This is a genomic window from Paracoccus luteus (assembly GCF_004522155.1).
Taxonomy (GTDB): domain Bacteria; phylum Pseudomonadota; class Alphaproteobacteria; order Rhodobacterales; family Rhodobacteraceae; genus Paracoccus; species Paracoccus luteus.
This window is the reverse complement of sequence record NZ_SDEA01000004.1, coordinates 54,580-167,907: the sequence shown is the minus strand read 5'-3', so window position 1 is coordinate 167,907 and position 113,328 is coordinate 54,580. Positions and strand designations below refer to the sequence as shown.

102 protein-coding genes, 3 tRNA genes and 2 other RNA genes (2 of these 107 cut by a window edge) are annotated in these 113,328 nt (G+C 69.3%); 70 read left to right on the top strand and 37 right to left on the bottom strand.

Features of this window, described 5'->3' with window-relative positions:
- A protein-coding gene (locus EPA64_RS07450) for a MurR/RpiR family transcriptional regulator (RefSeq protein ID WP_246026661.1) crosses the window boundary here: on the bottom strand, positions 1-508 show its 5' end (the start). 599 nt of this gene lie to the left of the window's left edge; 508 of the gene's 1,107 nt are visible here — the first part of the coding sequence; it begins with the start codon at positions 506-508; its stop codon lies beyond the left edge, outside the window.
- Between EPA64_RS07450 and dusA the strand changes: the two genes are divergently transcribed.
- Positions 507-1,436: a tRNA dihydrouridine(20/20a) synthase DusA gene (gene dusA, locus EPA64_RS07445; protein WP_246026660.1), complete on the top strand. Its 930-nt coding sequence runs from the start codon at positions 507-509 to the stop codon at positions 1,434-1,436. The two genes, EPA64_RS07450 and dusA, sit on opposite strands and share 2 nt — an antisense overlap.
- 267 nt (positions 1,437-1,703) lie before the next feature.
- The gene (locus EPA64_RS07440) at positions 1,704-2,510 is read left to right on the top strand and encodes a sulfite exporter TauE/SafE family protein (protein ID WP_134725644.1); all 807 of its coding nucleotides are present in this window, start codon (positions 1,704-1,706) and stop codon (positions 2,508-2,510) included.
- On the opposite strand, the gene mazG is transcribed toward EPA64_RS07440, so the two are convergent.
- On the bottom strand, positions 2,507-3,304 hold the full coding sequence (gene mazG / locus EPA64_RS07435) for a nucleoside triphosphate pyrophosphohydrolase (protein ID WP_134725643.1): 798 nt from the start codon (positions 3,302-3,304) through the stop codon (positions 2,507-2,509). The two genes, EPA64_RS07440 and mazG, sit on opposite strands and share 4 nt — an antisense overlap.
- A gap of 64 nt (positions 3,305-3,368) precedes the next feature.
- Here mazG and EPA64_RS07430 point away from each other — a divergent pair, with 64 nt between their 5' ends.
- The 10 genes from EPA64_RS07430 (at position 3,369) to EPA64_RS07385 (ending at position 11,058) form a co-directional block, all read left to right on the top strand.
- Positions 3,369-4,532 carry a M20 aminoacylase family protein gene (locus tag EPA64_RS07430; protein ID WP_134725642.1) on the top strand — a complete coding sequence of 388 codons (1,164 nt, stop codon included), beginning with the start codon at positions 3,369-3,371 and terminating at the stop codon, positions 4,530-4,532.
- Between the two features lie 214 nt (positions 4,533-4,746).
- The gene (yajC, locus tag EPA64_RS07425) at positions 4,747-5,082 is read left to right on the top strand and encodes a preprotein translocase subunit YajC (RefSeq protein ID WP_134725641.1); all 336 of its coding nucleotides are present in this window, start codon (positions 4,747-4,749) and stop codon (positions 5,080-5,082) included.
- A 7-nt stretch (positions 5,083-5,089) separates the two neighbouring features.
- Positions 5,090-6,754, top strand: a complete 1,665-nt coding sequence (gene secD, locus EPA64_RS07420) for a protein translocase subunit SecD (protein WP_134725640.1) — start codon at positions 5,090-5,092, stop codon at positions 6,752-6,754.
- Positions 6,755-6,764: 10 nt separating this feature from the next.
- Positions 6,765-7,757, top strand: a complete 993-nt coding sequence (gene secF / locus EPA64_RS07415) for a protein translocase subunit SecF (RefSeq protein ID WP_134725639.1) — start codon at positions 6,765-6,767, stop codon at positions 7,755-7,757.
- Between the two features lies 1 nt (position 7,758).
- Positions 7,759-8,112, top strand: a complete 354-nt coding sequence (locus EPA64_RS07410; RefSeq protein WP_134725638.1) for an Mth938-like domain-containing protein — start codon at positions 7,759-7,761, stop codon at positions 8,110-8,112.
- Positions 8,109-8,756: a heme ABC exporter ATP-binding protein CcmA gene (gene ccmA / locus EPA64_RS07405; protein WP_134725637.1), complete on the top strand. Its 648-nt coding sequence runs from the start codon at positions 8,109-8,111 to the stop codon at positions 8,754-8,756. The genes EPA64_RS07410 and ccmA overlap by 4 nt, the downstream gene beginning before the upstream one ends.
- Before the next feature lie 175 nt (positions 8,757-8,931).
- The gene (gene ccmB / locus EPA64_RS07400; protein ID WP_134725636.1) at positions 8,932-9,588 is read left to right on the top strand and encodes a heme exporter protein CcmB; all 657 of its coding nucleotides are present in this window, start codon (positions 8,932-8,934) and stop codon (positions 9,586-9,588) included.
- A gap of 42 nt (positions 9,589-9,630) precedes the next feature.
- Positions 9,631-10,356: a heme ABC transporter permease gene (locus tag EPA64_RS07395; protein ID WP_134725635.1), complete on the top strand. Its 726-nt coding sequence runs from the start codon at positions 9,631-9,633 to the stop codon at positions 10,354-10,356.
- Positions 10,353-10,499, top strand: coding sequence for a heme exporter protein CcmD (ccmD, locus tag EPA64_RS07390; protein ID WP_134725634.1), 147 nt, complete (start codon positions 10,353-10,355; stop codon positions 10,497-10,499). Before EPA64_RS07395 ends, ccmD begins: the two co-directional genes overlap by 4 nt.
- The gene (locus tag EPA64_RS07385) at positions 10,492-11,058 is read left to right on the top strand and encodes a DsbE family thiol:disulfide interchange protein (protein WP_134725633.1); all 567 of its coding nucleotides are present in this window, start codon (positions 10,492-10,494) and stop codon (positions 11,056-11,058) included. Before ccmD ends, EPA64_RS07385 begins: the two co-directional genes overlap by 8 nt.
- Before the next feature lie 68 nt (positions 11,059-11,126).
- Here EPA64_RS07385 and EPA64_RS07380 read toward each other — a convergent pair whose 3' ends face one another.
- On the bottom strand, positions 11,127-11,915 hold the full coding sequence (locus tag EPA64_RS07380; protein ID WP_134725632.1) for a calcium-binding protein: 789 nt from the start codon (positions 11,913-11,915) through the stop codon (positions 11,127-11,129).
- A 204-nt stretch (positions 11,916-12,119) separates the two neighbouring features.
- Positions 12,120-14,903, bottom strand: coding sequence for an aconitate hydratase AcnA (gene acnA / locus EPA64_RS07375; RefSeq protein WP_134725631.1), 2,784 nt, complete (start codon positions 14,901-14,903; stop codon positions 12,120-12,122).
- A 271-nt stretch (positions 14,904-15,174) separates the two neighbouring features.
- Between acnA and EPA64_RS07370 the strand changes: the two genes are divergently transcribed.
- From EPA64_RS07370 to EPA64_RS07345, 6 genes are all read left to right on the top strand, one after another.
- Positions 15,175-16,143 (top strand): DUF1223 domain-containing protein, encoded by a 969-nt coding sequence (locus EPA64_RS07370; RefSeq protein WP_134725630.1) that lies wholly within the window; start codon positions 15,175-15,177, stop codon positions 16,141-16,143.
- Between the two features lie 76 nt (positions 16,144-16,219).
- Positions 16,220-18,613 carry an ATP-dependent helicase gene (locus tag EPA64_RS07365; protein WP_134725629.1) on the top strand — a complete coding sequence of 798 codons (2,394 nt, stop codon included), beginning with the start codon at positions 16,220-16,222 and terminating at the stop codon, positions 18,611-18,613.
- A gap of 96 nt (positions 18,614-18,709) precedes the next feature.
- Positions 18,710-19,087: RNase P RNA component class A (gene rnpB / locus EPA64_RS07360), an RNA gene on the top strand.
- 96 nt (positions 19,088-19,183) lie between these two features.
- Complete coding sequence (locus EPA64_RS07355) at positions 19,184-19,570, top strand: PAS domain-containing protein (RefSeq protein ID WP_134725628.1); 387 nt, start codon at positions 19,184-19,186, stop codon at positions 19,568-19,570.
- 136 nt (positions 19,571-19,706) lie between these two features.
- The gene (gene rpmG / locus EPA64_RS07350; protein WP_017999830.1) at positions 19,707-19,874 is read left to right on the top strand and encodes a 50S ribosomal protein L33; all 168 of its coding nucleotides are present in this window, start codon (positions 19,707-19,709) and stop codon (positions 19,872-19,874) included.
- Positions 19,875-20,254: 380 nt separating this feature from the next.
- Positions 20,255-21,166: an alpha/beta hydrolase gene (locus EPA64_RS07345; protein ID WP_167626616.1), complete on the top strand. Its 912-nt coding sequence runs from the start codon at positions 20,255-20,257 to the stop codon at positions 21,164-21,166.
- On the opposite strand, the gene EPA64_RS07340 is transcribed toward EPA64_RS07345, so the two are convergent.
- Positions 21,124-21,735, bottom strand: a complete 612-nt coding sequence (locus tag EPA64_RS07340) for an inner membrane-spanning protein YciB (RefSeq protein ID WP_246026659.1) — start codon at positions 21,733-21,735, stop codon at positions 21,124-21,126. The genes EPA64_RS07345 and EPA64_RS07340 overlap by 43 nt on opposite strands.
- A gap of 120 nt (positions 21,736-21,855) precedes the next feature.
- On the bottom strand, positions 21,856-22,839 hold the full coding sequence (locus EPA64_RS07335; protein ID WP_134725625.1) for a TerC family protein: 984 nt from the start codon (positions 22,837-22,839) through the stop codon (positions 21,856-21,858).
- A gap of 172 nt (positions 22,840-23,011) precedes the next feature.
- On the opposite strand from EPA64_RS07335, the gene EPA64_RS07330 reads away from it, so the two are divergent.
- Positions 23,012-24,193, top strand: coding sequence for an aminotransferase class I/II-fold pyridoxal phosphate-dependent enzyme (locus EPA64_RS07330; RefSeq protein WP_134725624.1), 1,182 nt, complete (start codon positions 23,012-23,014; stop codon positions 24,191-24,193).
- 84 nt (positions 24,194-24,277) lie between these two features.
- Positions 24,278-25,240 carry a GTP cyclohydrolase FolE2 gene (folE2, locus tag EPA64_RS07325; protein WP_134725623.1) on the top strand — a complete coding sequence of 321 codons (963 nt, stop codon included), beginning with the start codon at positions 24,278-24,280 and terminating at the stop codon, positions 25,238-25,240.
- 4 nt (positions 25,241-25,244) lie between these two features.
- Here the strand turns inward: folE2 and EPA64_RS07320 are convergent, their stop codons facing one another.
- The 4 genes from EPA64_RS07320 to EPA64_RS07305 form a co-directional block, all read right to left on the bottom strand.
- Positions 25,245-25,604 carry a hypothetical protein gene (locus tag EPA64_RS07320; RefSeq protein ID WP_134725622.1) on the bottom strand — a complete coding sequence of 120 codons (360 nt, stop codon included), beginning with the start codon at positions 25,602-25,604 and terminating at the stop codon, positions 25,245-25,247.
- Positions 25,605-25,650: 46 nt separating this feature from the next.
- Positions 25,651-28,608: an isoleucine--tRNA ligase gene (ileS, locus tag EPA64_RS07315; RefSeq protein WP_134725621.1), complete on the bottom strand. Its 2,958-nt coding sequence runs from the start codon at positions 28,606-28,608 to the stop codon at positions 25,651-25,653.
- Between the two features lie 175 nt (positions 28,609-28,783).
- Positions 28,784-28,880, bottom strand: an RNA gene (gene ffs, locus EPA64_RS07310) — signal recognition particle sRNA small type.
- A gap of 48 nt (positions 28,881-28,928) precedes the next feature.
- Positions 28,929-30,989, bottom strand: a complete 2,061-nt coding sequence (locus EPA64_RS07305; RefSeq protein WP_134725620.1) for a 5'-nucleotidase C-terminal domain-containing protein — start codon at positions 30,987-30,989, stop codon at positions 28,929-28,931.
- A 166-nt stretch (positions 30,990-31,155) separates the two neighbouring features.
- On the opposite strand from EPA64_RS07305, the gene EPA64_RS07300 reads away from it, so the two are divergent.
- On the top strand, positions 31,156-31,617 hold the full coding sequence (locus EPA64_RS07300) for a hypothetical protein (RefSeq protein WP_134725619.1): 462 nt from the start codon (positions 31,156-31,158) through the stop codon (positions 31,615-31,617).
- Positions 31,618-31,656: 39 nt separating this feature from the next.
- On the opposite strand, the gene EPA64_RS07295 is transcribed toward EPA64_RS07300, so the two are convergent.
- Positions 31,657-32,559, bottom strand: a complete 903-nt coding sequence (locus EPA64_RS07295) for a prephenate dehydratase (protein ID WP_134725618.1) — start codon at positions 32,557-32,559, stop codon at positions 31,657-31,659.
- Positions 32,560-32,739: 180 nt separating this feature from the next.
- Here EPA64_RS07295 and EPA64_RS07290 point away from each other — a divergent pair, with 180 nt between their 5' ends.
- The 6 genes from EPA64_RS07290 to EPA64_RS07265 all read left to right on the top strand — a co-directional run bounded on the left by EPA64_RS07290 (position 32,740) and on the right by EPA64_RS07265 (position 40,496).
- Positions 32,740-33,273 (top strand): c-type cytochrome, encoded by a 534-nt coding sequence (locus EPA64_RS07290; RefSeq protein ID WP_134725617.1) that lies wholly within the window; start codon positions 32,740-32,742, stop codon positions 33,271-33,273.
- A gap of 173 nt (positions 33,274-33,446) precedes the next feature.
- Positions 33,447-35,387, top strand: a complete 1,941-nt coding sequence (locus EPA64_RS07285; RefSeq protein ID WP_134725762.1) for an extracellular solute-binding protein — start codon at positions 33,447-33,449, stop codon at positions 35,385-35,387.
- A 31-nt stretch (positions 35,388-35,418) separates the two neighbouring features.
- A complete protein-coding gene (locus EPA64_RS07280) occupies positions 35,419-36,498 on the top strand; it encodes a microcin C ABC transporter permease YejB (RefSeq protein WP_134725616.1) in 1,080 nt (359 codons plus the stop codon).
- Positions 36,495-37,598, top strand: coding sequence for an ABC transporter permease (locus EPA64_RS07275; RefSeq protein ID WP_134725615.1), 1,104 nt, complete (start codon positions 36,495-36,497; stop codon positions 37,596-37,598). The genes EPA64_RS07280 and EPA64_RS07275 overlap by 4 nt, the downstream gene beginning before the upstream one ends.
- Before the next feature lie 80 nt (positions 37,599-37,678).
- The gene (locus tag EPA64_RS07270; protein WP_246026658.1) at positions 37,679-39,265 is read left to right on the top strand and encodes an ABC transporter ATP-binding protein; all 1,587 of its coding nucleotides are present in this window, start codon (positions 37,679-37,681) and stop codon (positions 39,263-39,265) included.
- Between the two features lie 4 nt (positions 39,266-39,269).
- Positions 39,270-40,496 carry a glycosyltransferase gene (locus EPA64_RS07265; RefSeq protein ID WP_134725613.1) on the top strand — a complete coding sequence of 409 codons (1,227 nt, stop codon included), beginning with the start codon at positions 39,270-39,272 and terminating at the stop codon, positions 40,494-40,496.
- A 78-nt stretch (positions 40,497-40,574) separates the two neighbouring features.
- Here EPA64_RS07265 and EPA64_RS07260 read toward each other — a convergent pair whose 3' ends face one another.
- Together EPA64_RS07260 and EPA64_RS07255 are read right to left on the bottom strand one after the other, a co-directional pair.
- Entirely contained in the window at positions 40,575-41,435 is an 861-nt protein-coding gene (locus EPA64_RS07260) for a hypothetical protein (protein ID WP_134725612.1), read from the bottom strand.
- Between the two features lie 36 nt (positions 41,436-41,471).
- Entirely contained in the window at positions 41,472-43,331 is a 1,860-nt protein-coding gene (locus EPA64_RS07255) for an ABC transporter ATP-binding protein (RefSeq protein WP_134725611.1), read from the bottom strand.
- A 310-nt stretch (positions 43,332-43,641) separates the two neighbouring features.
- On the opposite strand from EPA64_RS07255, the gene EPA64_RS07250 reads away from it, so the two are divergent.
- A complete protein-coding gene (locus EPA64_RS07250) occupies positions 43,642-44,310 on the top strand; it encodes a TRAP transporter small permease subunit (protein WP_134725610.1) in 669 nt (222 codons plus the stop codon).
- Positions 44,307-46,268 (top strand): TRAP transporter large permease, encoded by a 1,962-nt coding sequence (locus EPA64_RS07245; protein WP_134725609.1) that lies wholly within the window; start codon positions 44,307-44,309, stop codon positions 46,266-46,268. Before EPA64_RS07250 ends, EPA64_RS07245 begins: the two co-directional genes overlap by 4 nt.
- Positions 46,269-46,598: 330 nt before the next feature.
- Here the strand turns inward: EPA64_RS07245 and EPA64_RS07240 are convergent, their stop codons facing one another.
- Entirely contained in the window at positions 46,599-47,705 is a 1,107-nt protein-coding gene (locus EPA64_RS07240; protein ID WP_134725761.1) for a TRAP transporter substrate-binding protein, read from the bottom strand.
- A 287-nt stretch (positions 47,706-47,992) separates the two neighbouring features.
- Between EPA64_RS07240 and EPA64_RS07235 the strand changes: the two genes are divergently transcribed.
- Genes EPA64_RS07235 through EPA64_RS07225 form a run of 3 tightly spaced genes read left to right on the top strand, consistent with a single transcriptional unit; the run spans position 47,993 to position 50,810 of the window.
- Positions 47,993-48,862, top strand: coding sequence for an ABC transporter permease (locus EPA64_RS07235; protein ID WP_134725608.1), 870 nt, complete (start codon positions 47,993-47,995; stop codon positions 48,860-48,862).
- Positions 48,859-49,665 carry an ABC transporter permease gene (locus EPA64_RS07230; RefSeq protein ID WP_134725607.1) on the top strand — a complete coding sequence of 269 codons (807 nt, stop codon included), beginning with the start codon at positions 48,859-48,861 and terminating at the stop codon, positions 49,663-49,665. The genes EPA64_RS07235 and EPA64_RS07230 overlap by 4 nt, the downstream gene beginning before the upstream one ends.
- A gap of 35 nt (positions 49,666-49,700) precedes the next feature.
- The gene (locus EPA64_RS07225; protein WP_134725760.1) at positions 49,701-50,810 is read left to right on the top strand and encodes an ABC transporter ATP-binding protein; all 1,110 of its coding nucleotides are present in this window, start codon (positions 49,701-49,703) and stop codon (positions 50,808-50,810) included.
- A gap of 21 nt (positions 50,811-50,831) precedes the next feature.
- Here the strand turns inward: EPA64_RS07225 and EPA64_RS07220 are convergent, their stop codons facing one another.
- The gene (locus EPA64_RS07220) at positions 50,832-52,043 is read right to left on the bottom strand and encodes an NAD(P)/FAD-dependent oxidoreductase (RefSeq protein WP_134725606.1); all 1,212 of its coding nucleotides are present in this window, start codon (positions 52,041-52,043) and stop codon (positions 50,832-50,834) included.
- Positions 52,044-52,211: 168 nt separating this feature from the next.
- On the opposite strand from EPA64_RS07220, the gene EPA64_RS07215 reads away from it, so the two are divergent.
- Positions 52,212-53,843, top strand: coding sequence for a CHASE domain-containing protein (locus tag EPA64_RS07215; RefSeq protein ID WP_134725605.1), 1,632 nt, complete (start codon positions 52,212-52,214; stop codon positions 53,841-53,843).
- A gap of 20 nt (positions 53,844-53,863) precedes the next feature.
- Here EPA64_RS07215 and EPA64_RS07210 read toward each other — a convergent pair whose 3' ends face one another.
- Together EPA64_RS07210 and deoC are read right to left on the bottom strand one after the other, a co-directional pair.
- Entirely contained in the window at positions 53,864-56,248 is a 2,385-nt protein-coding gene (locus tag EPA64_RS07210) for an aldehyde dehydrogenase family protein (protein ID WP_134725604.1), read from the bottom strand.
- A gap of 4 nt (positions 56,249-56,252) precedes the next feature.
- On the bottom strand, positions 56,253-57,245 hold the full coding sequence (deoC, locus tag EPA64_RS07205; RefSeq protein ID WP_134725603.1) for a deoxyribose-phosphate aldolase: 993 nt from the start codon (positions 57,243-57,245) through the stop codon (positions 56,253-56,255).
- 186 nt (positions 57,246-57,431) lie between these two features.
- On the opposite strand from deoC, the gene EPA64_RS07200 reads away from it, so the two are divergent.
- Positions 57,432-59,921: a GcvT family protein gene (locus EPA64_RS07200; protein ID WP_134725602.1), complete on the top strand. Its 2,490-nt coding sequence runs from the start codon at positions 57,432-57,434 to the stop codon at positions 59,919-59,921.
- Positions 59,922-60,082: 161 nt separating this feature from the next.
- Here EPA64_RS07200 and EPA64_RS07195 read toward each other — a convergent pair whose 3' ends face one another.
- Positions 60,083-61,006, bottom strand: a complete 924-nt coding sequence (locus EPA64_RS07195; RefSeq protein ID WP_134725601.1) for a LysR family transcriptional regulator — start codon at positions 61,004-61,006, stop codon at positions 60,083-60,085.
- Between the two features lie 401 nt (positions 61,007-61,407).
- On the opposite strand from EPA64_RS07195, the gene EPA64_RS07190 reads away from it, so the two are divergent.
- The gene (locus EPA64_RS07190) at positions 61,408-61,950 is read left to right on the top strand and encodes an NADPH-dependent FMN reductase (protein WP_134725600.1); all 543 of its coding nucleotides are present in this window, start codon (positions 61,408-61,410) and stop codon (positions 61,948-61,950) included.
- A gap of 141 nt (positions 61,951-62,091) precedes the next feature.
- On the opposite strand, the gene EPA64_RS07185 is transcribed toward EPA64_RS07190, so the two are convergent.
- From EPA64_RS07185 to EPA64_RS07155, 7 genes are all read right to left on the bottom strand, one after another.
- The gene (locus EPA64_RS07185) at positions 62,092-62,955 is read right to left on the bottom strand and encodes a VOC family protein (protein WP_134725599.1); all 864 of its coding nucleotides are present in this window, start codon (positions 62,953-62,955) and stop codon (positions 62,092-62,094) included.
- Between the two features lie 108 nt (positions 62,956-63,063).
- Entirely contained in the window at positions 63,064-63,975 is a 912-nt protein-coding gene (locus EPA64_RS07180; protein ID WP_134725598.1) for a LysR family transcriptional regulator, read from the bottom strand.
- A gap of 188 nt (positions 63,976-64,163) precedes the next feature.
- The gene (locus tag EPA64_RS07175) at positions 64,164-66,365 is read right to left on the bottom strand and encodes a calcium-binding protein (protein WP_134725597.1); all 2,202 of its coding nucleotides are present in this window, start codon (positions 66,363-66,365) and stop codon (positions 64,164-64,166) included.
- Positions 66,366-66,862: 497 nt separating this feature from the next.
- Complete coding sequence (locus tag EPA64_RS07170; RefSeq protein WP_134725596.1) at positions 66,863-67,888, bottom strand: quaternary amine ABC transporter ATP-binding protein; 1,026 nt, start codon at positions 67,886-67,888, stop codon at positions 66,863-66,865.
- On the bottom strand, positions 67,881-68,771 hold the full coding sequence (locus tag EPA64_RS07165) for an ABC transporter permease (RefSeq protein ID WP_134725595.1): 891 nt from the start codon (positions 68,769-68,771) through the stop codon (positions 67,881-67,883). The genes EPA64_RS07170 and EPA64_RS07165 overlap by 8 nt, the downstream gene beginning before the upstream one ends.
- A gap of 77 nt (positions 68,772-68,848) precedes the next feature.
- Positions 68,849-69,859 (bottom strand): glycine betaine ABC transporter substrate-binding protein, encoded by a 1,011-nt coding sequence (locus tag EPA64_RS07160; RefSeq protein WP_134725759.1) that lies wholly within the window; start codon positions 69,857-69,859, stop codon positions 68,849-68,851.
- Between the two features lie 78 nt (positions 69,860-69,937).
- Positions 69,938-70,615: a TetR/AcrR family transcriptional regulator gene (locus EPA64_RS07155; protein ID WP_134725594.1), complete on the bottom strand. Its 678-nt coding sequence runs from the start codon at positions 70,613-70,615 to the stop codon at positions 69,938-69,940.
- Between the two features lie 221 nt (positions 70,616-70,836).
- Between EPA64_RS07155 and EPA64_RS07150 the strand changes: the two genes are divergently transcribed.
- From EPA64_RS07150 to mnhG, 18 genes are all read left to right on the top strand, one after another.
- Positions 70,837-71,448, top strand: a complete 612-nt coding sequence (locus EPA64_RS07150) for a dimethylsulfonioproprionate lyase family protein (protein WP_134725593.1) — start codon at positions 70,837-70,839, stop codon at positions 71,446-71,448.
- Positions 71,445-72,239, top strand: a complete 795-nt coding sequence (locus tag EPA64_RS07145; protein WP_134725592.1) for a pyrroline-5-carboxylate reductase family protein — start codon at positions 71,445-71,447, stop codon at positions 72,237-72,239. The genes EPA64_RS07150 and EPA64_RS07145 overlap by 4 nt, the downstream gene beginning before the upstream one ends.
- A 180-nt stretch (positions 72,240-72,419) precedes the next feature.
- The gene (locus tag EPA64_RS07140; protein ID WP_134725591.1) at positions 72,420-73,160 is read left to right on the top strand and encodes a GntR family transcriptional regulator; all 741 of its coding nucleotides are present in this window, start codon (positions 72,420-72,422) and stop codon (positions 73,158-73,160) included.
- A gap of 101 nt (positions 73,161-73,261) precedes the next feature.
- On the top strand, positions 73,262-74,224 hold the full coding sequence (locus EPA64_RS07135; RefSeq protein ID WP_134725590.1) for a dihydrodipicolinate synthase family protein: 963 nt from the start codon (positions 73,262-73,264) through the stop codon (positions 74,222-74,224).
- Positions 74,225-74,364: 140 nt separating this feature from the next.
- Positions 74,365-75,174 carry an ABC transporter substrate-binding protein gene (locus EPA64_RS07130; RefSeq protein WP_134725589.1) on the top strand — a complete coding sequence of 270 codons (810 nt, stop codon included), beginning with the start codon at positions 74,365-74,367 and terminating at the stop codon, positions 75,172-75,174.
- A gap of 67 nt (positions 75,175-75,241) precedes the next feature.
- A complete protein-coding gene (locus EPA64_RS07125; RefSeq protein ID WP_134725588.1) occupies positions 75,242-75,907 on the top strand; it encodes an amino acid ABC transporter permease in 666 nt (221 codons plus the stop codon).
- 10 nt (positions 75,908-75,917) lie between these two features.
- Positions 75,918-76,571 carry an amino acid ABC transporter permease gene (locus EPA64_RS07120; protein ID WP_134725587.1) on the top strand — a complete coding sequence of 218 codons (654 nt, stop codon included), beginning with the start codon at positions 75,918-75,920 and terminating at the stop codon, positions 76,569-76,571.
- A complete protein-coding gene (locus EPA64_RS07115) occupies positions 76,564-77,286 on the top strand; it encodes an amino acid ABC transporter ATP-binding protein (RefSeq protein ID WP_134725586.1) in 723 nt (240 codons plus the stop codon). The genes EPA64_RS07120 and EPA64_RS07115 overlap by 8 nt, the downstream gene beginning before the upstream one ends.
- Before the next feature lies 1 nt (position 77,287).
- A complete protein-coding gene (locus EPA64_RS07110; protein WP_134725585.1) occupies positions 77,288-78,538 on the top strand; it encodes an NAD(P)/FAD-dependent oxidoreductase in 1,251 nt (416 codons plus the stop codon).
- A complete protein-coding gene (locus tag EPA64_RS07105) occupies positions 78,535-79,536 on the top strand; it encodes a 4-hydroxyproline epimerase (RefSeq protein WP_134725584.1) in 1,002 nt (333 codons plus the stop codon). Before EPA64_RS07110 ends, EPA64_RS07105 begins: the two co-directional genes overlap by 4 nt.
- A complete protein-coding gene (gene lhpI, locus EPA64_RS07100) occupies positions 79,533-81,200 on the top strand; it encodes a cis-3-hydroxy-L-proline dehydratase (RefSeq protein ID WP_134725583.1) in 1,668 nt (555 codons plus the stop codon). Before EPA64_RS07105 ends, lhpI begins: the two co-directional genes overlap by 4 nt.
- A 9-nt stretch (positions 81,201-81,209) precedes the next feature.
- On the top strand, positions 81,210-82,238 hold the full coding sequence (locus EPA64_RS07095; RefSeq protein WP_134725582.1) for a trans-3-hydroxy-L-proline dehydratase: 1,029 nt from the start codon (positions 81,210-81,212) through the stop codon (positions 82,236-82,238).
- A 204-nt stretch (positions 82,239-82,442) separates the two neighbouring features.
- Entirely contained in the window at positions 82,443-85,373 is a 2,931-nt protein-coding gene (locus tag EPA64_RS07090; protein ID WP_134725581.1) for a monovalent cation/H+ antiporter subunit A, read from the top strand.
- Entirely contained in the window at positions 85,373-85,717 is a 345-nt protein-coding gene (locus EPA64_RS07085; RefSeq protein ID WP_134725580.1) for a Na+/H+ antiporter subunit C, read from the top strand. Before EPA64_RS07090 ends, EPA64_RS07085 begins: the two co-directional genes overlap by 1 nt.
- Positions 85,714-87,351 carry a monovalent cation/H+ antiporter subunit D gene (locus tag EPA64_RS07080; RefSeq protein ID WP_134725579.1) on the top strand — a complete coding sequence of 546 codons (1,638 nt, stop codon included), beginning with the start codon at positions 85,714-85,716 and terminating at the stop codon, positions 87,349-87,351. The genes EPA64_RS07085 and EPA64_RS07080 overlap by 4 nt, the downstream gene beginning before the upstream one ends.
- A complete protein-coding gene (locus EPA64_RS07075) occupies positions 87,348-87,833 on the top strand; it encodes a Na+/H+ antiporter subunit E (RefSeq protein WP_134725578.1) in 486 nt (161 codons plus the stop codon). The genes EPA64_RS07080 and EPA64_RS07075 overlap by 4 nt, the downstream gene beginning before the upstream one ends.
- Positions 87,830-88,111, top strand: coding sequence for a K+/H+ antiporter subunit F (locus EPA64_RS07070; protein WP_134725577.1), 282 nt, complete (start codon positions 87,830-87,832; stop codon positions 88,109-88,111). Before EPA64_RS07075 ends, EPA64_RS07070 begins: the two co-directional genes overlap by 4 nt.
- Complete coding sequence (mnhG, locus tag EPA64_RS07065; RefSeq protein ID WP_134725576.1) at positions 88,108-88,512, top strand: monovalent cation/H(+) antiporter subunit G; 405 nt, start codon at positions 88,108-88,110, stop codon at positions 88,510-88,512. Before EPA64_RS07070 ends, mnhG begins: the two co-directional genes overlap by 4 nt.
- An 89-nt stretch (positions 88,513-88,601) precedes the next feature.
- Here mnhG and EPA64_RS07060 read toward each other — a convergent pair.
- Positions 88,602-88,675: transfer RNA gene (locus tag EPA64_RS07060), tRNA-Gly, on the bottom strand.
- A gap of 42 nt (positions 88,676-88,717) precedes the next feature.
- Positions 88,718-89,140, bottom strand: coding sequence for a DUF1489 family protein (locus tag EPA64_RS07055; protein ID WP_134725575.1), 423 nt, complete (start codon positions 89,138-89,140; stop codon positions 88,718-88,720).
- Between the two features lie 116 nt (positions 89,141-89,256).
- Between EPA64_RS07055 and EPA64_RS07050 the strand changes: the two genes are divergently transcribed.
- The 5 genes from EPA64_RS07050 (at position 89,257) to EPA64_RS07030 (ending at position 93,079) form a co-directional block, all read left to right on the top strand.
- Positions 89,257-90,501, top strand: a complete 1,245-nt coding sequence (locus EPA64_RS07050) for a multidrug effflux MFS transporter (protein ID WP_134725574.1) — start codon at positions 89,257-89,259, stop codon at positions 90,499-90,501.
- A gap of 135 nt (positions 90,502-90,636) precedes the next feature.
- Entirely contained in the window at positions 90,637-91,257 is a 621-nt protein-coding gene (gene rpsD, locus EPA64_RS07045; RefSeq protein ID WP_134725573.1) for a 30S ribosomal protein S4, read from the top strand.
- A gap of 174 nt (positions 91,258-91,431) precedes the next feature.
- Entirely contained in the window at positions 91,432-92,202 is a 771-nt protein-coding gene (locus EPA64_RS07040) for a segregation and condensation protein A (protein ID WP_134725572.1), read from the top strand.
- A 53-nt stretch (positions 92,203-92,255) separates the two neighbouring features.
- Complete coding sequence (gene scpB / locus EPA64_RS07035) at positions 92,256-92,852, top strand: SMC-Scp complex subunit ScpB (RefSeq protein ID WP_134725758.1); 597 nt, start codon at positions 92,256-92,258, stop codon at positions 92,850-92,852.
- Between the two features lie 14 nt (positions 92,853-92,866).
- Entirely contained in the window at positions 92,867-93,079 is a 213-nt protein-coding gene (locus EPA64_RS07030; RefSeq protein WP_134725571.1) for a hypothetical protein, read from the top strand.
- A 5-nt stretch (positions 93,080-93,084) separates the two neighbouring features.
- Here EPA64_RS07030 and EPA64_RS07025 read toward each other — a convergent pair whose 3' ends face one another.
- From EPA64_RS07025 to ihfA, 4 genes are all read right to left on the bottom strand, one after another.
- Positions 93,085-94,149 (bottom strand): 2'-deoxycytidine 5'-triphosphate deaminase, encoded by a 1,065-nt coding sequence (locus EPA64_RS07025; RefSeq protein WP_167626615.1) that lies wholly within the window; start codon positions 94,147-94,149, stop codon positions 93,085-93,087.
- Between the two features lie 52 nt (positions 94,150-94,201).
- Positions 94,202-94,279 (bottom strand) — tRNA-Pro (locus EPA64_RS07020).
- A gap of 194 nt (positions 94,280-94,473) precedes the next feature.
- Positions 94,474-95,079: a MerR family transcriptional regulator gene (locus EPA64_RS07015; protein ID WP_134725569.1), complete on the bottom strand. Its 606-nt coding sequence runs from the start codon at positions 95,077-95,079 to the stop codon at positions 94,474-94,476.
- Positions 95,080-95,081: 2 nt separating this feature from the next.
- Positions 95,082-95,381 carry an integration host factor subunit alpha gene (ihfA, locus tag EPA64_RS07010; protein ID WP_134725568.1) on the bottom strand — a complete coding sequence of 100 codons (300 nt, stop codon included), beginning with the start codon at positions 95,379-95,381 and terminating at the stop codon, positions 95,082-95,084.
- A 163-nt stretch (positions 95,382-95,544) separates the two neighbouring features.
- Between ihfA and EPA64_RS07005 the strand changes: the two genes are divergently transcribed.
- Together EPA64_RS07005 and EPA64_RS07000 are read left to right on the top strand one after the other, a co-directional pair.
- The gene (locus tag EPA64_RS07005) at positions 95,545-95,814 is read left to right on the top strand and encodes a DksA/TraR family C4-type zinc finger protein (RefSeq protein ID WP_134725567.1); all 270 of its coding nucleotides are present in this window, start codon (positions 95,545-95,547) and stop codon (positions 95,812-95,814) included.
- Between the two features lie 73 nt (positions 95,815-95,887).
- Positions 95,888-95,962: transfer RNA gene (locus tag EPA64_RS07000), tRNA-Asn, on the top strand.
- A gap of 282 nt (positions 95,963-96,244) precedes the next feature.
- Here the strand turns inward: EPA64_RS07000 and EPA64_RS06995 are convergent.
- Positions 96,245-97,132, bottom strand: a complete 888-nt coding sequence (locus tag EPA64_RS06995) for a LysR substrate-binding domain-containing protein (protein WP_134725566.1) — start codon at positions 97,130-97,132, stop codon at positions 96,245-96,247.
- Positions 97,133-97,207: 75 nt separating this feature from the next.
- Here EPA64_RS06995 and EPA64_RS06990 point away from each other — a divergent pair, with 75 nt between their 5' ends.
- Positions 97,208-98,428 carry an acyl-CoA dehydrogenase gene (locus tag EPA64_RS06990; RefSeq protein ID WP_134725565.1) on the top strand — a complete coding sequence of 407 codons (1,221 nt, stop codon included), beginning with the start codon at positions 97,208-97,210 and terminating at the stop codon, positions 98,426-98,428.
- 381 nt (positions 98,429-98,809) lie between these two features.
- Here the strand turns inward: EPA64_RS06990 and EPA64_RS06985 are convergent, their stop codons facing one another.
- Entirely contained in the window at positions 98,810-99,316 is a 507-nt protein-coding gene (locus tag EPA64_RS06985) for a cell wall hydrolase (protein WP_134725757.1), read from the bottom strand.
- A gap of 360 nt (positions 99,317-99,676) precedes the next feature.
- Between EPA64_RS06985 and EPA64_RS06980 the strand changes: the two genes are divergently transcribed.
- The 3 genes from EPA64_RS06980 to EPA64_RS06970 all read left to right on the top strand — a co-directional run bounded on the left by EPA64_RS06980 (position 99,677) and on the right by EPA64_RS06970 (position 102,395).
- Positions 99,677-100,276 (top strand): GNAT family N-acetyltransferase, encoded by a 600-nt coding sequence (locus tag EPA64_RS06980; protein WP_246026657.1) that lies wholly within the window; start codon positions 99,677-99,679, stop codon positions 100,274-100,276.
- Complete coding sequence (locus EPA64_RS06975) at positions 100,273-101,055, top strand: isocitrate lyase/PEP mutase family protein (RefSeq protein WP_134725563.1); 783 nt, start codon at positions 100,273-100,275, stop codon at positions 101,053-101,055. Before EPA64_RS06980 ends, EPA64_RS06975 begins: the two co-directional genes overlap by 4 nt.
- A 605-nt stretch (positions 101,056-101,660) precedes the next feature.
- Positions 101,661-102,395, top strand: a complete 735-nt coding sequence (locus EPA64_RS06970; protein WP_134725562.1) for a peptidoglycan-binding domain-containing protein — start codon at positions 101,661-101,663, stop codon at positions 102,393-102,395.
- Positions 102,396-102,507: 112 nt separating this feature from the next.
- On the opposite strand, the gene EPA64_RS06965 is transcribed toward EPA64_RS06970, so the two are convergent.
- On the bottom strand, positions 102,508-103,227 hold the full coding sequence (locus EPA64_RS06965; protein WP_134725561.1) for an anti-sigma factor: 720 nt from the start codon (positions 103,225-103,227) through the stop codon (positions 102,508-102,510).
- Positions 103,224-103,793 carry a sigma-70 family RNA polymerase sigma factor gene (locus EPA64_RS06960; protein WP_134725560.1) on the bottom strand — a complete coding sequence of 190 codons (570 nt, stop codon included), beginning with the start codon at positions 103,791-103,793 and terminating at the stop codon, positions 103,224-103,226. Before EPA64_RS06960 ends, EPA64_RS06965 begins: the two co-directional genes overlap by 4 nt.
- A 193-nt stretch (positions 103,794-103,986) precedes the next feature.
- On the opposite strand from EPA64_RS06960, the gene EPA64_RS06955 reads away from it, so the two are divergent.
- Both EPA64_RS06955 and EPA64_RS06950 read left to right on the top strand, forming a co-directional pair.
- The gene (locus EPA64_RS06955; RefSeq protein ID WP_134725559.1) at positions 103,987-104,775 is read left to right on the top strand and encodes a DUF4394 domain-containing protein; all 789 of its coding nucleotides are present in this window, start codon (positions 103,987-103,989) and stop codon (positions 104,773-104,775) included.
- A gap of 267 nt (positions 104,776-105,042) precedes the next feature.
- A complete protein-coding gene (locus tag EPA64_RS06950) occupies positions 105,043-105,741 on the top strand; it encodes a fumarylacetoacetate hydrolase family protein (RefSeq protein WP_134725558.1) in 699 nt (232 codons plus the stop codon).
- A gap of 327 nt (positions 105,742-106,068) precedes the next feature.
- Here the strand turns inward: EPA64_RS06950 and EPA64_RS06945 are convergent, their stop codons facing one another.
- Positions 106,069-106,956 (bottom strand): lysophospholipid acyltransferase family protein, encoded by an 888-nt coding sequence (locus EPA64_RS06945; protein ID WP_134725557.1) that lies wholly within the window; start codon positions 106,954-106,956, stop codon positions 106,069-106,071.
- Between the two features lie 116 nt (positions 106,957-107,072).
- Positions 107,073-109,634, bottom strand: coding sequence for an aminopeptidase N (pepN, locus tag EPA64_RS06940; protein ID WP_134725556.1), 2,562 nt, complete (start codon positions 109,632-109,634; stop codon positions 107,073-107,075).
- Between the two features lie 163 nt (positions 109,635-109,797).
- On the opposite strand from pepN, the gene EPA64_RS06935 reads away from it, so the two are divergent.
- The 4 genes from EPA64_RS06935 to EPA64_RS06920 all read left to right on the top strand — a co-directional run.
- Positions 109,798-110,421, top strand: a complete 624-nt coding sequence (locus EPA64_RS06935) for a hypothetical protein (protein ID WP_134725555.1) — start codon at positions 109,798-109,800, stop codon at positions 110,419-110,421.
- 136 nt (positions 110,422-110,557) lie between these two features.
- Positions 110,558-111,277: a D-lyxose/D-mannose family sugar isomerase gene (locus EPA64_RS06930; protein WP_134725554.1), complete on the top strand. Its 720-nt coding sequence runs from the start codon at positions 110,558-110,560 to the stop codon at positions 111,275-111,277.
- A 64-nt stretch (positions 111,278-111,341) separates the two neighbouring features.
- On the top strand, positions 111,342-112,916 hold the full coding sequence (locus EPA64_RS06925) for a Re/Si-specific NAD(P)(+) transhydrogenase subunit alpha (RefSeq protein ID WP_134725553.1): 1,575 nt from the start codon (positions 111,342-111,344) through the stop codon (positions 112,914-112,916).
- A gap of 82 nt (positions 112,917-112,998) precedes the next feature.
- Positions 112,999-113,328 carry the 5' end (the start) of an NAD(P)(+) transhydrogenase (Re/Si-specific) subunit beta gene (locus EPA64_RS06920; RefSeq protein ID WP_134725756.1) on the top strand. The gene runs 1,128 nt beyond the window's last position, so only the first 330 of its 1,458 coding nucleotides appear in the window; it begins with the start codon at positions 112,999-113,001; the stop codon falls past the right edge of the window.

The following is a 113,328-nucleotide window of genomic DNA, read 5'->3' as shown; positions in this document are numbered from 1 at the left end:
CGTCCTGGCTGTCCATCATCTCGCGCTGCAACTGCGCGCGCATGTCGGGATAGCCCTTGTATCCCAGCTTCTGGGCTAGGCGCGTTGCAGCGGCTTCGTGGACGTTGGCCAGTTCGGCAAGTTGCGGGCCGGACAGAAAAGGCGCCTCGGCCCTGTTGTTCAGCAGGATGTCGACGACTTTCCGGTCGGTCCCGGTCAGCCGGCCGGAGCAGGTGCGCACACGTTCGATCAGCGACATGATTATGCAAGCCTCTTTGCAGATATTATCTGCTCGGCAAGAATGTTGTCTGTCAAGCAGGATCAGTGCGGGTGGTTGGATGATCTGAACTGAGGCGTTGACTCTTGGCGCCGCCCCCGACCGAGCAGCAGCCGTAGCAAATCCGCTCGCAAAACCGGGCAAGACCGGATAGGAAAATCGATCTCGCAAGCGGCAGGCTGTCCAGACCGATATGAACGACCGATTGAAATCCGGGATGTGGGGGGCGTCACGGCTTTCCGTCGCGCCCATGATGGACTGGACCGACCCGGCCTGCCGCCGGTTCCACCGCCTGCTGTCGCGGCGCGCGCTGCTTTACACCGAGATGGTCACGGCGCCCGCCGTCATCCACGGCGACCGGGCGCGGCTGCTGGCGCGGGGCGCGCCGGGGCCGGTGGCGCTGCAACTGGGCGGGTCCGACCCGGCCGAACTGCGCGAGGCCACCCGCATCGCCGGCGATTTCGGCTTTGACGAGATCAACCTGAACGTCGGCTGCCCCAGCGACCGGGTGCAATCCGGTTGCTTCGGCGCGGTGCTGATGAAGACGCCCGCGCTGGTCGCCGATTGCGTCGCCGCCATGATCGCGGCCAGCCCGGTCGAGGTCACGGTGAAATGCCGCATCGGCGTCGATGACCAGAACCCGGCCGAGGTGCTGCCCGCCTTTGTCGCCACCATGCGCGACGCGGGCGTGCGCCGCCTGTCGATCCACGCCCGCAAGGCCTGGCTGCAGGGCCTTTCCCCGCGCGAGAACCGCGAGATCCCGCCGCTGGACTATCCGCTGGTCCATTCCGTCAAGGCCGCGTTCCCGACGCTGCACCTGTCGATCAACGGCGGAATCGGCTCGCTTGCGGTCGCGCGGGATCAGCTGGCGGTGATGGACGGGGTCATGGTCGGGCGCGCCGCCTATCACCAGCCTTGGGACATCCTGGGCGGGGCCGACGCGCTGTGGGGCGACGATCCACCCTTTGCCGACCCGGCCGAGGCGGCCCGCGCGATGCGCGAGGAACTGGCCCGGCACCTGTCGGCCGGCGGGCGCATGCACCAGATCACCCGGCACATGCTGGGACTGTTCCACGGCCGCCCCGGCGCGCGCGGATGGAAACGCATCCTGTCGGAACGCGCCAGCGCCGGGACGCTGGACGATTACGACGCCGCGCTTGCGGCCGTGGGCGCGGCCTGAACGGCGGCCGCGGCCGCGTCGCGCTGTCCCACGATACCGACCCCGCGCTTGTTCCAACGGCGCGCCTGTTGCCCTGGGCGCGGAATGAACGGCGGCGGCCGCTTCGCGCTGTCTCACGACAACCCGTTTGCATCCTGCGAACCCGCCGCCCTTGTACCGGCGCGCGACAGGCGTTCATCCACCGGCCATCCCGCGCCGAAGGCGTCGCCGCGTTTGCTACCGCCCCGGCGCCGCGCTATGGCCGACCGACCGTTGCGGAGCCGCGCCATGACCGAATTGATCCCCCTGATCCTGACGCTCGCCGCCGTGGGCGCGTTCGCGGGCGTCCTGGCCGGGCTGCTGGGGGTCGGCGGCGGGATCGTGCTGGTGCCCGCCTTCGTGTCGCTGTTCGACGCGGCGGGCTATGGCTCGGACGAGTTGATGCGGATGTGCCTTGCGACCTCGCTGGCGACGATCATCGTCACCTCGGCGCGGTCGGTCATGGCGCACAACCGGCGCGGCGCGGTGGACTGGGGCGTCCTGCGCGGCTGGGCGCTGCCCATCGGCGTGGGCGCGGTGGCCGGCGTGGCGATGGTGGCGCAACTGCGCACCCCCACGCTGCAGGCGATCTTTGGCGTGCTGGTCATCCTGATCGCGCTGTGGATGGGGCTCGGGCGGTCGGACTGGCGGCTGGCGAACGCGATGCCCGTCGGCGCGCGGCGCGGCGTCTATGGCGCGGCGATCGGCTTCGTCTCGGTGCTGCTGGGGATCGGGGGCGGGTCGTTCGGCGTGCCGCTGATGACGCTGCACGGACGTCCCATCCATCAGGCCGTGGCGACGGCGGCGGGGATCGGGGCGCTGATCGCGGTGCCCTCGGTCGCGGTGTTCCTGTTCGTGCCGATGGCCAAGGCCCCGCCGTTCACGGTGGGATCGGTCAACCTGCCCGCGTTCCTTGTCGTCATCGCCATGACCACGCTGACCGCGCCGCTGGGGGCCACGCTCGCGCACCGGACCAACCCCCGGCTGCTGAAGCGGATCTTTGCGATCTTCCTTGCCGTGGTCGCGCTGAACATGCTGCGCAAGGCGCTGTTCTAGGCGCGCTCGGCCGCCTTGGCCGCGTCCCAAAGCGCGTCCATCTCGGCCAGGTCCGACTGGTCGGGGCGGCGACCCTGCGCGGCCAGCGCCGATTCGATGGCGCGGAAACGGCGGGTGAACTTGGCGTTGGCGGCGCGCAGCGCCTCCTCGGGGTCGATGTCGAGGTGGCGGGCAAGGTTCGCCACGACGAACAGCAGGTCGCCCATTTCCTCGGCCAGATGCGCCTTGTCGCCGCTGTCGCGGGCGGCGACCAGTTCGGCGGTTTCCTCGGCCAGCTTGTCCAGCACCTGATCGGTGGCGGGCCAGTCGAATCCCACACGCGCCGCCCGGTTCTGCAACTTGACGGCGCGGGTCAGCGCGGGCAGCCCCAGCGCCACGCCGTCCAGCGTGCCGCGTTCCGCCTTGGCCGCGCGTTCCTGCGCCTTGATCGCCTCCCAGTCGCGGACCTGCTGCTGGGCGGACTTGTCGCGCGATTCGTCGCCGAAGACATGGGGATGGCGCGCGACCAGCTTGTCGGAAATCGCGCGCGCGACGTCGGCAAAGCCGAACATCCCCGCCTCGGACGCCATCTGCGCGTGAAACACCACCTGCAGCAGCAGGTCGCCCAATTCGCCCGGCAGCTCGTCCCAGGCCTGCCGCGCGATGGCGTCGGCGACCTCGTGCGCCTCTTCGATGGTATAGGGGGCGATGGACGCGAAATCCTGCTCGACGTCCCAGGGGCAGCCAGTCGCGGGGTCGCGCAGCGCGGCCATGATGGCGATCAGCCGTTCGGTCTCATTGCGCGCGTCGGTCATGGACAATCTGGCCCCGTCGGTTGGATGATGGCACCCTGACCGAACCCGCGCGAGATTGTCCACCATGCCCGTCCTGAACCGCATCGCAGCCTATGCCGACGAGATGACCGCCTGGCGCCGCCACCTGCACCAGCACCCCGAGTTGCAGTTCGACCTGGGCCAGACCGCGGCCTTCGTCGCCGCCCGCCTGCGCGAGATCGGCGTGGACGAGCTGCACGAGGGGATCGCGCAGACCGGCATGGTGGCGATCATCAACGGCCGGGGCGATGGTCCCACCATCGGCCTGCGCGCCGACATGGACGCCCTGCCCATCGCCGAGGCGACGGGCGCGGCCCATGCGTCGCTGACGCCGGGCAAGATGCATGCCTGCGGCCATGACGGCCACACCACGATGCTGCTGGGGGCGGCGAAATATCTGGCCGAGACGCGCAACTTCGCCGGTCGCGTGGCGCTGATCTTCCAGCCCGCCGAGGAGGGGGGCGCGGGCGCCAAGGTCATGGTGGACGAGGGCATCATGGACCGTTTCGGCATCGCTCAGGTGTTCGCGCTGCACAACAGCCCCAACCAGCCGCTGGGCAACTTTCAGACGATCCCCGGCCCGATCATGGCCGCGGTGGACGCGTTCGACATCCACATCACCGGCAGGGGCGGCCACGCCGCCATGCCGCACGAGACGGCCGATCCCGTGGTCGCGGCCGTTGGCATCGTGCAGGCGCTGCAGACCATCGTCAGCCGCAACCACAAGGCCTTGGACGATCTGGTCGTGTCGGTCACGCAGATCCACACCGGATCGGCGCACAACATCGTGCCCGACACCGCCTATATCAACGGCACCGTGCGCACCTTCGACCCCGCGGTGCAGGCGATGGTCATGCGCCGGATGCAGGACATCGTGGCCGGGCAGGCCGCGTCCTTCGGCGTCGAGGCGCGGCTGGACTATCATGTCGGCGACCCGGCGACGGTGAACGACCCCGATGCGACCGCCCTGGCCGCCGCCGTCGCGGTTGAGGTCGCGGGCGCGGCCAACGTCGATGCCGCGGCGGGGCGCGAGATGGGGGCCGAGGATTTCAGCTATATGCTGCAGGTCCGGCCGGGCGCCTATCTGTTCCTGGGGCAGGGGCCGGGGGCCGGGCTGCACCACCCGGCCTATGATTTCAACGACGAGATCGCGCCCATCGGGGCCAGCTTCTTCGCCCGGCTGGTGGAACGCGCGCAGCCGCTGGGCTGACGGGCCGTCCACGAAACGGACCGGCGCATCGCGGCCGTCCCCCGGCGAGGGGGCGGCATGCCGGGCACCGTCGCTGCAACCCGCGCAAGCGTGACCGGAACCGCACAGGCAGGCCGCCGGGGTTTCTGGACATCGCGCCGCCCCGCGACTAGGTTGCGCGCCAATCCGCCGCGGGGCCACCGCGGACGACCGCAGGCCATGTGAAGGATCGCCCATGTTCGTTTCCCCCGCCTATGCTCAGGCCGCAGCCCCGGCCGCGGGCGGCGCAGCCGCATTCGCCCAGTTCATCCCGCTGCTGCTGGTGTTTGCGATCATGTATTTCCTGATCCTGCGCCCCCAGCAGCGCAAGTTCGCCAAGCATCGCGCGATGGTGTCGGGCCTGAAAAAGGGCGACCAGATCGTCACCCAGGGCGGCATCCTGGGCAAGGTCACCTCGGTGCGCGACGACGAGATCGAGGTCGAGATCGCCTCGGGCGTCCGCGTCCGCGTGGTGCGCGGGACCATCGCGTCGGTCGTGACGGCCGGCGCGCCCGTGGCCGCGAACGGCTGACCCCGCGATGCTGCACATCCCGTTCTGGAAGCGGCTGGTGATCCTGGGGCTGATCGCCCTGGGTCTTCTTTATGCGATGCCCAACCTGTTCTATTCGCGGGTCGAGACGCACAACGACGCCGTCATCGCCGCGGAACGGGCGGGATTCGAGACGCCTGAACAGGCGGCGGACCGGGCGCTGTGGCCCGACTGGCTGCCCTCGACGCTGGTCAACCTGGGGCTGGACCTGCGCGGCGGCGCCCATCTGCTGGGCGAGGTGCATGTCGCCGACGTCTATAAATCGCGCATGACCGCGCTGTGGCCGGAACTGCGCCAGGCACTGGCCGCGCAGCGCGACGTGGTGGGTGCCGTGCGCCGCGTCCCCGGCCCGGACGACGAGCTGCATGTCGAGATCGGCAACCCCGACCAGATGGCGCAGGCCGTCCAGATCGCGCGCACGCTGGCGACCCCGGTCGTGTCGCTCAGCGGAGCGGGGCAGTCGGATCTGGACATCACGGCCAGCGGCGGCACGCTGATCGTGCGGATGTCGGAGGCCGAAAAGGCCGCCACCGACGACCGCACCATCCAGCAGTCGCTGGAAATCGTGCGCCGCCGCGTGGACGAGGTCGGCACCCGCGAACCCACCATCCAGCGCCAGGGCAAGGACCGCATCCTGATCCAGGTGCCCGGCATCGGGTCCGCCGAAGAGCTGAAGAAGCTGATCGGCACCACCGCCAAGCTGACCTTCAACCCGGTGATCGGCCGGGGCACCGACCCGAACGCCAGCGCCGGGCTGGGCAATGTCGTGCTGCCCTCGGTGGACGAGACGGGCGTCTATTACACCCTGGCCGAGGCCCCCGTGGTTACCGGCGAGGATCTGACCGACGCGCGGCCCAGTTTCGACCAGAACGGCCAGCCGGCGGTGGATTTCCGGTTCAACCCGTCGGGCGCCAAGCGGTTCGGGGCCTATACCTCGGCCAACATCCACCAGCCCTTTGCCATCGTGCTGGACAACCAGGTCATCTCGGCCCCGGTGATCCGGCAGGCGATCACCACGGGGTCGGGGCAGATTTCGGGATCGATGGACGTCGATTCGTCGACCCAGCTGGCCGTGCTGCTGCGCGCGGGCGCCCTGCCGGCCGAGATGACGTTCCTTGAGGAACGGACCATTGGCCCGGAACTGGGGCAGGACAGCATCGACGCGGGCAAGATCGCGGCCACCGTCGCCACGATCGGCGTCGTCGCCTACATGATCGCCAGCTATGGGCTGTTCGGCGTCTTCGCGTCGGTCGCCGTCACCGCCAACGTCATCCTGATTTTGGCCGTGATGTCGGCAATGGGGGCCACGCTGACGCTGCCCGGCATCGCGGGGATCGTGCTGACCGTCGGCACCGCGGTGGACGCCAACGTCATCATCTATGAACGCATCCGGGACGAGCTGCGCGAGGGCAAGGCCGTCGTGCGCGCCATCGACGACGGCTTCAACGAGGCGCTGAGCGCGATCATCGACGCGAACGTCACGACCTTCATCGCGGCCTTGGTGATGTTCTTCCTGGGGTCCGGCCCGGTCAAGGGCTTTGCCGTGACGCTGACCATCGGCCTGATCACGTCGGTCTTTACCGCGATCTATCTGACGCGGCTGATGATCGTCTTCTGGCTGCAATGGCGCCGACCCAAGACGCTGGAACTGTAGGGGAACCGACATGGCATTCCGTCTGAAACTGGTTCCCGCGAACACCAAGATCAACTTTTTCCGCTGGCAGTGGCTCAGCTTCGGCATCTCGGGCTTGCTGATGGTCGCCTCGGTCATCGTGACGATGACGATGGGGCTGAACTTCGGCATCGACTTCCGGGGCGGGACGACGATCCGCACCGAAAGCCCGACCGCGTTCGAGGTTGCCGACTATCGCCAGTCTCTGTCGGGCCTGGACATCGGCGACGTGTCGATCACCGAGGTCTTCGATCCCAGCTTCGGCGCCGACCGGCACGTCGCCCAGATCCGCATCGGCGCCACCGACGAGACCGGATCGGTCAGCCCCGAAGAGCTGAACCGGATCGAGGCGGCGCTGAAGACGGTCGATCCGCAGATCACCTTTGCCGCCGTCGAATCGGTCGGTCCCAAGGTCTCGGGCGAGCTGATCATGACCGCCGTCTATGCGGTGGCCGCGGCGGCCCTTGGCATCCTGCTGTATATCTGGCTGCGCTTTGAATGGCAGTTCGCGGTCGGCGGCGTGTTCGCGCTGATCCACGACGTCCTGCTGACCGTCGGGATATTCTCGCTGTTCCAGATCAAGTTCGACCTGACCACCATCGCCGCGCTGCTGACGATCCTAGGCACGTCGATCAACGACACCGTCGTCGTGTTCGACCGTCTGCGCGAGAACCTGATGAAATACAAGACGATGCCGTTGATCGACGTCCTGAACCTGTCCACGAACGAGACGCTGTCGCGCACCGTGATGACGGCCGTGACCACGGCCATCGCGCTGACCGCGATGCTGGTTCTGGGCGGCGACGTGATCCGCGGGTTCGTGTTCGCGATGCTGTGGGGCGTGTTCGTCGGCTGTTATTCGACGATCTATGTCGCCAAGAACATCGTGCTGTGGCTGGGCGTCAAGCGCGACTGGTCCAAGCCCGTCAAGGACAAGGCCGAGCTGAGCGACACCCACGGCACGCCGTTCCAGGACGCGCCCTGACATGGCGCTGCGCCCGACCGAGTTCGACGGCGGGGTGCCCGTGGACGGCTATGGTCCGGGGTTCTTTCGCGTCGGCGGCAAGGTCTGGCGTGGCCCGGTCATCGCCACGCCGACGGGCGCGCGGGATTGGGGGGGCTTGGACGATGTCGCCGCCCTGACCGCACTGGCGGGCCGCGTGGACGTGCTGTTCCTGGGCCTGGGCGCGGAAATCGGCCGCCCCCCCGCGGCGCTGGTCGCCACGCTCGAGGCGGCGGGCATCGCCGTCGAGGCGATGGCCAGCCCGACGGCCGCGCGCAGCTATAACGTCACCCTGTCCGAGGGACGGCGCGTCGCCTGCGCGCTGATCCCGGTGTGACCCGCCTGTCGGTCCGCGATGTGGCCGTCGCGCGCGGCGGCCGGCGGGTGGCCGAGGGCATCGGCTTTGATTTGGACGCGGGGCAGGCGCTGATCCTGCGCGGCCCGAACGGCATCGGCAAGACGACGCTGCTGCGCACGGTCGCGGGGCTGCAGCCGCCCTTGCAGGGGACGGTGACCGCCGATCCCGACTCCATCGCCTATGCGGGCCACGCCGACGGGCTGAAATCGGCGCTGACCGTGGCCGAGAATCTGGCGTTCTGGTCGCAGGTCTTCGGCGGGCCGGGGCCGCAGGCGGCGCTGGCGGCGCTGAACCTGGAACGGCTGGCCGAACGCCCCGCCGCGATGCTGTCGGCGGGGCAGAAACGCCGCCTTGGGCTGGCGCGGCTGCTGGTCACGGGACGCCCCGTGTGGGTGCTGGACGAACCCACCGTCTCGCTGGACGCCGCATCCGTGGCGCTGTTCGCCGCCGCGATCCGCGCCCATCTGGCGGGCGGCGGGTCGGCGCTGATGGCGACCCACATCGACTTGGCCCTGCCCGAGGCGCGGGTGCTGGACCTGTCGCCGCACCGCGCCGGCGACCGCCCGCGGGGCAGCCCCGCGCCCCGCCGCGCCCCCGCCGGCTTTGACGAGGCGTTCGCATGACCGCCCCCCGGCCTGTGCCCGCCCCCGCCGCCGGCCGTGCCCGGCCCGCGCCCGTCCCTGCCGCCGAACGTGCCCGGCGCGACGCCGCCCCTGCCGCCGGTCGCGTCCGGCGCGACCCCGTCGGGCCAGTTCGGGGCGACGCCGCCGGCCGCCTGTGCCCGTCCGGGGTGCCGCAATGATCGCGCTGCTGGTCCGCGACCTCAGGCTGGCGACGCGGGCGGGCGGCGGCTTTGGCCTTGGCCTCGCGTTCTTCCTGATCGTCTGCACGCTGGTCCCCTTTGGCGTCGGCCCCGAGGGCGGGACGCTGGCGCGCATCGCCCCCGGCATCCTGTGGGTCGGCGCGCTGCTCGCCTGTCTGCTGTCGCTGGACCGCATCTTTGCCCTCGACTGGGAGGATGGCAGCCTTGATTTGCTGGCCACCGCCCCCCTGCCGCTGGAGGGGGCGGTCGCTATCAAGGCCGCCGCGCACTGGGTCACGACCGGCCTGCCGCTGGTGCTGGCCGCGCCCGTGTTCGGCGTCCTGCTGCACCTGCCCGGCGCGGCGCAGCCGTGGCTGCTGGCGTCGCTGGCGATCGGCACGCCCGCGCTGTCGATGCTGGGCGCGTTCGGCGCGGCGATCACCGTCGGGCTGCGCCGCGGCGGCCTGCTGCTGTCGCTGCTGGTCCTGCCGCTGTATGTGCCGACGCTGATCTTTGGCGCCGAGGCGGTGCGACGCGGGGCCGCAGGCGGCGACGGGACCACGCCGCTGGTCTTTCTGGCCGGGATAACGCTGGCTGTGCTGGCCGCGATGCCCTTTGCGGCTGCCGCCGCGCTGCGGGTCAACCTGCGGTGAGGGGGCTTTCCGCGGCCCGCCGCTGCGGCTAAGGAAAACGCCATGTCGATCTGGGAATACGCCAACCCCGTCAAGTTCATGCGGACCTCGGCCGCGATCCTGCCGTGGGTTGCCGGCGGCGCCGCCGTGTCGCTGGCGGTGGGGCTGGTCTGGGGTTTCCTGACGCCGCTCGACTACAAGCAGGGGTCGACGGTCAAGATCATGTTCCTGCATGTGCCCGCCGCGATGATGGCGATCAACATCTGGGTGATGATGCTGGCCGCCTCGCTGGTCTGGCTGATCCGGCGGCACCATGTCAGCGCGCTGGCCGCCAAGGCTGCGGCCCCGGTGGGCGCGGTGATGACTGTGATCGCGCTGCTGACGGGGGCGATCTGGGGCCAGCCGATGTGGGGGACATGGTGGGAATGGGATCCGCGGCTGACCGCGTTCCTGATCCTGTTCCTGTTCTACCTGGGCTATATCGCGCTGTGGTCGGCGGTGGACAACCCCGACAGCGCCGCCGACCTGACGGGCGTGCTGTGTCTGGTCGGATCGGTCTTTGCGTTCCTGTCGCGCTATGCCGTCGAGTTCTGGAACCAGGGGCTGCATCAGGGCGCGACGGTCAGCGTGCGGCCGGGCGATCGCATCAGCTCGGCCTACAGCTATCCGCTGTATCTGTGCATGCTGGGGTTCTTTCTGCTGTTCGTGACGCTGCTCTTGATCCGCACGCGCACGGAAATCCGACGCCGCCGCACCGCGGCGCTGCTGGCGCGCGAGGTTCAGGGATGATCGAACTGGGAAAATACGCAGGCCCGGTGCTGGCCGCATGGGCCGTGTCGCTGGCGCTGCTGGCGCTGATGGTCGCGCAGACGCTGCTGGCCGACGCCCGCGCCCGCCGCGCGCTGGAGCAGGTGGAGCGTAACCGTGGCTAGGATCTCCCCGCTTGTCGCGCTGCCGCCGCTGGCATTCGCCGCGCTGGCGGGCATGTTCCTGTGGGGGATGAACCGCGACGATCCGACGGCGATCCCGTCCACCCTGATCGGCCGGCAGGCGCCCGCCTTGCCCACGACGACCCTGCCCGGGACCGTGCAGCTGACGGACGCCGACCTGCGGGCCGGCAAGGTGACGCTGGTCAATTTCTGGGCCAGCTGGTGCCCGCCCTGCCGGGCCGAGCATCCGACGCTGACCGCGCTTGCGGCCGAGGGCATCCCCGTGATGGGGGTCGATCTGAAAGACCCGGAACCGCAGGCGCTTCGCTTTCTGGCCGATCACGGCAACCCCTATGCCGCCATCGCCACCGACCCGCAGGGCCGGGGCGCCATCGACTGGGGCGTCACCGCGCCGCCCGAAACCTTCATCGTGGACGGGCAGGGAACGGTGCTGTTCCGCTATGTCGGCCCGCTGGTCGGGGACGATTACCGCCAGCGGTTCCGCCCCGAACTGGACAAGGCGCTGGCCGCCGCAGGGCAGGCGACGGCAGCCGCGGACTGAACCGGGCAAACTGGGACGAGAACGGCGGCCACCAAGGGCCGCCGCTTGTCGTTCAGGACCGCGCCAGCTTACCAGATGAAGTCGCTCGCATCCATCTGCGCGATCTGCGTATCCTCGATGCGGAGCGTGTTGCCGTGATAGACGAACACGACGTCGTCGCCCTGCTGGATCAGCTGCGTCCGCACGGCCCCCCAGCTGGACAGGTTGAACTGCTGCACGTCGATGCGGTCGTCGCCATTGTCGAAGTCGCGGATCACGTCGCGCCCCTGGGTGAAGATGAAGCGGTCAGCGCCCTCGCCCCCGGTCATGATGTCGTGACCCAGCCCGCCTGCCAGCACGTCGTTGCCTTCGTTGCCGATCAGCGTGTCGTTGCCCAGGTTGCCGAATAGCGAATCGTCGCCCTCGCCACCGATGGCCAGGTCCGCGCCGCCGCCCAGGACGACATAGTCGTTGCCCTCGCCGGCGGCCACGCCATCGTCCTCGCTGCCCGCGTCGATGCGGTCGTTGCCTTCGTCGGCATAGATCTGGTCCGCGCCGGTGCCGCCGACGATGGTGTCGTTGCCCTCGTCGGCCCAGATGCGGTCCGCGCCGGTGCCGCCGTCGAAGAAGTCGTCGCCCTCGTCGTCGATCAGCAGGTCGTTGCCGTCGCCCGCATACAGGCGGTCGTTGTCCTCGCCGCCGCTCAGCGTGTCGTTGCCGTCGTGGCCCCAAAGGCGGTCGGCGTCATCGCCGCCGAACAGGGTGTCGTTTCCGCCGCGCCCGAACAGCGTGTCGTCGCCGTCCAGCCCGCGGATGAGGTCAGCAAAGTTCGTGCCGAGCAGCCGGTTGGCCGATCCGTTTCCAATGATGGTCGCCATGTCATTCTCCGCCGGTTTGCGTGATGCAGATATGCGGCAAGCAGCCGCAGAAATCCGCTGCGATGCAGCGGGTTACCAACCTGAACGGGGCCTTGCCGGCCCGCTAGCGATTGTCATTGCCCCTCTGCACGACCGTCTCATGACAACGCCCCCCGCGCAATCTGCGCGAGGGGCGTCGGGGGCGTGATGGTCGGTTTCCGCCGATCAGGACTTCGCGAGGTTCCGCAGGACGTAGTGCAGCACGCCGCCGTTCTTCAGATAGTCGATCTCGACCTCGGTATCGACGCGCGCCTTCAGCTGCACGGTCTTTTCGGTGCCGTCGGCAAAGCGGATGGTGGCGGGCACCATCGTCAGCGGGCGGAAGCCGTCGGCCAGGCCGGTGATCGAGATTTCCTCGTCGCCGGTCAGGCCCAGCGACTTGCGGTTGTCGCCGCCGGTGAACTCGAACGGGATGACGCCCATGCCGACCAGGTTCGACCGGTGGATGCGCTCGAACGATTCGGCGATCACCGCATTGACACCCAGCAGGTTGGTGCCCTTGGCCGCCCAGTCGCGGCTGGAGCCCGCGCCGTATTCCACGCCGCCGACGATGACCAGCGGGACGCCGCGATCCTTCCACGCCATCGCGGCGTCATAGATCGAGGTTTCCTGCCCGTCCGGCCCCTTGGTATAGCCGCCCTCGGTGCCGTGCAGCATCTCGTTCTTGATGCGGATGTTGGCAAAGGTGCCGCGCATCATGACCTCGTGGTTGCCGCGGCGCGAGCCATAGCTGTTGAAGTCGGCGGGCGCGACCTGGCGTTCGGTCAGATAGCGGCCGGCGGGCGTCGCGGGCTTGAACGAACCGGCCGGGCTGATGTGGTCGGTGGTGATCATGTCGCCCAGCATCGCCAGCACGCGCGCGCCGGTGATGTCGCTGATCGTGCCGGGTTCGCGGGCCATGCCCTGGAAATAGGGCGGGTTCTGGATATAGGTCGAGGCGGTCGGCCAGTCATAGGTCTCGCTGTCCGTCGTCTCGACCGCCTGCCAGCGTTCGTCGCCCTTGAACACGTCGGCGTATTTGGACTGGAACATCTCGCGCGTGACGATGCGGTCCACCAGGTCCGCCACCTCAAGCGAGGTGGGCCACAGGTCGCGCAGATAGACGGGCGTGCCGTCCTTGTCGGTGCCCAGCGGCTCGCGGGTGATGTCGATGTTCATGTCGCCCGCGATGGCATAGGCTACGACCAGCGGCGGGCTGGCCAGGTAGTTGGCGCGCACGTCGGGGCTGATCCGCCCTTCAAAATTGCGGTTGCCCGACAGCACCGACACAGCGACCAGATCGTTGTCGTTGATCGACTTGGAAATCTCGGGGGCCAGCGGGCCCGAGTTGCCGATGCAGGTCGTGCAGCCGAACCCGACCAGGTTGAACCCCAGCGCGTCCAGATCTTCCTGCAGGCCGGCGGCCTTGAGGTATTCCTCGACCACCTGCGACCCGGGCGCCAGCGAGGTCTTGACCCACGGCTTGCGGTTCAGGCCGCGTTCGCGCGCCTTGCGGGCGACAAGGCCCGCAGCCATCAGCACATACGGGTTCGAGGTGTTGGTGCAGGACGTGATCGAGGCGATCACGATCGAGCCGTCGCGCAGCTGATAGTCCTGCCCCTCGACCGCGCCACGCGCCAGCATGCCGTCGCGGTCGCCGCCGGGGATGTCCTGCGGCGCGGGCGAAGGTGCGCCGCCCTCGGCCGTCATCTTCGCCTTTTGCGCGGCGGGGGCGGTGGGGGCGGGGGGAAGGCTGCGGATATATGCCTTGAACGTCTCGGCCGCCGCATCCAGCGCGACGTGGTCCTGCGGCCGCTTGGGGCCGGAAATCGCGGGCACCACCTCGCCCAGGTCCAGTTCCAGCGTCGAGGTGTAGACCGGCGCATAGCTGTCGTCGCGCCACAGGCCGTTGGCCTTGGCATAGGCCTCGACCAGCGCGATGCGCGCCTCGTCGCGGCCGGTCTGGCGCAGATAGCGCAGGGTGACGCCATCGACCGGGAAGAACCCGCAGGTCGCGCCGTATTCGGGCGCCATGTTGGCGATGGTCGCGCGGTCGGCCAGCGGCATGTTGTCCAGGCCCGCGCCATAGAACTCGACGAACTTGCCGACGACCTTGTGGTCGCGCAGCATCTTGGTGACCTTCAGCACCAGGTCGGTCGCGGTCACGCCCTCGCGCAGCGCGCCGGTGATCTTGAAGCCCACCACCTCGGGGATCAGCATGGAGATCGGCTGGCCCAGCATCGCGGCCTCGGCCTCGATCCCTCCCACGCCCCAGCCCAGCACGGCCAGGCCGTTGACCATCGTCGTGTGGCTGTCGGTGCCGACCAGCGTGTCGGGATAGGCGACGGTCGCGCCCTGCTGGTCGGTGTCGGTCCAGACGGTCTGCGCCAGATATTCCAGGTTCACCTGATGGCAGATGCCGGTGCCCGGCGGCACCACGCGGAAGTTGTTGAACGCGCCCTGTCCCCATTTCAGGAACTGATAGCGTTCCATGTTGCGGGCGTACTCCAGATCGACGTTGCGCTGGAAGGCGCGGGGGGTGCCGAACTCGTCCACCATGACCGAGTGGTCGATGACCAGATCGACCGGGTTCAGCGGGTTGATCTTTTGCGCGTCGCCACCCAGCGCCACGATGCCGTCGCGCATCGCGGCAAGGTCGACGACCGCCGGAACGCCGGTGAAATCCTGCATCAGCACGCGGGCGGGGCGATAGGCGATCTCGCGGTCGGACTTGCCGCCGTTCTCGGCCCACGCGGCAAAGGCCCGGATGTCGTCGGTCGAGACGGTGAAGCCGCCGTCCTCGAACCGCAGCATGTTTTCCAGCACAACCTTCAGCGCGGCCGGCAGGCGCGAGAAATCGCCCAGACCCGCTTCGCTTGCGGCGGGGATCGAGTAATAGGCGACGGTCTGCCCGTCGACGGTCAGGTCGCGGCGGGTCTTGGCGGTGTCGGTTCCGGTGACGATCGGCATGGCGGTGCTTCCTCAAGTGGGTGGCAACAGGGCTGACGACGCGCCCCGCTTGCCCGGTTTTCCGCCCCCGCACAAGGCGGAAGGGCGGTCCGGGACGGGGCACGGCGTCTTTGTATGCCATAGTATACCGTGCGCCCGGCGTGTGCAAGCGGTCCCGGCAGCCCTGCGCGGCTTGGGCGCACCCCGCTGCGGCGGGGTCATGCCGCATCGCGGCGCGCTAACGCATCGTTGATTTGGTCCCGCTGCCCCCCGTGGCCTAAATGCCGGGGTGATGATGATCCCCGTCCTGCCCCCTTTCCGCCGCGTCCTGCACAAGATCTCTGCCCGTCCGGCCGTGTCCGGCGGTGCGCTGGCGCTGCTGCTGCTAGGGGCCGCAACGGTGTCGGCGCCCGTGGGCGCACAGCCGGTTGCGCAGGCAGAGGCCACGCCGGGCATCGCCGTCATCCAGGCGCCCGAGGGGGAATCGACGCTGGACGCGGGCGGCTATATGGCGCTGACCCCGCAGGGCGCGCCGCCGGACCCGCTGGCGCTCGCGGCGCCGCCCCCGCCCGCCGCACGCGGCCCGGCCGGCATGCCCCCGGTCGTCGTCGAGCTGTTCACCGCGCAGGGCTGTTCGTCCTGCCCGCCCGCCGACGCGCTGGTCGCGGCGCTGGCCGGGCGGGCCGACGTGCTGCCGCTGGCGTGGCATGTCGATTACTGGGATTATCTGGGCTGGGCCGACGATTTCGCCCGGCCAGAGCATACCGCCCGTCAGGAGGCCTATGCCGACGTGGCGGGCGAACGGGGGGTCTATACGCCGCAGATCATCGTGGACGGGCAGGACACGCTGATCACGGTCCAGCGCGGCAGCCTTGTGGCGCTGATCGACGAACACGCCGCCCGGCCCGCCGCCGTCAGCGTGACCGCCCGCGGACAGGACGGCCGTTTCGTCATTGACCTGATGCCCCGCGCAGCCATCCCCGGCGGGGTCGACATCACGCTGATTCGCTATGCCGACCGGCGATCCGTGACGATCCGCGCGGGCGAGAACCGGGGCCGCACCGTGGAATACGCCAACATCGTCCTGGGTGCCGAGACGCTGAACCGCTGGGACGCCCGCACGCCGCTGCGCCTGACCGTGACCCCCGGCAGCCAGCCCGACGGCCGGTTCCCTGACGACACGCGCCACGCCATCCTGGCGCAGCAGACCCTGCCCGGCGGGCTGCCCGGCCCGATCCTGGCCGCCATCCGGCTGGACTGACCGGCACCGCGGCAAAAGTGAACGAACGGGGAACGCAATCGTTGCGGTTCCGCCAATCCGCGCTATGTTGCGGGGCATGAGCCAGTTCGACGACAGCGACGCATTCCAGGCGGCGGCCGCCGCGCCCGTCCGCATTCCGCTGTCCCAGCGGGCAATGGGGACGCGGCCCACGCCCTATCTGGACGGGCTGAACCCCGCCCAGCGGCAGGCGGTCGAGGCGCTGGACGGCCCCGTCCTGCTGCTGGCGGGGGCGGGCACGGGCAAGACCCGCGCGCTGACCGCCCGCATCGCCCATCTGCTGACGCTGGGACGCGCCACGCCCGGCCGCATCCTCGCCGTGACTTTCACCAACAAGGCCGCGCGCGAGATGCGCGAGCGCGTCGCCCGCCTGATGGGCGAGACGGTCGAGGGGATGCCGTGGCTGGGCACGTTCCATTCGATCAGCGTCAAGATCCTGCGCCGCCACGCGGAACTGGTGGGCGACGCGGATACGCACCTCAAGCCCAGCTTCACGATCCTGGACACCGACGACCAGATCCGGCTGCTGAAGCAACTGATCGCCGCCGACAATATCGACGAAAAGCGCTGGCCCGCGCGGATGCTGGCCGGGCTGATCGACGACTGGAAGAACCGCGCCCTGACCCCGCCCCGGGTGCCCGCGGCCGAGGGGCAGGCCTATGACGGCCACGGCGCGCGGCTTTACGCGGCCTATCAGCGCCGCCTGCTGGAACTGAACGCCGTCGATTTCGGCGACCTGCTGCTGCATTGCGTCACCATCTTTCAGGCGCACCCCGATGTGCTGGCGCAGTGGCAGGACCGGTTCCGGCATATCCTTGTGGACGAATACCAGGACACCAACGTCGCGCAGTATCTGTGGCTGCGGCTGCTGGCGCAGGGCCATCGCAACATCTGCTGCGTGGGCGACGACGACCAGTCGATCTATGGCTGGCGGGGCGCCGAGGTCGGCAACATCCTGCGGTTCGAGGCGGACTTCCCCGGCGCGCAGGTGATCCGGCTGGAACAGAACTATCGCTCGACCCCGCAGATCCTCGCCGCCGCGTCCGGGCTGATCGCGGCCAACACGGGCCGGCTGGGAAAGACGCTGTGGACGGACGCCGAGGGCGGCGAAAAGGTCCGCCTGATCGGGCACTGGGACAGCGAGGCCGAGGCCCGCTGGATCGGCGAAGAGATCGAGGCATTCCACGGCGGCCACCGCCACGCCGTCGGCAGGCGCGACCTGAACGACATCGCCATCCTCGTGCGCGCGTCCCACCAGATGCGCGCGTTCGAGGACCGGTTCATGACCATCGGCCTGCCGTATCGCGTGATCGGCGGCCCGCGGTTCTATGAACGTCAGGAAATCCGCGATGCGATGGCCTATTTCCGGCTTGCCGTCAGCCCGGCCGACGATCTGGCCTTCGAACGCATCGTCAACGTCCCCAAGCGCGGCCTTGGCGACAAGGCCGTCCAGACCATCCAGCGCGAGGCGCGGTCCCGCGGTCTGTCGCTGATCGAGGGCGCGGCGGCGGCCGTCGCGAACGGCGCGCTGACCGGCAAGGGTGCGGGCGCGCTGCGCCTGTTCGTCGAGGGCATGGGCCGCTGGCACGCCGATGCGCTGGATTCGGCCGTCAGCCACGTCGAACTGGCGGAACGCATCCTGGACGAATCGGGCTATACGGCGATGTGGCAGGCCGACAAGTCGCCCGACGCGCCGGGGCGGCTGGACAACCTCAAGGAACTGGTCAAGGCGCTGGAGTCCTTCGACAATCTGCAGGGGTTCCTGGAACACGTCGCGCTGGTCATGGACGCATCCGAAGGCGAGCGTGCCGACGAGGTCAGCATCATGACCCTGCACGCCGCCAAGGGGCTGGAGTATCCCGTGGTCTTCCTGCCCGGGTGGGAGGACGGGTTGTTCCCGTCCCAGCGCAGCATGGACGAATCGGGCCTGAAGGGGCTGGAGGAGGAGCGGCGGCTGGCCTATGTCGGCCTGACCCGCGCCGAGGAGCTGGCGACCATCAGCTTTGCCGGCAACCGCCGGATGTATGGCCAGTGGCAATCCTCGCTGCCGTCGAGGTTCATCGACGAACTGCCTGAATCTGAAGTCGAAGTTCTGACGCCGCCCGGCCTTTACGGCGGCGGCTACGGCGCCGCGGCGCAGCCCTTCGTGCCCTCGGCGATGCACGAGAAGGCGGCGCGGGCCGACGTCTACAACTCGCCCGGATGGAAGCGGATGCAAGAGCGGGCGGGCGCCCGCGCCCAGCCGGTCCACCGCACCCCGGTCGTCATCGACGCGACCCCCGGCGCGCGCTTCAGCGTGGGCGACCGGGTGTTCCACCAGAAATTCGGCACCGGCAGCGTCATGGGCATCGCCGAGGATACGCTGACGGTCGAGTTCCCCGCCGGCTTCAAGACGATCAAGGCCGCCTATGTGCAGCCCGCGGGGCAGGCATCGGACGACGTGCCGTTCTGACGCCGCCGCGACCCGCGGCGGCGGTGCGTCGCAGGGGCAGGCGCGGGACGAACCCGGCTTGACCCGCCCCGCGCGCCCGCCTATCTGACCCGTCGCGCGGATGGCTGGATGACCGCGGGCGGCTTGCCGTCCGAGGAAAGTCCGGGCTCCATGCAGGCACGGTGCCGGGTAACGCCCGGCGGGGGCAACCCCAGGGAAAGCGCCACAGAGAACAGACCGCCCCCGCGTGCGGGGGCAAGGGTGAAACGGTGGGGTAAAAGCCCACCGCGGGACGGGCAACCGGACCGGCAAGGCAAGCCCCACCGGGAGCAATGCCGAATAGGGATCGCGCGCGGGGGCAACCCCGCAGGGCCGCCTGCGCCCCAGCAGATCCGGGTTGGCAGCTTGATCCCGCCGGCAACGGCGGGACCAGAGGAATGGTCATCCAGGGGGTCCGCCCCCGGACAGAACCCGGCTTACAGGCCGTCCGCGCATCCTTTGTCAAGCTGTTGAAAAAGATTACCCGGATCGGAATCCGTCTGTTAGGTTGGCCCCAGTTTAAGCATCCACAACATTCCGGGGGACGACGCCATGCTGCACGAATCGACCCACTTGGACACCGTTGCCGAACCGGCCACAGGGGGCGTGGACACCTCGCTGGCACTGGCCCTGATGCGCCAGCTGACTCAGCCCGTGATCCTGATGGACCCCGACGGCCGCGTAACCCAGATCAACGCCGCCGGCATGGCCTGCCTTGCCGCGGCCATCGCAGCGGTCCCGACGGGCCGATACTGGTGGGAACTGTGGCCCCACGCGGACCGCGAGGAATTGCACGCAGCCCTGGCGGACGCGTCCGAGGGCGAGACGATGCGGATCACCCTGAACTGCAAGCGGGCAATGTCGTCGATCGCGACCCTGACCCCGATCGAGGATGATGCCGGCCGCGTCGTCAAGATCCTGTGCGTCCTGCGGGCCTAATGGACGACGGAACCGCAGGTTCGGGCAAGAAAGCCGGTTGACTTCGGCCCGCGCCCGCGTAAAAGGCGGGCTTCACGAATTGACGGGGTGAAGTCGCAGCGGCCGGTGTCCGCGCGCCCCATGAGGAGCAGGACCAATGGCGAAACCGACGACGATCAAGATCCGTCTGAACTCGAGCGCCGGGACCGGGCATTTCTATGTCACCAAGAAGAACGCCCGCACGATGACCGAAAAGATGACGGTCAACAAATACGACCCGGTCGCCCGCAAGCACGTCGAATACAAGGAAGGCAAGATCAAGTAAGATCTGCCTTTTCTGCCGCCGTCGGGCGGCACCCATGCAACCGCACCCGGCGACGGGCGCGGTTGCTTGCGTTGGAAAGGCCTGCTTTCGAGGTTCGGGTTCGGGTTCGGGTTCGGACTCCAGATCACTGCGGCTTCTCCGCAACGCGCGGCAGCTGCCGCGTTGCGCACATTCTCCGAAGCCGCCCGACTCGCGTGGCTGCAGTCCTGGGGCCCGTCAAGCCGCCGATGGCCGTCAGGTGCCCACTGGCCTGTCGCCTCGTAGGATGCAGGTCGCAGGCGACTGCGCCCCCCGCTTTCACACAAAGCTCACGCCGCCGTCACGCCCGTGTCGCCACACTCGGCCACAGACGCCACAAGGGGCGGGATTGCGGGGGCGCGATGGCGCTGATGGCTGTGAATGGGGCGCAGGACGGGGACGCCGTGCTGGCGCGGGCCGCGACGCTGCGACCCGGGGCGCCGGTGGTGGTGATGATCCACGGCTATCGCTTTTCGCCGGATGGCGGGCCGGACCGCGATCCGCACCGCCACATCCTGTCGCTGACGCCCGATCCCGGTGCCCGGCGCGTGGTGTCCTGGCCCGCGGCGCTGGGGTTCACCGCCCACGGCCCCGAGGGGCTGGCCGTCGCCCTTGGGTGGCACGCGGACGGCAGCCTGCGCGCGGCCTATGCCCGCGCCTCGGCGGTGGGGGCTGATCTTGCGCAGTTGATCGACCGGCTGGCGGTGACGGCGCGGCGGCCCGTCGCGGTGATCGGCCATTCGCTGGGCGCGCGCGTGGCGCTGGCGGCGCTGCGCCGCGCGTCCCCCGGCGCGGTGGGGCGGCTGGTGCTGCTGAGCGCGGCAGAGTTGCGCGAACGCGCCGAAGCGGCCATCGCCAGCCCCGCGGGGATGCTGGCCGAGGTGATCAACGTCACCTCGCGCGAGAACGACATCTATGACCTGGGCTTTGAACTGATGCTGACCGGGGGCAGGGGCCGCGCGCTGGGGTTCGGCCTGTCGCGGCCGCAGCGGAACTGGGTCGATGTGCAGATCGACGATCCCGCGACCCGCGCCGGGCTGGCCGCGCTGGGGTTCAGCATCGACCACCGGCCCTGCCGGGCCTGCCACTGGTCGCCCTATCTGGCGCCGGGGGTGTTCGACCTGTATCGCGCGGCGCTGTCCGGGCCGGACCGCCTGCCGCTGCGGGTGCTGCGGGCCATGCTGCCCGACCGGCCGCTGCCACGCTGGTCGCGGCTGCTGCCGCAGCGGCTTCAGTCGCGGCCGGGGCCGGTCCCGCTGTCGCCTGCGGCATAGCGTGAAAACAGGCCCGCGTTCGCCACGAAGAACAGGACCATCAGCACCGGCAGCCCGAAGGTCTTGAAGCTGACCCAGACCCCGTCCGACTGGGTGCGCCAGACCGCCTCGTTCGCGGCGGCAAGAGCGATGAACAGCCCGGTCAGCCGCATCGTCAGCACGCGCCAGCCCTGCGCCTGCAAGGGCACCGCGTCGCCCAGCACCGACCCCAGCCAGTTGCGCCGCAGCATCAGGCTGATGCCCAGCAGGGCGGCAAACAGCAGATAGATCATCGTCGGCTTCATCTTGAAGAACCGCGGGTCGTTCAGCCACACGCTGAGTCCGCCGAAGACGACGACCAGAACCAGCGTCATCACCTGCATCGCCGACAGCCGGCGCGTCAGCGCCCACATCGCCAGCGTGGACGCCACCAACAACGGCACGAACACCAGCGTGGCAAAGACGATCCCCGACATCTGCCGTCCGGCGACGGCAACCGTCTGGTCGCGCAGCAGCATGAAGACGGCGAAGAACGCCAGCAGCGGGCCGTATTCCAGCGTGGATTTCAGCAGGGGGGAAACGGGACGCATCGCAAGCTCCGGGTCAGGCGTGGCGCGGGGGCGCGCGGGACGGCGCAGCATAGCGGCTGCGCCCCTTGGCGCAATGTTCAAGGGCGCGCGCGGACCATCGGCCGCTCGCGCCCCAAGGGATCAGGCGCGCGGCGCCGCGTCGCCCCTGTCGCGCGTCCTGATCAGCGACAGCGCGATGCCGCCCCCAAGGATCAGCGCGGTCACGCCCAGAGAGAATGCGGGCGGGATCTTGCCCAGGCCAAGCAGGTCGGCCGCGAACACCTTGCCGCCGATGAAGATCAGCAGGATCGCCAGCGCAGGTTTCAGATAGGCAAAGCGGTGCAGGACCGCCGCCAGCGCGAAATACAGCGCCCGCAGGCCGAGGATGGCGAAGATGTTGGACGTATAGACCAGGAACGGGTCGGTGGTGATGGCGAAGATGGCGGGAACGCTGTCCACCGCAAAGACCAGATCGGCGATCTCGATCACGATCAGCGACAGGAACAGCGGCGTCATGAACAGCCGCATCCTGCCAAAGCGGTCGGCCTGACGGACGAAGAACCGCTCGCCATGCAGGGTGGACGTCACGCGCGCCCGCCGCGTCAGCCACGCCAGCCAGCGGTTGTCGGCCAGATCGCCGTGACCGTCGCCCGACCGCAGCATCTTGATGCCGGTCAGGATCAGGAACGCCGCGAACACGTACAGCACCCACGCATATTGCTGCACCAGCGCCGCGCCCAGCCCGATCATGATCGCGCGCAGGACGATGACGCCCAGGATGCCCCAGAACAGGACGCGGTGCTGATAGGCGCGGGGAATGGCGAAATAGCCGAAGATCATGGCGATGACGAAAACGTTATCCATCGCCAGCGATTTTTCGACGACGAAGCCGGTCAGATATTCGGCCGCCGCCTGCGACCCCATCTGCCACCACACAAAGCCGCCGAAGGCGACGCCCACCGCGATATAGAACGCCGAGGTCAGCAGGCTTTGCCGCACCCCGATCTCGTGCGCGCCCTTGTTCAGGACGCCCAGGTCCAGCGCCAGCAGCGCCAGCACAAGGGTGACGAACCCGGTCCACATCCAGACCGGTTGTCCAAGAAAAAGCTGTGTCAGGAAATCCATGCCTGTCCCCACTGGTTGGCGTATGTCAACCGACATCACGATCCTGTCGGATCGCCAGAGGGGCCCGGTTTTTTCCTAGATGGAACGTCCGCGCGCATGTTCAAGGGGGTAACGCGCGCGCCGATGCATGCGGGCGTTGCGCTGCACGCCCGGCGGCAGTAACCCGGTCGGCATGACCCGCACGCCGAACACCCGCACGCCGCATCCCCGCACCCGCGCTGTCCACCACGGCATCCGCCGCAGCCAGTATGGCGAGATGGCCGAGGCGCTGTTCCTGACACAGGGCTTTGCCTATGACACCGCCGGCCAGGCCGAGGGGCGGTTCAAGTCGGTCGGGCCGGACGAGTTCATCTATGCCCGCTACGGCAACCCGACCAGCCGGATGTTCGAGGACCGGATGGCCGATCTGGAAGGGACCGAGGACGCATTCGCCACCGCGTCGGGCATGGCCGCCGTCAACGGCGCGCTGATGGCGCTGGTGCGGCCCGGCGACCGGGTGGTGGCCGCTCGGCAGCTGTTCGGGTCGTGCCTCTATGTCCTCGACATCCTGAAACGCTTTGGCGTCGAGGTGGCGATGGTGGACGGCACCGACGCGGCCCAGTGGCAGGCGGCGGTCACGCCGGGCACGCGCGCGGTGTTCTTCGAATCGGTCTCGAATCCGACGCTCGAGGTGATGGACATCGCCGCGATCAGCGCCATCGCTCATACGGCGGGGGCGCTGGTCGTGGTGGACAACGTCTTTGCGACGCCGGTTTTTTCCCGCGCGGTGGAACAGGGCGCGGACGTGGTCATCTATTCGACGACCAAGCACGTGGACGGCGGCGGCCGCTGTCTGGGCGGGATCATCTGCGGCACCCGCCAGTTCGTGCGCGAGGTGGCCGAGCCTTACCTCAAACACACGGGCGGGGCGATCAGCCCCTTCAACGCGTGGATCATGCTGAACGGGCTGGCCAGCATGGACCTGCGCGTCCGCGCGATGTGCGACAGCGCGGCGCTGGTCGCCGATGCGCTGGCCGACACCGGCGTCCGCGTCATCTATCCCGGCCGCGCCGATCATCCGCAGCACGCGCTGGCCGTGACGCAGATGGGCACGGGCGGCACGATGATCGCCTTTGACCTCGGGTCCAAACAGGCGGCCTTCGAGGCGCTGGACCGGCTGGGGCTGATCTCGATCTCGAACAACCTGGGCGACGCGAAATCCATCGCGACGCACCCGGCCACGACCACCCACCAGCGGCTGTCGCCCGAGGATCAGGCGGCGCTGGGGATCACGCCGGGGCTGGTGCGGCTGTCGGTGGGGCTGGAACATCCCGACGACCTGATCGCCGATCTGCGCCAGGCCCTGGGCGGCTGAGGCCGCACCCTTTCCCCCGGCGGCCGCAGGCCCCATATTGCGGCGGGGCCGGATGGCGGCCCGGCCGGACGACAGGACGCGCCCATGACCCAGAACCGCCCGCTGACCCCGGTCTATCCGGCGCTGAGCCGCAGCTATCCGGCGGATTTCACCGTCTCGGAGCAATACAAGGCCAGCCTGCCCGACCTGCAGAACGGCCCGGCCAGCCTGATCGTCGGCGCCCGCACCGCGATCCAGCACGTCGGCATTTCCAACTTTCGCCTGCCGATCCGCTATCACACCAAGGACGGCGGAGAGATCGTGCTGGAAACCAGCGTGACCGGCACGGTCAGCCTGGACGCCGACCGCAAGGGCATCAACATGTCGCGGATCATGCGGTCGTTCTATGCCCATGCCGAAAAGCAGTTCTCGCTGGGGGTGCTGGCGGCGGCGGTCCACGACTACAAGGAGCATCTGGACGCCTTCGACGCCCGCATCCAGATGCGGCTGTCCTATCCGATGCGGGTCGATTCGCTGCGGTCCGGTCTGTCCGGCTGGCAGTATTACGACATCGCGATGGAGTTGGTGGACCAGGCCGGGCAGCGCCAGCGGATCCTGCATTTCGACTATGTCTATTCCTCGACCTGCCCCTGTTCGCTGGAACTGTCCGAACATGCCCGCGAAAGCCGCGCCCAGCTGGCGACGCCGCATTCGCAGCGGTCGATCGCGCGCATTTCCGTCGTGATGCAGGGCGAAGACAAGCTGTGGTTCGAGGATATGGTCGCGCTGTGCCGCCGTGCCGTGGCGACCGAGACGCAGGTGATGGTCAAGCGCGAGGATGAGCAGGCGTTCGCCGAACTGAACGCGGCGAACCCGATCTTTGTCGAGGATGCCGTGCGCGCCTTTGCCCAGCAGTTGCTGGCCGATCCGCGCATCGGCGATTTCCGCATCGTGGCCAGCCACCAGGAATCGCTGCATTCCCACGACGCCGTCAGCCTGCTGACCGAGGGGCCGACCTTTGCGCAGGTCAGCCTGGATCCGATGACCTTTGCGGGGCTGCGGGCCTGACCGGTCAGTCCGCCAGCAGTTCCTGAGCGGACAGGGCGCAGAAAACCGCCGGATCGGCGTCGGGCGCGGCGGTGCAGTCCGACAGCGCGGCCAGCGGCTCGGCCTTGGCGCCCCCCGCGGCGGGCAGGGTCACGCGAAAGGCGTTGACCGGGGCGGGGGCGCCCGCGCCGTGGCGATAGGGCGTGAAGCGTTGGTCCGTCTCGACGCAGCGGGCCGCCGCGACCGGATATCCCGACTGTTCCAGCACCGCCGTCACCGCCCCCGCCTTGGCCGCGCAGGCGGCGGCGTCGTCGGCTGGCGTGACCGCCAGATGCGGGCCGTCGGCGTGGCCCAGGGTCAGGACGATCAGCACGGTCGAAAGCATCTTGCGCTCCTTTGATTGGCGCCGGGACGGCCGCCCCGGCGCGCGGTCACAGCCCCGCCGAGGTCAGCGCAGCGTCGCAGCGCGCGCAGGTCGCGGGATGCGCGTGGTCGCCGACGTCGGGCAGGATCTTCCAGCAGCGTTCGCATTTCTCGCCCGCCGCCTCCTCGAAGACGACGCCGATGCCGGGCACCTCGGGCAGGCGGAACGCCTCGGACGGGGCGGGGTCGGCGGTCAGCGACACCGCGCTGGTGATGATGACATCGGCGAAATCGACCGATTTCAGCGCCGTCAGCGTCGCCGCATCCTCGATATGGACGACCGGCGCGGCCTCGAGGCTTGAGCCGATGGTCTTGTCCGTCCGCCGGACCTCAAGCGCGGCGGTCACGGCGCGGCGCACGCGGCGCACCGCGTCCCATTTCGCCGCCAGCGCCTCGTCGATCCAGTCCTCGGGCGTGTCGGGGAAATCGTGCAGATGCACGCTGTCGTCGTCGGACGGATGGCGCGACAGCCACAGATCCTCGGTCGTGAAGGGCAGCATGGGCGCAAGCCAGGTCGTCAGGCGGCGAAACAGCGCGTCCATGACCGTGCGCGCGGCGCGGCGGCGGGGGCTGTCGGCCGCATCGCAGTAAAGCGCATCCTTGCGGATGTCGAAATAGAACGCCGACAGATCGACCGTGGCAAAGTCGAACAGCGCCCGGAACACGCCCTGGAAATCATAGGCGTCATAGCCCGCGCGGACGCGCCCATCCAGTTCGGCCAGCCGGTGCAGCACCCACCGTTCCAGTTCCGGCATGGCGGCCGGCTCGACCCGCTCGGCGTCGGAAAACCCGGCCAGCGCGCCCAGCATATAGCGCATGGTGTTGCGCAGCCGGCGATAGCTGTCGGCGGTGCCTTTCAGGATCTCGGGGCCGATGCGCTGGTCAGCGGTATAGTCTGCCTGCGCCACCCACAGGCGCAGGATGTCGGCGCCGTATTGGTCGATGACCTCGGCGGGGACGATGGTGTTGCCCAGCGACTTGGACATCTTCATGCCCTTTTCGTCCAGGGTGAAGCCGTGGGTCAGCACGCCGCGATAGGGCGCGCGCCCCCGCGTGGCGCAGGCCTGCAGCAGCGAGGACTGGAACCAGCCGCGATGCTGGTCGGTGCCTTCCAGATACAGGTCGGCGATGCCGTCCGGGCTGCCGTCGGCGCGGTCGCGCAGCACAAAGGCGTGGGTCGATCCGCTGTCGAACCACACGTCCAGCACGTCCGTCACCTGGTCATAATCGTCGGGGTTCACCACCCCGTCCAGCACCTGTTCCTTGAAACCCGAACGATACCAGACGTCTGCACCTTCCTCCTCGAACGCGGCGAGGATGCGGGCATTCGCCGTCTCGTCCCGCAGCAGGAAATCGGCGTCACCCGGCCGCGCCCCCCGCCGGGTGAAGCAGGTCAGCGGCACGCCCCAGGCGCGCTGCCGCGACAGCACCCAGTCGGGGCGGTTTTCCACCATCGAGAAAATGCGGTTGCGCCCCGTCCGGGGCGTCCACGTCACCAGCCGGTCGATGGATTCCAGCGCCCGCGCCCGGATCGTGTCGCCATGCTGGCCCATGCCGTCCGACAGCGGCTTGTCGATGGCCGCGAACCATTGCGGCGTGTTGCGATAGATGACCGGCGCCTTGGACCGCCAGCTGTGCGGATAGCTGTGCTTCAGCTTGCCCTTGGCGAACAGCGCGCCTTGCCCCGCCAGTGCCTTGATGTTGCTGACGTTGGCGGGGCCTTCCTTGCCGTCCGGCTGGATGATCGCCTGACTGCCGAACAGCGGCAGGTCGGCGCGATAGCTGCCGTCGGGCATGACGTTATAGGTCATCGGCAGACCGTGGCGCAGCGCCAGCTGATAGTCGTCGTCGCCGTGGCTGGGGGCGGTGTGGACAAAGCCGGTGCCCGCATCGTCGGTCACATGGTCGCCGGGCAGCAGCGGCACGTCGTAATCCCATTCGCCGGCGCCGCCCTCGATCCCGCGATAGGGGTGGGCCAGCACCAGCGACGACAGTTCGCCCGCCGGCACGTCGCGCAGGCGCTGCCAGTCCCCGGTGTCCAGCTTTGCCGCCTTGAAGACCTCGGCCGCCAGATTGTCGGCCAGCAGATAGCTGCCCGCCTTGTCCCCGGTGACCTGATAAAGCCCATAGGCGATGTCCGGCCCGAAGGCGACGGCGCGGTTCTGCGGGATGGTCCAGGGCGTCGTCGTCCAGATCACCACCCGCGCGCCCAGCAGGTCGGCGCGGATGCAGCCGTCCAGCGGCGCAAAGTCGTGCTGCGCCACAACGGCGAACGGCACCCAGATCATGTGGCTGGTGTGGTCGTGATATTCGACCTCGGCCTCGGCCAGGGCGGTCTGTTCCACCGGCGACCACATCACGGGCTTGGAGCCCTGATACAGGCTGCCGTTCATCACCAGCTTCATGAACTCGGCCGCGATCACCGCCTCGGCGTGGTAATCCATCGTCAGATAAGGGTCGTCCCACTTGCCGGTGATGCCCAGGCGCTTGAACTCGTCGCGCTGGATGTCGACCCAGCCCTGGGCAAAGCGGCGGCATTCCTGCCGGAACTCGACCACGTCGACGGCGTCCTTGTCCTGGCCGCGCTTGCGGTATTCCTCTTCGATCTTCCATTCGATCGGCAGGCCGTGGCAGTCCCAGCCGGGCACATAACGCGCGTCGCGGCCCATCATCTGCTGGCTGCGCACGATGAAGTCCTTCAGCACCTTGTTCAGCGCGTGCCCGATGTGCAGGTGCCCGTTCGCATAAGGGGGGCCGTCGTGCAGGACAAAGGGCGCGCGACCCCCGGCCTGCGCGCGCAGGCGGTCATAGACGCCCAGCCGTTCCCAGCGGGCCAGCCAGCCGGGTTCGCGCTGCGGCAGGCCCGCCCGCATGGGGAAATCGGTTTCGGGCAGGAACACCGTCGGGCGATAATCGGGGACGGTTGCGGTGCGGGTCGCGTCGGCGGTCGTGTCGGGCGCTGTCATCGGGGCGGAATCCTTGGCTGGCGGTCAGGCAGGCGACATCCCGGCGGCGCGAAACCTCACGCCACCGGGCGGCTAATTCGGATGATCCGGCCCGCGAAAAACATCGCCGGGGTTATAGAAAGCCCACCGCGCCGCCGCAAGCGGCTGACGAGGCTGAAAGGAAGGAGAGGGGGGGGGTGAGAGGCTGGACAACGACCCAAGCGGGGCTCGTTACGGCTGCTTCCTTCCGGACCTGACCGGGTTGGCGAGGCGCTCGCCCGCGCCAACCTCTCGCCGTTCAGATAGGCGGTCCGGCGCCCGGATGCAAGCGGGATGCGGCGTCAGAAATGCAGGCGCAGCCGGGCGAACCCCGCGGGACCGTCGCCCGCAGGCTCGACCCGGGCGCGCGACAGGGCGGGCATGTGGGCCAGCGCCTCGGGGGCGGTGTCGAACAGCGCGGTCGCGCCGGGGACAGGCGCAAAGCTCCAGCCCGTGCGGTCGGCGACGGCAATGCGGCGGCGCGCCGCGACATAGCGGTGCAGCACGTCCGGCACCATCGCGCCGTCGTCCAGCGTGACCGGCAGGTGGCGCGCCAGCGGGCGGAACACGGGGCAGCCCGACAGGCGATAGCTGTTGGTGGCCAGCACGAACCGTTCGCCGGGCGCGACCGGCTGCCCCGCGCGGCGCAGGTCGCGCACCCGGCCGCCGCCGCCCGGACGCGGCCGCCCTTCGGCGTCGAAGGCGCCGGGCCGGGTCAGGTCGATCTGCCAGCTGATGCCGTCGATGACGTCAAAGTAATAGCTGGGGAAATCCGGGTCGATCAGCATCTGGTCGTCCGTCCCCGGCCGCAGCCTGCGGAAGATGCTGGCCGATCGTTCCAGCCACTCGACCAGCTGCGCGCCGGTCACAAGGACGGCCACCAGCCTGTTGCGGAAATGATACACGCTTGCCAGGTCGCGGGCGGTCAGCGGGCCGGGCGGCACGTCGGTGTAATGGCGCGGCCCGCCACGCCCCCCGGCGCGATAGGGCGCGGCCGCCGACAGGATCGGCAGCCCGCCGCGTCCCAGCGAGTGGCGCAGATACCAGCGCTGCGCCATCGCGACCAGCGACAGGGCGCGATCCTCGCCCAGCAGCGAGAAATAGCTGTGCAGCGCCGATTCCGTATGCGCGATGCGGCGGCGAAAGCGCCGCAGGGTCTGCTGATGCGCCCGGAGGATGGGGGCGATCACGTCGCCCGAGGGGCACTTGGGTGCGACGGGACCGCCCGGCGCGACGCCGGGGGAACGCCGGCGCATCTGCCCCGCCGCGTCCCCGCGCAGCATGGCGGCCGGCAGCGCGTGGGGGTCAGGCTGGGGCAGGGCGCCCACGGGCTGAGCAGGCGCGGGCGCGGCAAGGGGCGGCGCGGGGGCGGCCGGGACCGCGCGAGACTGGAAATCCGCGACCTGCCAGCGGCCGTCTTTGCGCGCCAGTTCCAGGTCGATGATGCCCAGATGCGACCCCCAGAACCCCGCCATGACCGCAGGCTTGCCATGCAGCGTGCCGCGGGCGGCGTCGATGGCCGGGTCGTCGGGAAAGCCGGGGCCGGGGAACACCATGTGGGTGTGCCCCGCGACGACGCAGTCCACGTCGGGCAGGGCCGCGACCGAGGTGGCGGCGTTCTCCGCCATCGGCAGCGCCGTCCCGCTGTGGATGCCGCTGTGGCACAGCGCGATGACCAGGTCGGCCCCGTCGGCGCGCAGGCGCGCCGCCTCGCGTGCGGCGGCGGCGACCATGCATTCCGTGGCCACCCGCCGCGCGACCGCCTGGTCCACGGCCAGCGAGCCGGGCGGCGTCACCCCCAGGATGCCGATGGCGACGGGGTGGTGCGCGCCGTCGTCGGCGCGGATGCTGCGATGCAGGATCAGCCCCGGCGCGACCAGCCCGCGGGCGCCGCGGATGCGGACGTTGGCGCAGGTGACGCCGAAGCGGGCGCCCGCAAGCGTGCGGACCAGAAAGTCGGCGCCATGATGGAAATCGTGGTTGCCCAGCGTGACCGCATCATATCCCAGCGCATTCATCGCGGCGATCGCCGGGTGCGTCCGCCCGCGCCTCATCTCGGCGGGGGAGGCGAGGAAATCGCCCAGGGGCGTGCCCTGCAGGAAATCGCCGTTGTCCACCAGCAGGCAGTCGCCCGCCTCGGCCCGGCTGCGCCGGATCAGCGGCGCCAGCCCCTGCAGGCCAACACCCGCCGCAGGCTCGTCGCGCAGATAGTCATAGCCCAGCATGTGCATGTGCAGGTCGGTCGTGGCCATGACCCGCAGCCGGACGCGCGGGGCGGCCCCGAAGGCGGCCTTCGGCGTGGCATCCCCGGACGCAAGGCTGATCCCGCGGGTCGGGTCCGGCCTCGCGCTGCTTCCGTCCATGATGCCTCGCCAGGTCAACCGCTCTCCTCAAGGTTGAGCGGATTTCGGCCGACCGCACAAGCCCCGGCTGCGACGGCGGCCGCGCGGGGGAAATCGCCTATGGCTTGCTTGCAACGCCCCGTTGTGCCGGATAGACCGCGCGCAATCGATCTGCCCCGGGACCGCCATGAAGTTTTCGACCCGACAGGATACCGATCTGCCGGCGGCGGAGCTGTTCGCCGCCATCGCCGATTTCGACCGGATCGAGCGTGTGCTGGTCCGGCGCGGCGCCGAGGTGCGGCGTCTTGACCCCGCCCAGGAACCCGGCGCGAGGATCGCCTGGGACGTCGCTTTCGACCTGCGCGGCAAGCGGCGGGAACTGCGGCTGGACGTGACGCAGTTCGACCGGCCGGAGAAGATCGTGATCCTTGGACAGTCGGAGCCGCTGGACCTGACCATCGACATGTCGGTGATCGGGCTGACGCGCAGCAAGTCGCGCCTGATCTTCGAGGTGGTGGCCAAGCCCCGGAACATGCGCGCGCGGCTGATGCTGCAAACCGCCAAGCTGGGCAAGGCGCAACTGGACCGCAAGTTCGCCAAGCGCATCGGAGAGCTGGTGACGGACCTGGCCGCGCGCCGCGCCGCCTGATCCGCCCGCATCTTCGCGCATCCGCGCCGCGGCGGCAGTTCAGTCCGACCGGCGCTGTTCGGCCCGCAGCGGATCGGCCGGATACACCCCCAGGATCGTCAGCGCGCTGGTGAAATAGCGCAGCTCGTCCAGCGCGCGGGCCAGCGCGGGATCGTCGGGATGGCCTTCGACGTCCGCATAGAACTGGGTCGCGGTGAAGACGCCGTTCACCATATAGCTTTCCAGCTTGGTCATGTTGACGCCGTTGGTGGCGAACCCCCCCATCGCCTTGTAAAGCGCGGCGGGGATGTTGCGGACCCGGAACACGAAGGTCGTCATCATGTCGGCCCGCCCGGCCGCGTTCGGGCGGCGTGCGGTGTCGGGGTCGCGCGCCATGATCAGAAAGCGGGTGGTGTTGTTCTGGCGGTCCTCGATCTCGTCGGCCAGCCGGTCCAGCCCATAGATTTCCGCCGCCAGCGGGCTGGCCAGCGCGGCGCGATGCCGCAGCCCCGCCTGCGCCACCATCATCGCGCTGCCGGCGGTGTCGGGACCGGTGACGGTGCGGATGGAATGGGCGCGCAGAAAGTTGCGGCACTGGCCCAGCAAGACAGTGTGGCTCATCGCCTCGGTGATGTCGGCGACCTTGGTGCCGGGCAGGCCCATCAGGCTGATGTGGACCCGCACGAACGTCTCGCCGATGATGTGCAGGCCGGATTCGGGCAGCAGGTGGTGGATGTCGGCGACCCGGCCATAGGTCGAGTTCTCGACCGGCAGCATCGCGAGGTCGGCGGCGCCGGACCGGCACGCCTCGACCGTGTCCTCGAAGGTGAGGCAGGGCATCGCCTCCATGTCGGGGCGCGCTTGGCGGCAGGCCTGATGGCCATACGCGCCGGGTTCCCCCTGAAAGGCGATGCGGCCGCCGCGGGCGATGTCCTGTCGGGGCGACGCGGAGGGTTGGGACATGACGGGCACCTTTGCAGGGAATGGGCAGGGCGGACCTAGCAGGGCGCGCGGCGCGATGAAAGCGGCAAGGGCGGCCCGCGGCGGTGGTGCCACCGGGGGGGCGAACTAAACCTTGAACCGGCAAACCGAGTGCATATAGATAGCGCGCAACGCAAGACCGGGACCGCAGGGGAAGACGCGATGTTCAACACGATGACGGTGACCAAGGCAGCCGGGGCGCTGATCGGTTCGCTGCTGTTCCTGCTGCTGGCGTCGTGGTTCGCCTCGTCGCTGTATCATGTCGGGCCGACGGGTCATGTCGCCGAGGGCGAGGCGCATCCGCAAGCCTACTCCATCGCCGTGGCGGACGCCGAAGCCGGGGGCGAGGAAGCCGCCGCCGAGGAAGGCCCCGATTTCGCGACGCTGCTGGCCTCGGCCGACGCAGCTGCGGGGGAAAAGGTGTTCGGCAAGTGCAAGGCCTGCCACAAGGTTGACGGCACCGACGGCGTCGGTCCGCATCTGAACGGCGTGGTCGGCCGCGCCGTGGCCTCGGTCGGGGGGTTCAGCTATTCCGATCCGATGACGGCCCACGGCGGCGCCTGGGATCCCGAGCCTTTGCAGGTCTTCCTGACCGACCCCAAGGGTGTCGTCCCCGGAACCAAGATGGCGTTCGCCGGGCTGAAAAAGGCCGAGGAACGGGCGAACCTGATCGCCTATCTGCAGTCCGTCCAGTAACCGCCCGGCAACCGGCAACCGGCAACCGATTGTCCGGCGCGGGATGATCCCCGCGCCGTTTTCATGCGCGCGGCCTGCCCGGTCACGAAAGCGCAAGCCGTCTTGCCGGCGCGTCCCCCGGTGGCCTAGCGTCGCGGGCGATGGACATTGGCTGCGGCAGAGGGATGGCGATGATGACAGCGCACGCATGGCTGACGGCGGCGGCGGTCGGGATCGCGGCCGTGGCGGTGTCGCCGCAGACGCCCCTTGCGCAGACGGCGGACCCCGCCGCCCCCGCCCCAGCCGCCGTCCCCGCCCCAGCCGCGGCCCCGGTCGCCTCGGCGGATACAGGCGAAACCATCGTCAGCCACGGGATCGCCACCTTCGACACGCTGAAGCTGCCTGCCGATTTCGCGCATCTCGCCTATGTGAACCCCGACGCGCCCAAGGGCGGCGAGATCAGCGAATGGGCGCCCGGCGGGTTCGACAGCTATAACCCGTTCACGCTGAAAGGCCGGGCGGCGGCGCTGTCCACGACCATGCTGGAAAGCCTGATGACCGGCACCGCCGACGAGGTGGGCGCCGCCTATTGCCTGCTGTGCGAGACGATCGAGTATCCTGAAAGCCGCGATTGGGTGATCTTCACCCTGCGCGACGGCGCGCGCTTTTCCGACGGCACGCCGCTGACCGCGCGGGACGTGCTGTTTTCCTATGAACAGCTGCGCGACAAGGGGCTGTCGTCCTATCGCGCGGTGCTGGGTCAGCAGGTCGCGGGCGCCGAGGTGCTGGACGACCGCCGCATCCGGTTCACCTTCACCCCCGACTATCCCCGCCGCGACGTGATCCAGCAGGTCGGCGGCATCCCGGTTTTCTCGCAGGCCGATTTCACGGCGAACCAGCACGATCTGGCCGAAAGCTCGAACCGACCTTTCATCGGGTCGGGCGCCTATCTGTTCGACAAGGCCGACATCGGCCGTTCCGTCACGTGGAAGCGCAATCCCGACTATTGGGGCGCGGACCTGCCCATCAACGTTGGCCGCAACAACTTCGACAGCATCCGCATCGAATATTTCGGCGACTATGAAACCGCCTTCGAGGCGTTCAAGGCCGGCGAATACACCTTTCGCAACGAGGCGAGCAGCATCATCTGGTCCACCCGCTATGACTTTCCGGCGCTGAACCAGGGCTGGGTCGTCAAGGCCGAGCTGCCGGACGGCAACATCGCCAACGGCCAGGCCTGGGCCATCAACATGCGCCGCCCGCAGTTCCAGGACATCCGGGTGCGGCAGGCCATCGGGCTGATGTTCAACTTCGAATGGGCGAACTCGACGCTGTTCTATGGTCTTTACGAACGTGTCGGCAGTTTCTGGGACAACAGCGAACTGGCCGCCACCGGCACCCCCGGGGCCGAGGAGCTGGCGCTGCTGGAACCGCTGGCCGCGGACCTGCCGCCGGGCGTGCTGACCGATCCCGCGGTGGAGCCGCCGGTCAGCGGGGCGCGCCAGCTGGACCGCGGCAACCTGCGCCAGGCTGCGGCGCTGCTGAACGACGCCGGGTGGACGATCCCGCAGGGCGCCCGCGACGGGCTGCGCCGCAACGCCCAAGGCCAGACGCTGCGGGTCGAGATTCTGAACGAATCCCAGACCTTCGACCGCGTCATCAACCCCTATGTGGAAAACCTGCGCGCTGCCGGCATCGACGCGGTCCATTCCCGCGTGGACGACGCGCAGATGGAAAGCCGCCAGCGCAGCCATGACTTTGACATGATCAACGTGCATCTGGGTCAGGATCCGATCCCCGGCGGCGGGCTGCAGCAGTATTTCGGCAGCGCATCGACCAACGATGTGTTCAACGCGATGGGACTTGCCAATCCCGCCGTGGACCGGCTGATCACCCTGGTCGAGGGGGCGACGACGCAGGCCGACCTGACCGTGCGGGTGCGCGCGCTGGACCGTGCGCTGCGGGCGATCCACCTGTGGGTGCCGCAGTGGTTCAAGGCCAAATACACCGTCGCCTATTGGGACCAGTATGCCCACCCCGAGACGCTGCCCCCCTATGCCCTGGGCGAGCTTGATTTCTGGTGGTTCGATGCCGATAAGGCTGAAAAGCTGAAAAAGGCCGGGGCGCTGCGCTAGCGCCACCGCCGGGCAGGGGCAGGATCACCCGATGGGCGCATATCTTCTGCGACGGCTGCTGCTGATCGTGCCCACGCTGATCGGCATCATGCTGGTCAACTTCACCCTGACGCAGTTCGTCCCCGGCGGCCCGATCGAGCAGATCGTGGCCCGCGTCCAGGGCGAGGGCGACGTGTTCCGCAACATCGCGGGCGGCGGCGACGCCGGGCAGGGCGGCGGCGGGGCCGAGAAATACGCGGGCGCCCAGGGCCTGCCGCCCGAGTTCATCGCCGAACTGGAACGCGAGTTCGGGTTCGACAAGCCGCCGGTCCAGCGGTTCGCGTCGATGCTCTGGGACTATCTGCGGTTCGATTTCGGCGAAAGCTGGTTCCGCTCGATCTCGGTCGTCGATCTGGTGCTGGAAAAGATGCCGGTCAGCATCACGCTGGGGCTGTGGTCCACGCTGCTGGCCTATCTGATCTCGATCCCGCTGGGCATCCGCAAGGCGGTGCGGGACGGCACGCCCTTCGACACCTGGACCAGTTCCGCGATCATCGTCGGCTATGCGATCCCCGGATTCCTGTTCGCGGTGCTGCTGATGGTGCTGTTCGCCGGGGGGTCATACTGGAAGATATTTCCCCTGCGCGGGCTGGTCAGCGACAATTTCGACCAGCTGTCCACCTGGGGGCAGATCAAGGATTACCTGTGGCACATCACCCTGCCGGTGATCGCGGCCACGATTTCCAGCTTTGCCACGCTGACGCTGCTGACCAAGAACAGCTTTCTGGACGAGATCAACAAGCAATACGTCGTCACCGCCCGCGCCAAGGGGCTGGCGGAACGGCAGGTGCTGTATGGCCATGTCTTCCGCAACGCGATGCTGATCGTGATCGCGGGGTTCCCGTCGCTGTTCCTTGGCGTCTTCTTCGGGTCGTCCATCCTGATCGAGACGATCTTTTCGCTCGACGGCCTTGGCCGCCTGGGGTTCGAGGCGGCGGTCCAGCGCGACTATCCGGTGATCTTCGGCACGCTTTACGTCTTCGGCCTGATGGGGCTGCTGATCGGGATCCTGTCGGACCTGATGTATGTGCTGGTCGATCCGCGCATCGATTTCGAAAGACGCGCCGGATGAGACTGTCGCCCCTGAACCAGCGCCGCTGGCGCAATTTCCGCCGCAACGGCCGCGCCTTCTGGTCGCTGGTGATCTTTGCCACGATCTTCGTGCTGTCGCTGTTCGCCGAGATCATCGCCAATGACCGGCCGATCGTCGTCAGCTATCGCGGAGAGCTGCATTTCCCCGCCTACCGCTTCTATCCCGAAACCGCCTTCGGCGGCGATTTCGGGACCGAGGCGATCTATTCCGACCCCGCGGTGCAGTGCCTGATCGTGTCCGGCGGGCGCCAGGAATGCTGGGACGACCCCGAGGCGATCATGGCCGAGGCCGCGACAGGCAGCGTCGCGGGCGAGCCTGTCCACCGCGGCTGGATGATCTGGCCCCCGATCCCCTATCACTACCGCACCGTCAACGACGTCGGCACCGCCCCCAGCGCGCCCGACGCCGACCACTGGCTGGGCACCGACGACACCGCGCGCGACGTGGCGGCGCGGGTGATCTATGGTTTCCGGGTGTCGATCCTGTTCACGCTGATCGTGACGGCGGTCTCGTCCGTGATCGGCATCGCCGCGGGGGCGGTGCAGGGCTATTTCGGGGGGCGCACCGACCTGGTGTTCCAGCGGCTGCTGGAAATCTGGGGGTCCACGCCCTCGCTTTACGTCATCATCATCCTGTTCGCGATCCTCGGGCGCAGCTTCTGGCTGCTGGTGTTCGTGTCGATCCTGTTCGGTTGGCCCGCCCTCGTCGGCGTCGTGCGGGCCGAGTTCCTGCGCGCCCGCAACTTTGAATATGTCCGCGCCGCGCGGGCGCTGGGGGTCGGCGACCGAACGATCATGTTCCGCCACATCCTGCCCAACGCGATGGTGGCCACGCTGACGATGCTGCCCTTCGTCGTGACCGGCACGATCTCGTCGCTGGCCGCGCTGGATTACCTGGGCTATGGCCTGCCCGCCTCGGCGCCCTCGCTGGGGGAACTGGCGCTGCAGGCGAAACAGAACCTTCAGGCGCCGTGGCTGGGGTTTGCGGCGTTCTTCACCTTCGCGATCATGCTGTCGCTGCTGGTCTTCATCTTCGAAGGGGTCCGCGACGCCTTCGACCCGCGAAAGACCTTCCGATGAGCGATGCGCGCGGCGGCGTTCTTCCTTGCGAAAATATCCCGGGGTCCGGGGCAGGGCCCCGGTCCGGCGCCGCCCTCCCGGTGCTCGAGGTGCGCGACCTGCGCGTCGCCTTCCAGACCGAGGGACGCGTGACCCCCGCCGTCCGCGGCGTCAGCTTTACCGTGAACCGGGGCGAGACGGTGGCGCTGGTCGGCGAATCCGGGTCCGGCAAGTCGGTCACGGCGCTCTCCACCGTGCGCCTGCTGGGCGACGCCGCGGTGGTGTCGGGCAGCGTCCGCTATGCCGGGGCCGAGATGATCGACGCGTCGGAACCGAAACTGCGCGCGGTGCGCGGCAACGACATCAGCTTCATCTTTCAGGAACCGATGACGTCGCTGAACCCGCTGCACACGATCGAAAAGCAGCTGGCCGAAAGCCTGTCGCTGCATCAGGGGCTGCGCGGCGCGGCGGCGCGGGCGCGCATCATCGACCTTTTGACCCGCGTGGGCATCCGCGACCCGGAAACCCGGCTGGCCGATTATCCGCATCAGCTGTCGGGCGGCCAGCGCCAGCGCGTGATGATCGCGATGGCGCTGGCCAACGGCCCGGACCTGCTGATCGCGGACGAGCCGACGACCGCGCTGGACGTGACCATCCAGGCCCAGATCCTCGACCTGCTGGCCGAACTGAAACGCGACGAGGGGCTGTCGATGCTGTTCATCAGCCACGACCTCGGCATCGTGCGGCGCATCGCCGACCGCGTCTGCGTCATGCAGGGCGGCGAGATCGTGGAACAGGGGGCGGTCGAGGACATCTTCTCGAACCCGCAGCATCCCTATACCCGGACGCTGCTGGCCGCCGAACCCACCGGGGTCGCCGACCCCATCGACCCGGCCGCGCCCGAGATCGTGGCGACCCGCGACCTGCGCGTCTGGTTCCCGATCAAGCGCGGCTTTCTGCGCCGCACGGTGGGCCACATCAAGGCCGTGGACGGCGCGACGATCCGCGTCCGCGCCGGCGAGACGCTGGGCATCGTCGGCGAATCCGGGTCGGGCAAGACCACGCTGGCGCTGGCGATCATGCGGCTGATCGAAAGCCGCGGGCCCATCGTGTTCATGGGGCGCGACATCTCGACCCTCGCCTCGCGCGATCTGCGGCGGCTGCGGCGGGACATGCAGATCGTGTTCCAGGACCCCTACGGCAGCCTGTCGCCGCGCATGACGGTGGGCCAGATCATCGCCGAGGGTCTGGGCGTCCACGGTGTCGAGAAGGGACGCGACCCGCGCCGGATGGTGGCCGACATCATGGCCGAGGTGGGGCTCGATCCCGCCGCGATGGACCGCTATCCGCACGAGTTTTCCGGCGGCCAGCGCCAGCGCATCGCCATCGCCCGCGCCATGATCCTGCGGCCCAAGGTCGTGGTGCTTGACGAACCCACCAGCGCGCTGGACATGACGGTGCAGGTGCAGATCGTGGACCTGCTGCGCGGCTTGCAGCGGAAATACGGTCTGGCCTTCCTGTTCATCAGCCACGATCTGCGCGTCGTGCGCGCCATGTCGCACCAGATCATGGTGATGCGCGCCGGCGAGGTGGTCGAGCAGGGCGACGCCCCCACGATCTTTGCCGCCCCCGCCACCGACTATACCCGCGCGCTGCTGGCGGCGGCGTTCCGCGACCATCACGGCTAGGGTCATGCGCGTCCTGTTCGTCCACCAGAACTTTCCCGGGCAGTTCCCGCATCTTGCCCCGGCGCTGGTCGCGCGGGGGCACGAGGTGCTGGCGCTGACCGATGAAAAGAACCAGCGCCCGTCGCCGGTGCGGGTGGTCAAATATGCGGCGCCTCCCGCCGTTACCCTGTCGCATCCGCTGGGCCGCCCGTATGCCGAGTTCGCCGAACGCGGCTGGATGGCCGCGCGGGCGGCGCGGGCCCTGCGCGACCGGCACGGGTTCACGCCCGACGTGATCGTCGGTCATTCCGGCTGGGGCGAGACGCTGTTTCTCAAGGAGATCTGGCCCGACGCGCGGCTGCTGGTCTATGCCGAGCTGATGTATCGCACGCGCGGGCAGGACGTGGGCTTCGACCCCGAGCTTAGCCCCGGCACGGACGAACAGCGCGTGTCCACGGTCGCGCGGTCGGCGCATCTGATCCAGGGCATCGTGCAGGCCGACGCCGCGCTGGCGCCCACCCGCTATCAGGCCGACAGCTTTCCGCCGGAACTGCGGAGCAAGATCACCGTCATCCATGACGGCATCGACACCGACCTGCTGCGCCCCGACCCGGACGCGGGGTGGACGACGCCCGACGGGCGGCGCCTGTCCGCTGCGGACGAGGTCGTGACCTTCGTCAGCCGCTCGCTTGAACCTTACCGCGGGTTCCACGTCTTCATGCGCGCGCTGCCGGCCGTGCTGGCCACGCGGCCGCAGGCCCATGTGGTGATGGTGGGCGGCGACGGCGTCAGCTATGGCGCCCGTCCCCGCGACGCCGACAGCTGGAAAGCCCGGCTGCTGGCCGAGGTCGGCGGCCAGCTGGACCTGACCCGCGTGCATTTCCCCGGCCGCGTCCCCTATCCCCAGTTCATCGCGCTGATGCAGCTGACGCGGGTGCATTGCTATCTGACCTATCCCTTCGTCCTCAGCTGGTCGCTGACCGAGGCGATGTCGGCCGGGGCGCTGGTCGTGGCGTCCGACACGGAACCCGTGCGCGAACTGATCCGGGATGGCAACAATGGGCGGCTGGTCCCGTTCTTCGACCGTCCCGCGCTGGAGGGGGCGCTGATCCGGGCGCTGGACGGCGACCCCGACGCGGCGCGGATCAAGGCCGCGGCGCGGCAGACGATCCTGGACGGCTATGACCTGAAACGGCACTGCCTGCCGCGGCTGGTCGATTGGGTCGAGTCGAACGCCCCCGCGCCTGCCTGAGGACGGCGGCGGCGTTCGCTGCTGGCGTTCCCGGCCGGAATGCCGCGCCTAAGTGTCCCGCCTTGGCGGGCGTCCCCGCTAAGCCTGCCGCCCCGGCCAGCCGCAGGGCCAGCGCCCCCGGTCCGGGTCGCCCCAGTCGGGCATGTCCAGCCACGGATACCAGCAGATGCCCGCCACCGGCACGCCGGATCGTTCCACCTCGGCCCGGACATGGGCCAGCCAGCCCCAGCGGTCGTGGATATGGGGAAACCGCCGGTGGGCGGCAGGCAGGCCATCGTGCCACCCCGTTTCGGTGATCATCACCGGCAGGCGCCAGCGGTCGGCCACCACGCGCAGGACGTGGTGCAGCGGCTCGACCGCGTGGTGGGGGTAATAGTTCACGCCCACCATCTCGATCAGGCCGCTGGCGACAAGGCGGTCGGTGGCGCGGAACACCTCGGGGTGCAGGTGGTGGAACGGGTCGCAGGTGGCGAACCGCGGCCGCCGCGGCAGCATGGCGGCGGTGGTCATCATCTTCAGGCCCGCATCGACGGCGCGGGATCGCACGACCCCCGCCACCCGCCGCCCGACCGAGGGTTCGTTCACCGCGATGGCCCACGCATTGTCGGGCAGCGCCAGCGAGCAGGCGATCGCGTGCTGGGCCGGACGGGGCGGCAGGTCGAAATGGGCCATGTCCCAGATCACCGGAAAGTCCGGCGGCACCGCCTGCACGCGGGCGACGATGTCGTGGCGCCAGGACACCCCGTCGCGCGCGCCCGCAGCCCCCTCGGCCCGCGCGGTGGCGTGGTGGTGCTGCATCCGCCCGTCGGGCAGGTGCCCCGTCGAATGCAGCAGGTCGTGCCCGTTCCAGTGCAGCCGCCCGCATTCGAAACCGGCGATCAGGGGCGGATCGCCGGTTGCGGCCTGGGACCAGTCAAGGGGGTGAAATGCGCCATCCATCGCGGGAACATAGCGGGAACCGGCGCAACTGCAACCCTAGCGATAGCCTTCGGCCTGCAGCTCGAACAATTCGCGATAGCGGCCGGGCCGTGCCAGCAGTTCCTGGTGCGTGCCCTGCGCCTCGACCCGGCCGTCGGCCAGCACAAGGATGCGGTCCGCCATCCGCACGGATGAAAACCGGTGCGAGATCAGGACAGCGGTGCGCCGGGCCGACAGCTCCTTGAAACGCTGGAACACCTCGTATTCCGACCGCGCGTCCAGCGCCGCGGTGGGTTCGTCCAGGATCAGCACCTGCGCGTCGCGCATATAGGCCCGCGCGATGGCGATCTTTTGCCATTCGCCGCCGGACAGTTCGACCCCGTTGGCGAAACGCTTGCCGATCATCTGGTCGTATCCGGCGGGCAGGCGGTCGATCACCGGGGCGGCCATCGCGCGGTCGGCGGCGGCGCGGATGCGGTCGCCATCGGTCCGCGCGTCGATGCGGCCCACGGCGATGTTGTCGCCCGCCGTCAGGTTGAAGCGGACGAAGTCCTGGAAGATCACGCCCATCGCCGCGCGCAGTCCGTCCAGGTCATAGTCGCGCAGGTCGCGCCCATCCAGCAGGATGCGCCCCTCGTCCGGGTCGTAAAGCCGCGCCAGCAGCTTGACCAGCGTGGTCTTGCCGGCGCCGTTTTCGCCGACCAGCGCAAGCGTCTCGCCCGCATGCAGGTCGAACGTCAGGTGCCGCACGGCCCAGCGGTCGCTGCCGGGATAGCGGAAGCCCACGTCCTGGAACTGGAACCCCCGCGCGATGGGACGCGGCACGGGCAGCGCATCGGGGGGCGAGGTGATCTCGGGCGCGACGCGGAAAAAGCTGAACAGGTCGTCCAGATACATCGCCTGCGCCGCGGTCTGGCCGAACGAGGTCAGCAGGTTTTCCATCAGCGCGCGCAGGCGCTGGAACGATCCGGCCAGAAAGGTCAGGTCGCCCAGCGTCAGCTTGCCGGTCAGCGTCTGGGCCACGATCCACGCATAGGCCGCGTAATAGCCCAGCGTCCCCAGCGCGGCGAACAGCGCCCCCCAGGCAGCGCGGTCCACGGCGACGCGGCGGTTCTGGGCATAGAACGCCCGCGCCAGCGTCATGTAGCGGTCGGTCAGGAACCGATGCAGGCCGAAGATCTTGACCTCTTTCGCGGTGTCGGCGCTGGCGGCGATCTGGCGGACATAGTCCATCTCGCGCCGTTCCGGTGTGCGGCCATAATCCAGCGAATAGGTGCGCGCGTTGAAATGCGCCTCGCCCAGAAAGGCGGGGATCAGCGTCAGGATCAGCAGCACGACCAGCAGCGGGTTATAGGCCAGCAGCCCGCCCGCAAAGCTGACGATGGTGACGACGCTTTCCACCTGGTTCAGCAGCTGTCCCAGCAGCGACATGCGCATCGCGGTCTGGCGGCGGGCGCGGTCCAGCTTGTCCTGAAAGACGGCGTCCTCGAAATCCTTCAGGTCGAGGGCGGCGGCGTGATCCATCAGCCGGACCGACAGGCCGTTCGACAGCCGTTCCGACAGCAGGCTGTCCACCAGCCCGATCAGCCGCGTCAGCCCGTCCTGGGCGATGGCCAGCGCGAACTCGGCCGCCAGCAGCCAGCCCAGCCCGGATGCCAGCCCCGCATCCCACCAGCCGCCGATGGTGGCGGGACCGTCGGGCAGGGCGATCAGGCGCACCACCTCGTCCACGATCAGCTTGCCGACATACAGCGTGGCGACCGGGATCAGGGCGCGCGCCAGCCGCAGCGTCAGCGTGGCGATCGTCAGCAGCCGCCCGGCCTGCCAGACCAGCCGCAGGAACGGCGGCACGTTGCGCATCGCCGCCCAGCGGTCGCGAAAGCTGCGCGGGGCGGGGCGGGGGTTCAGCGGCGGCATGGGCGGTCGGGGACGGGGTGGCGGGTCATGGCGTCTCGGCGGTGTCAGGCGGGCGAGACTGCGCCAGTTCGGGCCGGGGGTAAAGCGCCGGCATGCCGGGGGCTGCGCGGCGCGCGGAACCGGGCGGTGCGCGCCCCTGAGGCCCTGCGGACACAGGCGAAAGCCGCCGCTGCCGCAAGGTCGCGCCCGGCTTCATTATTGTTGACCGGCGGGGGGGCGCTGGTTCATACGGCACCCCTGTAAAAGCGGCGTTTCCGGGGCTGAAAACCCCGGCATGGCAAGGCCGCGACACCAACGGGGAGAGGACATCATGGGCGGCCTTCTGGCCCTATCCCGCGGCATCGACCGCATGAGCACGGTGATCGGCCGCAGCGTCAGCTGGCTGATCCTCGTGGCCGTGCTGGTCAGCGCCGGCAACGCCATCATCCGCAAGGTCTGGTCGATCTCGTCCAACGCCTGGCTGGAGCTGCAATGGTATCTTTACGGCGCGGCGTTCCTTCTGGCGGCGGCCTATACGCTGCTGGAAAACGAACACATCCGCATCGACATCCTTTATGGCGGCCGGTCGCGGCGGACCCAGCACTGGATCGACCTGATCGGGCATCTGCTCTTCCTGATGCCGTTCCTCATTCTGATGATCTGGCTGATGGTGCCGTGGCTCGAACGTTCGATCCTGTCGGGCGAACGCTCGATGAACGCGGGCGGGCTGATCCTGTGGCCGGCCAAGGCGCTGCTGCTGGCGGGCTTCATCCTGCTGCTTTTGCAGGGTATTTCCGAGATCGTGAAGAAGATCGCCGTGATGCGCGGGCTGATCCCCGACACCCAGGCGGCCTTCTCGGCGCACGGCGAGGTCGCGGTGGACGAGGCGTTGCTGGCCGAGGCGGGCTTTGCCAGCCCCGACCATCCGGTCACGGACGAGATGATCGACCACCCGCTTGACCACAACCGCAACTATACCGACCGGGACGCCCGCAAATGATGGAAATCCTCGCGCACAACATGGCGCCCATCATGTTCGCCAGCCTGGTGGTGTTCTTGCTGCTGGGCTATCCGGTGGCCTTCGCGCTGGCCGCGAACGGGCTGCTGTTCTTTGTCATCGGGGTGGAACTTGCGCCGCTGTCGGGCGGCGAGATCAACCTGTCGTGGAACCTGCTGCAGGCCATGCCCGAACGGCTGTGGGGGTTGCTGAGCAACGAGACATTGCTGGCGATCCCGTTCTTTACCTTCATGGGGATCGTGCTGGAGAAATCCGGCATGGCCGAGGATCTGCTGGACACCATCGGCCAGCTGTTCGGCCCGGTCCGCGGCGGCCTTGCCTATGCCGTCATCATCGTGGGCGCGCTGCTGGCGGCCACGACCGGCGTGGTCGCGGCCTCGGTCATCGCGATGGGCCTGATCTCGCTGCCGATCATGCTGCGCTATGGCTATGACCGGCGCCTTGCCTCGGGGGTGATCGCGGCCTCGGGGACGCTGGCGCAGATCATCCCGCCGTCGCTGGTGCTGATCGTGCTGGCCGACCAGCTGGGCCGGTCCGTGGGCGACATGTACAAGGGCGCGATGATCCCCGGCCTGGTGCTGACCGGGCTTTACATGGCGTATGTCTTCGCGATGTCGATCATGCGCCCCGCCTCGATGCCGGCGCTGCCGAAAGAGGCGCGGACCCTCGGCTCGGGCGTGACCTCGCTGCTGGTGGCGCTGGCCCTGACGGGCGGGATGGCCTATGCGCTGTTTCACTGGATGCATCCGCGCTATGGCACCAACGCCGACATCCTTGCGCCGTCGCTGGCGGTGATCGTGATCTATGTCGCGGCGCTGCTGGACCGCACGCTGAAGACCGGGGTGATGAGCAGGCTTGCCCAGCAGGTCATCATCGTGCTGATCCCGCCGCTGGCGCTGATCTTCCTGGTGCTGGGCACGATCTTTCTGGGCATCGCCACGCCGACCGAGGGCGGCGCGATGGGGGCTGTCGGCGCGCTGATCCTGGCCGGCGCCAAGGGCCGCCTGGGCGGCGGCGTGATCCCGCAGGCCCTGGCCTCGACCACGCGGCTGTCGTCGTTCGTCATGTTCATCCTGGTCGGCGCGCGGGTGTTCTCGCTGACCTTCTACGGGGTGAACGGGCATATCTGGGTCGAAGAGCTGCTGACCAGCCTGCCGGGCGGCCAGTATGGCTTCCTGATCGCCGTGTCGGTCCTGGTGTTCCTGCTGGCGTTCTTCCTCGACTTCTTCGAGCTTGCGTTCATCATCGTGCCCCTGCTGGCGCCGGCGGCCGAAAGCCTGGGGATCGACCTGATCTGGTTCGGCGTCCTGCTGGGCGTGAACATGCAGACCAGCTTCATGCACCCACCGTTCGGCTTTTCGCTGTTCTTCCTGCGATCGGTCGCGCCCAAGGTGCCTTACAAGGACAAGGTGACCGGCCTGATGATGGAGCCGGTGCGCACCGGCCAGATCTATTGGGGCGCGGTGCCGTTCGTGGTGATCCAGATCGTGATGATCGGGATCGTGCTGATGTTCCCGGGCATGGTCATGCACTACAAGGGGCCGCCCATCGACACGTCGAACGTCAGGATCGAGATCCCGATGGGCGGCACAGGCGGTCTGGGCGGTCTGGGGGGCCTGGGCGGCAATCCGTTCGGCCAGCCCGCGGCCCCGGCCGCGCCGGGGGCGGCGCCCTCGGGCGGGCTGGGCGGGCTGGGCGCACCGCCAAGCTTTGGCACCCCGGCACCGGCTGCCCCCGCGGCTCCGGCGGGTGGAGGGCTGGGCGCGCCGCCAAGCTTCGGGACGCCAGCCGCGCCGGCGACGCCGCCCGCGCCAGCGGCACCTGCGGCCCCCACTGCGCCGGCACCTGCGGCGGCACCATCTGCCGCGCCGGTGGGCACGTCCTCTGGCGGTCTGGGGCTTGGCGGCCCCCCGCCGGGGCTGGGCGCGCCCGCGAACTGACCGGCAAGCGAAAAGGGCGGCCTCGGGGCCGCCCTTTTCCATTGGCCCAAGGCTGGCCATCGCGTGCGCGACCAGATGTCCGCGTCGCGTCCGGCCGGACTGAGCGCCAAAGCGGCCGCCGCGCGCAAGTCGCAACGATCCGGCAAAACGGCCGATCGCCTGCTGTGACCTGGGCCGGGGTTCCTTGCCCGCACCGCGTCCGCGCCGGTCGCCCGGCCGGGGCGGATCGCGCTGAACCGGCCGCTGGCGGCGCGTCTGGGGCTGCGCTGCCGCGCAAACGAAAACCGCCGCCCCAAGGGGGCGGCGGCGTTGTTCCTTGTGGCGCGCGGCTCAGACCTTGCCGTTGCGCTGCTGGATCATCATCATCGTGTCGAAGGTGTAATCCGTCGTCTGGCTATAGAGATACCAGTCCGACAGGAACGGCTTCTGCGCGTCCCACATCCGCTTGAACTCGGCGTTCTGGCCCGCGATCTCTTCATAGACCTGCCGCGAGGCGTCGAAGCCGGCCATCATCACGTCCTCGGGGAACGGCAGCGGCTGGGCGCCCGACTGGGCCAGCCGCTTCAGCGCGGGCGGGTTCTTGTAGTCGTATTCCGACAGCGTGTTCAGGTCGGTCGCCTGGCACGCGGTGCGCAGGATCGCCTTGTAGACCTCGGGCAGTTCGTTCCACTTGGCGAGGTTGAAGAACATCCCCACGGTCGGCCCGCCTTCCCAGAAGCCGGGATAGTAGTAATACGGCGCGACCTTCTGGAACCCCAGCTTTTCGTCGTCATAGGGGCCGACCCATTCGGCGGCGTCGATGGTGCCCTTTTCCAGCGCCGGATAGATGTCGCCCCCGGCGATCTGCTGCGGCACGACGCCCAGCTTTTCGACGACGCGGCCCGCAAGGCCGGAAATCCGCATCTTCAGGCCCTGCATGTCGGCAAGCCCGTTGATCTGCTTGCGATACCAGCCGCCCATCTGCGCGCCGGTGTTGCCGACCGGCAGGCTCATCAGGTTATGCTTGGCCAGGAACTCGTTGTACGAGTCGATGCCGCCGCCATGATAGTTGTAGGCGGCCTTGCCGCGGGCGTTGAAGGTCCACGGCAGGTCCGCGCCGCAGGAAAACGCCGCGTCCTTGCCCCAGCTGTAGTAACCGACCGAGTTCGCGGCCTCGACCGTGCCGTCCGTGGCCGCGTCGATGGCCTGCAGGCCGGGCACGATCTCGCCGGCTGCAAAGACCTGCAGGGTGAACTTGCCGTCCGTCGCCGCCGCGACGCGCTCGGACACGTCCACGCCGCTGCCATAGATCGTGTCCAGCGACTTGGGGAACGACGAGGCGATGCGCCAGTTGATGGTCGGCATTTCCTGCGCGATGGCGGGGGCCGCCAGCGTGGCGCCGGCCGCAGCCGCCGCGCCGCCGATGCCGGCGCGCGTCAGAAAGGACCGGCGGTCCAGCGAGGTCTTCTTGGTCATCTGTTTCCTCCGCTACGGGACCGCGGATCGTTGGCCGTGGTCCCTTCTTAAATCACGGCGCAGATTGCATGCGGCCCGGCGGTCTGTCTACTGACCGAAAGCGGCAGGGCTGAAAAATCGCGGCGACGCGCATGGCTGGAAAGCCCGTCCCGACGGGCCGCATGCCAGACGGTGCCGGGCGCAAAGAACTGCCCTTTTCCTTGGGCCGAGACTGTGGAACTGTCGCCGAAAAGCGCCGCGCCGGCAGGCGCCGGTCAGAGGGGACGTGGATGGCTGTAGCCAACGGCAAAGAGGCCGCGCAGGGCCTGCGGATCGTGGCGCCGCCGCTGGTCTATGCGGTGCTGATGCTGGGCGTCCCGCTGCTGACGATCCTGGCCTATTCGTTCTTCAAGGACGGCTATCTGACCGTCGTGCGCGAATTCACGCTGGAAAACTATCGCGCCGTCTGGGCGGACCCGATCTTTCGCACGATCATGATCCGGTCGCTGTCGGTGGCCGCGATGGTCACGCTGGCGACGGTGCTGCTGGCGTTCCCGGTCGCCTATTTCCTGTCGTTCGTCGTCCCGCCCGACCGCAAGGCGCTGTGGATATTCCTGATCACCATCCCGTTCTGGACCAGCTATCTGATCCGCGTCTTTCTGTGGAAGGTGATCCTGGGGTTCAACGGCGTCATTAATTCCGGCCTGAAAAGCCTGGGCGTGATCGACCAGCCGCTGTCGTTCCTGCTCTACAACACCGGGTCCATCGTGATGACGCTGGCGCACGCCTATGCGCCCTTCGCGATCCTGCCGATCTATGTCGCGCTGGAAAAGATCGACCGCTCGCTGCTGGAGGCGGGGCGCGACCTGGGTGAAAGCCGCGCGATGACCTTCTGGCGCGTCACCCTGCCGCTGGCGATGCCGGGGGTGCTGGCGGCGGTGCTGATCGTGTTCATCCCGGTGATCGGCGACTATGTGACCCCGGCGCTGATCGGCGGCGGCAAGATCCCGATGGTGGCGAACATGATCCAAAGCCAGATGCTGGACCAGGACAACCGTCCGCTGGGGTCGGCGCTGGCCGTGACCGCGATGCTGATCGTGGCGGTGCTGGCGGCGCTGTTCCTGGCGCTGAACCGGCGTTTCCTGCGGGTGCGGCAATGAGGGGCGGGGGCCTGCGGGCCTATGCCGTCCTTTACCTCGTGTTCCTTTACGCGCCGATCCTGCTGCTGCCGATCTTCGCGTTCAACGCGGGCACGATCATCGCCTTCCCGCTCAAGGGGTTCACGACCGACTGGTTCGTGCAGATGTGGGGCAATGCCGCGCTGCGCAAGGCGCTGGCGAACTCGCTGATCATCGCGTTCAGTTCCGCGGTGCTGGCGACCTGCCTGGGGATATTCGCCGCGCGCGCGTCCACGCGGTTCAGCTTTGCCGGCAAGGGCGCGGCGCTGGGGCTGATCATGCTGCCGCTGGTGATGCCGGAAATCATCGTGTCGATGTCGCTGTTGGTGGTGCTGCTGGCCATCGGGGTCAAGCTGTCGGTGTTCACCGTCATTCTGGGCCACACGCTGATCTGCATGCCCTATGCGGTGGCGATCATGACGACGGCCTTTTCGTCGCTGGACAAGTCGCTGGAAGAGGCCGCGCAGGATCTGGGTGAAACCAAGCTCAGCGCGTTTCGCCTTGTCATCCTGCCGCTGGTGATGCCGGGGATCATCTCGGCCATGCTGATGTGTTTTACCGTCAGCCTGGACGAGTTCATCATCGCCTTTTTCCTGGCGGGGAACGAACCCACGCTGCCCACCTATATCTTCAGCCAGCTGCGCTTTCCCAAGTCGATCCCCGTCATCATGGCGTTGGGAACCATCCTGGTGCTGGCGTCCATCGTGCTGCTGGGCATCGCCGAATATTTCCGCCGCCGGGGCGTCGCCCGGACCGGCGCCAAGGACACCGGAGGCTTTCTGTGACCCCACCCGCCGCCAACCCAGACGGCCGCAAGCCGATGATCGAATGCCGGCAGGTGCAGAAATACTATGGCGACTATCACGCGCTGCGGGGCATCGACCTGACCATCCGCGAGGGCGAGTTCTTTTCCCTGCTGGGTCCGTCGGGCTGCGGCAAGACCACGCTGCTGCGCACCATTGCCGGGTTCGAGGAGATCGGGTCCGGCGTCGTGCTGATCGACGGGCGCGACATGCGCGACGTGCCCGCGAACGCGCGCCCCACCAACATGGTGTTCCAGTCCTATGCCATCTTTCCGCATCTGACCGTCGCGCAGAACGTCGGCTTCGGCCTGCGCCGCGACCCGCGCAGCGCCGTCGAAAAGGCGCGGGCCGTGGACGAGGCGCTGGAGATGGTGGGGCTGAAGGGGTTTGGCCGCCGCGCCGCGCATGCGCTGTCGGGCGGCCAGCGCCAGCGCGTCGCGCTGGCCCGCGCGCTGATCCTGAAACCCAAGGTGCTGCTGCTGGACGAGCCGCTGTCCGCGCTCGACCGCAAGATGCGCGAGCAGATGCAGGTGGAACTGATCAAGCTGCAGCGGCAGGTCGGCATCACCTTCGTGCTGGTGACCCACGACCAGGAGGAGGCGCTGGTCATGTCTGACCGCATCGCCGTCATGTTCGAGGGCGAGATCGCGCAGCTTGACGGCCCCGAGGCGCTGTATGCCCGCCCCGCCAGCCGCCGCGTCGCGGATTTCATCGGGGTGATGAACTTCCTGCCCGCGCGCATTTTGGGCGAAACCGACCGGGGCGTGACGGTGGACGCGCCCGGCTTTGGCGTGGTCGAGGTGCCGATGCGCAACGTCAGCCGGGCGAACCCCGGCGACGCCGGCCCCACCGTCGGCTTCCGCCCCGAGGCGGTGACCCTGACCCCGGTGGCCGGTCGCGGCCCGGAGCGGGCGGTGGACCGCGTATCCGGCGGGGTCATCGATGAGGTCGTCTATTACGGCGACATGACCTATTACGACGTCCGCATGGACGGGTCCGCCCGTTACGACGGCATCGCACGACCGGTGCGGGTGTCGATGCGCAACCTGTTCGGGCGCGAGGTGCCGGACGTGGGCACCCGCACCCGCGTCGTGTGGTCGCCCGGCTCGCTGGTGCTGTTCCGCTGAGGTCGCCGGCGCGCGGGGCCTCTAGCCCGCCAGCAGCGTTCGCAGGTCGTGACCGGCCGCCTCGACCGCGGCCCGGCTGACCGGCTCGGGGCGCGACAACAGCTTGCGCGCGGCCATGTGGCGGCCGGGCTGGTTCACCGTCTCGACCGCGATCAGCCGGTCCCCGCGATAGGCCAGCACTGTATCAACGGCGCCCGTGGCGTCGGTCAGCGCGGCGGTGTCGTCGAACCCCGCCGACAGGCCCGCGATCTGCAGCTTCAGCGGGCCCTGGTCCGACCAGAACCACGGCAGCGCGCCATAGGGCGGCTGGTCCGCGCCCATGATCGCGCGGGCGACATGGCGGGCATGGTCGGTCGCGGCCTGCACCGATTCCAGCCGCGTGGCGATCCCGCCCAGCGGGAAATTGGCGCAATCCCCGATGGCGAAGATGCGGGGGTCGGCGGTCCGCAGGTGTTCGTCCACGACGATGCCGTTGGCGACCGCCAGTCCCGCCGCCTCGGCCAGTTCGGTGTTGGGGCGGACCCCGGTCGCGACCAGCACCAGATCGGCCGGCAGCGTCGTTCCATCGGCAAGCTCGACCCCCTGGGCGCGTCCGCCGCCGGTGATGCCGCGCCCCAGTGCGGACAGCCGGACATCCACCCCCGAAGCACGGTGGAAATCAAGGAACCGCGCCGACAGGGCAGGGGTCACGGCGCGGGCCATCAGCCGGTCGGCGGCCTCGACCACGGTGACGGCAAGCCCCGCCTCGGCGGCGACGGCCGCGAACTCCAGCCCGATGAAGCCGCCCCCGATCACCACCGCGCGCCGCGCATCCGCCATCGCCGCGCGCAGCCGCGTGGCGTCGGCCAGTCCGCGCAGTTCGTGCACGCCGGCAAGGTCCAGCCCCGGCACCGGCGGGCGCTGGTTGCGCGCGCCCGTGGCAAGAACCAGGTGGTCGAACCCCACGCGCTCGCCCGAGGCCAGGACGGCCACGGCCGCCGCCGGGTCGATGGCTGCCACGATGGCGTCCGGCCGATACGCGACGTCGGCCAACGCGAAAAAGCTTTCCGGCTTCAGCGCCAGCCGGGTCGCGTCGCCGTCCTTCATGAAGGCCTTGGACAGCGGCGGGCGCTGATAGGGCAGCCCCGGCTCGTCCCCGATCAGGGTGATGGCGCCGGCGAACCCGTCCGCCCGCAGGCTGGCCGCCACCGACAACCCCGCCTGACCGGCCCCCACGATGACGACGCGATCCATGTCCGCCCCCCGGCTTGTTTCCGCGCGACTATAGCCGTTTGCGGCACCGCGGCCAGTGCCGCGCCGTCACGGCCGCGCCCTGTGCAGATGCCAGTTGCCAGATGGCCGATTCAGGCTATGTTGCGCGCTCGCCAGACCCCCGCGGGCGCGGTTCAGCCGGAGACCTGATTGCTCACCAACCGCCGCCTGCCAGCCGTCGTGCTGATCGTTGCGCTGACCGTCGGCGCGGCGCTGACCTTCACCATCCTGCGGCTGGAATCCCGCGCGGCCGCCGCCCGGTTCGACCGCATGGCCGACCTTGTGGCCGGACGCCTGCACGAGCGCATCAACCAGCACATCGCGCTGTTGCAGGCGACCGCCGCATCGTTCGAATCGACGAACGGCACGGTCGATGCGGGGACGTTCGCGCGCTATGTCGCGGGGCTGGGGCTGCGCGACGATTACAGCGGCATCCAGGGCATCGGCTTCGCCCGGCTGGTCACGGCGCAGGCCGCGCCGCAGGCCATCCCGGCCGAGGTCGCGGCGAACTATGGCGCGCGGGTCACGCTGCACCCGCCGACCGACCAGCCCGTGGCCGGCGCCATCGTGCTGCTGGAACCGCAGGACGACCGCAACGCCGCGGCGCTGGGATACGACATGTTCAGCGGCCCGGTCCGCCGCCTTGCGATGACCGAGGCCGCGCGCACCGGCAGCCCGCAGGCGAGCGGCCCCGTGCAGCTGGTGCAGGAAATCACCGACGCCAAGCAGACCGGGTTCCTGGTCTATATCGCCGTTCGCGCGGGCGCGCCGGGCACCGCGCCCGCGCCCTTCGCGCAGGTGGCGGGCTTTGTCTATGCGCCGTTCCGCGCGGGCGACCTGCACGCCGCCGCCGTCCGCGACGGCGAGGTGCCGTTGCCCGTGACATTGCGCACCGTCGATCTGGCCGCGCCGGACACGCCGCTGTTCGACGACGCGGCGGGCGCAAGCGCGGTCAACCCGCGGCAGGTCGTGCGCACGCTGGACGTCGCCGGGCGCCAGTGGCAGGTGACGGTGACCGAGGCGGCGGGCTTTGCCCGGCAATACGATCACGTCGCGACCGCGTTCGTCGGCGCGCTGTCGCTGCTGCTGGCGCTGGCCACGGCGGCGCTGGTGCGGGTGAACGCGCGCGCCATCGCCGCGGCCCGCCATTCGGCGCGCCTTGCCGCCGACATGGCCGAGGACCGCAACCTGATGCTGCAAGAGATGAAGCATCGCATCAAGAACCACATCGCCCGCATCCAGGCCATCGCGCGCCACACCCGCCGCGGCGCGGCCGATCTGGACGATTTCGACAAGGTGTTCTCGGCCCGGCTGTCGGCGATGGCCAGCACGCAGGATCTGCTGACCCGCGACCGCTATGGCACGGCGAACCTGCAGGATCTGATCCGGCGCGAGATCGAGCAGGTGATGTTGGCCGAGCAGGCCGCCCGCGTGATGGACGGGCCCGTCGTGCAGCTGGACGCCCGCCAGGCGCAAAGCGTCGGGCTGGTCATCCACGAGCTGGCGACCAACGCGATGAAATACGGCCAGACCACCGACGGCATCCCCGAGATGCTGATTGTCTGGCGGATCATCGACCGCGCGGGGCGCGAATGGCTGGAACTCGACTGGATCGAATCCAAGGCGACCGCCCCGGCCGACCCGTCCCGCGGCGGCTTTGGCACCCAGCTGATGGAGGCGATGGTCGAAGGCGACCTGAACGGCCGGATCACCCGCGATTTCGGCCCGCAGGGCATGCACGTCACCATCGCCTTTCCGCTGGTGTCGGACATGACGGCCTGACCGCCGCCTCACCCGCCGCCTTACCCGCCGTAGGGCAGCCAGATCGTCTTGGTCTGCACCGCATCCGCGATCACGGACCGCAGCATCGGCATCGGCAGCGCCGCCCAGTCCAGCGCGGCGGGGTGGGCGCGGACGGGCTTGAGGTTGCCCACGGCCTCGGTTTCCAGCCGCGCAAGCAGGGCGGCGTCGCCCGCGTGCCACAGCGCATCGACATCGTCATGCGCCGCCAGCACGGGCCCCAGAACGGCGGGATCGCCGGTGATCAGGTTCACCACCCCGCCCGGCACGTCCGAACTGTCGCACAGCTGCGCCAGGTCGCCCGCGACCAGCGCCTGCGCGGGGTCGGGCACGGCGATGACGCGGTTGCCCTGCGCGATCAGCCCCGCGATCAGCGTGACCATGCCGATCAGCGGCTGTCCAAGGGGGCAGATCAGCCCGGTGATGCCCCAGGGTTCGTTCACCGTCAGCGTCATGTGGCGGGCGCGCGCCGACTGAACCCCTCCGTCCAGCTTGTCGGCCATGCCGCCGATCAGCATCAGCCGGTCCAGCGTCGCCTCGATCTCGGCCGCCGGATCGTCGCAGCCGCCCGCGGCCAGCGAGGCTGCGAACTGGTCGCGCCGCTGGGCCATGTTCTCGGCCATGAAATGGACGATCTGCGCGCGGGCGTGACCCGACAGCGCGGCCCAGCCGGCGGCCTTGCGCGCGGCCTCGACGGCGTTGCGGATGTCCTTGCGCCCGCCCGTCGCGGCCGCGCCGATCCGCGCGCCATCGGGGCCGCGCAGGGCATAGCTGGCGCCGCCGTCCGGGCGGACCTGCTTGCCGCCGATGTATAGCTTCAGCGTCCGGTCGATGCCGGGCGGCCGGTTGCCGCCTTGCGTCGCGGGGGCGGGGGCCGGGGCGTAATCGACCGCGCGCTGCGGCAGGGGGCGGGTCGGGGCGGCCCCGTCGGACCGCAGATAGGCGGCCATGCCCGCGCGACCGCCCTCGCGCCCGAAGCCACTTTCCCGCATCCCCCCAAAGGGCGCGGCCGCATCCAGCATGTTGGTGCCGTTGATCCAGACCACGCCCGCGCGGATGCGCGCAGCCGCATCCAGCGCCGTGTCCACGTCCTGCGACCAGACCGAGGCGGCCAGACCATAGGCGGTGTTGTTCGCCATCTCGACCCCCTCGTCCAGGGTGCGGAAGGTCATCAGCGCGGCAACGGGGCCGAAGATTTCCACCTGCGCCACCGTCGCGGCGGGGCTTGCGCCGGTGAATATCCCCGGCTCGCACCAGTGGCCGCTGCCCGGCAGGGGGTTGCCCGCGGTTGCCAGCGCCCCGCCCTCGGCCAGGCCGGTGTCGATCAGGCCCCGGATGCGCGCAAGCTGTTCGGCAGAGATGATCGCGCCGATGTCGGTGGACTTGTCCAGCGGGTCGCCCACGCGCAGCGTTTCCATCCGCCGCATCAGCCGGGCCGTGAACGCGTCGGCGACGCTTTCCTGCACCAGCAGGCGCGATCCGGCGCAGCAGACCTGTCCCTGGTTCAGCCAGATGCCGTCCACCACCCCCTCGACCGCGGCATCCAGATCGGCGCCCTCGAACACGATGAACGGCGACTTGCCGCCCAGTTCCAGCGTCAGCGCCTTGCCCGACCCCGCCAGCGCCACCCGGATCGCGCGCCCGACCGTGGTCGAGCCGGTGAACGCGACCTTGTCCACGCCCGGATGCGCGACCAGCGCGGCGCCCGTGTCGCCGTCGCCCTGCACGATGTTGACCACGCCGGGGGGCAACCCGACCTCGGCGCAGATTTCGGCGAATGCGGCGGCGGTCAGCGGCGACTGCTCGGCCGGTTTCAGCACGACCGTGTTGCCGGCCGCCAGCGCGGGGGCGATCTTCCACGCCAGCATCAGCAGCGGAAAGTTCCACGGGGTCACCTGCGCGCAGACGCCGTGGGGGGCGTGACCCGGGAACTCCATCGGCAGGGCGGCGGCCCAGCCGGCGTGATAATGGAAATGCCGGGCGACAAGCGGCAGGTCGATGTCGCGGGATTCGCGGATCGGCTTGCCGGTGTCCGTCGTCTCAAGCACCGCAAGAAAGCGTTCGTGCTTCTGCACCGCCCGGGCCAGCGCGTAAAGATGGCGCGCGCGTTCGGCCGGGGGCCGCGCCGCCCAGCCGGGAAAGGCCGTGCGGGCCGCGGCGACGGCGCGGTCCACGTCCGCGGCCGTGCCCCGCGACACCGCGATCAGGGGCGCGCCGCTCGCCGGGTTTTCGGTGACGAAGGCAGCGTCAGGCGTGAATGCCCAGAACGCGCCGCCGATAAAATGCCCGATCCCGGGCGCGCGTTCGGCCAGCCACGCGGCCACGGGCGCGGCGGATTCGGGCGCCGCGCCGTATCCCATGTCGGCAAGGATGTCGTGGATGGTCATCGGCCTATCCCATCGGATGATGCGACTGGGCGGCATAACGCCCGGTGACGAAGTGTTCCAGCTGACGTTCGATGTCGCCCAGCATCGAACTGGCGCCGATGCGGAACAGGTCGGGCTGCATGGCGCGGGGGCCAAGCTCCTCGCGGATCAGGGACAGCCAGACCATCGCCTCCTTGGCGGTGCGCAGCCCGCCGGCGGGCTTGAAGCCGACGACATGCCCCGTGGCGTCCTGATGGTCGCGCAGCGCCCGGATCATGGTCAGCGCGACGGGCAATGTGGCGTTCTGCGGCTCTTTCCCGGTCGAGGTCTTGATGAAATCCGCGCCCGCCTGCATGGCGACGGTGGCGGCGCGATGGACGGTGGTCAGCGTGCCTAGGTCGCCAGTGGCAAGGATCGCCTTCATGTGCGCGGTCCCGCAAGCCTCGCGCATGGCGGCGATCTCGTCATACAGCGCGGGCCAGTCGCCGCGCAGGGCCAGTTCGCGGGTGATGACGATGTCGATCTCGGCCGCGCCCTGTTCCACCGCCCAGCGGATCTCGGCCAGCCGCAGGGGCAGGGGCGTCAGCCCGGCGGGAAAGCCGGTGGCGACGGATGCGACCGGGATGCCCGAGCCATCCAGCGCCGCGACGGCATGGGGCACCATCGTCGGATAGACGCAGACCGCGCCGGTGGTCAGCCCCTGCACGCCCAGCGCCGCCTGGATGTCGGGCCGCACGGGCTGGCGGGCCTTGGCGCACAGGCGGCGCACCCGGTCGGCGGTGTCGTCGCCCGCAAGCGTGGTCAGGTCGATGCAGCGGATGGCATGGACCAGCCAGGCCGCCTGGTGCAGTCCCTTGACGCTGCGTCGGGTTCCGATCTGGGCCGCGCGGCGTTCGGTGGCGGAACGGTTGACGGCGGCGTGCGCGACCGGACGCAGATCCAGGGGCACCGGCGGGTTGGCGCGGGTCAGCGCGCCGCCCTGTCCGGGGCCGGTCGAAACGCCGCCGTTGTCCGCCATTCCGCCCCCCGCCCGCCGCCGCTGTTTCACCAACGAACAGATGCCGCCTGCGCCGCCCCGTCAAGCCGGGCCGGGCGCGCCATCCGCCGGCCATGTCGCATTCAGCCCGTCCGATGTCGTCCCCGGCTGTCGGCCGGGATGCGTCACCGTGTCACACATGCCCCGACACGCGCGCAAGGAGATGCCATGAAGACCCACGTCAAAGCCCTGGTCGTCGGCGGCGGCGCCGTCGGCACCGGCATCGCCCTGCATCTGGCCCGCGCGGGCTGGGACACGATGCTGGTCGAACGGGACGAGCTGACGGCGGGTTCGACCTGGCACGCGGCGGGGCTGCTGCCCTTGTTCAACATGAACTATGCCACCACCCACATCCACGACTATTCCGTGCGGCTTTATGCGGGGCTTGAGGGTGAGACCGGCCTGAACGCGGGCTTTACCCGCTGCGGCAACCTGCGGATGGCGCAGACCGACGCGCGGATGGACGAATACATGCTGTATTCCGCGACCGCCGAGACGGTGGGGATCGAGCATGAGTTCCTGACCCCCGCCCAAATCGCCGCCCGCTGGCCGCTGGTGCGGACCGGGGACCTCAAGGGCGCGCTGTTCCATCCGACCGACGGCTATATCAACCCCGCCGACGTGACACAGGCGATGGCCAAGGGCGCGCGGATGGCCGGCGCCACGATCGAGCGCCGGGTGCAGGTGGACGGCTATCGCTGGACGGGCAGCGAATGGATCGTCACCTGCGACCGCATGGTCGAGCGCGGCGGCAATCTGGTCCCCGCGGGCGAGCCCTTCGAGATCCGGGCCGAGCATGTCGTGACCGCCACGGGCAACCACGCCCAGCGCACTGCCCGCTTGCTGGGCATCAAGATCCCCGCGATCCCGGTCGAGCATCAGTATATCGTGACCGAACCCGACCCGGCGCTGGCCGCGTGGCGGGCGCAAGGCAAGCCCGAGCATCCCGTGCTGCGCGACGCGGACGCGAAATGGTATGTGCGCGAGGAACGCGGCGGCTGGATTCTGGGGCCGTATGAACGCAACGCGCCCGCCCGGTTCCTTTATGACGTGCCCGAAAGCTTCCGCGCCGACCTGTTCCCCCTGGACCTGGACCGGATCGAGGCGGAATACATGTCCATGATCCACCGCATCCCGTCATCGGAATCGGTGGGGCTGAAGGACGATTTCAACGGCCCGATCTGCTATACCCCCGACGGCAACCCGCTGGTCGGCCCCGCGCCCGGCCTGCGCAACATGTGGCTGGCCGAGGGGTTTTCCTTTGGCATCACGGCGGCGGGCGGCACGGGGCACTATCTCGCCCAGATGATGACGGCGGGCGAGGCCGAGATCGACATGGCGAGCCTTGACCCGCGCCGTTTCGGCCAGTGGATGACGACCGAATACGCCGCCCGCAAGAACGAGGAGGCGTATGAGCACGTCTTCATCCTGCACCACCCCGACGAGGAACGCCCGGCCTGCCGCCCGCTGCGGACCGCGCCCGCCTATGACCGCCAGATCGCGGCGGGCGCGCAGATGGGGCAGGTGAACGGCTGGGAACGGCCGAACTATTACGCGCCCGCAGGCTTTGACGACCACGCCGCCCGCAGCTTTCGCCGCGGTGGCTGGTGGCAGTATGCCGAGGCCGAGGCCCGCGCGATCCGCGAGACCGCCGGCCTGATCGACGCCAGCGCATTCGCCAAGACCCGCGTTTCGGGGCCGGGGGCAACGGCCTTCCTGGACTGGCTGACGACGAACAGGCTGCCCAAGGTAGGGCGGATCAACCTGACCTATGCGCTGACCGAGACAGGGACCACGCGCACCGAATACACCATCGTCCGGCTGGCCGAGGATGACTATTACCTCGTGTCCGCAGGGGCCTGGGCGGATTACGACCTGGACAATCTGCGCAAGCTGGCCGCCGACCGCGAAGCCGGCTTCGGCCGGATCGAGGTGCAGGACATCACGACCCAATGGGGCGTCTTCGCGCTGGCCGGGCCGAACAGCCGCGCGATCCTGAACGAACTGGTCCGCGACGCCGATCCCGCCACGGTGCTGGGCAACAAGCGCTTTCCGTGGCTTTCGACGCGCGAGATCCAGCTGGGCATGGTCCCGGTGCGCGCGATCCGCGTCGCCTATACGGGCGAGCTTGGGTGGGAACTGCACCACCCGGTCGAGATGGGGCGCCACCTGTGGGACCAGCTGGTTCGCGCGGGGGAAAGCCACGGGCTGCGGCTGGTCGGCGCGCGGGCGCAGAACTGGCTGCGGCAGGAAAAATCCTATCGCGCCTTCGGCACCGAACTGGGCCGCGACGCGACTCCGCTGGAGGCGGGGCTGGACCGCTTCGTCGATCTCGGCAAGGACTTCCGCGGCAAGGACGCGATGCAGGCGACCGGCATCCGGTCCATGTGCGTGACGGTGCTGATCGACGGGCCTGCCGATGCCGACCCCTGGGGCCGCGAAGGGCTGTTCCTGGACGGGCAGAAAATCGGGCGGCTGACCTCGGGCGGGTATTCGGTGGCGTTCGGCAAGCAGATCGGTATGGGCTATGTCCGCCCCGATCTGGCGGTGGCGGGAACGCGGCTGCAGGTCAGGATGCAGCGCGAGCTGTGGGACGCGGTGGTCACCGAGGACAGTCCTTATGATCCCGCGAACGCCCGCATCCGGGTGGACGGCTGAACGCATGCCGCGTCCGGCGCGGGGCAGTGGCGCCGTGCCGGGTGCGCAGGAACTGCGCGACCTGCGCACCAGCGCGACGATGAGGAACGCCGCGTCCACGACCCGAGACCGGCCGGCCAGGTGACCATGCAGTCCGGCACGGGCCGGCGGGCGGGCCGCCCCTAACCCGGCGGCTGCTGCCACGGCGCGCAATCCGACAGCGCGGCCGCAAGGTGGTCGATCAGCGCCCGCAGCTTGGCGGGCATCGGCGCCACCGGCGGCCACACCGCCAGGATTGGCAGGGTGCGTGCGCGCATGTCAGGCAAGACCGCGACCAGCGTGCCGTCGCGCAGCGCGTCCGACACCAGGAACCCCGGCAGCATGGCCAGCCCCAGCCCGGCGGCGGCCATGTCGCGGATCGCCTCGCCGTTGTTCAGGGTCAGCCGGGTCGACACGTGCGGCGATAGGCTGCGGCCGTCCTGGCGGAACTGCCACACCGCCGCGTCCGACACGTGGGAATAGCCGATCACCTGATGACCGTTCAGGTCCGCCGGCGCGCCGGGCGTTCCCTCGCGCGCCAGATAGGCGGGGCTTGCCACGACCGCCATCCGGTCCTCGCACAGCTTGCGGGCCTTCAGCGCCCCGTCGCGGCCCTCGCCGATGCGGATGCCGATGTCGAAGCCGTCGCGCGCCAGGTCGCGCACCCTGTCGTCATAGTCGATGCGCAAATCCAGTCCCGGATGGGCGGCGGCAAAGCCCGCCAGGATCGGGGACAGATACATCGTGCCAAAGCTCATCGGGGCGGCGATGGCCAGCGCGCCGCGCAAGGGCGCGGCCCCGTCCATCCCCCAGGCCGCGCTTTCGGTGGCCGCGACCAGTTCGGCCAGCGCCGGGCGCAGCCGTTCGGCCAGCCGGTGCGCCGCCTCGGTGGGCGTGATGCGGCCCGCATTGCGGCGAAACAGCGCCGCCCCGACCGTCGCCTCGAAATCCGACACGCGCTTGCTGATGACCGACTTGGACAGGTTCATCCGCGCCGCCGCGGCCGAGACGGTGCCAAGCTCCATCACGGTCAGGAACGTCTCGATCTCGTGCAGCGAATAGCGCATCGTGCCAGCATAGGCGGCGCGCGCGCGTTCGCAATCGCCGAACGCGGGCTGCGCAGGCCGCGGTCTGGCGGGCCGGGCCGCATGCGCCGGTATCGGGATGAACGAGAGAGGGCCGAGATGAACCTTGCCGGTATCCACCACCGCAGGCGCGGCCGCCAACAACCGTTTCCACACGCAGACCCCGGGAATGCGGCGGGTCAAGCAGACCGTCAACCAGAACGACACCTGTGCCTGTTCCTGTCGCTGCCGCCCTTTCTGGAAGGACGGCGCGCCCAGATCGAGCCGGGGATGAAGCCGTTGGACTGACCCGCGCCCTCGACCGGCCCGCCGGCATCCGGCGGCCCGGTTCCCTGTTCGACGCCACCGTCTTGCCGCAGACCGGCCCCGTGAAAAGGTGACACATGACCCGGACCATCCTTGGCCTCAGCGGCAGCCTGCGCCGCGCGTCCTTCAACAGCGGCCTGCTGCGGGCCGCGGCCGAGGTCGCGCCCGATGGCGCGCGCATCCAGATCGGCTCGATCGCCGAGGTGCCGCTGTATCATGGCGATCTTGAGGCGGCAGAGGGCCTGCCGCCTGCGGTCGTGACGCTGCAGGCGCAGCTGGCGGCGGCCGACGGGCTGCTGCTGGTCACGCCGGAATACAACAACGGCGTGCCGGGCGTGTTCAAGAACGCCATCGACTGGATGTCGCGCGGCGAGGGGCTGGCGATGTTCGTGGGCAAGCCGGTGGCGGTGATCGGCGCGTCACCGGGCGGGTTCGGGACCGTCCTGGCGCAGGACCACTGGCTGCCGGTGCTGCGCACGCTGAAGACGCGGCCGTGGTTTTCGGGGCGGCTGATGGTGTCGCGCGCGGGCGGGCTGTTCGACGCCGACGGCGACCTGACCGACGACAAGACGCGCGCGGCGCTGCGCGGTTTCCTGGCGGGCTTTGCGGCCAGCCTGTGACCGGCGGCGGAGAGCGCCGCCGGCCGATCCGGTCAGCCGCGGCCCTTTGCCGCGCCCGAGGCAACGCCCACGGCAGATCCGGCCCCGGCGGCACGAGGCCGGCCGCCGCCCCTTGTCCGTGGATCGGCGTGATGGTGTCCGTCACGCGGCCAGGGCGATGCGCGTGCCCCACGGGTCGCGCAGCACAGGGGCATCGCCCGCGGTTGAAACTTCAACCCCTGCGGTGGCCGCGCGCGTCAGGATCGGGCCGCGCAGGCTTGCGTCGTTCAGCACGATCTCGACCGCGTCCAGCCCCGCGGCCCCGTCCGGGCGCGCGCCCGCGCCGCGGCTGTTCCAGACGTTGCCCGCCAGCTGGTGGTGATAGCCGCCGCTGCCGAAGAAGCTGGCGCCCGGATAGCGGCTGGCGACGTCGAACCCCAGCACGTCGCGGTAAAAGCGGTCGGCCGCGGCGGTGTCGCCCACCTGCAGGTGGACATGGCCGACGCTGCCCTGTTCGGGAAACCCGGTCCACGCCGTCCCGCCGGCCGAGGCGAGCACCCCCGGTCCGTCCATCGGCTCGGTCGTCATGTGGATTTCGCCATCCGCGCCGCGCCAGCCCGAGGGGGCGCGGTCGGCATAGACCTCGATCCCGTTGCCCTCGGGGTCGGCCAGATAGACCGCCTCGCTGACGATATGGTCCGACGCGCCCTGCAGGGGGATGCGGTTGTCCCTGACATGGGCCAGCCAGCGCCCCAGATCCGGGCGGCCGGGCAGCAGGAAGGCCGTGTGGAACAGCCCCGCATCGCGCGGGTCGCGCGGCGACAACGTGGCGTCGCCCGTCAGCTCCAGCAGCGGGGTTGTGGCGGTGCCCAGCGTGACCCGGTCGGCGGCGGTGGACAGCGGGCGCAACCCCATCACGCGGGCATAGAACTCGGCGACCTTGTCAAGGTCGCGGACCCGCAGCCGCACGCGCCCGATCCGCATGGGCGCGGCGCCAAGGTCGAAGGTGTCAGGGTTGGTGGACATGGGCGTCTCCTGTCGAACGGGCGGCCGGTCGGCCATCTGAGGCAGAAGATGGCTTTCGTCAGGACGGATGATAATCCGTCGAAGGGGAAGAAGATTGCTTCCGCGATGCTAGGGATCGCCTGCATCCGGCGCGGGGCTGTCGCGATAGCGGTCGATCAGGAAATCGACCAGCAGGCGCAGCTTGCCGGCCAGATGCCGGCTGTGGGGATAGAGCGCGTGGACGGGATAGGGCGGCGGCTCGTGTTCGGCCAGCACCTGCCGGACCCGGCCCGCGCGGATCGCGTCGTCCGCGACAAAGCCGGGCACGCAGGTGAGCCCCAGCCCGCTTTCCGCCGCCGCAAGGCAGGCCTGCGCGTTGGCATAGCGGATGCGTCCGGCGACCGGGACGGCGACCGGCTTGCCGCCCTGTTGAAAGGGCCAGCGTCCCGGTTCGCGGAAATTGCTGTCGATGATGCAGTCGTGCCCGGCCAGATCCTGCGGCACCAGCGGCTGGCCCCGCCGGTCCAGATAGTCCGGCGCGCCGACCACAAGGATGCGCACGTCGCACAGCTTGCGGGCGATCAGGCTGGAATCCGACGACGGACCCACCCGCACCGCCATGTCGAAGCCTTCGTCCACAAGGCTGGCCACGCGGTCGGAAAAACTGACATCCAGCTCGATCCCGTCGTGGCGGGCGGCAAAGTCGTTCAGCGCCGGCGCAAGCGCGATGACGCCGAAGGTCAGCGGCGCGGTCAACCGCAACCGCCCGCGCGGCGCGTGCGAGGCGTCGCGCACCGACGCGTCCAGATTGTCGAATTCGTCCAGCAAGGGCCGCAGCCGGTCGAAATAGGCCTGCCCGGCCTCGGTCGCCGACACGGCGCGGGTGGTGCGGTTCAGCAGGCGGACGCCCAGTTCCCCTTCCAGCCGGGACAGCAGCTTGGACGCCTGACCCGAGCTGGTCCCCAGCCGGCGGGCCGCGGCGGTAAAGCTGCCCGTCTCCATCACCGCGACGAACATCCGGTCGGATTCAAGCCTGTCCATGATGATCCTTTCGGCAGCAACGGGCGGGTGCCGGGATCAGCCTAGCAGCATTGCGTAAGCAATGTTGCGGATGGTGCAGCCCGAAGCGCGCGCCTCGACGAAAGTCGCGCCACCACGCAGGAACCCGGCACAAGTCCGATGACGCGCCGCCCCCCGAGCTGGGGGGCGCACCTGCGTTCAGCCGTGCGTCACAGCAGAAAATCGGCGGCCGACAGTGCGCCGACGCCGCGCAGCTGCATCTCGAAGTCGCGAACGCCGTCGCCGTTGACATCGCCGCGCACGACCATGTCCGCGCCGATGTCGGCATACCACACCCCGTTGCGCACCGCCGTCGCGCCGCCAAAGGCAAAGGCCTGATTGCCCGCCAGCGCGCCGTTGGCGTCGATGCCGCGCAGGTCGATCAGATCGCTGCCGCGGGCAAAGTCGGCCACCACGTCGCGGTGGAAATCCAGCCCGCTTTCGGACGCGGCATTGAACACAAAGCGGTCGGCGCCCAGGCCGCCGATCAGCATGTCGCGCCCCGCGCCGCCGATCAGCGAGTCGGCCCCGGCGCCGCCGCTCAGGCTGTCGTTGCCCGCGTCGCCTGACAGGATGTTGGCCGCCGCATTTCCGGTGATCGCATTGGCCAGCGCGTTGCCGGTGCCGTTGATGGCGGCGGTCCCGGTCAGCGCCAGATGTTCAAGGTTCGCGCCCAGCCGCAGCGAGGCTGTTGAGCGCACCTCATCGACGCCGCCGCCGGCATGTTCGACCAGCATGTCGTGGCCGTCGGTGACCAGCACGTCATTGCCCGCGCCGCCCGCCAGAACGTCGCGGCCCGCCCCGCCGGTCAGCGTGTCCGCGCCCGCGCCGCCGGTCAGCGTGTCGTCGCCCGCGTCCCCTGACAGGGCGTTGGCCGCCGCATTGCCGGTGATCGCGTTCGCCAGCAGGTTGCCCGTGCCGCTGATCGCGCCGCCGCCGGTCAGCACCAGCGTTTCCACGTTGGCCGCCAGCCGGATCGACGCCGAGCTGAGCACCCGGTCCATGCCGCCGTTCGCCCCCTCGACGATGGTGTCGCCGCCGTCGGTGACATAGGTGTCATCGCCCAGGCCGCCTGCCAGCGTGTCGGCGCCGGTCGTGCCGTCCAGCCGGTTCATGCCGGCATTGCCGCGGATCACGTTGGCCAGCGCGTTGCCCACGCCCGCGACGTTTGCCGCGCCCGTCAGGGTCAGGTTCTCGACATTGGCGGCCAGCGTCAGGCCGCCCGCGCTTTGCACAAGATCGGTGCCGCCGTTCAGCGTCTCGACGACCGTGTCGGCGCCGTCCACGACATAGATGTCGTTGCCCAGACCGCCCGCCAGCGTGTCGGCCCCCGCGCCGCCGTTCAGCAGGTTCGCCGCGGCATTGCCACGGATCATGTTGGCCAGCGCGTTGCCCGTGCCGTTGATCGCGGCGGTCCCGGTCAGCGTCAGGTTCTCGACATTCGGGTCCAGCCAGCGGGTCAGGGCGCTGTGCACGGTGTCGATGCCGGCGTTCGCCGCCTCGACCACCCGGTCGCCGGCGGTGACGTGATAGGTGTCATTGCCCATGCCACCCGCCAGGGTTTCGGCCGCCGCCGTGCCGCGCAACCGGTCGTTGCCCGCGCCGCCGGTCGTCATGTTGTCGTCGATCACGTCGATGCGGATGACCCGCATCGTGCCGCCGTCGTCGAACGTCAGGCCGCCCACCAGCCGGATGGTGAGATAGCCGGTTTCCGTCGCCTCCCGGATGCCATCCTGCAGCGCGGAAATGGAAATCGAGGTGCCGCGGGTCACGGGCGAGGTGGACCATATCGACATGCTGCCGCTGCCCGAAGTCGCGCCCAGATCGCTGGCCGATGCCGTGCCGCCGGCCGTGGTGGTGGAATACTCCCACTGAAAGGAATGGTTGGTGAGGTTCAGGAAGCCCAGGTCAATCGTGCGGCTGGTGCCCTCGGTGATCTGGATCGAGTCGTTCACGGACACCCGCGCATAAGCGCCCTGGATCGGGGCGGGGGCCGAGCCGACGATGTCGAACCCGGTCATGAAACCCAGGGTCCGCAGGTCGTCGGTGGTGTAGGTTGTCTCGTTGCCCAGACGGTCTTCGACGGTGATGCGCAGGATATCGACCCGGCCCGAGGAATTGGTCGAGAGAAACGAATGCTGCTCGGAGGCTGAACCGTCGGCCCAGGAATCGTAGATTCCATAGAACCCGAAAAGCGACCACGTGCCGCCCGTGGATGAGCTGCCGAAATTATAGGTCACATCCCGGTCGAACCACACGATGACCCGACCAATTCCATCGGGATCAACCGCGCTGGCGCTGATGGTGAAAGGAACATGTCCCGCCGAAAGATCGATGACCGAAGGCATGGAAAAGCCGGTAAGTGTAGCCATGAATCAACCGCCGCCGTTGAAATGGAATAAAGCCTCGATCTCGGATAAGGCACCCCCGGAACCCGGGCAACCTGCCTTTATGGACAGGCAGCCTCATCGCCCCCGGACGGCGCAATACGGTTCAGCGGCAGATGCCGTGGCGGCCGGGGCGCGGGCGCCCCCTGCGACGATGCCGCACGTCGCGCCGCCCGCGCCGCCCCTGCGCCCTGCCGTCCCACTACCACGGCGCGGGTCATCGGAACCGTCCCGGCCAAGCGTCCGCCCTCGTCCAGGACCGTCACGCGGGCGGCCCCCTCGGCCGACGTGCTGCGGATTGCCTTGCCCCGGCCGGTCGCGGCCGCGACGCCTCAGCTTCCGCCGGCGGCCACGGCCACGGCGCGGGTCATCGGAACCGTCCCGACCGGGCGTCCGCCCTCGTCAAGGACCGTCACGCGGTCGGTCCCCTCGGCCGACATGGTGCGGATCGCCTTGCCCCGGCCGGCCGCGGCGGCGACGCCTCAGCTGCCGCCGGCGGCCACGGCCACGGCGCGGGTCATCGGCACCGTCCCGACCGGGCGTCCACCCTCGTCAAGGACCGTCACGCGGTCGCTACCCTCGGCCGACATGGTGCGGATCGCCTCGCCCAGGCTGGTCGTGGCACCGACGCGCGGGCCGCCGGCATCGTCCGTCAGCGGCAGCATCACGGAATCCACCCGAACGATCCGGGCGCGGTCCACATGCTGGACAAAGCTGGACACATAGTCGTCGGCCGGGCGCAGCACCATTTCCTGCCCGGTGCCCTGCTGGATGATCGAGCCGTCGCGCAGCAGCGCGATGCGGTCCCCGATGCGCAGGGCCTCGTCAAAGTCGTGGGTGATGAAGACGATCGTTTTGCGGACCTCTTTCTGCAGGTCCAGCAGGACGGTCTGCATGTCATGGCGGATCAGCGGGTCCAGCGCCGAATAGGCCTCGTCCATCAGCAGGATCGGCGCGTCGTTGGCCAGTGCCCGCGCCAGGCCCACGCGTTGCTGCATGCCGCCCGACAACTGGCTGGGATAGCGCGTCTCATACCCGCCCAGCCCGACCCGCTGAACCCAGCGCATCGCGGTGCGGTGACGGTCGGCGCGGGCCACGCCCTGCACCTCGAGCCCATAGGACACGTTGTCCAGAACCGTGCGGTGCGGCAGCAGCGCGAATTTCTGGAACACCATCGCGGTCTGAAGCCGGCGGAACCGGCGCAGTTCGGCGGGCGTCATGGTGACGACATCGCGCCCGTCGATCACGATCTCGCCGACCGTCGGCTCGATCAGGCGGTTGATGTGGCGGATCAGCGTCGATTTGCCAGACCCCGACAGGCCCATGACGACCTGGATGCTGCCGGGGGCGACCGACAGGTTGATGTCGCGCAGCCCCAGGACGTGGCGGTGCCGTTCGTTCAGCTGGGCCTTGGTCATGCCTTGCCGGACGGCGTCCACATGCGCGCGCGGACGGGCGCCGAAGATCTTGTAAAGATTGCGGATCTCGATCGCCAGCGGCTCAGACATCATGGCCCCCGCGGTGTTTCTGCAGACGGCGGCCAAAGGCCTGGCTGATGCGGTCGAAGATGATGGCGATGCCGACGATGGCAAAGCCGTTGAACATGCCCAGCGTGAAATACTGGTTTGAAATCGCGCGCAGCACCGGCTGTCCCAGCCCCTGCACCCCGATCATCGAGGCGATGACCACCATCGCCAGCGCCATCATGATGGTCTGGTTGATCCCCGCCATGATCGTCGGCAAAGCCAGCGGCATCTGGACGTTCCACAGCTTTTGCCACGCGGACGAGCCGAAGGCGTCGGCGGCCTCGATCACCTCGGGGTCGACCTCGCGCACGCCCAGGTTCGTCAGCCGCACGATGGGCGGCAGGGCATAGACGACGACGGCGATCATGCCCGCCACGCGGCCGATGCCCAGCAGCATGACGACCGGGATCAGATAGACAAAGCTGGGCATGGTCTGCATGACGTCCAGCATCGGGTTCAGCCACGACTGCACCCGGTCCGACCGCGCCATCAGGATGCCCAGCGGGATGCCGACCGCGATGGCCACCAGCGTGCAGACGAGGATCATGGCGACCGTGCGCATGGTATCATCCCACATCCCGAAATAGCCGATGGCGGCCAGCGTCAGGACGCTGGCCGCGGTCAGCCGGACGCTGCGGCTGCCCAGCCAGGCCAGCACGCCCAGGATCAGCAGGGTCAGCGGCCAGGGCATGCCCAGCATCAGCCGTTCGGCGTGGATCAGCATCTGCCGCAGCGGGTCGAAGATGCCCTCGATCATCGTGCCATAGCTGCGGGTGAACTCCCGGAACCCGTCGTCGATGACCCGCTTGAGGTTGCGCAGGGTCTCCTCGTTCATCTGAGGAAAGCTGTTGATCCAGTCCGGCATCCCGACTCCGCCTTGGCGCATCCTGATCGCGCGGGTGGGCCGCGGGCAGGGCAGCCCGCGGCGCGTGGTTCATGAGGTCAAAGGGCGGCTTCGATCTTTTCGGCCGCCTCCGGGGACACCCACTGCTTCCACAGGTCGGGCTGGGTGCGCAGGAACTCACGCGCCCCGTCCTCGCCGGTGGCCTGGTTGTCGGTCATCCACGCCATCAGGCTGTTGACCGTCTCGTTCGTCCAGGACCGCTTGTTGAGGTAATCCATGACCCCCGCCGGGGCGCGCTTGGCGAAATCCGCGGCGATCAGCGTATAGACGACATCCGCCTTCCAGTCGTTCGGCTTGGGATCGGCGCATTCCGCGTTGGACGAGCAGCGTTCCCATTCCGCGTCATCCAGCGGAACCCCGTGCTGCAGGCGCACCATGTCGTATTTGCCCAGCAGCGCCGTCGGTTCCCAGTAAAAGGCGACGATCGGCTGCTGGTTTTCATAGGCGCGCGCGATGGCGCCGTCCAGGCCCGCGGCCGATCCGGTGTCGATCAGGTTCCATCCCGCGGCATCCGCGCCATAGGCCTTGAACATCTGCGAGGTGACGATGGTGCCGCCCCAACCCTCCTGCCCGTTGTAGATCGCCCCGCGCGAGGGGTTCTCGGGGTCGGGGAACATCTCGGGATGCTTCAGCAGGTCGGGGATGGTCAGCACGTCGGGATGGGCGTCGGCCATGTATTTCGGGATATACCAGCCCTGCTGGCCGCCATCGCTCAGCGCGCTGGCGCCATAGACGATCTTTCCGTCGGCCTTGGCCTGTTCCACCAGGTCGGGCAGCAGGTTGATCCACGCCTCGGGCACCACCTCGGGGCGGCCGCGTTCGATCAGCGAGGTGATCGAGGGCACGGTGTCGCCGGCCACGATCTCGGCGTTGCAGCCATAGCCGTTGTTCAGGATGAACTGGTCCATCGCGGCCAGCACCTCGGCGCTTTGCCAGTTCATGTTGGACAGCGACAGGTCGCCGCATTCCTCCTGGGCCAGCGCCGGGGTGGCGGCAAGCGCCAGGCCAAGGGCCGTGCCAAGGGCCGTCAAAGTCAGGATGTCGCGCATTTCCTCTCCCATCATCCAGAGCCGTTGGGGCGGCGACCGGCGGGCTCTGGGGCGCCGGTGGCCGCGCGGGCGGCCGACCTAGCCTGCGCCGCTTTTTATCTGCATGGGCGGGCCGCCGCTGCGGGCAACGCCGAACGGCGCCGCGAACCGCGCCATCTCGCTGGGCGTCGGCTCGGTCCCGGTATAGATGCGGACATAGGTCGGCACCCGCGACAGCCGGGTTTCCACCGTCTCGCGCGTCTGCATCGAGATATAGCCGATCTGGACCAGATAGATGGTCCGGGCGCGCACGTCGGCGTCCACCTCGTCATAGCCAAAGCGGGTCAGCATCGCGCGCAGCGCCGCCATCCGCGACTCGTCGGCGCGGCGCACGCGGTCCATCGTGTCGTCGGACTGCAGCGCCCAGCTGCGGACCGCGAACTCGAACCGGGCGTCGAACTGTTCGCCCATGATAAAGCACGACAGAAGGTTCAGCACCCCCTCGGCCGGGCTTTCGGCATAGGATTCGGTGGCCGACACCAGCCCGTGCGTGTTGGTCCGCTCCCACCGCTGCAAAAGGGCCTCGAGCAGTTCCTCGCGCGTCTCGAAGAACCAGTAAAAGCTGGTCCGCGACAGTTTCAGGCGGTCGGACAGCAGCAGCACCCGGACGCTGTCCACACCGCTTTCGATCAGCGCCTGATAGGCCGCGTCCAGCCACAACTCGCGTGAGCCGCGTTCCTTGGCGCGTCTGGGCGCAGGGGGCAGGGTCGTCGTCATGGAGGCACGATAGCGCGGATCGGGCCTTTGGCAACGAAAATTGTTCACCCGGATACATTGATTGTTCTTTCCGATCCACGTTCTTGACGGATGTGAACAGTTCCCTCACGCTGACCCGCGAGGGGCGGCAGCCTTCCGGGGATCAGCCGCGTGGCATCGTCGCCGTCCAGCCCGGCGCGCCCGCTATCCGCCCGCCGCGGGCATGAGCCAGGGAGACAACGATGACCGATCCGCGCAACCCGCAACTGCAAGGCTTTCTCGACGCGGCGCTGGGCGCCCTTGAACGGCACGCCATCTGCGACCGGGCGCGGGCGTCGCTGCGCCGGATCGCGGCGGCCAGCCACCGGGTCGAACCTCACGGCCGCGCCCCCGCTGCCCGCCTGCCGGTTTGCGCGCATCTCGATCCGCTGCTTGCGTCTTTGGCGGACCATCCTGCGGTCGGCCCGCTGGCCCACGCCTTTCGGGACGTGGCGCCGCTGCTGGTCTGGCGCACACGGGCGGACCCGGACGGCACGGCCAGCCGCAACTTTCCCACATCCCACGCCAACGCGATGTTCATCGGGCCGGGCGGGATCGAGCCGCGTTCGGACATCTGGATCGGCGTGTCGCTGCTGGCGCCGCATGTCCGCTATCCCGACCACACCCATGCCCCCGAGGAAACCTATCTGGTGCTGTCGGACGGAGAGTTCCGGCAGGGCGACGGCGACTGGTTCTCGCCGGGCGTCGGCGGCTCGTTCTATAACCCGCCCGGCATCTGGCACACGATGCGCAGCGGCGACACGCCGCTGCTGGCGCTGTGGGCGCTGTGGAACGACGGCGCGGGGGCGGCATGAGGGTCGGCATCATCGGGGCGACCGGCTGGCTGGGGTCGGCGCTGGGCGCGCAGCTGCTGGGGCGCGGGATGGTGCGGCCGTCCGATCTTGTGCTGGCGAACCGCAGCGGGCCGCGCGCCGATTATCACGGCCATGCGGACGTGGTCTGGGCCAGCGACACGGATGATCTGGTCGTCGCCAGCGACGTGGTCGTCGTCTCGGTGCGGCCGCAGGACTGGCCGGCGCTGCGGCTGCATGCGCCCGGCCGGCTGGTCGTGTCGTTCATGGCGGGCGTCAGCCTTGACCAGCTGGCCGCCTGCGGGGGACGCATCGTCCGCGCCATGCCCAATGCCGCGGCCGAGATCGGCCGGTCCTATTCGCCGTGGATGGCTGGCCCGGCAGTCACGGACCAGGACCGCGCAACGGTGGCGTGGCTGCTGTCCGCGATCGGCACCGAGGATGAGCTGGCGGACGAACGCCAGATCGCCCTGATGACCGCCGTCCCGGGATCGGGCGCGGCCTATCCGGCGCTGATGGCGGTGGCGCTGGCCGATTTCCTGCGGGGCGAGGGGGTGGCCGACGCAATCGCGTGGCGCGCGGCCGAGGCTGTCGTCTGCGACGGCGGGCAACTGCTGCAGGGTCGCATCGCGGACGCGCCCGCGCTGGTGGCGGCCTATCTCGATTACGCCGGAACGACCGCCGCCGGGATCGACGCGGCGCGCGCGGCAGGGTTCGACGCCAGCATCCGCCGGGCGATGCAGGCCGCGACCGACGCGGCGATCCGCATGGCCGCCGGATCGGACGAGGGCTGAGCCGGGGGCATCCCCGCGCGCCCCCGCGCAACCGGCCCTGTCACGATCCGACACATGGATGGGCCACGGCTTGACGCGTCTTCGGGCCGCCTTATCGTCGGGCGTCGGCTTTTTTCAGGGCGCTGGCAGGGCCGGTCCGCGCCGGGCACATCCTTGCGCCCGAATACGAAGGAACTTTGCATGTCCCATCCGCCCTCGGCCCCCGTTTCGGACGCAGGCGAGGCGTCCGCCACCGATGGCGCCCTCGGGCGCAAGCGCGGCTCGGGCGTGCGGGTGGTCTATGACACGCTGCGCGACGAGATCCTGGACCTGGTCCTGCCCCCCGGCAGCCCCATCGACGAGGTGCAGCTTGCCGAGCGCTTCGGCATGTCGCGCACCCCCATCCGCGAGGCGCTGGTGCGGCTGGCAGGCGAAGGGCTGGTCGAGACGCTGCCCAACCGGGCCAGCATGGTCGCCAACATCGACTTTCTGAACCTGCACCATTTCTTCGACGCGATCACGCTGATGTATCGCCTGACGAACCGGCTTGCCGCGCAGAATCGCACCGCGGGCGACCTGGCCGCCATCCGCGCCTGCCAGTCCGACTTTGCCGCGGCGGTCGCCGCGCAGGACGCGCTGGCCATGATCGCCACCAACCGCGCCTTTCACGCCGCCATCGCGAATGCGGCGGGCAATCCCTACTACACCGGCCTGTTCCTGCGCGTGCTGGACGAGGGGCGACGGCTTTTGCGGCTTTACTACCAGTCCTATGACGACCGCCTGCCGCAGCGGTATGTCGATGAACACCAGGCGATCATCGCGGCCATCGACGCCCGCGACGTCGAGGCGGCCGACCGGCTGGGGCGGGGCCACGCCGACCAGATCGTCCGGCAGATCCAGCACTTCTTTGCCACGGACCGCCGGATCGATATTCCGCTTTGAGCGCGAGATTTTTGTCGACAAGGAATATGCAATCCGCGAATATCGGGCGACCACACGCGCCCCCGCCGGTGCGCGCCGCTGCCAGTGCCAAGGAGCCATCGATGAACTCTGCGATCTTCACGGGCGTCATTCCCGCGCTGATGACCCCGTGCAAACCCGACCGCACCCCCGATTTCGACGCGCTGGTCCGCAAGGCCGCCGAGCTGGTCGAGATCGGCATGTCGGCGGTGGTCTATTGCGGCTCGATGGGCGACTGGCCGCTGCTGACCGACGAACAGCGGATGGAGGGGGTCGGCCGGCTGGTCGCGGCGGGCATTCCCGTGATCGTGGGCACCGGCGCGGTCAACACCGCGTCCGCCGTGGCCCACGCCACCCATGCGCGCGACGTCGGCGCCGCCGGGCTGATGGTGATCCCCCGCGTGCTGTCGCGCGGCAATTCGCCCATCGCGCAGCGCTACCATTTCAAGGCGATCCTGTCGGCCGCGCCCGACCTTCCGGCGGTCATCTACAACAGCCCGCATTACGGCTTTGAGACCCGCGCCGACCTGTTCTTCGCGCTGCGGGCCGAGCATCCGAACCTTGTCGGCTTCAAGGAGTTCGGGGGCGCCGGGCCGATGAGCTATGCCGCCGAACACATCACCAGCGGCGATCCCGATGTCGTGCTGATGGCGGGCGTCGATACCGCCGTCTATCACGGCTATGTCAAGGCGGGCGCGGCGGGCACGATCACCGGCATCGGCAACGCCCTGCCGCGCGAGATCCTGCATTTCGTGGCGCTGGCGCAGGCCGCCGCCAAGGGCGACGTCGATGCCCGCGTGCGCGCGCGGGAACTGGGCGAGGCGCTGGAGGTGCTGTCCACCTGGGACGAGGGCACCGACCTGGTGCTGTATTACAAGCACATGATGGTGCTGCAGGGCGATGCCGAATACGCCGTCCACTTCAACGAAACCGACCAGCTGACACCCACGCAGCGCGCCTGGGCCGAGGCGCAGTTCGCGCAGTTCCAGACCTGGTATGCCGAATGGAGCAAGCTGCCGGGCGCGGTGCAGGCCTGCCGCGTCTGAGAGCCTTGCCCGGTCCGTCGATGACGGGCCGGGATGCCCGCAATGCGCAACAGTTTGCGGGTTGATCCGATTGCGGGCGCAAGGGAAGCTGCCGCCCGCGGGAATCGAAACCGGCCAACGAGCCGACAGGGAGACACGACATGAAAACCTCAATCCTCGCCTTGGGCCTGGTCGCGGGCACGGCGATCGGGGGCGCGGCCCACGCCGACAAGCTGGACGACATCATCTCGTCGGGGACGCTGCGCTGCGCGGTGACGCTGGATTTCCCGCCGATGGGGATGCGCGACGAGCAGAACAACCCGGTGGGCTTTGACGTCGATTACTGCAACGATCTGGCCAAGGCGCTGGGCGTCACCGCCGAGATCGTCGAGACGCCGTTCCCCGAGCGCATCCCCGCGCTGATGGCGGGGCGGGTGGACGTGGGCGTCGCCTCGACCTCGGACACGCTGGAACGCGCCAAGACCATCGGCGTCACCATCCCCTATTACGCCTTTGAAAACGCCGTCGTGACGAACGACAAGGTCGAGATGGCGAACTGGGAAGGGATGAAGGGCAAGACCGTCGGCGCCACCGCCGGCACCTACGAGGCGATCTGGCTGGAAGGCAAGGTCAAGGAATGGGGCGAGGGCGAGTTCCGCCCCTATCAGACCCAGGCCGACGTGTTCCTCGCGCTCAGCCAGGGGCAGCTGGACGCCACCGTGTCCACCGTCGAGGTGGCGAACGCCAACGTCGCCTCGGGCAAGTTTCCCGGCATCAAGGTCGTGGACAAGGCGCCGATGGTGCCGGACTATGTGGCGCTGTTCACGATGCGGCAGGAATACGGGCTGATCAATTATATGAACCTGTTCATCAACCAGCAGGTCCGCACCGGCCGCTATACCGAGCTGTACAAGAAATGGATCGGCGAGGGCGAGCCGGCAGGCCTGACCGTCGAGGGCGTCTATCGCTGACATTCCCCTTTGGGCGGCGCGGGCCTGACCGCGCCGCCCGTCTTGCCTGACGCGCGACCGGGGGCCCATGTTCGGTTACACATTTCAATGGAAGCAGGCCTTGGCGCGGCTTCCCCAGATGCTGGACGGCGCGGTCGTCACGCTGGAAATCGCGCTGGCGTCGATGGTGCTGGGCATCCTGCTGGCCGTCCTGCTGACGGTCTTCCGCCTGTCGGGCAACCGGGTGCTGGCGGCGATCACCACCACATGGGTGGAAATCGCCCGGAACACCCCGGCGCTGTTCCAGATCTACATGGCGCATTTCGGGGTGGCGAGCTTCGGGCTTCACCTCAGCCCGTTCACGTCGCTGCTGATCGGGATCACGTTCAACAACGCCGGATACCTTGCCGAGAACTTTCGCGGCGCGCTGAAGGCGATCCCCGACACGCAGGCGCGTTCGGGGCGGTCGCTGGGGATGACGCCGCTGCAGTCGTTCCGCTATGTCGTGCTGCCGCAGATGCTGCGGATCGCGTTCCTGCCGATGACCAACCAGATGGTCTGGGCGATCCTGATGACGTCGCTTGGGGTCACGGTGGGGATGAACACCGATCTTTACGGCGTGACGCAGGATCTGAACGCACTGACCTTCCGCACGTTCGAGCTGTTCGCCATCGCCGCCGTGATCTTTTACCTGATGACCAAGACGGTGCAGTTCGGCGCGCGGCTGATCGCCGCCCGGCTGTTCCGGTACTGAAGGGGGCGCGATGTTCGACACCTCGCTGACCGTCGCCGATCTGATGTTCCTGGCCCGCGGGGCGGGGGTGACGCTGCTGGTCACGGCCATCGCGGTCGTGCTGGGGACGTTGCTGGGGATCGCCTTCGGCATCTTCCGCTATCAGGTGGGGGCGGTCTGGGCGGCGCCGCTGACCTTTGTGCTGGACATCTTCCGGTCGATCCCGCTGCTGATCCAGCTGGTGCTGGCCAACGCCTTCATGGGCATGGTCCTGCGCTGGCAGCTGTCGGGGTTCACCGTGGCCTGCGCGGTGCTGACGATGTACACGGCCGCCTTTTGCGCCGAGATCGTCCGCGGCGGGATCGAGGCCGTGCCGCTGACCATCCGCCGCGCCTCGCGGTCGCTGGGCATGACGTGGCGGCAGGACATGGCCAGCATCGTCGTGCCGCTGGCGACCCGCGTGGCGCTGCCGTCCTGGATCGGGCTGGCGCTGGGGGTGATGAAGGATTCGGCGCTGGTCTATGTCGTGCAGGTGACGGAGCTGCTGAAATCCACGCAGATCCTCATCACCCGCCTGCAGGAGCCGCTGTTCCTTCTGATGATCTGCGGCGCCTTCTATTTCCTCATCAGCTTCCCGCTGGCGCGGCTTGGCGGCTATCTTGAAAGGCGCTGGACCAATGATTGAGATCGAGAACGTCCGCAAATCCTTCGGCTCGCTCGAGGTCCTCAAGGGCATCGACCTGACCGTGAACAAGGGCGAGGTGCTGACGGTGATCGGCGGCTCGGGGTCGGGCAAGTCCACCCTGCTGACCTGCATCAACGGGCTCGAGCCGATCAACGGCGGCCGCATCGTCGTGGACGGGATCGAGGTCCACGCGAAATCGACCGACCTCAACAAGCTGCGCCAGAAGATCGGCATCGTCTTCCAGCAGTTCAACGCCTTCCCCCACCTGACGGTGCTGGAAAACGTGACGCTGGCCCCCCGCAAGGTGCTGGGCATGTCCAAGGCCCAGGCCGAGGAGATCGCGGTCAGGCAGCTGACCCACGTGGGCCTGGGCGACAAGCTGGGCGTCTATCCGACGCGGATGTCGGGCGGCCAGCAGCAGCGCATGGCGATCGCCCGCGCGCTGGCCATGTCGCCCAGCTACATGCTGTTCGACGAGGTGACCTCGGCCCTTGACCCCATGCTGGTGGGCGAGGTGCTGGACACGCTGCGGATGCTGGCGTCCGAGGGCATGACCATGATCTGCGTCACGCATGAGATGAAGTTCGCGCGCGAGGTGTCCGACCGCGTGGCCTTCTTCCACAAGGGCGTGATGGCCGAGATCGCCCCGCCCGCCGAGCTGTTCGGGGCGCCCAAGGACCCCGAGCTGCAGAAGTTCCTGGCCGCGACCCACTGACATGACCGCGGAACTGATCGTCATTGGGGCCGGCGTCGTCGGCCTGTCCATCGCTGCCGCCGCGCAGGATCGCGGCCTGTCCGTCACCGTGATCGACCGCGAGGGTCCGGCTGCCGGCGCCTCGGCGGGGAACGCGGGGGCCTTCGCCTTCACCGACATCCTGCCACTCGCCTCGCCCGGTATCCTGCGCAAGGCGCCGCGGTGGCTGCTGGACCCCTTGGGGCCGCTGACCGTGCCGCCGCGCTATGCCCTGCGGATCGCGCCTTGGATGCTGCGCTTCGGCCGCGCCTGCGCGCCCGACCGCGTGGCGCGGTCCATCGTCGCCCAGACGGCGCTGATGGACCTGTCCAAGGCGGAACTGGACGGCTTCCTGGCCCTGACCGGCACCACCCCCATGCTGCGGCGCGAGGGCAACCTGCAGGTCTATGAATCGCAGGCCGAGTTCAACGCGAGCCTGCCCGGCTGGGACGCCCGCGCCCGCCACGGGATCGAGTTCCGCCACATGGACGCGGGCGAGATGGCGCAGCTCCAGCCCGGCCTGTCGCCGCGCTTCACCCATGGCACCTTCACGCCCGGCTGGTATTCCATCGCCGACCCCAAGCTTTACACGCTGGCGCTGGCTGATCATGTCCGCGCCCGTGGTGGGATCATCGAGACCGCCGAGATCGCCGCCCTGCGCCCGACCGAAACGGGCGTGGACCTGCGCGCCACCGACGGCCGCAGCTTCAACGCCGCGCAGGTGGTCGTCGCGGCGGGCGCATTCTCGCACCGCATCGCCCGCACGCTGGGCGAGCGCATCCCGCTGGAAACCGAGCGCGGCTACAACACCACGCTACCCCCTGACGCCTTCGACCTGAAAACGCAGGTGACCTTCGGCGGCCACGGCTTCGTGGTCACGCGGCTCTCCACCGGCATCCGCGTCGGCGGGGCGGTGGAACTGGGCGGGCTGAACCTGCCCCCGAACTATCGCCGGTCGGAAGCGATGCTGAAGAAGGCCAAGGCCTTCCTTCCCGCCCTGAAAACCGAAAACGGCGTCCAATGGATGGGCTTCCGTCCCTCTCTGCCCGACAGCCTGCCCGCCATCGGACGCGCGCGGGCGACGCCCCGCGTGACCTATGCCTTCGGCCACGGCCACCTCGGGCTCACGCAATCCGCCGGCACCGCGCGGCTGGTCGCGGACCTGCTGACCGGCCAGACCCCGCCCATCGACCTCGCGGCCTTCTCGCCGCAACGCTTCCGGAGCTTCGCATGACGACCCACACCTTCTCCTGCATCGACGGGCACACCTGCGGCAACCCGGTGCGGCTCGTCTCGGGCGGCGGCCCGCGGCTGGAAGGCGCGACGATGCTGGAACGCCGCGCCCATTTCCTGCGCGACTTCGACTGGATCCGCACCGGCCTGATGTTCGAGCCGCGCGGCCACGACATGATGTCGGGGTCCATCCTTTACCCGCCGACGCGCCCCGACTGCGACGTGGCGGTGCTGTTCATCGAGACCTCGGGCTGCCTGCCCATGTGCGGCCACGGGCTGATCGGCACGATCACAATGGGGATCGAGAACGGCCTGATCCAGCCGCGCGAGCCCGGCAGGCTGTCGATCGACGCCCCGGCCGGCCGCGTGGACGTGACCTACCGGCAGGACGGCCGCTTCGTCGAGGAGGTCCGCCTGACCAACGTCCCCGGCTTCCTCTACGCCGAGGAGCTGACCGCCGAGGTCGAGGGCCTGGGCGAGATCGTGGTGGACGTGGCCTATGGCGGCAACTTCTACGCCATCGTCGAGCCGCAGAAGAACTTCCGCGACATGGCCGACCACACGGCGGGCGAGCTGATCGGCTGGTCGCCGAAGCTGCGGGCGGCGCTGAACGCGAAATACGAGTTCGTCCACCCCGAGCATCCCGCGATCAACGGGTTGAGCCACATCCTCTGGACCGGCCAGCCGACGGTGGAAGGCGCCCATGCCCGCAATGCCGTCTTCTACGGCGACAAGGCCATCGACCGCTCTCCTTGCGGCACCGGCACCTCGGCCCGCATGGCGCAGCTGGCCGCCAAGGAAAAGCTGAAGGTCGGCGACGCGTTCCACCACGAATCCATCATCGGCTCGATCTTCAAGGGCCGGGTCGAGGCGGCGGCCCGCGTGGGCGAGCGCGACGCGATCATCCCGTCCGTCGCGGGCTGGGCGCGGATGACCGGCTATAACACCATCTTCATCGACGACCGCGACCCCTTCGCCCACGGCTTCGTCGTGAAATGACCGCCCGGCGCATTCTGCCGGGCCTGGCCGAGGGGCCGGTCCTGTCGATGGCCGAGGGCCTCAGCTTCTGGGGCGGCGTCGATCCCGGAACGGCGCGGGTGATCGACGCCCATCACCCGGCGCATGGCGCGGGGCTGGCGGGTGCGGTGGTGATGATGCCGACCAGCCGGGGATCGTGCTCCGGCTCGGGCGTCATGCTGGACCTGATGCTGAACGGCCGCGCGCCCGCCGCGCTGGTGTTTTCCGAACCCGAGGACATCCTGACCCTCGGCGCGCTGATCGGGGCCGAGATGTTCGGCCGCACGGTCCCGGTGCTGCGGGTGCCGGCAGAGGATTTCTCACGGCTGTCTGCAGTGGCGCATCTGCGGATCGACGCGGATGCGATCACGGGCGAGGGCGTCTCGGTCCCCATCGAGGACGCCTTGGATGCGGCCCTGACCCTGACGCCCGAGGACCAAGCGATCCTGAACGGTCGGGACGGAGAAGCCGCCGCGCTTGCCATGCGGATCGTCTGCGCCATGGCCCGCCAGCAGGGGGCCGAGCGCCTGACCGGCATCACGCGCGGGCACATGGACGGCACGCTGCTGGCCCATCCCGCGAACCTGATCTTCGCCGAAAGGATGGCCGACCGTGGCGCCAAGGTCCGGGTGCCCACGACGATCAACGCCATCTCGGTGGACCGCGAGAACTGGCCGGGGCAGGGGGTCGATCCCGACTTCGGCAGCCGCGCGTCTCGCCTTGCCGATGCCTATGTCCGCATGGGCTGCCGCCCCAGCTTCACCTGCGCGCCCTACCTGCTGACCGACCGCCCCACAGCGGGCGAGGACATCGCCTGGGCCGAATCCAATGCCGTCGTCTTCGCCAACACCGTCCTTGGCGCGCGGACGCCGAAGCATCCCGATTACCTCGACCTCTGCATGGCCGTGACGGGCCGCGCGCCCTTGGCCGGCGTCTATCTGCAGGACGCCCGCCGCCCCGCGCTGGTGCTGGAAGTGGAGGCCCCCGAGGGCGCGGACGATTCCCTCTGGCCGCTCATCGGCTATGTCGCGGGCCACAGGACGGGCGGGGCGATCCCGCTGCTGCGGGGCCTCGCGGCGCTGAACCCCACCACCGACGACCTCAAGGCCATGTGCGCGGCTTTCGGCACCACCTCGGGCGCGCCCATGCTGCATGTCGAGGGCGTCACCCCCGAGGCGCATCTGTCGCCGCTGCCCCATGCCGCCCACGCCCGCATCACCCGCGCCGGCTTGGCCGCCGCATGGGTGGAACTGAACCAAGGCCCCGAGCAGGTGGACCTGATCGCCATCGGCAGCCCCCATGCCTCGGCCCCCGAATGCCGCGCGCTTGCGGACCTGCTGGCCGGCCCCGTCGCCATTCCCCTGATCGTCACCGCCGGCCGCGCCATCATCGCGGACCTCGGCCGCGACGGCACCCTGTCACGGCTGAAAGCCAACGGCGTCCAGGTCATCCCCGACCTCTGCTGGTGTTCCATCACGGAACCCGTTTTCCCGCCGCACGCCCAAACCGTCATGACGAACTCGGGCAAATACGCCCATTACGGCCCCGGCCTCTCGGGCCGCGCCCTGCGCTTCGGCAGCCTTGCCGACTGCGCCCGCGCCGCCCGGACCGGCTGCGCCGCCCCCGTTCCCAACTGGCTGATCTGAGAGGCCCCGATGCGCAGCTCGAAGACCATCCATGTCATCTCCGCCCATGCCGAGGGCGAGGTCGGCGATGTCATCGTGGGCGGCGTCGCGCCCCCGCCCGGCGGGACGCTGTGGGAGCAGTCCCGCTGGATCGCGCGGGACAACACCCTGCGGAACTTCGTCCTGAACGAGCCGCGCGGCGGCGTCTTCCGCCACGTGAACCTGCTGGTTCCGCCGAAGAACCCCGAAGCCGACGCCGCCTTCATCATCATGGAGCCCGAGGACACGCCGCCCATGTCCGGCTCGAACTCGATCTGCGTCTCGACCGTGCTGCTGGACGCCGGCATCCTGCCGATGACGGAGCCCGAGACGCGCATCACGCTGGAGGCCCCCGGCGGACTGGTCCGCGTCCGCGCCGAGTGCAGGGACGGCAAGGCCGAGCGCATCTTCGTCGAAAACCTGCCCAGCTTCGCGGGCAGGCTGGACGCCGCGCTTGAGGTCGAGGGCATCGGCAGCCTGACCGTGGACACCGCCTATGGGGGCGACAGCTTCGTGATCCTGGACGCCGCCGCGATGGGCTTTTCGCTGACCCCCGAGGAGGCGCATGACATCGCCCGCCTCGGAGTCCGCATCACCGCCGCCGCCGATGAACAGCTTGGCTTTCACCACCCGACCAACCCCGACTGGCGGCATTTCTCCTTCTGCCTGTTCGCCGGTCCCGTGAGCCGCGAGGGCAACGAGCTTCGCGCAGGCGCCGCCGTGGCGATCCGTCCCGGCAAGGTGGACCGCTCGCCCACCGGCACGGCGCTGTCGGCGCGCATGGCCGTCCTGCACGCGCGGGGGCAGATGGGGTTGGACGACCGGCTGACGGCGGTGTCCCTGATCGGGTCCACCTTCGCGGGCCGCATCCTCGGCACGACCACCGTCGGCGACCTTCCGGCGATCCGCCCCGAGATTTCGGGCCGCGGCTGGATCACCGGCATCCACCAGCACATGCTGGACCCCTCGGACCCCTGGCCCGAGGGCTACCGGCTGACCGACACCTGGGGCGCGCGTTAAGGCGCGGGTCCGGCTGCGCCCCCCGGCAGGCCACGTCGCCGCCGACGAACCCCGCGCCGCCAACGCTGCCCTGCCGCTGCGCCCCCGTGGCACCGTTGTCCGGGCGGTCACAGGCGCGTGTGGGGCCGCAGATCGCCTTGCGGCAAGGGTGGCGGTCCCCGCGGGCTTGCCCTAGACCTTGCAACGTCCAGAAAAGCGTCAGGAATGATCGAGCAGAACGCCCTTCTCCTGTTGACGGGGCTGCCCTTCGGGGCGGCGGTCGTCGCCGCCACGCTGCCGCGCGAGGCACGCAACGCCGAGGCGTGGCTGTCTGGCGTGGTGATGGCTGCGGGCGTGCTGATCCTTGCGCTGCTGTTCCCGCGCATCGAGGCGGGCGAGGTGCTGCGGGCGCAGATCGACTGGCTGCCGGGCATGGGCCTGAAGCTGGCCCTGCGGCTGGACGGGCTGGCCTGGATGATGCTGCTGCTGGTGTTCGGGATCGGCCTGCTGGTCGTGATCTATGCCCGCTATTACATGTCGCCGACCGACCCGGTGCCGCGGTTCTATGCCCTGCTGCTGGCCTTCAGCGGGGCGATGGCGGGCATCCTGATCTCGGGCAACATCATCGGGCTGGTGGTGTTCTGGGAACTGACCAGCCTGACCTCGTTCCTGCTGATCGGCTATTGGCACCGCAGCCATGCGGCCCGCGACGGCGCGCGGATGGCGCTGACGGTGACGGCCAGCGGCGGGTTCTGCCTGCTGGCGGCGATGCTGCTGCTGGGGCAGATCGTGGGCAGCTATGACCTCGACACGGTGCTGGCCTCGGGCGACGTGATCCGGGCGCATCCGCTGTATCTGCCGGTGCTGGTGCTGTTCCTGATCGGGGCCTTCACCAAGTCGGCGCAGTTCCCGTTCCATTTCTGGCTGCCGAACGCGATGGCTGCACCGACGCCGGTCAGCGCCTATCTGCACAGCGCGACGATGGTCAAGGCGGGGGTGTTCCTGCTGGTGCGGTTTTCGCCCGCGCTGGGGCAGACGCCCGCGTGGTTCTGGATCGTGGCCGGCGCCGGCATGACGACGCTGGTGATCGGCGCGGTCATCGCGCTGTGGCGCAACGACCTGAAAGGGTTGCTGGCCTATTCCACCATCAGCCATCTGGGGCTGATCACCGCGCTGGTCGGCATCGGCAGCGAGCTGGCGATCATCGCCGCGATCTTTCACATCCTGAACCACGCGCTGTTCAAGGCGTCGCTGTTCATGGCGGCGGGCATCATCGACCACGAGACGGGCACCCGCGACATGCGCCGGCTCAGCGGGCTGTTCGGGCCGATGCCGCGGACCGGCATCCTTGCCATCGTCGCCGCCGCGTCGATGGCCGGGGTGCCGCTGGCCAACGGCTTTCTGTCGAAAGAGATGTTCTTCGCCGAGGCCGCCGACTGGCACAACGGCAGCGCGCTGGACAACGCGCTGCCCTATATCGCCGTCTTCGCCAGCATCTTCTCGGTCGCCTATTCGCTGCGCTTCATCATGAGCGTGTTCTTCGGCCCGCCCGCCACCGACCTGCCCAAGGACGCGCACGAGCCGCCCAGCTGGATGCGCCGCCCGGTCGAGCTGCTGGTGCTGCTGTGCCTGCTGGTCGGTATTTTCCCCGGCCTTGCCGCCCGCTGGGTGCTGGACGTGGCGGCGGTGTCGGTGCTGGGCGACGCCACGCCGTATTACAGCCTGACGCTGTGGCACGGGTTCAACACGCCCCTGAAGATGAGCCTTGCGGCGCTGGTCCTTGGGATCGTGGTCTATCTGCTGGGCGCGCGCCGCTATGCCGGCGAATCCGAGGGGCCGCCGCTGCTGGAGCGCATCCGCGGGCAGCGCATCTTTGACGGCATCATGCTGCGGATGGGCTGGAAATGGCCGCGTATCCTGCATGGCCTGATGGGGCCCGAGGCGCTGCAGCCGCAGCTGCGCCTGATCGTGATCCTGACGCTGGCCGGCGCGGCCTATGTATTGTGGGGCGCTGCGCGGCTGGTGCCGGAGCGGCCGTTCCAGAACATCGACCCGGCCTTTGCGCTGCTGTGGCTGGTCGGCGCGACCTGCGCGCTGGGGGCCGCCTGGCAGGCCAAGTATCACCGCTTTGCCGCGCTGGTCATGCTGGGGGGGGCGGGACTGGCCACCTGCATCACCTTCGCCTGGTTCTCGGCCCCCGATTTGGCCGTGACGCAGCTGCTGGTCGAGATCCTGACCACGGTCCTCTTGCTGCTGGGCCTGCGCTGGCTGCCCAAGCGGCGGGTCGAGATCGCCGAGGACGTGCTGCTGCCTGCGCGGCTGCGGCGCGGGCGCGATATCGTCATCGCCACCGCCTGCGGCGGCGGGGTGGCGGTGCTGGCGTTCGCCATCATGTCGATGCCCGCGGGGCTGTCGATCGGCGACTGGTTCCGGCGCAACGCCTATTCCGAAGGCGGCGGCACCAACGCGGTCAACGTGATCCTGGTCGATTTCCGCGCCTTCGACACCTTCGGCGAGATCACGGTCCTGACCATCGTCGCGCTGACCTGCTTTGCGCTGCTGCGCCGTTTCCGGCCCGCGCCCGAAAGCATCGCGCTGCCCGAACAGCAGCGCCCGGTGCCCGCCGCGGGGGCCGAGGACGGGACCGCGCCCACGCCCCATGACGTGCTGATGGCGATCCCGTCGGTCATCATGCAGTGGATGTTCCCCGTCTCGGTCATGCTGGCCGCCTATCTGTTCCTGCGCGGCCACGACCTGCCGGGCGGGGGCTTTGCCGCGGGCGTCGCGCTGGCGATCGGGCTGCTGCTGCAGTATCTTGCGGCCAATGTCCGCTGGATCGAAAGCCGGATCGTCATCCGCCCGACGACCTGGATGGGGGTCGGGCTGCTGATCGCGGCCGGCACCGGCGTCGGCGCGTTCCTGTTCGGCTATCCGTTCCTGACCGCCAGCGCCCGCTATGTCGATGTGCCGCTGGTCGGCGCGGTGCCGGCGGCGACGGCGCTGCTGTTCGACCTTGGGGTCTTTGCAACCGTCGTCGGTGCGACGGTGCTGATCCAGATCGCCATCGCGCACCAGTCGCTGCGCTCGGCGCGCCTGCGCGCCCGCGAGGCCGAGGACGAGGCAGCGGCTGCGGCCGCCAAGGCGGAGGCGCGCTGATGGAACTGATCCTGTCGCTGGCGATCGGGGTGCTGGTCGGGTCGGGGGTCTGGCTGATCCTGCGCCCGCGCAGCTTTCAGGTCATCGTCGGGCTGTGCCTGCTGTCCTATGGCGTCAACCTGTTCATCTTCGGCATGGGCCGGCTGGTGTCGGGCGCGGCCCCGATCATGCCCAAGGGCGGCTTCGTCGATCCCGCCGCCTATGCCGACCCGGTGCCGCAGGCGCTGGTCCTGACCGCCATCGTCATCAGCTTTGCCACCACGGCGCTGTTTCTGGTGGTCATCATGGCGTCGCGCGGGCTGACCGGTACCGACCACGTCAACGGAAGGGAACGCGGCCAATGAACGGCGGTCCCGCGCATCTGATCGTCCTGCCGATCCTGATCCCGATGATCACCGGCGCCATGATGCTGCTGTATGACGAGCGGCAGCGGCGCACCAAGCTGGGGTTCGGCCTAGCCTCGTGCCTGGTGCAGCTTGTCGTGGCCTGCCTGCTGCTGACCGGGGCCGAGGGCACCAAGGCCGGCGGCGGCAACGCCATCGGGCTTTACCTGCTGGGCGACTGGCCGTCGCCCTATGGGATCGTGCTGGTCCTGGACCGGCTGTCGGCGATGATGCTGGTCATCACCGGCATCCTGGCGCTGCCGGCGCTGCTGTATTCCGGGGCGGGCTGGCACCAGCGCGGGCAGCGGTTCCACGCGCTGTTCCAGTTCCTGCTGATGGGCCTGAACGGCGCCTTCCTGACCGGCGACCTGTTCAACCTGTTCGTCTTCTTCGAGGTGATGCTGGCGGCGTCCTATGCGCTGCTGCTGCACGGATCGGGGCGCGAGCGGGTGGGCGCGGGCGTCCACTATATCGCCGTCAACCTGACCGCCTCGCTGCTGTTCCTGCTGGGCGCGGCCATCATCTATGGCGTCACCGGCACGCTGAACATGGCCGATCTGGCGACCCGCATCCCGCATCTTTCGGCCGAGGACCGGCCGCTGGTCCATGCCGCGGGCGCCGTCCTGGGGATGGTGTTCCTGGTCAAGGCCGGCATGTGGCCGCTGTCGCTGTGGCTGCCGCGCACCTACATGGCGGCGTCCGCCCCGGCCGCGGCGGTGTTCGCGCTGCTGACCAAGGTCGGCGTCTATGTGATCCTGCGCCTTGGGCTGCTGGTGTTCGGCGCTGGCGCTGGCGCGTCTGCCGGGTTCGGGGCGGACGTGCTGATATGGGGCGGCATGGCGACGGTGGTGTTCGGCATGACCGGCGCGCTTGCCGCGCAGGCGCTGGGGCGCATGGCCGCCAACCTGACCCTTGTGTCGTCGGGCACGATGCTGACCATCGCCGGGTTCGCGCTGGGGCAGGGCGACGCCGTGATGCTGGGGGCGGGGCTGTTCTATATGCTTGGCTCGACCGCGGCGCTGGCGGCGCTGTTCCTGCTGGCCGAGCCGATGTCGCGCGAACAGGGCGCCGCCGCCGTCCTTGCGCTGAGCGCCGAGCTTTACGGCGTGGACCTGTCCGAGGACGAGCCAGAGCCGCCCGACACGGGCGTCGTGCTGCCCGGCTCGCTGACGATTGTCGGCTTCTGCTTTGCGGCCTGCGCGCTGATGCTGGCGGGGCTGCCGCCGCTGGCCGGTTTCCTGGGCAAGTTCGCGATGCTTGCGGGCGCCATCTCGGGCGTCGGCGACGCGGCCCTGTCGCCCGCCCGCTGGACCTTTGTCGCGCTGCTGATCGTCTCGGGGCTGGCGGCGATGATCGCGCTGGTGCGGATCGGGATGCAGTCGTTCTGGGCGTCCGAGGAGGATCTGCCCGCCGTTCCGGTGCTGGAACTGCTGCCGATCGTCGCACTGGTCGTGGCCGGCGGCATCGTCCTGACCATCGAGGCCGAAGGCGTGATGCGTTACATGCAACGAACCGCCGACGCGCTGCTGCAGCCGCAGATCTATATCCACGGCGTCGTGACCGCCCCGCCGGTGGCCGAGGGGAACGGCGGATGAGGGTTCTGCCGCACCCCCTGCTGACGCTGCTGCTGGTGCTGGTCTGGCTGGTGCTGACCAGCTTTTCGCTGGGGCAGCTGATCCTGGGCGCGCTGGTCGGCGTCATCGCGGGCCGCGCCTATGCGGCGCTCACCCCGGACCGCATCCGCCTGCGCCGGCCGGACCTGATCCTGCGGCTGGCGCTGATCGTCGCCGCCGACATCGCGCGGTCCAACATCGCCGTGGCGCGGCTGATCCTGACCGGCGGGCGTCACGGCCAGCGCCATTCCGGCTTTGTCCCGATCCCGCTGGACCTGCGCGAGCCGAACGCGCTGGCGATCCTGGCGATCATCGTCACTGCGACGCCGGGGACGGCGTGGCTGGACTATGAACCCGACAGCGGCGAGCTGCTGCTGCATGTCTTCGACCTGGTGGACGAGGCTGCCTGGGTCGATCTGGTCAAGAACCGCTATGAGGCGCTGCTGCTGGAGATATTCCAATGAGCGAGACGATCCTGACCGTCGTGCTGGGCCTGTCGCAGCTTTGCCTGATCGCGGCGATGCTGCTGGCGGCGATGCGGCTGCTGCGCGGGCCGCGCGCGCAGGACCGGGTTCTCAGCCTTGATGCGCTTTACGTCTGCGGCATGCTGCTGCTGGTGGTGACGGGCATGCGGGTCGGCAGCGCCTATCTGTTCGAGGGGGCGCTGGTCATCGGCGCCTTCGGCTTTGTGTCCACCGTGGCGCTGTCCAAGTTCCTGCTGCGCGGCGAGGTGATCGAATGAGCAGCCATCTGGCCGCGGTCCCCCTGTGGGCGGCGATCGTGATCTCGGTCCTGGTGGCCGTCGGCAGCGGGCTGACCTTGCTGGGTGCGGTCGGGCTGGTGCGGCTGTCCAGCTTTTACGACCGCATCCACGCGCCGACGCTGGGCACCAGCTGGGGAACGGCCGGGATCATGCTGGGGTCGGCCCTGATGTTCACGCTGACCGGCGACCGGCTGGTCATCCACGAACTTGTCGTCGGCGGCCTGATGATGATCACGACGCCGGTGACGCTGATGATCTTGGGCCGGGCGGCGCTGTCGCGCGACGGGGGCGCGCGCCCGTCGCGGGCGGGAAAGCCCGCGCCGCTGCAACCCGAACCGGCGGCAGACACCGTCGACGAGCCGCCGGTCCAGGCGGGCTGAGCGGGAATCGCGGCGCGTGCGAACGCGGCGCCCTGCCGCCATCATCAGGCTGGCGGATGCGTCAGCGCGGCAATCGTGAAGTGGGAGTTTGGAGCGGGTGAAGGGAATCGAACCCTCGTCGTAAGCTTGGGAAGCTTCTGCTCTACCATTGAGCTACACCCGCGACGGGCACTGGCTATCGCGGCCCGGCGGTCGGGTCAAGCGGTCACAGCAGCCCCATCGCCGCCAGTTCGCGGGCAAGCTGCGGGGGCAGGGGGCTTTCCTCGGCCCGCCCTTCGGGCAGGTCGCAGGGCGCGTCGGCGGGGTCCAGATAGCGCCAGCCCTGGAACGCCCGCCGCGGCATGGCCGCGACGCGGACCAGATGGCGATCCAAAACAAGGGCGCAGCGCGCGATGCCGTCGTGGCCGCGCTCTTCCTCCAGCGCGATCAGGCGCTGGCGGGCCAGCACCGTGCCCCGGAACACCCAGAAGATCGAGCCGCCGGCCAGCAGCTCGTCCTGACGGCGCGGCCACATGCGGGTGACATGCCGCGCCGGGCCGTCGCCGAACCGGTCGCGCTGCCAGCGTTCCAGATCGGCCGGGCCGTCGGCGCCGACGCAAAGCTTGATGATGTGCAGGGCTGGGGACATGGGGGCGATATAGGGCCGCGCGCGCCGCGACAACAGCCCTGCGGCCGCTTCGCGCCGCCGCTTGTGTCCCCGCCGCTGCGGCATTACGCCACCCCCTTGTTCGACAAGGACGCCCGATGACCGACACACACCGGCCCCCGCAGCGGCTGCCCCTGCCCGAGTTCGTGGCGATGCTGGCGTTCCTGTTCGCCACCATCGCCTTTTCGATCGACGCGATGCTGCCGGCGCTGCCGCAGATCGCCGCCGAACTGACGCCCGATGACGTGAACCGGGCGCAGCTGATCCTGACCTCGTTCGTGGCCGGCATGGGGGTGGGGACGCTGTTCGCAGGCCCGCTGTCGGACGCGATCGGGCGCAAGCCCGCGATGGCGGTGGGGTTCGCGGTCTATCTTGCCGCCACCGTCGCCGCCCTGTTCGCGCAGTCGCTGGAACTGCTGCTGCTGGCGCGGTTCGTGCAGGGGATCGGCGCCGCCGGGCCGCGCATCGTCGGCGTGGCGCTGGTGCGCGACCTGTATCAAGGGCGCGAGATGGCGCGGATCACCAGCTTTGTCATGATGGTGTTCATCCTGATCCCGGCGCTGGCGCCGTCGATCGGGCAGGGGTTCATCTGGCTGGGCGGCTGGCGTGCGGTGTTCGGCGGGTTCCTGGCGTTCGGCGTGGCCGGGTTCGCCTGGATGTGGCTGCGCCAGGCCGAGACGCTGGCGCCGCCCGCGCGCCGCCCCCTGCGGCTGCGCACGCTGGCCGCCGGCGTGCGCGAGGTGCTGTCGGACCGCGAGGTGGTGCTGTGCACCGTCGTCCTGTCGCTGGGCTTCGGGCAGATGTTCGCTCTGCTCAGTTCCGCCCAGCAGCTGTTCGGCGAGGCGTATGGGCGCGGCGACAGCTTTCCGCTGTGGTTCGCGGCGATGGCGTTGCTGTCGGGTGGCGGGACGATCCTGAACGCCCGGCTGGTCATGCGGCTGGGGATGCACCGGCTGTCGCGCGGCGCCTATGCGATGCAGATCGTCGCCTCGGCGCTGTTCATGCTGACGCTTTCGACCGGCATTCTGCCCGAGACGCTGCGCTTTCCGGCGTTCTTCCTGTGGGCGGTCAGCGTCTTCACGATGGCGGGGCTGACCTTCGGCAACCTGAACGCCATCGCCATGCAGCGGATGGGGCATCTGGCGGGGACGACCGCGTCGGTCACCTCGGCCCTGTCCACGCTGGCGGCGGTGCTGATCGCGGCGCCGGTGGGTCTGGCCTATGACGGCAGCGCGGTGCCGGCGGCGCTGGCGACGCTGGTCTGTTCGGTGCTGGCCTGGGTCATCATGGGCCGGATGGGCGGCGGAACGAAACGCGGCGGGTCAAGGGGCAGGGCCGCTTGACTTCGGATCGGGCGGGGCTATAAGCGCCGCTTCCATTGGTGTTGGTGGACCCCGCAAGGGGAAACCTGTCGGCCCGCGACCGCAAGGTCAACGGCAAAGGACAACGCCCTTCACAACCGACGAAGGAGATCAGCGATGACCAAACGCACCGCTGCCAAGTACAAGCTTGACCGCCGCATGGGCGAAAACATCTGGGGCCGCGCCAAATCCCCGGTGAACAAGCGCGAATACGGTCCCGGCCAGCACGGCCAGCGCCGCAAGAACAAGCTCTCGGACTTCGGCACCCAGCTGCGCGCCAAGCAGAAGCTGAAGGGCTATTACGGCGACCTGACCGAAAAGCAGTTCCGCCGCATCTATACCGAGGCCGAGCGCCTGCGCGGCGACACCGGCGAGATGCTGATCGGCCTGCTGGAACGCCGCTTGGACGCCGTCGTCTATCGCGCCAAGTTCGTGCCGACCATCTGGGCCGCCCGCCAGTTCGTGAACCACGGCCATGTGCAGGTGAACGGCAAGCGCGTGAACATCGCGTCCTATCGCGTCAAGGAAGGCGACGTGGTCAGCGTCCGCGAAAAGTCGCGCCAGATGACCCTCGTGCTTGAGGCGATCGGCTTGGCCGAGCGTGACGTGCCCGACTATCTGGACGTCGACAACAACAAGCTGACGGCGACGTTCGTTCGCACGCCGGTTCTGGGCGACGTCCCCTATGCCGTCCAGATGGAACCGAACCTGGTGGTCGAATACTACGCCAAGAACTGATCCGGTTTCCGGTGCAGGTTTTGCGGGGCCGTCCTTCGGGGCGGCCCTATTGCATTCGACGGGCCGACCAAGGCGCTGCTATCGTCGCATGCGATGATCCCTCGATATTTGGGCAAGGAAGAAGGGCAGGGCGCGGCTGTTGACAGCGCGCGCCGGGCTTTCCAAGGGTGGCGCATGACATTGCGGCCCGACAGTTCCGACAGCCATCGGCGCCCCGACGAGGCGCTGATCGTGGATGTGACGGGCTATGACGGGCCGCTGGACCTGCTGCTGACGCTGGCGCGCACGCAAAAGGTCGATCTGATGCAGATCAGCGTGCTGGCGCTGGCCGAACAATACCTGGCCTTCGTCGAGGAGGCGCGCAGCCTGAGGATCGAGCTGGCGGCCGATTACCTGGTGATGGCGGCGTGGCTCGCGTTCCTGAAATCGCGGCTGCTGCTGCCCCCCGATCCGCAGGCCGACGGGCCGTCCCCCGACGACATGGCCGCGCATCTGGCGTTCCAGCTGGAACGGCTGGCGGCCATGCGCGACGCCGCCGCCCGGCTGATGGGACGCGCGCGGCTGGGGCAGGACCGCTTTGCCCGCGGCGCGCCGGAACCTGTCGCGCGGACCCGCGCGATCCGCTGGCAGGCGGGGCTGTTCGATCTGATGCAGGCCTATGCGCGGCTGCGCACGCGCGACGAGTTCCGCCCCTTTGCCTTCGACCGCCGCGACGTCTGGACGATGGAGGAGGCGCTGGACCGGATGCGCCGCCTGATCGGCTTTGCCGGCGAATGGACCGACCTTGCGGGGTTCCTGCCCGAAGGCTGGGGCGACGATCCGGCGCGCCGGCGGTCCGCCACGGCGGCGACCTTTGCCGCCTCGCTTGAACTGGCGCGGCAGGGGCGGCTGGAGATCCGCCAGGACGCGACCTTCGCGCCGATCACGATCCGGCTGCGCCCGTGACCGACAACGCGCCCATCCCCTTTCGCCCCCCGCCGCCGGCCGTGCAGGAACGCATGGTCGAGGCGCTGCTGTTCGCCGCGGCGCAGCCCATGACCCTGCGCGACATGGCCGCGCGCATGCCCGCCGGCTGCGACGCGGCCGAGGCGCTGGCCCGGCTGCGCGCCCGATACGAGGGGCGGGGCGTCGAATTGATGCGGGTGGGCGACGCCTGGGCATTCCGCACCGCCGCGGACCTTGGCTTTCTGATGCAGGATCAGGTCGTGGAAACCCGCAGGCTGTCGCGGGCCGCGACCGAGGTGCTGGCCATCGTCGCCTATCACCAGCCCGTGACGCGGACCGAGATCGAGGAGATCCGCGGCGTCGCCCTGTCGCGCGGCACGCTGGACCAGCTGATCGAGATGGGCTGGGTCCGGCTGGGCCGCCGCCGCCAGACGCCGGGCCGCCCGGTGACATTCGTCGTCACCGAGGGTTTCCTGGACCATTTCGGCCTGTCCAACACCGGCGATCTGCCGGGCCTGGCCGAATTGCGCGCCGCGGGGCTGCTGGACCCGCGCCCCGGGGGCGGCATGGCGACGGACCTTGCGGCGGCCGGCGGGGATGCTGATATACCCGCCGACGAGGGGCCGGGCGACGATCTGTTCGGCGACTGACAAGGGGACGGGCGATGAACGCGATACTGGGCCGGTTGGGGCGGATGCTGACGAACCGGATGCTGAACTGGGGGACGCGCAAGGGCATCGACAAGGCGGCGCGGATGTCCGGCGGCACCACGGCCGACGGCAAGATGACGCCCGCCGCGCAAAAACAGGCCAAGGCCGCGCGCGAGGCGGTCAAGCGCGCCCGGCAGGCCGCGCGCATCACCCGCCGGATGCGCTGAGCGCGTCAGCGGAACTGCTTGGCGAGCTTCAGCCCCTGGCCCTGATAGTTCGACGCGATCCCCGCGCCATACAGGCGGTCGGGGCGCGCCGCCATGCGTTCATAGACCAGCCGGCCCACGACCTGCCCGTGTTCCAGCGCGAACGGCGCCTCGTGGCAGCGCACCTCAAGGACGCCGCGGGCGCCGCGGCCCGTCCCATGCCCGAAACCGGGGTCGAAGAACCCGGCGTAATGCACCCGGAACTCGCCCACCATCGCCAGATAGGGCGACATCTCGGCGGCATAGTCGGGGGGGATCGTCACCGCCTCGCGGCTGACGAGGATATAGAACGCGCCGGGATCGAGGATCAGCCGCCCCTCGGTCGTGCGCAGCGCGTCCCAGAAGTCGCGCGCGTCATAGGCGCCGATCCGGTCCAGGTCGATGACGCCGGTATGCGGCCGGGCGCGCCAGCCGACCAGATCGTCCCCGGACGGCCGCAGGTCCACGGAAAACCCCAGGCCCTCGTCGATCAGCGGCGTGCCGTCCACCAGCGGCTCGGCCGCGTGCAGCGCGGTCAGCGCGGCGTCGTCCAGCACCGCCTGGCCGTGCCGCAGCCGCAGCTGGTTCAGCCGCATCCCCGGCCGGACCAGCACCGAAAAGCTGCGCGGGCAGATTTCGGCATACAGCGGGCCGTCATAGCCGTCGGGCAGGCGGTCGAACTCGGTCCCGTCGTCCGTCACCAGCCGCGTCAGCAGGTCCAGCCGCCCGGTCGATGACTTGGCGTTCGCCACCGCGTCCAGCCCCGCGGGCAGGGACAGGCTTTCGGCCAGCGGCAGCAGATAGACGCAGCCCTTTTCCAGCACCGCCCCGCCGGTCAGGTCCATGCGGTGCATCTCGAAATCCGGCAGCCGGTCGGCGATGGTGCGCCCGCGCCCGGCCAGGAACGAGGCGCGCAGCCGCCACGCGGTCGTGCCAAGGCGCAGGTCGAGGCTGGCGGGTTGGATCTGGTCGGGGGTGACGGGCAACTCGGCGCGGATCGCGCCGCCCTCGATCAGCCGCGCCAGTGCGCTGTCGGGCAGAACACCGTTCACCACCGAACCCCCTGCAAGCGAACGCCCACCCCGAAGGGTGGGCGTTTCGTGATGGTCGGGCCGGCGAGATTCGAACTCGCGGCCTTCCGCCCCCCAGACGGACGCGCTAACCAGACTGCGCCACGGCCCGACGAGGCGCATATAGATCGAAGGGTTCGGCAGGCACAAGGGGCCGCGCGGGAAAATATCCGTGCCGTCTCCGTGTCGGTGGCGACGTCGCGCGGGCCGCGCGTGTCGCACGTCACGCTTGACGGGCACAAGGGGCCGCGCGGGAAAATATCCGTGCCGTATCCGTGGCGGTGGCGAACCCGCGCGGGCCGCACGTCAGGCGGCGGGCTGGCCCGTGCGCATCCGGTCGTGGCAGTCGCGCAGCCGCCGCGCCAGATCGCGCGCCTGGTCGGGCAGGGGCGCCTGCCGCCCCCGCAGAGCCGCGGCGGTCAGCGCCAGCCGATCCAGCAGCACCCCCGCAGTCGCATCGCCGTCCGCGCCGTCGAGGTCGGGGAACAGGGGCAGCGCCCAGGTTCCGGGCTGGCCACCCTTGCCGCCGGCCGACGGCCGCGCCACGGTTTCAGAGGGGTCGGCATCCGCCGACTGCGGTTCAGCCTGTCCGGGCACCGCATCCGCGTCAGCCACGGTGTCGGCCGCGGTTTCGTCCAGGCGCAGCGCTCCGCGCGCCCGCAGCGCCGCGCCCCGGTCGGGCGCGATCAGGCGGCGCGCGCCGCGGATCGTCAGCCCTTCCTCGCGCAGCACCTCGCACAGGCCCGCGGCAAGCTGCACATCCTCGGGGCGGTAATAGCGGCGGCCATCGGCGCGCTTGACGGGCGCCAGCTGCGGGAACTGCGTTTCCCAATAGCGCAGGACATGCGTCGCCACGCCCACGGCCCGGGCCACCTCGCCGATCGTGCGAAACGCCTGCGGCGACTTGGCCATGACTATCTGTTGCCGGCCGCGACGCGTTCCTTCATCAGGTGCGACGGGCGGAACGAAAGGACGCGACGGGGGGTGATCGGCACTTCCTGTCCGGTCTTGGGGTTGCGGCCGATCCGCTCGTTCTTGGCGCGGACCGAGAATGTGCCAAAGGACGAGATCTTGACCTGTTCGCCCCGGACCAGCGCGTCCGAGATGTGGCCCAGGACGCTTTCGACCATCTGCGCGCTTTCGTTGCGCGACAGGCCCACCTCGCGAAACACGGCCTCGGCCAGATCCATGCGGGTCAGGGTCTTGTCGCTCATGGGAAATGCCTTTCCATTGCGGGCACGATGGTGCGGCCGTGGCCCCGAGTCAACCGTCGCAACCCCGGATCGTTCCCCCGGCGGGCCGGGGCAGGGGGGGCGCATTGCAGGGGGCTGCCCGCGTTCCTAGATAATTGGTGCGGCTGGCAGAAAGGGCGGGGCGATGGCAGGCGGATGGGCACAGGACGGCGCCGTGAACGAACAGATCGAGGTCAGCACCCGCGAGGCGATCGAGCGCATGCGACAGCGCGCCCGCCCGTCGGGCGAAAGCCGCACCCACTGCGCCGATTGCGACGAGCCGATCCCCGAGGCCCGCCGCCAGGCCCAGCCCGGCGTCACCCTGTGCATCGCCTGCCAGTCCGACAGCGACCGCGCCTTTCGTCCCACGTCCGGCATCAACCGCCGCGGGTCTAAGGACAGCCAGCTGAAGTGAGGGCGGCGGGCGCAAAATTTCGCCCGCACCCTCTGGACGCCCCCCAACCCGGGTGCTAGATGCCCCCTCGTGTTCCGGCGTAGCTCAGCGGTAGAGCAGTTGACTGTTAATCAATTGGTCGTAGGTTCGATCCCTACCGCCGGAGCCAACAAGATCAGCTGGTTAGTCAGATCTTGACAAGCTATGTCGCGGAGTGTGCAAGCGGCCTGTAGGCAGGCGCAGGCACCCGCTTTTCGCCCTTGAATCGCAGTCCAATCCGCCCGTGCACAAGTTTGCACGGCGCATGGTTGGGCCAGCGTCGCCAGTTCCTCGGCATCTATCGCCTTGGCGGCAAACGTGTGGGTGACCCGCAACGCCAAGTTCGCGCGGCCCCGGGCGTGCTGCCCGATCCACGACCACACGATCCATCGGGCACGTCCGGCAGCACGGCTCACGCCTCCACCAGCCCCGCCCGCCCGACCTGCGACCTCAGCCATTCGGCGAATGCCGCCAGGGTTCCGCCGGGTTCGCGCGCCGGATGGATCAGCGCATAGGGCGACGCGCCCGGCAGGGCGGTCGGGCTGGCCTGCACCAGCGTTCCGCGCCGCAGGTCGGATTGCGCGAAGATGTCGGGCAGCACCGCGGCGCCCAGACCGGCGCGCGCCGCGGCGATGACCATCTCGAAATGCTCAAAGCGCGGGCCGCGGATCGCCTCGACGCTCAGCCCCGCCGCTGCCAGCCAGTCCGCCCACAGATGCGGACGGGTGGCCTGCTGGATCAGCGGCACGCCGGTCAGGTCGCCGGTGACGTGCAGGTGCGGCGCCGCGACGACGATCAGCTTTTCGGACATGATGGGCATGGCGACTGCCCCCGTGCGCGCCATCTCGGCACGCTGGATGGCGGCGTCAAAGGGGCTGTCGTCGAAATCGACCGGCAACAGCGCCGAGGTCAGGTCCAGCGATACCCCGGGGTGACGCGCGGCAAAGTCGCCCAGCCGCGGGATCAGCCACATCGCGGCGAACGTCGGCAGCACCGCCAGCCGCAGGACCTGGCGGCTGCCGCCGAAGGCCATGATCATCTGGGTCGACCGGTCAAGGCTTGCCAGTATCTGATCGGCGTCCCGCAGCATCGCCCGGCCCGCGTCCGACAGGACCAGCCGCTGGCGGATGCGCTGGAACAGCGTGACGCCGAGCCGATCCTCCAGCGTGCGGATCGAACGGCTGACGGCGCTTTGCGTCAGGTTCAGCGCGCCCGCCGCGCGCGATGCCGACCCCAGCCGCGCGCAAAGCACGAAGGCGCGCAGTTCCTGGACGCTGGGGGTATATCGGTATCCGCTCATGCCTGCGGCTCATGGGTCGAGGAATATTCATCGTTACCGGCGCCTGGACTTATCTGCTAGTCATGCCGCGACCGAATGGAGGACATCATGGCCCTGAAGCCCAAGGACGCCCCGGATCTGAGCCGATTCGACTGGGAAGATCCCTTTCGCCTGAACGATCAGCTGTCCGAGGACGAACGGATGATGCGCGACAGCGCCCGCGCCTATGCGCAGGAAAAGCTGCAGCCGCGGGTCATCGCGGCCTATCGCGAGGAGCGGACCGACCCCGAAATCTTCCGCGAGATGGGCGGGATGGGCCTGCTGGGCGTGACCATCCCCGAGGAATACGGCGGGCTGGGCGCATCCTATGTCAGCTATGGCCTGGTCGCGCGCGAGGTCGAGCGGGTGGATTCTGGCTATCGGTCGATGATGTCGGTGCAGTCGTCGCTGGTGATGTATCCGATCCATGCCTACGGGTCCGACGAGCAGCGGCAGAAGTATCTGCCGAAGCTGGCGAGCGGAGAGTTCATCGGCTGCTTCGGCCTGACCGAACCCGACGCAGGTTCGGACCCCGGCGGGATGAAGACGACCGCGCGGAAGACCGACGCGGGCTATGTGCTGAACGGCACCAAGATGTGGATTTCCAACGCGCCCATCGCGGATGTCTTCGTGGTCTGGGCCAAGTCCGACGCGCATGGCGGCAAGATCCGCGGCTTTGTGCTGGACAAGGGCACCAAAGGCCTGTCCGCGCCCAAGATCGAGGGCAAGCTGTCCCTGCGCGCCTCGATCACCGGCGAGATCGTGATGCAGGACGTCGAGGTGGGCGAGGACGCCCTGCTGCCGAATGTCGAGGGGTTAAAGGGGCCGTTCGGCTGCCTCAACCGGGCGCGCTATGGGATCAGCTGGGGCGTTCTCGGCGCCGCCGAGTTCTGTTTCCACGCCGCGCGGCAGTATGGGCTGGACCGCAGGCAGTTCAACCGGCCGCTGGCCAACACCCAGCTGTTCCAGCTGAAGCTGGCCAACATGATGACGGAAATCAGCCTCGGGCTGCAGGCCAGCCTGCAGGTCGGGCGGCTGATGGACGCGGCGCAGGCCGCGCCCGAGATGATCTCCATCGTCAAGCGCAACAACTGCGGCAAGGCGCTGGATATCGCCCGGATCGCCCGCGACATGCACGGCGGCAACGGTATCTCGGAAGAGTTCCAGGTGATGCGCCACGCCGCCAACCTGGAGACGGTCAACACCTATGAGGGCACGCACGACGTCCACGCCCTGATCCTGGGCCGCGCCATCACCGGGCTGCAGGCGTTCGCGTAGACGCTCGGCTGGAAGGCTGCGCGTCGTCGAGCTGGCGCGCAGCGTCGCCGCCCCGCGGTCGGCCGGACGCTGGTGACCCCGGCGCCGAGGTGAGGTGGTGGACGAAACCCGGCGCTGGTCGCCTTGGCTCAGCGCCCGCGCCCTTCGACGGGGGCACGACACGCATCGCTGCCTGTTTTAACGCGGCGAGCCGGGGCAAGACCTCGATCACCTGCGAGTTTTTCCGGTGCCGACGATCTGGCGCGGGATCGCGACGGCGGATGCCGTGGTCGGGAACTTGGGCCCAGCACGGACACGTCGCCGATCCCGGAACGGTGCCGGGCGGTTGAGCCGTCGCCCGGCATCCTTATGGCAGACGCATCTTCCAAAGCCGCGTCTGGCTCACCGAGGGCGAGTGACGCCCTCGATGGCGGGGCGGGGAACGGGCTGGGTCACAAGCTCGGGCCGTCGCCGTTCATAAAACGCATTTCCGCCTGTGGTCAGCACGTAATGCATATTGCTGTAGCCGGCCCGATAGCCTGCCGCGTGGAAGAACTGCGCGTTGCCGATCATCGGATGACGCTCGCCCCGCAGGACCGAAATCGCGGCCTCGCGCACCAAGGGCGCCGAGCGCTGGTCCATCCGGCGCGACATCACCGCCGGGGCGAACTGGTTCTTTTGTGAAACCACGCCGCAGACGGTGTCGGGATACTGGCGCGATGCGACCCGGTTCATCACGACGCTGCCGACCGCGACCATTCCATCCCGGCTCGAGCGGTGGGATTCGAAATACATGGCGCGCTCCATGCATTCCAGTTCCGAGTGCCGCTTGAACATGCCGCAGCCAGACAGGGTCGCCAGTGCGGTCGCCACCAGGACGAGGTTCCAAGTGGGGCGACGAAATCTCATGCACGGCTCTTCGATGGTGTCGCCGTTACCTTGGCTGATGTCGCCGGGAACGGCAAGGCGCCGGCTGTCGCCCGATGGCGAGTTGCCGTTCGCGAAAGGTTCGGCCTCCGGCAGCGGCCTGTCCTCGTCGCGTCGCGGGCTCGCCGTCAAATGAGGAGGGCGGCTTCGACGGAAAGCGGTCATTCGGACATCACGCACGCCGAAGAACAGGTCTTCTGAAAACGCAGCCGCTCTTCTAATGCTTGCTCTGGCAGGCAGTATCGGTTTCGCCAGCACCCAGCGGAGAGGCACAGCGTCATGGATCTGGCAGTCTGGTCGGCAAGGCCGCGCCCCGCGCGGGCCGCCCTTGAGGGGCGTTATGTGCGGCTGGAACCCTTGGAACCCCGGCACGCCGACACGCTTTATCAGGCGGCATCGGCCGACGGCGCAGAGGACCGTTTCCGCTGGCTGTTCGAAAGCCCCCCTCGGGACCGCGCTGAGTTCGACGCCTGGATAAGGACGGCGTCAGCCTCGACCGATCCCCTGTTCTTTGCCGTCATCGACCAGGTGACCGGCCGTGCCGAAGGTCGCCAGGCGTTGATGCGGATTGACCAGACCCACGGCGTCATCGAGATTGGCAGCATCATGTGGGGGCCTGCGCTTCAGCAAACGCGCATGGCGACCGAGGCGCTTTACCTGTTTGCCGAGCATGTCTTCGCCCTTGGCTATCGGCGGTTCGAGTGGAAGTGCAACGACCTGAATGCGCCTTCCAAGCGGGCGGCCATCCGCTTCGGGTTCAAACCCGAAGGCGTGTTCCGTCAGCACATGGTCGTCAAGGGCGCCAGTCGTGACACCGCCTGGTTCGCCATGACCGATCAGGACTGGCGGCGCTTGCGCCGAGGCTATCAGGCGTGGCTGTTGCCCGGCAACTTCGACGCATGCGGCCGGCAGATCCGGAAACTGGAGGAATACAGGCCATGACGACGCAACCAACCGCTGCAGACAAGCGCATCGCGTTTCGGCGGATGCATGACACCGGGTTTTTCCTGCTGCCGAACGCCTGGGACGCCGGCAGCGCCGTTCGCCTTGCCAAGGCCGGCTTTCGCGCGATCGCGTCAACCAGTGCCGGTGCAGCCTGGGCCGCGGGGAAAGAGGATGGCGAACTCGGCCTTGACGATGTGCTCGATCATCTGCGGATGCTGGTGTCGGCCACACCCCTGCCGGTCAACGCCGATTTCGAGAACGGCTTCGCGGATCGGCCCGAGGACGTGGCGCATCATGTCTCGCTTGCCGTCGAAACCGGCGTCGCCGCCGTCTCGATCGAAGACTGGTCGGGAAGCCTGATGTATGAGACGGGACTGGCGGTCGAACGCCTGCAGGCCGCCCGTGCGACAATCGATGCCATCGATCCTGCGGCCATGCTGATTGGCCGCAACGAAAACTTCCGCGTGCCGGGCATGTCGGCCGCCGACAGCATCGCCCGCGCCGTCGCCTATGCCGACGCCGGCGCGGATTGCCTGTTTGTTCCGTTCATCCGCGACAAGGCAGCCGTGGCCGAACTGGTCGCAGCGGTTGCGCCAAAGCCGGTCAATGTCGTCGTCCATGATTACGATGCCGGTATCCGTGCCTTTGCTGCGCAAGGCGTCCGGCGCTGCAGTGTCGGCGGCAGCCTTGCCAAGCGTGCATGGGCGGCAGTTGACGAGGCGGCTGCGGTCCTCAGACGATGTGAAAGCGAAGCCGTCGTCAGTCACAAGGATTGATGACGATCGCTTGCAACGCCTTGCCGTGTGGCGCGGAGTTCACCTCGTCGCATCACCGCCTGCCCGGCGAGGCAGGGCCGGGTGGATCGGTCTGTCGAGGACGATGGCCACGGTGTTCCACAGGCGCTGCTGTCCCGGAACGTCCGGCGCGGCGTTCGCCTTGACGACATGCTTGAGGGGACCGGCCTTGGCCGTCGCTTGCGCATGAGATCGTCGAGGCGGCGGCCGGCGAGGCCATGCTTGAAAACCTCTCGCCCGGTTTCCGGGTGACGTTAAGGTTTCAGGCAGCGAATTGATGGTGCCGGACTGCATCGGCAAGGGCAGCGCATCCGGGCCGCGTCGCTCTCAGCTATCGCCTGCTGCACGCGCAGCCGGATCGCATGACGGCGGCGATAGGGGCCTTGCCGCCAGCCGGTCCGCTAACCAGGCGAGCCACTCGCTCACATTCCGGCAATCTCAAGATAGGCTCGGCAGACGAGCCCGGCAAGAGCATACGATGGCAGCGCCCGGCTGTTACTTCCAGCAGCCGGCCGGAACCGAAAGGCCCCTGTCGCGCTATACACCCAAGGCCCCACCGGGGGATTGAAGTGGAAGGAAGCCATTTGATGGTCAAGACAATCGTTTCAGCGGCGTTCGCCGCGCTTCTCGTCGCCGGGCCGGTCCAGGCCCAGGACAGCGTCCGCGATATCGTGGGCGGCGTTGCCCGCCAGTATCTGCAGCAGGAACAGGATCGCGCCGCCTATGCGCAGGCGCAAGGCGCGAACACGCTTTCCGCTTATCAATCCTATCTGCGCCAGTTCCCGAACGGGATGTATGCCGCCCAGGCGCGCGACCGCGTGCAGCGGCTTGGGGGCGCGGTGGTCACGCCCGACCAGAACCGGGGCGACACGGCCTCGCTGTCGGCACAGCAGCGCGTGAACGTCCAGCGCAAGCTGAACGCGCTGGGTTACGGCACCAACGGCACCGACGGGAACTTTGGTCCCGGCACCCGCCGCGCGATCGCGCTGTGGCAGAGGGACCGCAACTATGCGCAGACCGGCACGCTGACCGCGGCGCAGGCCAACGAGATCCTGCGCGGCACCACCGGCACCGCCAGTTCATCCGCATCGGCCAGCGCAGCAAGCGGCCCGGCGCAGGCCGAAGCGGTGCTGAGCCTCAGCCGCCAGCAGCGCAGCGCGGTGCAAGCGGGACTGACCCGCCGCGGCTTTGACACGCGCGGCGTGGACGGCATCTTCGGGAAGGGCACCCGCAACGCCATCGCCGCCTGGCAGCGGGCGAACGACCTGACTGCCACCGGCTATCTGACCGGCCCGCAGGTCGAGCGGCTGACCGCCCGCTGAGCGCTGGAGAGATAGCTTCACTGGCGCCGTAACACGGCCGCGACCCCGGCGGTTGCGGGCGGACCGACACGCCGGCCCCAAGGGGGCGGGTGGACCGCCCCCCCAGTCCGCGTCAGGCCCCCTGTTGCGCCGCCAGCCCCTTTGCCAGGATCGCGCCCGTCGGGCGGCCGGTTGGCGAGCCTCCGGCCGGTTCCAGCGTGATCTCGTAAAGCTGGCCGTCGGTGGGCACAGGCAGGCGCGGCGGGTCCAGATCGGCCCCGCCCGCGCCAGCCAACAGCCCCAGCGACACCGGTCCCATTTCAGCCGAGGGAAGCGTCCAGACCTGCATCTGCCTGCCTTCCGGCACCTCGACGGCGCTGACGAACCGGATGCGTGCGTCGGCGGCGCCGAAATCCTCGACGACGGCGGTCGGATTGCCGGACGCATCCATCAGCACGGCGATGACGACCGGCTCGGCCGAAAACCACGATCCGCCAAGCATCACCCCCGCCAGGATGCCGGCCGCCGCCGCCATGCCGGCGGTGAACCAGCGCCGCGGCGGCCCCGCGTCGTTCGCAGGGACCACAGGGGCGGCGGGAACAGCCCGGACGGCGGCGGGCGCGGCGGCAGGTTCCGCCGGGCCAAGCCGCGGGGCGATGCGGTCCCACAGCGACACCGCCCCCGGCAGTTCCACGGCCGTCATGTCCAGCGGCAGCAACCTGTCGCGCGCCCGCGCGACCGCGGCGGCCCATGCGGGATCATCCGCCAGCGCCGCATCCAGCTCCGCCTGGGTCGGTTCGTCCAGCAGGCCCAGCACGAAGATGTCCGCGCGGGTGTCCAGATCCATGCTCATGACAGGCACCCCCGCAGCAGTTCCAGCCCGCGGCGGATCCAGGATTTGCAGGTGCCAAGCGGCACGGCCTGGATCGCCGCGATCTCGCCCTGGCTGAAGCCGCCGACATAGGCCAGCAGGATCGCGCGCTGCGCCGCCGGTTCAAGCCGCGTCAGGCAATCCTTCAGCGCGATACGGTCGCTCATCCCGTCCAGCCCCGCGGCGGACGCATGCAGCCGGGCGTCCTGCATGGCCGTCAGATCCTCGGGCGGGACGCTTTCAAGACGCTGCCCGCTGCGCAGGATGTTCAGGCAGCGGTTGCGCAGGATGGCGAAGATCCAGCCCCGCGCCGACCCGTCCGCCGCCCGGAACTGATGCGCCTTGCGCCAGATCTGGACCATGCAGTCCTGCACTGCCTCTTCGGCCAGCTCGCGCCGCTGCAGCATCCTGTGGGCCACGCCCAGCAGCCGGCCGCCTTCGGTTTCCAGGATCAGCCGCAGCGCCTGCTGATCGCCGCGCGCGCAGCGCAACAGCGCATCGGACAGATCGACAGCTTCGTCCGTCGCCGCCGCGGCGGATATCTTCATGCGCGCGTCCCCCGGTTGCCGGGGCATGCTTGCACGGGGGATGGCGGATGGTCCAGCCGTCGCCGGTCCGAAACCGCCGGCGGATGCCGCCCGGAAAATATTTCGCAGCCGCTGCATCCAAACCGGCGCGCCCCGGTGTCCTAGGGGTGATGGGCGCCACAAGGTCGCCCGCGCAAACCGAAAGGACAGACAGATGACCATTTCCCGCGCCGCAGTCGCCACGACCCTCGCGCTTGTTGCCACGACCGGAATGGCGATGGCCGCGCCGGTGATCGGCCTTGTCGACGGCAAGACGCTGGTCATGTTCGACCACGAGAACCCGGCCGAGGTCTCGATGATGCCCCTCACGGGCGCCGACATGCTGGTCGGCATCGATTACCGCCCCGGCAACCGGACGCTTGTCGGCGTCACCGGCGACAACAGGATCGTCACCATCGACCCCGCGACCGGGGCCGCGACCGAGCTTTCGACGATGAACACGCCCTTGCCGATGGGCGACATGCCGGTCATTGTCGATTTCAACCCGATGGCCGACCGGCTGCGGCTGATGACCGGCACGACGAACCACCGCGTCAACGTGGACACCGGCGAAGTCACCGTTGACGGCGAACTGGCATACGAGGACGGCGACATGCACGCGGGCGAGGCGCCGATGATCGCGGCCGCGGCCTATACCAACGCCTTCGGCAAGCCCGAGGCAACGGCGATGTATGACATCGACAGCACCATCGGCGCGCTGATCCGCCAGACCGCGCCGAACGACGGCACGCTGGCGGCGGTCGGCAAGCTGGGCATCAGCTTGGGCGACACCACCCCCGCCTTTGACATCCAGACGACCGAGGACGGCACCAACACCGCCTGGCTGGTGACCGGCGGCGCGATCCATTCCGTCAACCTGGAAACCGGCGCCGCGACCGAGGCCGGCAAGCTTGAAGGCATCGACGGCGACCTGACCGACATCGCGGTCATGCCGGCGATGTGACCGGCAGCGGCCGAATCCGATCCGGCAGGCGTGTGATCGCGCCGGCCGGTCCTCTGCGGGCGCCGCATACGATCCGGCCGGCGTATCATCACACGCCGGCCGGTCCATGCGGTCTTTCCCGCCGCCATGTTGCGTGGCGACTGACCCGCGCCGCACTCAGCCCGCCGGATCGTCCGCGGAATGGTCTTTGACGCCGTTCTGGGATAGTGGTCGGCCCATGTGCGCACCGCCTGTCCGGCGGCGCGAATGCGGGTGGATGAGGAAGACATGACCAGACTGCTTTTCGAACGCGCCCTGTCCCCCACCGTGCCGGTTGTCGGCGAGGACAGCGAATACCCCGTCAACCGCATCTTCTGCGTCGGGCGCAACTATGCCGACCACGCCCGGGAAATGGGGTTTGAGGTGGACCGCGAGGCGCCGTTCTATTTCCTCAAGCACGCGCAGGCGCTGGTCCAAAGCGGGACGACCGTGCCCTATCCGCCGGGAACCGCGAACCTGCACCACGAGATGGAGTTCGTCATCGCCCTTGGCGCGCCGCTGTTCCGGGCCGACAAGGACCGGGTGATGGACGCCGTCTTCGGCTATGCGACCGGGCTGGACATGACGCGCCGCGACCTGCAGCAGAAGGCGCGCGACAAGGGGCGTCCGTGGGATTTCGGCAAGGACTTCGAGAACTCTGCGGTCCTGTCCCCGATCACCCGCGCCGCCGCCTTCGGCGAGGTCGCCGGCCAGCGCATCTGGCTGCAGATGGACGGCACCGTCCGGCAGGATGCGAAACTGTCCGACCTGATCTGGACGGTGCCCGATCTGCTGGCCGATCTTTCGCATTATTATCACCTGCAGCCCGGTGACGTGATCTATACCGGCACGCCCGCCGGCGTCGGTCCGGTCGAACCGGGCAGCCGGCTGCGCGGCGGCGTGGACGGGCTGGCCGAGGTGGAACTGACCGTGGGCGCGGCCGAGTGACGTTGGCGGCCGGTCGCAGTCGCGGCTGAAACGAAGGGCGGCGGGGCGGACTGGTCTGCCCGCCGTCAGCCGCGCCTTGGCGGGTTGACGCTGGGTATGGGCCGGGTCCGCAACCGCACGCCACCATCGCGACAACCGCTTGCCGGGAACCGCCGCATCGGCCGGTCATTGCCTGCGGCTTGGGGACGCCCGGAATCATCCGACTTCCCCCGACCTGCCAAGCCCGTGCCCTCGTTCCCCAGGCGTGGTGTCCCCGTCCGTGCCCACGCGGCGCAAGCAAGCGCCTGTGCTTGGCGCTAGTGCCCTCTCTCTGCCTGCAGGTTCGGGCTAAAGCTTCTCGCCCATCGGCTGCCGCGTGGCGCGGCGGCGGCGGGCTTCGCGCAGGTGGGACAGATGGGCCGCCGACGGGCCGGGCGGGGGCAGCGACAGCACCGCGCGGCGCAGCGCGTCGATCCCGTCCTCGGACCGGGGGGGCAGGGTGGCGGGGTCGATCGGCTGGCCGATGCTGATGCGATAGGTGTGGCCCGCCTTGTTCAGCACCTCGTTGAACAGCGTCACGTCGCGCAGCGTGGGATGGATCGCGTCCAGCAGATAGAACAGCGCCGAGTTGCGCGCCCGGATGTGCAGCGGGATCACCGGCGCGCCGAACTTGCGCGCGATCATCGCGGCGCTGGCCATCCACGGGCGTTCGTGCAGCGTCAGCCCCTGCCGCTTGGCCAGCCGCCCCGACGGAAAGATCAGCCCGATCCGGCCCTGACCCAGCGCCGCGCGGGTATAATCCATCGTGGCCTTGGTCTTGGCGTGGCTGCGCTTTTCCAGCCGCCACTCGACCGGGGCGATCAGCTCTGCCGTCTGCGGCAGGACGCGGATCATGTCGTGGTTGGCATAGATGAACAGGTCGTCACGCACCGCCGACACGACGGCGTGCAGCACGATGCCGTCGGCGATGCCGGTCGGATGATTGGCCACGATCAGCGCGGGGCCGGTCGCGGGCAGGTTCTCGATCCCCTCGACGCGCAGGTCGCGCACGATCAGCGCCGAGATGCGGCGCATGATCTCGTCCGTGGGCAGGTCGCGGAACTCGGCCGCAAGCTCGATCGACCGGGGATAGCGCAGCAGCCGCATCATCGCCGCCTTGGCCAGGGCGTGATGCGGCTTGCCCGAATAGAACCACGGCGCGCGTTCGGCGATCAGCGGGTCCAGCCGCTGCTGCATCTCGGTCCGCGGGGACAATCGCCCGGGGGCGGTTGGGGACGCGGCGGGCGGGGCGGGCGGGCGTTCGGTCATGGTCGGGCGAGTATCCATCCGGTCCGGGGGGGCCGCAAGCGGGGTCAGCCGCCGGCGGCAAGAATGCGCGACACCATCTCGGACGTGTTGCGCGACAGACCCGCCACGGCGGCGATGCGCGACAGCGCCGCGCGGGCACGGCCGCGGCGGGCGGCGTCGTGGCGGGTCCAGGTCTCGAACACGGTGCTGAGGCGGGCGGCGATCTGCGGGTTGACCGGGTCCAGCCGGATCAGCCAGTCGGCGACGAAATCGTATCCCGACCCGTCGGCGGCATGGAACGCGGCGGGATTGGCCGCCAGCCCCGCCACCAGCGCACGAAAGCGGTTGGGGTTCTGCCAGTCGAAATCGTCGCGCGCGGCCAGCCGCCGGGCGGTGGCGACCGCCGTTTCCGGGGGCGCGGCCGTCACCTGCACGCCGAACCACTTGTCCATGACCAGCCGGTTGCCCGCGAACTGCGCCCGCATGTCGTCCAGCGCGGCGTCGGCCAAGCCCAGCCGCACCAGCACCGCCAGCGCGCCCAGCCGTTCGGTCATGTTGCCCGCGCCGTCCCACAGCGCCCGCGCCCGGTCGCCGCCGTCGAGGCGCGACAGCAGCGACAGCGCCGCCAGCCGCAGGCTGCGCGCGCCCGACTGCGCCGCGTCGGGCGCATAGGGGCCGGCCACGTTCATCCGGTCATAGATGCGGCCCAGCACATCGGCGTGCTGCGCGGCGATGTCCGCCCCCAGCGCCTCACGCGCGCGATGGATGGCGTTGGGGTCGGGCACCGCGCCGCGGGCGACGATCTCGGCCGCGACCTCATCCTCGGACGGCAGGCGCAGCACCAGCGCGACGAACGCGGGGTCGGCGCCCGCGTCGTGCAGCAGCCCGCCCAGTGCCTGGCTGAACGCGGGGTCGGGCTCGCCGCCCTGCGCCATCGCGACCAGCGCCTCCATCGCCAGATCGTGGCCCGCCTGCCAGCGGGCATAGGGGTCGGTGTCATGGGCCAAGAGCAGCGCGCGGTCGGCGCGGCCGATCCGGCGCTCGACCGTCACGGGCGCGGAAAAGCCGCGCAGCAGCGAAACCACCGGGCGGCCGCCCAGCCCGTCAAAGCGCCATTCCTGCTCCGCTCCGGTCATCTCCAGCACCTGCGTCGGCAGCACCTCGTCGCCGTTCTGCGAGATCAGGCCCACGGCGATCGGGATCACGCGCGGCGGCTTGTCGGGCTGGCCGGGGGTCGGCGCGGTGGACTGGGCAAAGCGCAGGGTCAGGCGGCCAGCGTCCGCGTCCCAGTCCTCGGCCAGCCGCAGCCGCGGGGTGCCCGCGTCGGTATACCACCGCTTGAACTGCCCCAGATCCCGGCCGGTGGCGTCCTGGAACACCGCCAGCCAGTCCTCGATCGTGCAGGCCTGCCCGTCGTGGCGGTCGAAATACAGATCCAGCGCCGCGCGATAGCCGTCGTCGCCGACCAGCCGCCTGAGCATGCCGATCACCTCGGCGCCCTTTTCATAGACCGTGGCGGTATAGAAGTTGTTGATCTCTTGATAATGGTCGGGGCGCGGCGGATGGGCCAGCGGTCCCGCATCCTCGCGGAACTGGCGCGCGCGCAGGGTCACGACATCCTCGATCCGCTTGACCGCCGCCGACCGCATGTCGGAGGTGAACTGCTGGTCGCGAAAGACCGTCAGCCCTTCTTTCAGGCACAGCTGGAACCAGTCTCGGCAGGTGATGCGGTTGCCGGTCCAGTTGTGGAAATACTCGTGCGCGATCACCGCCTCGATGCGTTCATAATCGGTGTCGGTCGCGGTCTCGGGGCTGGCGAGGACAAGGCGCGAGTTGAAGATGTTCAGCCCCTTGTTCTCCATCGCGCCCATGTTGAAGTCGTCGACGGCGACGATGTTGAACACGTCAAGATCGTATTCGCGGCCATAGACGTCCTCGTCCCAGCGCATCGAGTTTTTCAGCGCCTCAAGCGCGAAACCGGCGCGGTCCAGGTCGGCAGGACGCACCCAGACGTTCAGCGCCACGTCGCGGCCTGACCGGGTGACAAAGCGGTCGCTGACCGCCGCCAGGTCGCCCGCGACCAGCGCGAACAGATAGGCGGGCTTGGGCCACGGGTCGTCCCATTCCGCCCAGCCGGGACCGGAGGCCACGGGATTGCCGTTCGACAGCAGCACCGGCAGGTCGCAGTCCACCCGGACCCGGAAGGTGGCCATCACGTCCGGGCGGTCGGGATACCAGGTGATGTGGCGGAACCCCTCGGCCTCGCATTGCGTGCAATAGATGCCGCCGGACAGATACAGCCCCTCCAGCGCCGTGTTGGCGGCGGGGGCGATCTCGACCTCGGCGGCAAAGACAAAGGGGGCGTCGGGCAGGGCGGCCGCGTCGATGGTCAACCGGCCGCCTGCGATGGCGACATGCGCGGGGTCGATCGCCGCCCCGTCGATGGCCAGCGCCCGCGTGACCAGACCCGCGCCCCCGTCCAGCACCAGCGCCCCCGGTGCCGTCCGCGTCAGGTGCAGTTCGGAACGGACCACTGTCGCCGCCGGGTCCAGCCGGAAGGCCAGCCGGGTGGCGGTCAGGGCGAACGGCCAGGGCGTGTAATCAGTCAGATAGCGGGTTTCTGCCATTGCTTGCCTCGTCGCCAAAATAATGTTCTGTGCGGGGAACTTGTGCTGCAACGGCGTGTTAAGCGCAGGATAGCCGGGTCGCAAGCCAAGGCCGTGCCGTCAGATCGTGACGCGTGGCAGGGGGCCGCCCGACCATGATCGCATATCTTCAAGGAGACCACACATGGCCCATTACGACCCGAACGATCCTCGCCGCACCGATGCCACCGACCCGCATCGTCCGGTGGACCCCAGCGGCCGCTCGACCGTCGTGACCGAAACCTATGTCGAGCCGGTCGAGAAGAAAGCCTCTCCGCTGCCGCTGATCATCGGTATCCTGCTGGCGCTGGCGCTGGCGTGGTGGCTGCTGTCGACGTTCATGGGCAACGACACGGTCGAAACGACCACCACCACCGCGCCGACGACGACCGAGTCGACCACCACGACGACGTCCACCGCCGACACGACCGCGCCGGCCGCGACCACCACCACGACCGACCCGGTCACGACCACCGCGACGACCACAACGACGGACACGGACACCGCGACGGACGCGACGACCGGCACCGCGACGGACACGACGGTTACTGACACGACGGTGACGGACACCACCGCCACGGACACGACCGCCACGGACACGGCCACCGGCACCGCGGCTGACGCGACGACGGGCGCCACCGACACGACGACCGGTGCCGCGACCGACACGGCCGCCGATGCCGCGACCGACGCTGCGGCCGGGACCAGCACCACGACCGACACGACGACCACCACCACGCCGATCACCACGCCTCCCGCCTCGAACTAAGGACGGGCGGCCGAATGGCCGATGCCTGCAGCCGCCGCGCCACACCGGCGCGGCGGCTTTCGTTCGTGCAATGGTCAGCGCGCCCGCGTTGGCCCATACATCGGCGGCAAGGGGCGACCGCTGAACGGGGCTGGCGATGGAACGCACACGCATCAACCGCATCATGCAGGATGCCGCCGCGCTGATCGACGCGGCGGGCTTTGCCCTGCCGCCGTTCGCGCACTGGTCGCCCGATGAGTTCCGCGCCCGTGCGCGCGACGCGCAGGCGATCATTGACGCCCGGCTGGGCTGGGACATCACCGACTACGGCCAGGGCGACTTTGACCGGCTGGGGCTGTTCCTGTTCACCCTGCGCAACGGCTCGGCCCAGGATCTGATCGCGGGGCGGGGGCGGGTCTATGCGGAAAAGCTGCTGATCTCGCAGGACGGGCAGGTCAGCCCGATGCACACCCACATCGCCAAGACCGAGGACATCATCAACCGCCGCGGGGCCACGCTGGCGATCCGCCTGTGCGGGTCGGACGCGCAGGGCGGGCTGGACCGCGACGCCCCGGTGCGGGTGCAGACCGACGGGCTGTGGCGCGACATCGCGCCCGGCGGCGTCCTGCGGCTGGGGCCGGGCGAATCGGTGACGCTGCGCCCCGGCGACTGGCACGAGTTCTGGGCCGAGGGCGGGGCCTGCCTGATCGGCGAGGTGTCCACCGTCAACGACGACCTGACCGACAACGTCTTCGCCGATCCGATCGGCCGGTTTGCCGATGTGGACGAGGATGCGCAGCCCCTTCACCTGCTGGTCAGCGATTACGCCGCATGGCTGTCGCGCGAAAGCAACGCAACCCCGCAAGCCCGCTTGTGAAACAATCTTGCGCGGTGCTATCCATGCCGCGGCTGCGAAGGTTCTGAACAGGGGAGGCCAGCGGGTGCGGATTGGGGCGTTGAAGGAAACCATCGACGGAGAGGCGCGGGTTGCGGTCACTCCGTCCTCTGCCGGGCATCTGCAAAAACTTGGGCACGAGGTGCACGTCGAATCGGGCGCCGGCGCGCGGGCGGGGTTTTCGGACGCGGCCTATGAACGCGCGGGCGTCACGGTGCATCCGACCGCCGCGGCGCTGGTCGGCGCGGTCGACGTGGTCGCCAAGGTGCGCCCGCCGTCCGACGCCGAGATGGCGGCGATGCGCGAAGGGCAGACGCTGATCTCGTTCTTCTACCCCGGCCAGAACGCCGAGCTGCTGGAGGCCGCGCGCAACCGTGGTGTCACCGCCATCGCGATGGACATGGTCCCGCGCATCAGCCGCGCGCAAAAGATGGACGCGCTGTCGTCGATGGCCAACATCGCGGGCTATCGCGCGGTGATCGAGGCGGCGAACAACTTCGGCCGGTTCTTCACGGGCCAGGTGACGGCGGCGGGCAAGGTGCCGCCGGCCAAGGTGCTGATCGTGGGCGCGGGCGTCGCGGGCCTTGCCGCCATCGGCGCGGCGACGTCCCTGGGCGCGCAGGTCCATGCCTTTGACGTGCGCCCCGAAGTGGCCGAGCAGATCGAATCGATGGGCGCCGAGTTCGTCTATCTCGACTTTGCCGAGCAGGCGCAGGACGGCGCCGCGACCGGCGGCTATGCCGCGCCGTCCTCGCCCGAGTTCCGCGAGGCGCAGCTGGCCAAGTTCCGCCAGCTTGCGCCCGACATGGACATCGTCATCACCACGGCGCTGATCCCCGGCCGCCCCGCGCCCAAGCTGTGGACCGAGGACATGGTCGCGGCGATGAAGCCGGGCAGCGTCATCGTGGACCTGGCGGCCGAACGCGGCGGCAATTGCGACCTGACCGTGCCCGACGAGAAGATCGTGACCGACAACGGCGTCACCATCATCGGCTATACCGATTTTCCGTCGCGGATGGGCGCGCAGGCGTCCGAGCTTTACGGCAACAACGTCCGCCACATGCTGGCCGACCTGACGCCGGCCAAGGACGGCACGCTGGTCCACGACATGGATGACGACGTGATCCGCGGCGCGACCGTGACCCGCGACCGCGACGTGACCTGGCCGCCGCCGCCGCCCAAGATCCAGGCGATCGCGGTGCAGAAGCCCAAGGACAAGCCGCGCGAGCTGACCCCCGAGGAGCGCCGCGCCAAGGAACACGCCGAGTTCCGCGCCCAGACCCGCAGCCAGGTCATGCTGCTGGGCGCGGGCGCGGTGGTGATGCTGCTGATCGGGCTGTTCGCGCCCGCGTCGTTCCTGTCGCATTTCATCGTGTTCGTGCTGGCCTGCTTTGTCGGCTTCAGCGTCATCTGGAACGTCGCCCATTCGCTGCACACGCCGCTGATGGCGATCACCAACGCGATCTCGTCCATCGTGATCCTGGGGGCGCTGCTGCAGATCGGGTCGGGGTCGGCTTGGGTCGTGATCCTGGGCGCGCTGGCCGTGCTGATGACCGCGGTCAACATCTTCGGCGGCTTCCTGGTCACGCGCCGGATGCTCGCCATGTTCCAGAAATCCTAAGGAGGCGTCGATGGCCACCACCGTGATCACCACGCCCGCCCCCGGAATGGACCCCGTCATCAGCACCGGCGTCCCGTCCTCCATGATCGAGGCGCTGCCCGCCTTTGGTTTCACCACCGCCGCCTATGTCGTGGCCGCGGTCCTGTTCATCCTGTCGCTGGGCGGGCTGTCGGGGCAGGAAAGCGCCAAGCGCGCGATCTGGTACGGCATCGTCGGCATGGCGCTGGCGGTCCTTGCCACGCTGTTCGGCCCCGGCCTGCACAACTGGTGGCTGTCGGCGCTGATGATCGCCATCGGCGGCGCGGGCGGCTATGTGCTGGCGACCCGCGTGCAGATGACCGAGATGCCGCAGCTGATCGCTGCCATGCACAGCCTGGTCGGCCTGGCGGCCGTGTTCATCGGCCTGAACGCC

Bases quoted from the DNA above. Each gene is read 5' to 3' on its own strand.
- folE2 (WP_134725623.1), top strand. From the start codon at position 24,278: ATGACCCAGAACCGCCCGCTGACCCCGGTCTATCCGGCGCTGAGCCGC.
- EPA64_RS07265 (WP_134725613.1), top strand. From the start codon at position 39,270: ATGCGCGTCCTGTTCGTCCACCAGAACTTTCCCGGGCAGTTCCCGCAT.
- EPA64_RS07090 (WP_134725581.1), top strand. From the start codon at position 82,443: ATGATCGAGCAGAACGCCCTTCTCCTGTTGACGGGGCTGCCCTTCGGG.
- EPA64_RS06935 (WP_134725555.1), top strand. From the start codon at position 109,798: ATGGCCCATTACGACCCGAACGATCCTCGCCGCACCGATGCCACCGAC.
- EPA64_RS07410 (WP_134725638.1), top strand. From the start codon at position 7,759: ATGGCGCTGCGCCCGACCGAGTTCGACGGCGGGGTGCCCGTGGACGGC.
- EPA64_RS07075 (WP_134725578.1), top strand. From the start codon at position 87,348: ATGAGGGTTCTGCCGCACCCCCTGCTGACGCTGCTGCTGGTGCTGGTC.
- deoC (WP_134725603.1), bottom strand. From the start codon at position 57,245: ATGGCGGACAACGGCGGCGTTTCGACCGGCCCCGGACAGGGCGGCGCG.
- EPA64_RS07195 (WP_134725601.1), bottom strand. From the start codon at position 61,006: ATGCGCTATTCGCTGCACGAGATCGAGACGTTCCTGACCGTGATGGAG.
- EPA64_RS07150 (WP_134725593.1), top strand. From the start codon at position 70,837: ATGACCGATCCGCGCAACCCGCAACTGCAAGGCTTTCTCGACGCGGCG.
- EPA64_RS07210 (WP_134725604.1), bottom strand. From the start codon at position 56,248: ATGACCATCCACGACATCCTTGCCGACATGGGATACGGCGCGGCGCCC.
- ccmB (WP_134725636.1), top strand. From the start codon at position 8,932: ATGATCGCGCTGCTGGTCCGCGACCTCAGGCTGGCGACGCGGGCGGGC.
- mazG (WP_134725643.1), bottom strand. From the start codon at position 3,304: ATGACCGACGCGCGCAATGAGACCGAACGGCTGATCGCCATCATGGCC.
- EPA64_RS07230 (WP_134725607.1), top strand. From the start codon at position 48,859: ATGAGGGGCGGGGGCCTGCGGGCCTATGCCGTCCTTTACCTCGTGTTC.
- EPA64_RS07040 (WP_134725572.1), top strand. From the start codon at position 91,432: ATGACATTGCGGCCCGACAGTTCCGACAGCCATCGGCGCCCCGACGAG.
- EPA64_RS06960 (WP_134725560.1), bottom strand. From the start codon at position 103,793: ATGAAGATATCCGCCGCGGCGGCGACGGACGAAGCTGTCGATCTGTCC.
- EPA64_RS07095 (WP_134725582.1), top strand. From the start codon at position 81,210: ATGCGCAGCTCGAAGACCATCCATGTCATCTCCGCCCATGCCGAGGGC.
- EPA64_RS07330 (WP_134725624.1), top strand. From the start codon at position 23,012: ATGACCCGCACGCCGAACACCCGCACGCCGCATCCCCGCACCCGCGCT.
- pepN (WP_134725556.1), bottom strand. From the start codon at position 109,634: ATGGCAGAAACCCGCTATCTGACTGATTACACGCCCTGGCCGTTCGCC.
- EPA64_RS06930 (WP_134725554.1), top strand. From the start codon at position 110,558: ATGGAACGCACACGCATCAACCGCATCATGCAGGATGCCGCCGCGCTG.
- EPA64_RS07070 (WP_134725577.1), top strand. From the start codon at position 87,830: ATGAGCGAGACGATCCTGACCGTCGTGCTGGGCCTGTCGCAGCTTTGC.
- EPA64_RS07365 (WP_134725629.1), top strand. From the start codon at position 16,220: ATGAGCCAGTTCGACGACAGCGACGCATTCCAGGCGGCGGCCGCCGCG.
- EPA64_RS07335 (WP_134725625.1), bottom strand. From the start codon at position 22,839: ATGGATTTCCTGACACAGCTTTTTCTTGGACAACCGGTCTGGATGTGG.
- EPA64_RS06950 (WP_134725558.1), top strand. From the start codon at position 105,043: ATGACCAGACTGCTTTTCGAACGCGCCCTGTCCCCCACCGTGCCGGTT.
- EPA64_RS07250 (WP_134725610.1), top strand. From the start codon at position 43,642: ATGGGCGGCCTTCTGGCCCTATCCCGCGGCATCGACCGCATGAGCACG.
- EPA64_RS07050 (WP_134725574.1), top strand. From the start codon at position 89,257: ATGACCGACACACACCGGCCCCCGCAGCGGCTGCCCCTGCCCGAGTTC.
- EPA64_RS07295 (WP_134725618.1), bottom strand. From the start codon at position 32,559: ATGTCCCAACCCTCCGCGTCGCCCCGACAGGACATCGCCCGCGGCGGC.
- EPA64_RS07085 (WP_134725580.1), top strand. From the start codon at position 85,373: ATGGAACTGATCCTGTCGCTGGCGATCGGGGTGCTGGTCGGGTCGGGG.
- EPA64_RS07290 (WP_134725617.1), top strand. From the start codon at position 32,740: ATGTTCAACACGATGACGGTGACCAAGGCAGCCGGGGCGCTGATCGGT.
- EPA64_RS07220 (WP_134725606.1), bottom strand. From the start codon at position 52,043: ATGGATCGCGTCGTCATCGTGGGGGCCGGTCAGGCGGGGTTGTCGGTG.
- EPA64_RS07080 (WP_134725579.1), top strand. From the start codon at position 85,714: ATGAACGGCGGTCCCGCGCATCTGATCGTCCTGCCGATCCTGATCCCG.
- EPA64_RS07320 (WP_134725622.1), bottom strand. From the start codon at position 25,604: ATGCTTTCGACCGTGCTGATCGTCCTGACCCTGGGCCACGCCGACGGC.
- ihfA (WP_134725568.1), bottom strand. From the start codon at position 95,381: ATGAGCGACAAGACCCTGACCCGCATGGATCTGGCCGAGGCCGTGTTT.
- EPA64_RS07280 (WP_134725616.1), top strand. From the start codon at position 35,419: ATGGGCGCATATCTTCTGCGACGGCTGCTGCTGATCGTGCCCACGCTG.
- acnA (WP_134725631.1), bottom strand. From the start codon at position 14,903: ATGCCGATCGTCACCGGAACCGACACCGCCAAGACCCGCCGCGACCTG.
- EPA64_RS06955 (WP_134725559.1), top strand. From the start codon at position 103,987: ATGACCATTTCCCGCGCCGCAGTCGCCACGACCCTCGCGCTTGTTGCC.
- EPA64_RS07005 (WP_134725567.1), top strand. From the start codon at position 95,545: ATGGCAGGCGGATGGGCACAGGACGGCGCCGTGAACGAACAGATCGAG.
- rpmG (WP_017999830.1), top strand. From the start codon at position 19,707: ATGGCGAAACCGACGACGATCAAGATCCGTCTGAACTCGAGCGCCGGG.
- EPA64_RS07055 (WP_134725575.1), bottom strand. From the start codon at position 89,140: ATGTCCCCAGCCCTGCACATCATCAAGCTTTGCGTCGGCGCCGACGGC.
- EPA64_RS07300 (WP_134725619.1), top strand. From the start codon at position 31,156: ATGAAGTTTTCGACCCGACAGGATACCGATCTGCCGGCGGCGGAGCTG.
- EPA64_RS07135 (WP_134725590.1), top strand. From the start codon at position 73,262: ATGAACTCTGCGATCTTCACGGGCGTCATTCCCGCGCTGATGACCCCG.
- EPA64_RS07380 (WP_134725632.1), bottom strand. From the start codon at position 11,915: ATGGCGACCATCATTGGAAACGGATCGGCCAACCGGCTGCTCGGCACG.
- EPA64_RS07235 (WP_134725608.1), top strand. From the start codon at position 47,993: ATGGCTGTAGCCAACGGCAAAGAGGCCGCGCAGGGCCTGCGGATCGTG.
- EPA64_RS07255 (WP_134725611.1), bottom strand. From the start codon at position 43,331: ATGCCGCCGCTGAACCCCCGCCCCGCCCCGCGCAGCTTTCGCGACCGC.
- EPA64_RS07260 (WP_134725612.1), bottom strand. From the start codon at position 41,435: ATGGATGGCGCATTTCACCCCCTTGACTGGTCCCAGGCCGCAACCGGC.
- EPA64_RS07015 (WP_134725569.1), bottom strand. From the start codon at position 95,079: ATGGCCAAGTCGCCGCAGGCGTTTCGCACGATCGGCGAGGTGGCCCGG.
- secD (WP_134725640.1), top strand. From the start codon at position 5,090: ATGCTGCACATCCCGTTCTGGAAGCGGCTGGTGATCCTGGGGCTGATC.
- rpsD (WP_134725573.1), top strand. From the start codon at position 90,637: ATGACCAAACGCACCGCTGCCAAGTACAAGCTTGACCGCCGCATGGGC.
- EPA64_RS07110 (WP_134725585.1), top strand. From the start codon at position 77,288: ATGACCGCGGAACTGATCGTCATTGGGGCCGGCGTCGTCGGCCTGTCC.
- EPA64_RS07440 (WP_134725644.1), top strand. From the start codon at position 1,704: ATGACCGAATTGATCCCCCTGATCCTGACGCTCGCCGCCGTGGGCGCG.
- EPA64_RS07200 (WP_134725602.1), top strand. From the start codon at position 57,432: ATGAAGACCCACGTCAAAGCCCTGGTCGTCGGCGGCGGCGCCGTCGGC.
- EPA64_RS06995 (WP_134725566.1), bottom strand. From the start codon at position 97,132: ATGAGCGGATACCGATATACCCCCAGCGTCCAGGAACTGCGCGCCTTC.
- EPA64_RS07305 (WP_134725620.1), bottom strand. From the start codon at position 30,989: ATGGACGGAAGCAGCGCGAGGCCGGACCCGACCCGCGGGATCAGCCTT.
- ileS (WP_134725621.1), bottom strand. From the start codon at position 28,608: ATGACAGCGCCCGACACGACCGCCGACGCGACCCGCACCGCAACCGTC.
- secF (WP_134725639.1), top strand. From the start codon at position 6,765: ATGGCATTCCGTCTGAAACTGGTTCCCGCGAACACCAAGATCAACTTT.
- EPA64_RS07395 (WP_134725635.1), top strand. From the start codon at position 9,631: ATGTCGATCTGGGAATACGCCAACCCCGTCAAGTTCATGCGGACCTCG.
- dusA (WP_246026660.1), top strand. From the start codon at position 507: ATGATGGACTGGACCGACCCGGCCTGCCGCCGGTTCCACCGCCTGCTG.
- EPA64_RS07120 (WP_134725587.1), top strand. From the start codon at position 75,918: ATGTTCGACACCTCGCTGACCGTCGCCGATCTGATGTTCCTGGCCCGC.
- EPA64_RS07370 (WP_134725630.1), top strand. From the start codon at position 15,175: ATGATGATCCCCGTCCTGCCCCCTTTCCGCCGCGTCCTGCACAAGATC.
- EPA64_RS07225 (WP_134725760.1), top strand. From the start codon at position 49,701: ATGATCGAATGCCGGCAGGTGCAGAAATACTATGGCGACTATCACGCG.
- EPA64_RS06965 (WP_134725561.1), bottom strand. From the start codon at position 103,227: ATGAGCATGGATCTGGACACCCGCGCGGACATCTTCGTGCTGGGCCTG.
- EPA64_RS07175 (WP_134725597.1), bottom strand. From the start codon at position 66,365: ATGGCTACACTTACCGGCTTTTCCATGCCTTCGGTCATCGATCTTTCG.
- lhpI (WP_134725583.1), top strand. From the start codon at position 79,533: ATGACCGCCCGGCGCATTCTGCCGGGCCTGGCCGAGGGGCCGGTCCTG.
- EPA64_RS07160 (WP_134725759.1), bottom strand. From the start codon at position 69,859: ATGCGCGACATCCTGACTTTGACGGCCCTTGGCACGGCCCTTGGCCTG.
- EPA64_RS07145 (WP_134725592.1), top strand. From the start codon at position 71,445: ATGAGGGTCGGCATCATCGGGGCGACCGGCTGGCTGGGGTCGGCGCTG.
- EPA64_RS07190 (WP_134725600.1), top strand. From the start codon at position 61,408: ATGACCCGGACCATCCTTGGCCTCAGCGGCAGCCTGCGCCGCGCGTCC.
- scpB (WP_134725758.1), top strand. From the start codon at position 92,256: ATGGTCGAGGCGCTGCTGTTCGCCGCGGCGCAGCCCATGACCCTGCGC.
- EPA64_RS07340 (WP_246026659.1), bottom strand. From the start codon at position 21,735: ATGCGTCCCGTTTCCCCCCTGCTGAAATCCACGCTGGAATACGGCCCG.
- EPA64_RS06975 (WP_134725563.1), top strand. From the start codon at position 100,273: ATGACGACGCAACCAACCGCTGCAGACAAGCGCATCGCGTTTCGGCGG.
- EPA64_RS07185 (WP_134725599.1), bottom strand. From the start codon at position 62,955: ATGTCCACCAACCCTGACACCTTCGACCTTGGCGCCGCGCCCATGCGG.
- EPA64_RS06945 (WP_134725557.1), bottom strand. From the start codon at position 106,956: ATGCAGCAGCGGCTGGACCCGCTGATCGCCGAACGCGCGCCGTGGTTC.
- EPA64_RS07345 (WP_167626616.1), top strand. From the start codon at position 20,255: ATGGCGCTGATGGCTGTGAATGGGGCGCAGGACGGGGACGCCGTGCTG.
- EPA64_RS07140 (WP_134725591.1), top strand. From the start codon at position 72,420: ATGTCCCATCCGCCCTCGGCCCCCGTTTCGGACGCAGGCGAGGCGTCC.
- EPA64_RS07165 (WP_134725595.1), bottom strand. From the start codon at position 68,771: ATGCCGGACTGGATCAACAGCTTTCCTCAGATGAACGAGGAGACCCTG.
- EPA64_RS07285 (WP_134725762.1), top strand. From the start codon at position 33,447: ATGACAGCGCACGCATGGCTGACGGCGGCGGCGGTCGGGATCGCGGCC.
- mnhG (WP_134725576.1), top strand. From the start codon at position 88,108: ATGAGCAGCCATCTGGCCGCGGTCCCCCTGTGGGCGGCGATCGTGATC.
- EPA64_RS07170 (WP_134725596.1), bottom strand. From the start codon at position 67,888: ATGTCTGAGCCGCTGGCGATCGAGATCCGCAATCTTTACAAGATCTTC.
- EPA64_RS07430 (WP_134725642.1), top strand. From the start codon at position 3,369: ATGCCCGTCCTGAACCGCATCGCAGCCTATGCCGACGAGATGACCGCC.
- EPA64_RS07115 (WP_134725586.1), top strand. From the start codon at position 76,564: ATGATTGAGATCGAGAACGTCCGCAAATCCTTCGGCTCGCTCGAGGTC.
- EPA64_RS07180 (WP_134725598.1), bottom strand. From the start codon at position 63,975: ATGGACAGGCTTGAATCCGACCGGATGTTCGTCGCGGTGATGGAGACG.
- EPA64_RS07130 (WP_134725589.1), top strand. From the start codon at position 74,365: ATGAAAACCTCAATCCTCGCCTTGGGCCTGGTCGCGGGCACGGCGATC.
- EPA64_RS06990 (WP_134725565.1), top strand. From the start codon at position 97,208: ATGGAGGACATCATGGCCCTGAAGCCCAAGGACGCCCCGGATCTGAGC.
- EPA64_RS06970 (WP_134725562.1), top strand. From the start codon at position 101,661: ATGGTCAAGACAATCGTTTCAGCGGCGTTCGCCGCGCTTCTCGTCGCC.
- ccmD (WP_134725634.1), top strand. From the start codon at position 10,353: ATGATCGAACTGGGAAAATACGCAGGCCCGGTGCTGGCCGCATGGGCC.
- EPA64_RS07275 (WP_134725615.1), top strand. From the start codon at position 36,495: ATGAGACTGTCGCCCCTGAACCAGCGCCGCTGGCGCAATTTCCGCCGC.
- EPA64_RS07030 (WP_134725571.1), top strand. From the start codon at position 92,867: ATGAACGCGATACTGGGCCGGTTGGGGCGGATGCTGACGAACCGGATG.
- EPA64_RS06985 (WP_134725757.1), bottom strand. From the start codon at position 99,316: ATGAGATTTCGTCGCCCCACTTGGAACCTCGTCCTGGTGGCGACCGCA.
- yajC (WP_134725641.1), top strand. From the start codon at position 4,747: ATGTTCGTTTCCCCCGCCTATGCTCAGGCCGCAGCCCCGGCCGCGGGC.
- EPA64_RS07355 (WP_134725628.1), top strand. From the start codon at position 19,184: ATGCTGCACGAATCGACCCACTTGGACACCGTTGCCGAACCGGCCACA.
- EPA64_RS07125 (WP_134725588.1), top strand. From the start codon at position 75,242: ATGTTCGGTTACACATTTCAATGGAAGCAGGCCTTGGCGCGGCTTCCC.
- EPA64_RS07105 (WP_134725584.1), top strand. From the start codon at position 78,535: ATGACGACCCACACCTTCTCCTGCATCGACGGGCACACCTGCGGCAAC.
- EPA64_RS07155 (WP_134725594.1), bottom strand. From the start codon at position 70,615: ATGACGACGACCCTGCCCCCTGCGCCCAGACGCGCCAAGGAACGCGGC.
- EPA64_RS07245 (WP_134725609.1), top strand. From the start codon at position 44,307: ATGATGGAAATCCTCGCGCACAACATGGCGCCCATCATGTTCGCCAGC.